We start from the raw sequence: 82,008 nt of genomic DNA on the forward strand, positions 1-82,008 counted from the left end.
ATATCATTCGTACCCTGCTTGAGCGAGAGTGGGTGCGCGTTGTCGGCCACCGGGACGTGCCCGGTCGCCCGGCCATGTACGCCACCACCAAACAGTTTCTGGATTACTTCAACCTGACCGGCCTGGATCAGCTACCGCCACTGTCGGAAGTGCGGGATCTCGAGGAAATCGGCCGGGAAATCGAGAAGAACATGCAGGGGGAGATCGAGTTCGAATCCCCCGAATCCAGTCAGCAGACCATTCACTGACCCCACATAAGCGTCAGTCATTACCAAGGATTTAACCATGGCGTCAGATCGACCAAGCCAAGGCTCAGCAAACCGTCAGGAAACCAGCGGCCCGGAGACGCCGGAGCGGGTCCAGAAACTCCTGGCCAGGGCCGGTGTCGGCTCCCGCCGGGAGATTGAGGGCTGGATGGAAGCCGGTCGGCTCACCGTCAACGGTCAGCCGGTCAGCCCTGGCCAGAAAGCCACGGCACAAGACCGCTTCGAGCTGGATGGCAAGCGGTTGGACGTAGCCGGTGCCGCCGAGGTGCTGCGTCGGGTACTGATCTACAACAAGCCGGAAGGCGAGGTGACTACCCGCAAGGATCCGGAAGGCCGGCCGACGGTGTTTGACCGGCTGCCGAGGCTGAAGGACCACCGCTGGCTGTCCATCGGCCGCCTGGACATTAATACCACCGGTCTGGTGCTGTTCACCACCGACGGCGAGCTGGCCAACCGGCTGATGCACCCGTCCAGCGAGATCGACCGGGAATACGCCGTGCGGATTTTCGGTGAGGTGGACGAGGCCATGATCGAGCGCCTGCTGGAAGGCGTGCTGCTTGAAGACGGAATGGCAAAGTTCACGGACATTACGCCGGCTGGTGGCAGGGGCACGAACCAGTGGTTCCATGTGACCCTCATGGAAGGCCGCAAGCGCGAGGTTCGCCGGCTCTGGGAATCCCAGGGCGTGAAGGTGAGCCGGCTCAAGCGGGTACGTTACGGGCCGATCTTCCTGCCCAGCCGCCTGACCGTGGGCAAATGGGAAGAGCTGGATCAGAAGGCGGTGGATTTGCTGAGCCGGACGGTCGGGCTGGATCCTGTCGAGATTCCTGCCAAAACCCCTGGTGAACAGGCCGCCCATGACCGCCGTCGGCGTAAGGCGCCGTCCCGCCCCGGCAAAAAGCCTGGCGCGAATAAATGGCAGGTTACTGATTCCGCTCCAGAAAAGCCGAAAGCACGCCGTCGACCCCAATCCCGGAAGTAAGGCTGGGCGCGCGGTCCGGAAAATCCGGAGTGGGGCAATCAAAATGTCGGACAAGGGGGTGGGGCCGGTGCAAGCCTGTGCTAAACTCCAGCGCTTGTGACTGTATTCATCCGGGAAGTGAGCGCCAGAATTTATGAGGTTTCAGGCTCCTGAAAGTTTGTCCGAACAGATTGCCCAGCACCTGGGGCAGAGGATCATCACCCGTGATCTCAAGCCAGGCGAGCGAATCCAGGAACTCAAGGTCGCCGGCGAATTGAACGTCAGCCGCGGCTCCGTCCGAGAGGCCCTGCTGATTATGCAGCGCCGGCACCTGGTGGAAATCTTTCCCCGCCGGGGCGCCGTGGTCTCGGGCCTGACCGCCGACAGCGTCAACAACCTCTACGATATCTACATCGATCTCCTGTGCATGCTGGGGCGCAAAGTCCTTGAGCGCTGGTCCGGCGAGGAACTGGGCGGCGTCATGGGCCAGGTCCGGGAGCTGCAGGCGGTGATCGACGCCCTCAACTCCAACAGTGCCGATGCGGCGGAACAGGTGATCGACGCCGGCTTCGGTGTCATGCGTTACGCCTACCGTCTGGTGGAGAATCCTTTCCTCGAGGAAACCCTGGAGAACTTCCGGCCGGCCATCAGCCGTACCTATTTTGTGGCGCTGGAACATTTCCGGGAAGAGATTGACGAGACGGCAACCTTCTTCCGCCAGCTGGCGGATGCGGCTACCGCCGGCGATGCCGACCGTCTCCAGGCGGCCATCCAGGCCTTCGGCGAGCACCAGCGCCAGCAGGTCCTGAGTATTCTCAGGGACGAGGAGAGCGCCTGATATGCGCCTGAAGTCCATCAAGCTGTCCGGTTTCAAGTCTTTTGTGGACCCGACCACGGTACCTTTCCCCTCCAACATGACCGCGGTGGTGGGGCCCAACGGCTGTGGCAAGTCGAACATCATTGACGCGGTTCGCTGGGTCATGGGGGAGAGTTCCGCCAAGTACCTCCGTGGCGAATCCATGACCGACGTTATCTTCAACGGTTCCAGCGCCCGCAAGCCCGTTGGCCAGGCCTCCATCGAACTGGTGTTCGACAACAGCGACGGCTCGGCGCCCGGCGAATTTGTCCGCTTCAACGAAATCTCCGTGCGCCGTCGGGTGTCCCGGGAAGGCCAGTCCGAATACTTCATGAATGGTGCGAAATGCCGCCGCCGTGACATCACCGATCTGTTCCTGGGTACCGGTCTGGGGCCTCGCAGCTACGCCATCATCGAGCAGGGCATGATTTCCCGGCTCATCGAAGCCAAACCGGAAGAACTCCGGGTCTATATCGAGGAAGCCGCGGGAATTTCCAAGTACAAGGAACGGCGTCGGGAAACCGAGAACCGGATCCGCCGCACCCAGGAAAACCTCGAGCGCCTGACTGACCTGCGTGATGAACTGGCTCGCCAGCTGCAACATCTGGAACGCCAGGCGGCTGCCGCCGAGAAGTACAAGGCCTACAAGCAGGAAGAGCGCCAGAAGAAGGCGGAGCTGACGGTGCTGCGCTGGCAATCCCTGGATAATGACCTGCAGACCTGGCGTGGCAAGATCCGGGATACCGAGCTTGAACTGGAAAAACAGCTGACCGAACGGGTGAGCCTGGAAACCGCTCTCGAATCGCTCCGGGACAGTCATCAGGACCGCACCGAACATTTCAATCGCGCCCAGGCCCGATACTACGAGGCCGGCGCCGATATTGCCCGTATCGAACAGAGCCTGGAACACCAGCGCGAGCGTAGCCGCCAGACCGCCACGGAACTGGACCAGGCCATGGCCAACGAGCGTGAGCTGGCGCGGGAACTGGAGCAGGACGAAGAAAAGCTGGCCGGTATCCAGGAAGAGCTGGACATGATGGAGCCGGAACAGGAAGCCCTGGCCATCCGCTCCGAGGAATCAGGCGAGAAGCTGCAGCAGGCCGAAGAAGCCATGAGCGACTGGCAGCACAAGTGGGAAGAGTTTAGTACCCGCTCTTCCGATGCGCGCCGTCAGGCGGAGCTGGCCCAGTCCCGCATCCGCTCTCTGGAAGACGCCATCGAACAGCTGCGGAACCGGAGCCGGAAACTGGAGGACGAGCGTGAACTGCTCGAAGGCCAGATGGACCGGGCGGAACTGGAAGGCCTGCTGGAGCAACAGGAAACTCTGGAGCTCCAGCGGGAAGAAGCCTCCGAGCGCATCGCGGATATCCAGGACGAACTCTACGAAGCCCGCCAGCAGCAGCGCGAGGCCGAAAATGCCCTGTCTGAGGAGCGCCAGCGGGTCCAGAGCCTTCGGGCGTCCCTTGAATCCCAGCAGGCATTGCTGGACGAACAACTGGGTAGTCAGGACGATCAGCTTCAGTCCTGGCTCTCCGACCATGACCTTTTGGACGCTCCGCGTGTGGCCTCACGCCTGCGGATTGACGACGGCTGGGAATTCGCCGTGGAGCAGGTCATCGGCCGGTTCACCCAGGGGCTTGCGCTGCCGGGCATCTCCGGACTTTCCGGTGCCATGGCGGAGGCCCCACGGGGATTGGCAGTGGTGGATGACGGTTCCGGGGATGCCGGCACTGGTACCGGGCTCGCCGCAAGGGTCTCTGGTGTGCCGGCGGTCACCGCGATGCTCGACGGAATCGACACCGCTGAAAACCTGGATGAGGCCCTGGCCACGCGCGCGAGCCTTGGCGCGGGGCAGAGTCTGATCACCCGGGAAGGTATCTGGGTCGCCCGTGACTGGATCCTGATGCCGGACTCGGATGCCGGTCAGGTGGGGGTCATCGAGCGTCAGAAAAAAGTGGCCGAACTGACGGAACAGCTTGCCAGCGCCGAGGCAGCCATGGAGACGGCAAATGAGCGTCTGGAGCAGCTCCAGGAGCGCGCCGAGCGGGCGCAAGCAACCCGCGAGGACGCCCAGGCGAAACTGTCCGATGCCGAGCGGGAACTCAGCAGCCTCGGCTCCCGGATCTCCGGGCTCAAGGCCCGGGCCGAACAGATCGATGCCCGGCTGCAACGGATTACCGAGGATCGGGAGGATGTGGCTGTCAGTCTTGAGGACCAGCAGGAAAGTCTGCAGATGGCCCGGGAGGAATGGCAGCAGGCACTGGCTTCCACGGAAGACAGTGACGAGGAAAAGGAAAGGTTGCTGGAACAGAGAGACACGCTCCGGGAGAACCTGGACCGACTGCGCCAGGAGGCCCGTCACGACCGGGACCATGCCCACCAGCTGCAGCTGCAGCTTCAGACCCTGAACAGTCAGCGTGAGGGCCTGAAACAGACCATTGATCGGATGCAGCTGCAGAAGGAGCGGATCCAGGAGCGCCTCGAGATCCTGCGGGAAGCGCGGGAGAACGCCGAAGAGCCCATGGAAGACTTGCAGATGCAGCTCGAGGGCCTGCTGGACCGTCGACTGGCGGAAGAGGAAAAACTGGGTGCAGCCCGGGACTCCCTGGAAGAGATTGACCGGGAGGTCCGTGAAAAGGAACAGGCCCGCAGCCGCATTGACCATGAGATCCAGGATGTCCGTGCCCGGCTGGAAAAACTCAAGATGGAGTCACAGGCACTGGAGATCCGCTCCGGCAACCACATCGAGCAGCTCACGGAACTGGATGTGAAACTGCAGGAAATACTGGAGCAGCTGCCGGAAGGGGCCAATGAGAAGGACTGGGCCGACGAGCTTGAGAAGATCGGCAACCGGATCCAGCGGCTGGGTGCCATCAACCTGGCGGCCATCGAGGAATACCAGGTCCAGAGCGAGCGCAAGACCTATCTGGACAGCCAGCACGAAGACCTGATGGAAGCCCTGGAAACGCTGGACAACGCGATCCGGAAGATCGACCGGGAAACCCGCCAGCGCTTCAAGGAAACCTTCGACCAGGTCAACGGCGGCCTGCAGGCACTGTTCCCGAAAGTGTTCGGGGGCGGTAATGCCTATCTGGAACTGACCGGTGAGGATCTGCTGGAAACCGGCGTCGCCATTATGGCGCGGCCGCCGGGCAAGAAGAACAGCACCATCCATCTGCTCTCCGGTGGTGAAAAGGCCCTGACAGCGATCGCACTGGTGTTTTCAATCTTCCAGCTCAACCCGGCGCCTTTCTGTATGCTGGATGAGGTGGATGCGCCTCTGGACGATGCCAACGTCGGCCGCTACGCCAATATGGTCAAGGAGATGTCGAAGCAGGTGCAGTTCATCTACATTACCCACAACAAGATCGCCATGGAGATGGCGGACCAGTTGATGGGTGTGACCATGCATGAACCGGGTTGTTCGCGGCTGGTGTCTGTGGATGTGGAAGAGGCGGCAGCCCTGGCCGAGGCCTGATGCCGGCACTGGTTGAAATGCCATCAAGGATGACAAATATGCCATCTGGCCCGGCTGTGCGTTGTATTCATTACAGGCTTTTCTTAGAGTAGCAACATTATTGAACCTGCAGACAGGACGACAGCACTATGTCTCTTAGGGAATGGTTAATCGCCATAGGTACCCTGGTTATTCTCGGCATCGTGATAGATGGTATTCGTCGGATGCGCCGGGCTCGGAAAGAGTCCATGGCCATTTCGTCGGGGATGGGTGCGGATGACCTCGACGAATCTCCCCTCGAAGAGGAGTACAACCCCGAGTTGCCCAATGGCGGAGCCCGGACGATCTCCCGTGACGTTCTGGAAGAGCGGGGTTACGTCAAGCCCGAAAGATCCAGCCGCTTTGGCAACCCGCCGCCCAAACCGACCCGGCCGGCGAAGGAAACTCGCAAGCCCGAACAGCCCGCCGAGCCTGAACCCGAAATGGCGGAGGACGAGCGTCTGTCGTCCGCCGATCAGGATGACTACATCCAGGACGCCGGCTGGGGCGCCCGTGACGATGAAGCGGTTGATGATGGTGTCGTAAGCGAGCCTCGCACCGTGGCGCCAGAACCAGCGCCCCGGCCTGCAGAGCCAGAGGTCACTGAAGAGCCCCGCTCTGCCAGGCACGCAGAGACAGAAAATGCGCCCCCGATTGTCACCAGCGAGGTTGAGGAGGACACCGCCCGGAGAACCCCCACCGCGCGGCGTTCTGACCAGCCACTGGCGGGTGCCAACCGTCCCGAGGCCCGGGAAGTGATTGTGATCAACATACTCGCCCGCAGTGGCGAGGAGTTCTCTGGCCCGGCCCTCAAGAAACTGTTCGAGGCCTGTGGGCTTGAACATGGCGACATGGATATCTACCACCGCCACGAGGAAGCGGACACCACCAGCCCGGTGCAGTTCAGCGTGGCCAATGCCGTGGAGCCCGGCACTTTCAAGCCCTCCGACATTCCGGGTATGAAGACGCCGGGGATCAGCTTTTTCATGAGCCTGCCCGGTCCGTCGAAGCCTCTGCAGGCCTTCGATTTCATGCTGGAGACCGCCCAGGCGGTGGTTCGTAACCTGGGAGGTGAACTCAAGGACGAACGGCGCAGCGTGATGACGCCGCAGACCATCGAGCATTGTCGCCAGCGCATCCGCGAGTTCGAGCGCAAGCAGCGATCCCATCGGGTTTGAGGGTCGTAACACCGAAAGCGTAATGCCCGGCACTGGTCCGGGCATTTTTGTGACAGCCGAGAGTGCCCATTGATGAGCAAAGCCACGCCCGACATTATCAAGCGTGTTGAAGAACTCCGGTCCCAGATCGAGGACCACAACTACCATTATTACGTCCTGGATGATCCCCGCATTCCGGACGCGGAATACGACCGTCTGTTCCGGGAGCTGCAGCAGCTTGAAGGAGACTACCCCGAACTCGCCTCCGACGATTCTCCGACCCGGAGGGTGGGCAGCAGCGCCGAGACCAGTTTCGAGGAAGTGGTTCATCGGCTACCGATGCTCTCCCTGGATAATGCCTTCAGTGAAGAAGAGCTCCGGGATTTCGACCGGCGGATTCGTGACCGTCTCGATACCGACAGCGAAATCGAGTACGTGTGCGAGCCCAAACTCGATGGCCTTGCTGTCAGCCTTCACTACGAGAACGGTTCGCTGACCGTGGCCGCCACCCGGGGCGATGGCTACAGCGGCGAGGACATCACTGCGAACATCCGTACGATACCCTCGGTGCCGCTCAAGCTGCGTGGTGACGATGTGCCGGAGATGGTGGAAGTCCGGGGCGAGGTCTACATGCCCAAGGCCGGCTTCGAGAAGCTCAACCAGCGGCTGGCGGACCGGGGTGAGAAGACCTTCGTGAATCCCCGTAACGCCGCCGCCGGCAGTCTGCGCCAGAAGAAATCCACGGTGACGGCGAAACGCCCGCTGGAAATGTGTGCCTACAGTGTGGCCGTCGCTGACGAGAGTCTCCTGCCGGATACCCAGTGGGACGGTCTGCAGCAGGTCAGGCGTTGGGGCTTCCGGATCAATCCGGAAATGCGTAAGGCCAAGGGTGTGGAAGAATGCCTTGAGGCCTACAACGAGTTGATGGAAAAGCGGGACTCCCTCCCGTACGAGATCGATGGCATCGTGTTCAAGGTCAACCGTCTGGATCTCCAGCAGCGGCTGGGCTTTGTGTCCAGGGCGCCCCGGTGGGCCATTGCCCACAAGTTCCCGGCCCAGGAAGAGTTGACGGTCATCGAGGACGTGGAATTCCAGGTTGGCCGTACCGGCGCCGTGACCCCGGTGGCGCGTCTCAAGCCGGTGTTTGTTGGCGGCGTCACGGTGAGCAACGCGACGTTGCACAACATGGACGAGATTCGCCGGCTGGATGTTCACATCGGGGACACCGTGTTCATCCGGCGGGCCGGGGATGTGATTCCCCAGGTGGTCAAGGTGGTGGCGGACAAACGCCCGAAGAACGCCAAACCGGTGGAGTTACCGAAGACCTGTCCCGTGTGCGGCTCCGACGTCATCCAGATTGAAGGCGAGGCCGTGGCCCGATGTTCCGGCGGTCTGTACTGCCCGGCCCAGAGAAAAGAGGCCATCCGCCATTACGCCTCGCGAAAGGCCCTGGACATCGAAGGGCTGGGCGACAAGTGGATCGACATCCTGGTGGATCGTGGCATGGTCAGGACGGTGGCCGACCTGTATCACCTCAAGGTCAGGGACCTGACCAGTCTGGAACGAATGGGTGAGAAGTCCGCCAGTAACCTGGTCAAGGCCATCGAGGGCTCCCGGGAACCGGTGCTCTGGCGTTTTCTCTATGCGCTCGGTATCAGGGAAGTGGGCGAGGCGACGGCCAAGGCCCTGGCCAGTCATTTCGGAACCCTTGAGGCCATCGCCGATGCGGACGAAGAGGCGCTGCAGGAAGTGCCGGACGTGGGCCCCATTGTCGCCGGGCATATCCGAAGCTTCTTCGATCAATCCCATAACCAGGAAACCCTCCAGGCTCTTAAGGACGCCGGTGTCCGGTGGCAGGAAGAGGTGGTGGAGCAGGGCGAGAAACCGCTCCAGGGCGAGACCTGGGTTCTCACCGGCACCCTGTCTGGGATGACCCGTGACGAGGCCAGGGAGAAACTGGAAGCCCTTGGCGCGAAAGTCGCCGGGAGTGTCTCCAAGAAAACTGCCTGTGTTGTAGCGGGCGAGGCAGCCGGCTCAAAGCTGGCCAAGGCCGAGCAGTTGGGCGTGCCGGTTCTTGACGAGGAAGGCCTGCTGAAGCTGTTGAAAGAGCACGGCCTCGAAGGCTGAGCCTTGCATCACAAACGCGCAGCTGCCCGCAGACCAGGACGGTTTACGGGCAGCGAATCTGAGAACTCGCGCAGATCCCGTCTTCGACAAATTGGCTACCATGGCGTTGTTCTGTAACGGTGTGTAAATAAGGCTCGATCGCCGGCTCACACCCATAATAACAACGCTCCGAAACGGACTTTTCCATGTGCGCCGATAGTTGTTCCCGCATCGCTTCCGGTCTCCGCTTTACCGGCCTGATACTTCTCCTGACTGCTCTCGTTGGCTGTAAAACCGAGAAAGACCCGGATCAGCCAACCATCCTCGGGGCACCGCCGACCAACGCCTACCTGGGCGTGGAGTATTACTACAACTGGGGCGCGTACGGGGGGGAAGGCATTCTCGATTACAGCCTGACCAACGCTCCGTCCTGGCTGGCGCTGGAGGACATCAGCAACAAGGCTCGCCAGGGTGTGATCATGTACGGCGTGCCCGGCCTGACCGGGGGCAGTCGGGGTGAGGCGGATCTCGGGAAGACCGAAGACATCAACCTGGTGACCACAGATGGCAGCCTGGCCGGTACTGCGCCGTTTGATATTGAAGTGCGATACAACCCCCTGGCTCTGGAGGCGGGTAACTTCACCGAGGGTGAGGTACCGGAACTTGCGACTCCGAGAGGGGAGCATTGCGCGGTGCCGGATCTGTCCGAGCCGGGAGAACATACCTTCACCATCAATACCTACGACGATTCCGGCGCGGTTGATGGCGAAAAGGAAGTCACCCTGCCTACCCGTCAGGTCGCCGTCAAGGTGACCCTCGACAAGCCCTCGGTGACCCGGGTTGGCGTCGCCTTTGAACTGAGCTCCCAATACGATCCCGGCATGTGTGATCCGTCGTTCACCGGCACCGCGCCTCACCAGCGTTGCGATTTCAGTGCTGCCAATGCCAGCGACGCCATCATCGGTAAGGACATTGTAGGCCTCGGCACCGGCTCTCCGGCGCCCGTGGATGAAAACGGCGATCCGCTCGGCTACCTCTCCTACGAAGCGGATGACAATGGCTATCTGACCCGGGGAGTCGTCACCCTTGAGCCGGGAATCACCGAATGCTATATCCGCCTCGAAGTGGTGGAGGACAGTTTTGCCGAGCTTTCCGAGTCGGCACATCTGACCCTCACCGAGGTCCGCTCCGGCCTTGCCGGGCTTGGCCCTAACAACGGCGGGGTACAGGCCACCGTGACCATTGATGACAACGAACCGGTGGTGTCCCTGGAAACCCTGAACGGCGGGCTCAGGGACACCCTGAACGTGGGGGATGCCCGGGAATACCGTGCCAGGTTGACCGGCGAGCGGGAAGGAATCGTGCAGGCCCGCCTGATCCACTCCGAAAGTTCCACCGCGCGACTTGATAGCGAGTTTGTGATCGAGCAGCAGGAAGCCGGGCTCTGGGTGGAGAATCCAACCCTGAGTTTTCCGGCGGATCAGGATCAGGTCACCCTCCGTGTCCGTGTGCCTGCGGACAGCTACACCAACCCGGGTCTGGACGACCGTTTTATCCAGATGGCTCTGGACGAGGCCTACCAGGCCGGACGCGAGGGATTTGCACGGCCGGCGTCAGAGGATCTGCTGCGTATCAGCCTGAATGAACTGACAGCACCGATCGTTCTGCCGGCGGGCGGAGGTTTCCTGCCCACGGATATGGCCCTTGGTCACGACGGCCGGCTTTTCCTGGCCGGCTATGACAGTGCCGACGGCAACCGGGCCAAGGTCCGGATCTTTGACCAGAAAGGCAACCTGCTACAGGAGGCAGGCGTTACGCCGGAGGGTGTCAGTCTTGCGCCGTCGTCCCCGGTCATTGGTGTGGTGAACAGGAAGGTTACCGAGAACAACACCAAGGTGGACCGGTATGAGTTCGTGGTTGCCTACAGCACTGACGAGAACATTCCGGGGGCAAATCGCGCGGAAGTAGATATGGGCCTTGAGGACGTCATTGCCTCCGTATTCTTGTTCAACGGTGATTTGAACGGTGGCGAGTACGTTCCTTACTGGACGCTACGCAGTGGCACCTCTGGTAACGACCGGACCCGGGATGCCGGGATCAATCCGGATTCCGGCTATGTGATCCTGTCCGGTGAAACCACCGGAACCTGGCCCGGACAAAGTTCGGCCGGTGGCGTAGACAGCTTCCTGCAACGGATTGATACTGTGCTGGACGGCGACACGCCGGTGCCCGAAGTCGCCTGGACCCGACAGGTGGGATCTGCCAGCGACGATGCCGTGGCGGGCAGTTCGGTGCTGTCCATGTCGCCCATGCTGTTCGGCTCGGCTGCAGGTTCCGTGGGTGGTGCCCAGGTGATCGGCGGGGAGGATGCCTATTTCTATTCCTACGGCGGGGCGTCAACCACGCCGACCGTCTATCAGGTGGGAACTGCTGGTGATGAGTCGGTCACGGCCGGCCTGTTCAGTGGGAATCACCTCTGGCTGCTGGGCGCGAGTGATGGGGAGTACTCCGTCGCCACCGGCGAGGACGATGTTCAAACCCTGGTGCGTGAGCCGTTGTCCAGTCAGGCGGGCTTCCTGCTGTCCTATTCCCCGACCGGAGGCCTGAGCAGGGGGTTCACCTTGAACGACGCGGCGGACGCATCCAGTGAGTCTTTCCACGCCCTGACCGGATTCGGTGGCGATATGGTGGCCGGAGGCGATACCACCGGCAATTTCACCGGAGATGCGGTTCCTTCATCCGGCCAGACCCAGGGCATCGTCAGCCGCATTTCGCTGGTCGAGCCGACCGCAACGGATGACAGCGAACCAAAGTTCCGCAACGAGTGGCGCTTCCAACTGACGACCGGAGAGACGTCTGTACAGCGACTCGCCAATTACCGGGACGACGAAATCACGGCGTTGGTGCGTTCGGGGGACGACCGGATGATTACCCTGCTCAGTCCCGAGGGGCGGCTGCTGACGCCCCTGAACTGAGGTGTCAGCCGGCCCGGCGCCGGCATATCCGGTCCGGCCGGACGCTGTGGGCGAGTGTCGCGGGCAGGCAGGCCGGTTGCCCGGTGAGCTGGTCCGCCACGTACTCGGCAAGAAGCGGCGCGTAGGTGAGCCCCTTGCTCCCCAGGCCGCTAAGCAGATAGACACCTTCAAGTGACTGCCCGTTGCAGTCTGCCATCATTCCGGCTACCGGCTGGTAATCGTGGGTGGTGCAGCGGAAGCCGACGCGTCCCTCGAAATCCCCGTTGCTTTCGTCTTCAGCAAACAAGCCCGGCAACATGTCGCCGAGCTGCTGGAGGTTCTCGGCGTTGGCCTCGCGGGTGACCGTGGGGTCGGCGCTGTGAAGGTCAAAGGTGGCCCCGGTCACGGCCAAGCCGTCCTGGCACGGATTAAGGTATTTCTGGCCACAGATAACCGCCTTGGGTGCCCGGATGGCTTCCTCGGGGAGGTGGGTTACCTGGCCCCGGATCGCCTTGAACCGATATTCACCCTTGAGCGGAATCAGTTCCGCCGTTTGGTGGCCTGCGGCGATCACCACACTCTCTGCGATGATGTCGGCGCCATTAAGGCTGGACAGGTGCCATTTGCCGTTGCAGGGCATCAGCCGTTCCACCCGTGTGCCGAATCGGCAATCAATCAGGGCGTGACGGGCCAGCTCCCGGCAAAGGCTGCCGGGTGACAGCCAGCCATTATTGGGGAACCAGAGCCCACCGTTGGCGACGGAAGTACCGGTAAGTTCGGAGGCGGTGGCCGCGTCCACAGGGTACAGAAGCTCTTCGGGATACTGGTTGCGCTCCAGGAAACGAGCCTGCCGGTCCTGTTCCTGAGGATTCCACGCCATCTGTAGCAGGCCGGTCGTGTGCCAGAAGGAATCCCGGTAGGGTTCGTAGGCGCGCTGACTGAAGGTCAGGGCGGAGACGGCCAGTTCTGTCTGGGCGTTGAACTCGACGCCGAGCTTCACATACATTGCGCCCTGAAGATTTCCGGAGGCCGCGGCACCGGCAGTTTCTTCCGCATCAATGAGAGTGACCGCCACACCGCGACTGGCCAGATTCCGGGCCAGCAGGGTGCCAGCGATGCCCGCACCGATGATTGCCACGGTACCGGCAGGGGCAGGCGAATTGCTGGAAACGGTGCCAGGCAGCACCCCGGCGATCATGTCCCGCTTGCGTCCGTAGCCCGGTGTTTTGCGCATCTCGAAGCCTTCGTCCTCGAGCGCCCGGCGGATTCTGCCCACCGCGGTAAAGGTCGCCAGGGTCGTGCCCGGTTTACTGTGCTCGCGGATTAGCGCCATGGCCTGGTCCAGCCACATGTCGGGGTTCAGGGCCGGAGCAAAACCGTCCAGGAACCAGGCGTCGGCAGAGAATGACAGAGCCCCCCAGGCTTCCAGTACATCGCCAAAGTGCAGGGTCAGGCGCACCCGGCCTTCATCCAGTACCAGGCGGTGGGTACCCCGGACCAGGGACGGGTAACGCGCCAACAGTTCCGCAGCGAGCGGTGCCAGTTCGGGCCAGAGGTCCAGGGCGCGCTTGAGATCATCCCGTGTGAGTGGGTAGCGCTCGGCGGAGACGAAATGCAGTACGGATCCGTTATCCGGCCGGTGCTCTTGCCAGGCTTGCCAGGCGGCAAGAAAATTGAGGCCGGTGCCGAAGCCGGTCTCCGCGATCACGAACGCACCTTGCGGAGGCACTACCTGGAAACGGTCGATCAGGTTGTTGTGGTCCAGAAAGACATAGCGGGTTTCTTCCAGGCCGTTATCGCGGCTGAAGTAGACGTCCCCGAACCGGGCCGACTCCGGTATTCCATCCCGCCAGACGAGATCGGCGGGTTCGATTGCTGGCGGACGTACGGTGGATTCAGTCATGTTCTACTCGTCGTTGCTGACCACCGAAACCGTCTCGATGATAACCGGTTCGACCGGTACGTCTCTCATGCCACGGGCGTAGCCGGTTTCGACACCGGCGATGGCGTCAACCACATCCATGCCTTCGGTAACCTCACCAAACACGGCGTAGCCTGCGCCACGGACGCCGGCATTGAGAGAGTCATTGTCGACCACGTTGATGAAAAACTGGGAAGTGGCCGAATCCGGATTGTTGGTGCGGGCCATGGCGATGGTGCCCCGCTGGTTCGGCAGGTCCTTGCTGGCTTCGTTGACGATCGGATCCCGGGTTGGTTTGCGTGACAGGTCCGCGGTAAATCCGCCGCCCTGGACCATGAAGCCGGGGATGACACGGTGAAACACCGTACCCTCATAGAATCCGTCCCGGGCGTATTGAAGGAAGTTCTCTACGGTTTCGGGAGCCACATCGGGGCGAAGTTCGAGCACGAAGTCACCCTGGCTTGTTTCAAACCGGACTTCGGGCATTGTCGCATCCTCGTCTCCCGATTGGGCCTGTGCCGGTGCGGAGACCAGGCAAAAAGCAGCCAGGGCGGCCAGCAGCGGGGAAACCAGTTGGCGGGAAAAAGGCATGTATTGAGTCATATCCGGGACACTCTCGATGTTGTAGGCAAAGTTCCGACCGGGTAAATCAGCGGGACCAGCTGGGCGAAGCAGGATGTTAGCAGATTGATCCCACACAACGGCCAGCCGAAGGTGGTAAAATGCCACGTTAATTACGCGAATATAATAATGAGTCAATGGAAACGATAAAGACAAGCGACTATCAGGCATTGCAGGCCTATCTTCGGGATGCCTGCGGGATCCTGCTGAGGGACAGCGCTCAGGAGCTGGCCCGGCGACGCCTGCGGCCGGTACTGGATAATCATCAGTTGATCTCCATCGAGGATCTACTGGAAGGTCTGGACAGACCGGGGCGGTCCGGCCTGAAGGAAGCTGTCATTGATGCGATCACCATGAGCGAAAGCCGGTGGTTCGGCGACGCGTCGGTGTTTTCAATGCTGTGCGACCAGGTGTTACCCGACATCGCCGGGCGTACCCCGGGCAAGAGGGTGGCGATCTGGTCAGCGGCCTGTTCCACCGGCCAGGAGTCATACTCCCTGGCCATGGCCGCAAGCGAGTTCAAGGAGCGGAACCCCGGCAACCTGGCCGAGGCCAGGGTTTTGTCGACGGATACCTCCCGTAGCGCCCTGGAGGTGGCCCGGCGGGCTCACTACGAACTCGGTCCTGAAGACACGGAAATTACTTCCCGGCGCAAGGAGCGTTTTTTCCAGTCCATCGAGAAGGGTGGCTGGCAAGTCAGCCCCGATATCCGTTCCCTGGTCGAGTTCCGTGAGCTGAACCTGCTTCAACGCACTTTGCCGGGCAAGTTCGACGTGGTGATCTGCCAGAACGCCCTGGTTTACTACTCGGCAGAGAAGAGAAAGGCCATATTGGCCCGGTTTCATGCTTCCCTCAATCCCGGCGGCTACCTGATCGCCGGGTCCTCCGAGCTGGCGGGCGACATGCCCAGCCTGTACGAACCCATTGAGTGCCCCAGCGGCACCGCCTACAGGAAAAAGTAATCCATGCCTCTGAATGTCTGGGTGCTGGTGGCTGCGCAAGCGCTGGCCATGTGTACCGCACCGTTCATCATCGTCATCGGCAGCATCCAGGGCCGGGCCCTGGCACCGTCTGCTGAGTGGGCCACGCTTCCCGTGGGGCTTGTTGTGGTCGGGACGGTGCTTTCGGTCAAACTGGCCACCTGGTTGATGGAGCGGGTAGGGCGCAAACCGGTCATGCTGCTGGGGGCCATCATGGGCATCCTGGCCGGCGGTCTGGGTGCGCTGGCTTCCTGGCAGGGATCTTTCCCGCTGCTTTGTGTGGCCGCCGTCGTGGGTGGTAGTGGCCTTGCGGTGGTGCATCAGTACCGGTTTGCCGCGATGGAGTCGGTGCGTCCGGAGCTTGCAGCCTCGGCCGCAGCCAGGGTGCTTCTGGGCGGGCTCGGTGCAGCCTGGTTGGGGCCAGAAATTGCCACGCTCGGAGCCGGTCCGGATGAGACTCATCCGTTCATGGATAGCTGGCTTGGGCTGCTGGCGGTGCAGGCCGTGGCCCTGGTGACACTTTTCGCCGGCTATCGCTCGAAGGGCGAGCTGGTCCGGGAGGACCATGTTGGCGGCGGCCGGCCACTGCGGGAAATCCTGGTCAATCCCCTGGTACTGGCAGCGATCGGTGCTGCGGCCATCGGTTATGCGGTGATGGCCTTCATCATGACCGCGACCCCGCTCAGCATGACCGAAATGGCCGGTCACAGCCTCGACGATGCCAAGACGGTCATCCAGCTCCACATCATGGCCATGTACCTGCCATCCCTGATCAGCGGCTGGCTGACCCGGGTAGTGGGCATTCCGCTGATGATGGTCGGCGGGCTGCTGGCCTATCTCGCATGCGTGCTGCTTGCGGCAGCCGGCATCAGCTTCCACCACTACCTGTGGGCGCTCCTGTTGCTGGGCATGGGCTGGAATTTTCTGTTTGTGGGTGGAACTGCCTTGTTGCCACAGGGCTACCAGGATTCCGAGCGTTTCCGGGTGCAGGGGCTCAATGACATCCTTGTGTTCGGCTCCCAGGCGACCGCGTCGCTGTCTGCGGGAGCGGTTTTTGCCTGGGTCGGGTGGTCCGGTCTGGTTATGGTCTCCGTACCTTTCCTGGTACTTCAGGGCATTCTCGTGATGCTTTGGCTTGCACGCTCCAGGGCAACCCAGAAGCTGCAGACAGGAGGCGCAGATGCAGATTGATTTTGATGGCATGGACCCGAAAGAGGTCTATCACATCCTCACCCAGACCATTATTCCCCGACCGGCGTGATTGCCACAGGAGGTCCGAATCCATGGAACAGCTCAACCTCCGGCATCTGTATTATTTCTGGGTGATCAGTCGGGAAGGCTCGATCGCCCGGGCCAGTGAGCTGCTCGATCTGGCGCCGCAAACCCTGAGCGGTCAGCTGGCCACCTTTGAGTCGGCCGTCGGAGGAAGGCTTTTCCTCCGCGAACGGCGGAAACTGGCGTTGACCGACCTCGGACGGATGATCCTCGGCTATGCCGACGACATTTTCGCCCTTACCGGGGAGCTGACCGACACACTGCAACTTGCCCCCGCCGATCGTCCCCTGACGCTGGCCGCAGGTATCTCCGCCTCGATCCACAAGCTTATTGCCTATTACCTGTTGCAGCCGGCCATGGCGCTCAAACGACCGGTGCAGCTGGAATGCCGGACCGGAAGGACCGAGGATCTGGTACTGAGCCTCAAGCGAAAAGAGCTGGATGTGGTTCTGGCGGACCGGATGCCGGGGCTGGATGAGCACGGTCCCTTCACGGTGCACCCGGTTGCCGGCTCCAGTATTAGCCTGTTTGCCGCCCCGGCGCTGGCTGCCAACCTGCGGGAAGGATTCCCCGATTCCCTGAATGGCCAGCCTCTGCTGGCCAATGCCACAGATGCGCCGTATTTCGAGCGCCTGATGAACTGGCTGTCACTGCAGGGTGTGCGAATGAAGCTGGTGGCCCGGGTTGATGACAGTGCCCTGATCAAGGTTTTCGGACGTCAGGGTTATGGCGTCTTTGCCGCGCCCACGGTGATACGGCGAGAAGTCTGCCGGCAGTACGAGGTGGAGCACATCGCCTGTATTGAAGAAGTGCAGGATGAATTGTTTGCCATCACCCGTGGCCGTAAGCTGGCCCACGAGGGCGTGCGGGCAATCTGTATGGACCCTGTCAATTTCAGCGCGCTTGGAACAGACCTGGAGAATTGATGCATCGAAAAGTTCGATGTTAAAGGATCAAAAAAGCTTATTTTCTCGAAGTTGGGATCGGAGGAACATGGGAATCGTGAAGTGGCAACTCGGAGGATGCAGCCATGAAAACGATTCACAAATTCCGCGTTGAAGCCGGAAAAGAGCCGACAACCCTGAACCTGAAAGAGGGCTACCGGGTAGTGCGCTGCGAATACATCGTCCCGCACAAGGCCGTGTACCTCTGGGTGGAACAGCCGCTGAATGTTGGCACACCGACAGTCGAGCGTCAGTTCCGGGTGGCCCTGTCCGGTGAGCCGGTGCCGGACCGTTTCGACTATCTCGGTACCGCACTGGACCCGTTCGGACCGGAGGCTTACCACGTGTTCGCCCTGCCGGCCGGGGAAAACGATTTCCGCTATACGCCCGCGGACGATGGCGCAAGCAACGACCTCTTCAGCAGCGTCGGTTGGCAGTCCTCAGCAATGTCATCCTGATGCGCACTCTCTTGGCCCTTCGGGGCCTTTTTTCTTTCTACCGTGCTGCCAGGGGAAGGTGGCCGGTCTTGACCCAGATAACAGTTTCCTGCTCCACAAACGGGTGATGCTGGCTCATATGCGGGCTGCGGATCCAGGTGCCGGCAGGATAGCGGCCATGCTCATCGCAGAACTCACCAGAGAGCACAAAGATTTCTTCGCCGCCAAAGTGCCGGTGGGGCTGGAATACTTCGTTGGCGGGCCATTTCACCAGTGCCACGTGTTCGTGTTCAAAGTCATGCAGGGGCATCACTTGAAGCCCGCCAATGCCCGGTAACCACTCAGCCGTGCGCGTATCCACCCGGACGGTCTCCGTGTCTCTCTCGTCAAACTGGTGCAGCTTGACCAGCAGGGTACATCCCTCCTTGCTGAAGGGCGCGTGGCCGCTGCCGGGCGGGTTGCGCAGATAGGTGCCGGCCGGGTAGTCGCCGGTCTCGTCGGAGAAGACGCCTTCGAGTACCAGGATTTCCTCTCCCAGCGGGTGTTCGTGGCGCTTGAACGATGCTCCAGGCTCATAGCGGACCACGCTGGTTGCGTGACCCCGTTCGGCTTCTTCCCGGGCCAGTGGCTTCCGCATGACACCGCCGGCAGGGCTGGGCACCCAGTCCATCTCTGCGGTACGGATCACCACCTTTTCACTGAAATCCATATTGAGCATGACAAACCTCTGATTGCTGAAGTGCCGGGAATACGCCAGCGGATGCGCGCTGGATGACCGCGCCAGGCCGATTACTTGATGAGCGCCTGGATATCCCGGAAACGGGGGTGCCGGCAATCGCGCATCCATTCAAAGGCAACCATTTCCAGAGTGACAATCCTGGCGCCACTCTCGTTCAGTCGATCCAGGGCCACATCCCGGTCAAAATCATTTCTCGAGCCGGTGGCATCTGCCACCACCCACACCTTGTAGCCGGCATCCAGGAGGCTCAGGGCGGTCTGCATCATACAGACATGGGTCTCACAGCCACCAATGACAATATGCTGCCGACCTTCCGGTAGCTGATCGATGAGGCCATCCGGGCAGGCATCGAAATGGGTCTTGTCGAGAACCGAATCGCACAGTTCCCGCACCGATTCGATATTGGGGCCGAGCTTGTCCGGCAGTTGCTCTGTACCGAGCACAGGAACCCCGAGGAGCCCTGCAATGGTTGCGAGCGTCGTGCACCGGTCAGCCACTTCCTCGCCGAAGCTGATCGCGGGCATCAGCTTTTCCTGGAGATCAATCAGGATCAGGACAGATTGGCCTGCTTTCATCAGCATTGTTATTCTCCTTGTTCTGAGAGGGCAGTATTGTACGAGGCGTTCCTCTAACGATACTACTCAACTTGTTCAACCGTTAACCTGAAACCAGGCCAACGTGAAATTTTTTCGGTGATTTCCGGATAGGGTGTTGCCAAGGGCCCGAAAAACCATTAAAGTTTGCGCCCTCAAATGAGCGGCAACACCGCTGATTTGAAACAGTTTATTGGAGAGGTGGCCGAGTGGCTGAAGGCGCACGCCTGGAAAGTGTGTATACGTTAATAGCGTATCGAGGGTTCGAATCCCTCCCTCTCCGCCAATACAGAACCCCAGCATCGCTGGGGTTTTTTATTGGCCGATTGGTAGGGTAAGAAGAACCTTCGCAGGTTCGACCGAAGGCGGCGAAGCAGCCTGAGGAACGTCGGAGCAACGCGACGACGGCCCCGAAGGGGTGAGGCCCGCAGGGCCGAATAATCCTCCCTCTCCGCCAATACAAAACCCCGTCAGAAATGGCGGGGTTTTTTATTGGGCGTATTCCAGGTCTAAACTTGATGAGTATCACTTCTTGAGCGGTATCCACCCTTGCGGGTTTGATAGTCGGGAATAACCATATATAAAACAGGTATAACCTACTGAACGAAAAGGAGTCGGATATGTCTCCACGCCCCTTCTGGTCACCCCTCTGGGCAGGCATTGCCCTGGGGTTGGCGTTATTTCTCACCTTTGTCCTGACCGGTCACGGCTTGGGCGCCAGTGGTTTCTTTACCCGGTTTACCGCGGAAGTTAGTCAGTGGCTGGCACCGGAGCTGACGGCGGCCAACCGGTACCTGGGCGATTATGTCCGTGGTGAGCCACTGCAGGCCTGGATCACCTGGGAGGTGATCGGAGCGTTCATTGGTGCACTTGTCGGTGCGCTCTCCGGTCGAAGGTTCAGACCACAGGTGGAACGGGGGCCCTCATCCGGAGTCGGTAGCCGGCTCGTGCTGGCTCTGATCGGTGGTATCCTGACCGGTCTCGGTGCCCGTCTGGCACGCGGCTGCACCAGTGGCCTCGGTCTTTCCGGCGGCGCTGCATTGGCGGTTGGGGGCTTTGTGTTCCTGATCTGCTTCTTCGCGGCGGGTTTCCTGTTCAGCTTCATTGTACGGAGGTACTGGCAATGATCTGGCCCCTCTATGATTTCGGTGTTGCGTCCGGTTTGCTGGCCGGCTTCCTGTTCGGCTTTGTACTCGAAAATGCAGGGTTTGGCAGCCCCCGGAAACTCACCGGGCAGTTCCGGCTTGAAGACTGGTCCGTGTTCAAGGTGATGTTTACCGCGGTTATTGTGGCGGCCGTGCTGCTGTGGCTGTCGAAACAGTTCGGTTTGATGGGGGCCGGCAGCTACTACGTACCCACGCCGTTCTATGTCGCTATGGCGGTCGGCGGATTGTTGATTGGCGCAGGATTCGCTATTGGTGGCTATTGCCCGGGAACGTCGGTTGCCGGACTCGCCGGCGGTCGTATTGACGCTATCGTGTTCATGGTCGGAATGCTACTGGGCACCGCCTTGTTTGCCGCCTGGTTCGGCCCGCTGGAGGACCTCTATCTGGCCACTCCCGGTCCACAGGGGCAGACTCTGATGGATCTTACCGGCATTCCCGAATGGCTCATTATTCTCGTGCTGGCGGCAATGGCCTGGGGTGGTTTCAAGTTGGGTAGCAGACTCGAGCAAAAGCTGGGCGGGCCCTACCAGGCCTCCGATCTTTATCCGGCGGACAACAAACAGAACTGAAGGAGCACAGTCATGACCAGTTACCGTTTCAAACGTGCCGCATTACCTGTAGCCATTACCATCGCCTTGGGCATGGGTGTTGCCGGGTGCTCCGATTCGCAGAACCCGGCCGCAACACAGGGTCAGACAAGCAGTCAGTCGTCGAGTGCCAATCCCTGTGCGGCCGCGAATCCGTGCGCGGCAGCCAGCCAGAGTGGGGCGAACCCCTGCGCGGCGGCCAACCCCTGCGCCGCAGCCAATCCATCAGCAAACCCCTGTGCGGCAAACTCCGGCTCGGGTAGTGGCACAGCCCAGCCAATGCCCGCAGCCGTTCCCAGATCGACCGCGCAAAATCCTGACCGGGCGCTTCCTTACGCAATTGAAAGTGACCGGACAGAGGCGCCTTTCGGCAGTGAAATGCCTTCCGTGGTCAAAAACTACAACAGGCCATCGCCGTTTATTGCCGCTGGCGGCCATGTGGAGAAAGGCGCAATGGCAGAACTGAAGGCCCAGGGCTTCAATACCGTGGTCAGTCTGCTCACCGAAGAGGAAGGTGTGGCGGAGGAAAAGGCGGAGGCACATGCCGCCGGCCTGAATTTCTATGGGCTTGGCGTTTCAACCAGCGCGCCAACCCGGGCTCAGGTGGAGGCATTCTCGAAGATCGCATCTTCGCCGGCGAACTATCCGATTCTGGTGCACTGTGCCAGCAGTAACCGGGTAGGGGCGATGTGGGCCCTGTACCGGTTCCAGATGGGTGTGCCTGCGGAGATTGCCATTGAGGAAGGGCGGGCTGCCGGTCTGAAAACGAGCCGGGAAGGTGCTGTTCGGGAACTCATGGGCCTCTGATGGATTTTCAGCCTGACCTCTCGGCCCTGGCGGACGAAGAGCTCGAAAGCCTCCTGGATTCGGCCAGCCGGGTCCGGGAGTGCTATCGCGTGCTTGAGAAAGGCGGCCTGAATGTTGTGGGTGAGGTTTTGAAGGGCCAGGGCACCTTCTACGAGATGGAGCATTACCCCAAGGGTGATGTCTTCGACCGGGACACCCGCAGCCAGTACTATTACCACGCCCACCGGCAGGACAACCCCGAACACGGCCATTTCCATACGTTCCTGAGGCTGCCGGACGGGGAGAAGGGCGAAGATCGCACCATGCACCTGATTGCCATCTCCATGGATGCCTGGGGCTTCCCGACCGGACTGTTTACCACCAATCGCTGGGTGACCGACGAGAAGTGGCATCCCTCCGACCAGATCATCCCCCGTCTTGGCGAGTTTGAAATCGACCATGCGTCACCAAGCTGGCCGGTAAACATCTGGATAACCCACTTTGTCCGGCTCTACCGGTTTCATATTGCAGCCATGCTGGAAGAACGTGATCGGGTCATCCAGTCCGTCGGGCGGCCGCTTGATGAGGTCCTGGAGAACCGGGACTTTGAGGTCCTCAGCAGCTGCGAGGTTGATGTTGAAGCGTGGCAGAAAACCCTGAACCAGGCCTTGCGACAACAGCATCGCTGAAATGTCAGTAGCGTACCCCGAAATTCGAGAACTCCCCATTCGCCCGCTGCTCCTCAACCTCGATATCAGTGACCTTGGCCGCAGGGGGACCTTCCTGGCACCACTGGTGCAATTGCTGGAGCTCTTCCGGACTGCCTTCGGCAATCACCTCGACGCGTCCGTCCGGCAGGTTCCTGGCATAGCCGAACAGCCCCAGCCGATTGGCTTCCTTTTCGGTGGAGGCCCGGTAGTAGACACCCTGCACCTTGCCTGAGATCAGCATTTTCCAGCGTTTCTTGTCCATAGCAGTCGCGCGACTCCGTTACATGTTAGCCTGAGACCAATCTAACGCCCCGGCCGGAAACGATTCAAGGAAGGGTAAAGCCATGTTCACCAAACATAATAACACCGGATTTTCCGATGCACTGATTTGCGAGGCGGAGGGGCTGGAGAGCCTTCGTTCAGCACTGGTGCAGGCGGGTGTCACGGATGTGCGGATTCCGGAGGTGGTGCGGGTCGATAATAGTGTGCTGGAGATCACCGGCATCGAGTCCGAACCCGCCACTGCCGAAACCCTTGCCATGCTGGGAGAGGGGCTGGCGCTGATGCACCGGCTGAAACAGGATCGCTACGGCTGGGGACGGGACAACTACATCGGACTGTCGCCCCAGCCCAATGGCTGGTCGGACTCCTGGGGGGAGTTCTTCGTTTCAGACCGCCTGGGCTATCAGGTGAGTCGAATCCAAAATCCGGAGATTCGTGTTGAGTTCGAGGCGGTACTCGAGCGCCACGGCGAGTCTCTGGCACGGTGGCTCGACGATACCTGCGAGCATCCGAGCCTTTTGCACGGCGACCTCTGGAGCGGCAACGCTCTGTTTGATCGGAACACCCCCTGGCTTATTGATCCGGCAGTATATTGCGGTGACCGGGAGGCAGATCTGGCAATGACCGAAATGTTCGGCGGCTTCGGCGAGGCGTTCTACGAGGCCTACGACCGGATGTACGCCCGATCCCCGGATTATCCCCGCAAGAGGGACATCTACAACCTGTACCACTATCTGAACCACTACAACCTGTTTGGCGGCGGTTACCTCGGTGGTTGTCAGCGCGGTTTCGAGACGGTTCGTGCGGTCGGCTCTCAGATGATGCCGTAACTGCGTAACAGGAAGACGCCAGCGGTAACTGTAACGCTGGCCATCAGGGTGGTCAGGGCAATGATATTGGCCGCCAGGCGGTCATTGCCACCGAGCGCCTTGACCATCACGAAACTGGCGGCGGCGGTCGGACTGGCGAAGAACAGGAACATCAGTCCCAGCTCCGGCCCCCGGAAACCGGCCAGCCAGCCCGCAGCGGTGCACAGGGCCGGCAACACGATCATTTTCATGGCGCTGGAGCCGAAAGCGGTCTTGCTGTCGCTGCGAATGGAGCTCAGGGACACGGTGGCGCCAATGCACAACAGGGCCAGCGGAAGGGTCAGGGACGCAAAATAGTCGGCGCTAGTCATGACCCAGGTGGGTAATCCGATATTCAGCCAGGCAAAGGGGATAGCCACCACAACGGCGATAATCAGAGGGTTACGGATAATGTCATGGATGATCTTGCGCCAGCTGGCGGACTGGCCGGGTTGGTAGGCGATCAGCACCACCACCGACAGTGCGTTGTAAGAGATGATCACCAGGCCGAGCAGGATACCGCCGGCGGATAACCCGAAATCACCATACAGGTTGGCCGCCAGCGCCAGGCCGACAATCCCGCAGTTGCCCCGGAAAGCCCCTTGCACGTAGACCCCGCGATCCTCTCTTCGCACCCGCCAGGCCGCCCACAGCCAGGTCAGACCGAACCCGCCAAGGGTGGCTAGCAGGTAAAACAGCAGCAGTTCCGGATTCAGGGCGGTACTCAGGTCGGCGCGGATGATGCTCAGGAATACCAGCGTCGGCAGTGTCGCCTTGAATACCAGGGCAGAGGCGGTATTGATGAAGGGGGCATCGATCCAGCCGATCCGCCGCAGCCCGAGCCCGATAAAGACCATGGCAAATACCGGCAAGGTGGTTTCCAGTGTCTGGAGAAAGATGTCGATCAGGTTCATTGCGGGGCCATGGCAAATAGTGCAGGGGTAATTCGAGGCGGCAGTGTATAATTTCCTTGAGGTTTTCCCAAGGATTTCACCAACAAGATGCCCGGACCCAACGGTTTTCAGCGGAGTTCTCTCAGGATCCAGCCCTGCGGCTGCCTGTTGGTATTGAGCAGAACGCTGGACCGTATAGTCCAGTGCAGCGCCAATGCGGAGTACTTCCTGCAGGTACCGGCCGAAACCCTGCTTGACCAGTCCCCGGAGGGAGTTTTCGGCGCCCGGGTGCTGGCCCGCATTCGCCGAGAACTGGCAGAGGACGATGTGCTCAGCGGGCCGGTTTCCATTCGTAAGGAGAACAAAGGCCGCCAGATCCGCCTCCAGGTGAATGCTTTTCGTTCCGGAGCCTGGGTGGTGGTCGAAATCGAACCCATAACGGGCCTTGGAACAAGACGGATGACCGGAAGGGTCAACCGCTGGCTTGGCAAGCTGGCCAATGCCCGTAATCCCGACGATCTGATGGATATCCTGGTGGACGGCGTTCGTGACCTGGTCCGGTTTGACCGGGTGGTGGTGGCGCACTTTGACGAACAGGGCCATGGCGTCTTTCTGGCCGAGAGCAAGCGCAAGGGCGTTTCACCCTTGCGGGGTCAGCGTTTTTCCGCATCCGCGTATCCTCCGGCGCAACGTTCAAAAATGACCCGGCACCAGGTGCGGAGTATTCCGGACCTCGAGGCCGGCCTGGTGCCGGTGCTGGTTTCCGGCAAGATGAACCGTGAACAACTGGCGGACGTCGATGCCAGCGGGACGGTACTCCGGGCACCGTCCCGGAGGCAGACCGCGTACCTGAATTATTTCAGGGCCCAGGCGCTGCTCTCTATCGCGATTGTCGGTCCCTCGGGCCTCTGGGGCCTGGTTACCTGCACGTCGGAAAAGCCGGTTCCCCTTGCGCCGACCCTGAGGGACGCGGCACGCACCCTGGTTCTGATGGCCACCCAGCGCCTGTTCCTGCTGAAATCCCGGATGGAGGCCCAGTTCTTACAGCGCGTTCACAAGTCCAGGGATTTTCTGGCAGCTGATATCACAGTCGGGCTTTCTCCGGCCAGGATGCTTGAGAAATACGCCCCCGACTGGCTGGCATTGTTCCGCGCCAGTGGCATGGCCTATGCCAACAGCGGTGATATTGCCGCGCTCGGAGAGGTCCCTCCCACTGCTTCGCTCGAACAACTGGTCGCCAGGCTGAACGCCGAACAACAGGGTCGATCTCCCTGGGTGTCGGCCAGGCTGAAAGAGGAGCCGCTGGCCAGGGGGCTGGAACTCGGTGCTGCCTGTGGCCTGCTGGCGGTTCCGCTACCGGGGGAGCGGGTCACCAGCTGGTTTATGGTCTTCCGGGGAGAACACGGTCGAGGCATATATTGGGAGGGCCGTCCGGAGGTGGATATTCTGACCAGCGCACCGGGGGAGGAGGAAACCTTCCGCAAGGCCTTCGGTTCCTGGCTGGAAGCCGTGGAAAGCAGCAGCGAACCCTGGAAACGTGTGGAGCGTCTCGCCGCGGTGGATCTGGCAGAGGACATGGCGCTGCTGGCATCAATCAGCGAAATTACCCGGCTGAACGAGTTGCTCAAGGCCGAGCAGGCTGCGTTGGCGCAGGCCAACGAGCAACTCAGTCATGCTGCGAGCCATGACTCCCTGACCGGTCTCTGGAACCGTTACCGGACCGAATATGAACTGGACCGGGAGCTGGCGAAAGCAAGGCGCCATGGCTTGCCGTTTTCAGTGCTGCTGCTGGATGTCGATCATTTCAAAAACATCAATGACTCCTGGGGCCACGCGGCCGGTGACGAGGTGCTGCGGGAAGTTGCGCGGAAGGTCACCGATGTGCTGCGCCAGGAGGATCATCTCGGGCGCTGGGGTGGTGAGGAGTTTGTCATTCTGGCGACAGGCGCGGGGCGCGCCGATGGGGTGGCCTTGGCCGAACGGGTTCGACAGGCAGTGGCCGAGGTGGCAGTGCCTGGAGTGGAATCCGCCATTACTGCCAGTATCGGTGTCGCCAGCTGGCGCCCGGAAGATAAGCGCAAGTCCATTATCCAGCGGGCAGACCGGGCCATGTATGCCGCCAAGAATGGCGGCCGTAACCGGGTAGAGACCGACGAGGGCCTGTGACAGACCCCCGTCATTGGTTCAGGCCTTCAGCTGATCGCCCACGGGCAGCCGGCGAATCCGCTTGCCAGTGGCGGCATGGATGGCGTTGCACAGCGCCGGGGCCACCGGGGGCAGGCCGGGCTCACCAACCCCACCCATGGGTTCGTCCTGGCGGTCCATCAGGTGGATATGGATTTCCCTGGGTGCGTCGGGCATCCGGGGCAACAGGTACGTATCGAAGTTGTCCTGTTGGGCAACACCATCCCTGAAGGTGACTTCGCTCATCAGGGCGATGCCGATGCCCATCACGCAGGCACCTTCGAGCTGGGAACGGATCCGCTCCGGATTGGCCTGCCGGCCGCAGTCAAAGGCGATGTCGGCCCGGTGGATGATCACGTTGCCCGTGTCATCGACTTCCACATCAAACACGATGGCCGTATAGGATACGAAGCTGTGATGGAAGGCCAGTCCCATGCCGCGGCCTTCCGGTAGCTCCTTACCCCAGCCGGCAGCCTCTGTGGCTTTCTCGACCACGGCACGCATGCGTCCGGTATCAATGGGATACATCTCCGGGTCTTCACCGTAGTTCCAGCCATCACCCACCGTCAGGTTATGGATTTCCCGCCCCGGGCCAAGCAGTTCGAGTACGTAATCCCGGTGGTCCCTGCCTGCGGCGACCGAGACCTCGTGGGCAAAACTCTGGATGGCCCAGGCATGGGGAAGGTTGTACACCGAACGGAACCAGCCGATTCTCACATGGGCCGGTGCCGGCGGGTTCTCCAGCCGGATGGCGGGAATACTGAATGGCATGGTGTTAAAACCCATGCCGAGTTCGAATTCGCCCTTGTGTTTCGGGTCCGGGGCGAACAGGGAGCCGATGCTGGGAGACAGGGTGCGATGGCGCCATGCCAGGGCCTTTCCGTCACTGTCGAGCCCCGCTTCGAGATGATCCACTGACACCGCGTGGAAATAGGCGTGGTGAATATCGTCTTCCCGTGTCCATTGCAGTCGCACGGGTCGCCCCTCAAAGGCCTGAGCCACGCGAGCGGCTTCCGCGGCATAATCCGGCTTGGATTTGCGGCCGAAACCACCGCCGAGCAGGGTGACATTGACCCTTACCTTTTCCCGATCCAGACCCAGTTGACCAGCGACGGTGTCGCGGGTGGCACGGGGATTCTGGACAGGGGCCCAGACTTCCGCCTCGCCGTTTTTCACCAGGACGGTCGCCACCATCGGTTCCATGGGGGATTGGGCCAGATGGGGCATGTAGTAGGTCGCAGAGACCCTCTTGCTTGCCTGCTTCAGGGCGCCTTCGACGTCGCCGCGGCCCCGGATAACCCGGCCGGGCGATTGGGCACGTTCCTCGAGCGTCTGGCGATAGGACTCGGAGGTGTAGCTGGCGTTGTCTCCGGCGGGGCCGTTGTCCCATTGGATCTTCAGCTTCTTGCGGCCCTCGATGGCTGCCCAGGTATTGGTGGCGACCACCGCCACACCACCGAGCGGACTGAAACCGGCCGGTTGTCCGGTACCCTGGATTTCGAGGGTTTTCTCCACGCCCGGCACTTTCAGGGTTTCCGAGTCATCGTAGCTTTTGACTTTGCCGCCATAAACCGGAGGGCGGGCAATGACCGCATATAGTGGGTTTTCCACCTCGACATCGGCACCGAAGATCGCCTTGCCGGTAACGATGTCTTCGCCGTCAATGGCCTTGGGGTAGGCGGACTCCAGCCTGCCGTTGATGTAGCCGGATTCGCGGCCGATATAACGCAGTTCGTCATCGGTTTTCAGTACCAGGTCGTTGCGGCCTGGTACTTCCAGTTCACGGGCGGCTTCCGCAAGCTCGCCAAAGCCCAGTTCCCGGCCGGACGGCGTATGAATGATCTTGTGAATGTCCGTTTGTACCTCGTGCAAGGGCACCGACCACTGGTTGGCGGCGGCCTGTTCCAGCATCAGCCGGGCGGCGGCCGCGGCACGACGCATGGGATCGTACCAGTGGCGCATACTGCGGGAACCGTCGGTATTCTGGTTGCCGTATTTTTCCTGGTTGGCCTCCGCCTGACGGACCTTCACCCGGTCCCAGTCTGCACCCAGTTCATCGGCGGCCAGTAACACCATGCTGGTACGGATACCCTGGCCCATTTCGGCCCGGTTATTGACGACGGTGACCGTCCCGTCGGAATCAATATGAATGAAGACGTTAGGATCATCCACCCAGCCGCCAGGCATGGCGCCGGCGCCGAACTGGGCCTTTTCATTGGCCAGGGGCATATCCCAGCGCGCGGCCAGCACGAGGGCCGAGCCACCGGCCAGTCCCATGAGAAAGCGGCGACGGCTCACATTCGCCAGCAGGAGTTTGTCGTTGGATCTGTTCATGCCTGGTCCTCCTTGCCGGCCGCCCGCTCAATGGCAGCGAGAATCCGGTTGTAGGTACCGCAGCGGCACAGGTTACCTGCCATGGCATCGACGATCTCGCTGGTATCCGGGTTGGGCGTTTTCTTCAGAAGGGCGGTGGCGTTCATGATCTGGCCACCCTGGCAGTAGCCACACTGGGCGACACCGAGGTCCAGCCAGGCCTGCTGGACCTTGCTGCCCACCAGATCGTCGGCCATGGCTTCGATGGTTGTGATCTCGCCTTTAGCGGCAGACACCGGTGTCACACAGGAACGGATGGCCGTGCCGTTCAGGTGCACGGTACAGGCACCACACTGGGACACACCGCAGCCGAACTTGGTGCCTTTCATGCCGACCACATCCCTGATGGCCCAGATCAGCGGCATGTTGTCCGGGACGTCCAGTTCGTGTTGCTCGCCGTTGATGTTGAGCGTAACCATGGAGCTCTCTCTGTCAGTTGGATTAAGGGCTTTCCTTCACTGTAGCTGTACGCAAGTGAAAGGCAAAAAGCTCAGAATCCCGAGAGAAAGCCGGTTTGCTGGATGGTCATGTAAGCGGCGGTGCCGGCGGCAATGGAAAGCAGGGCATTACGCCGCCAGAGGTGAATGGCCACCACCAGCAATCCGGGAAGAACTGCATCCAGGCCGGGGAGGGCGGCATTCCAGTTGCCTGAGCGGGTGAGGAAAACCGTTGCCAGCAAGGCCATGACCGCAGCCGGCAGGTAGCGGCCAAGATGCTTGATCAGCGGGTGTTCGGTGTGCCGTTCGAAAAACACGAACGGAATCACACGGGTGGCAAAGGTGGCGATGGCCGCGACGGCAATGAATGAAAGCAGGTAGGACATGTCAGCCATGGTTTGTGCCCTCGGTTGCACCGGTGTCCCTCAGACGACGGTAGTGCACCAGCAGCATGGCAGTCACGATGACAATAGCGCCGATGAGCTGATGTGACGGAGACAATAACAGCATGGCGATACCGGCCGCAGCGGCACCGGTCCAGATCGGGAAACCGTCTTTCAGGGCCTTGTATTGCTCGATAGTGAGCACGATAAACAGGGCGACCAGGGCGAATTCTATGCCGGTGCTGTCGAAAGCCACGTTGTCGCCCAGCAGGGCGCCGATGGCACATCCAATCACCCAGTAACACTGGTTGAATCCGGTAATGCGGAAGTCCAGCTCCTGCTCATGATGGCGGTCGGGGCCGCGGGGGCGGCTGGTAAGCAGGGAATAGGTTTCGTCTGTCAGCCCGAAGATCAGGTAGGCCTTGCGCCAGCCGGCACCCCGGAACTGGCCCAGCAGCGACAGGCCGTAGAACAGGTGCCGGGCGTTCAGGACGAACATGGCGACAAACACCTCGACCATGCCTGCCCCGACTGCAAGCAGGCTGACCGCGAGAATCTGGCCGGCCCCGGCATAGATGAGCACACCCATCAGTGGCGCTGCCCACCAGGGGTAGTCCAGCTGGGTCGAGAACAGCACGCCGAAGGCCATTCCAAGGGGAATGTAACCGAACAGAATGGGCAAGGTGAGGCGAAAGACAGACTGGTTCATTAGCATCCAAACCGTTGAAAGCGACGCATGATAGTGAATCAGGTCGGCATTTTGAAGCTGAGCTGTTGTTACAGGGCTTCTACCCGGAGCGTTATATCCTTAACATACCCGTACTCACAGGAGGGATAATGACCGACGAAGCAGCCCTGCAACCAGAGCCGGACCCGCGAGAAGAGAAATTCGTGGTGGAGACGGAACTACTCACCGAGGACCAGCTTCAGGGGCTGGTTGAGGAGTACTGCACCCGCTACCATGGCCTCAATGACACCGAAAACCCTTTTTCCGAGAGAGAACGTGTCATGGCAGCCGTCCGGCGGGGCGATCTGGTGGTCTGGTTCGATCCGGTAGAAAATAGTGCCGGACTGGGCGTGCCCGAGTAGGGTAGAATCCCGCTGTATTTCCTGAAGCCGTGTGCGAGGTGGAATCTTGATCAGCGTATTGGTTGTCGACGACCACGAACTGGTGCGTTCCGGAATTACCCGGATGCTGGCGGACAACCCCGACCTTGATGTGGTGGGTCAGGCATCGTCCGGAGAAGACGCCATTGAGTTCGTGCGCAAGCAACGGCCTGACATTGTTCTCATGGATATCCGCATGCCCGGTATCGGCGGGCTGGAAGCCACCCGCCGGATTCTCCGAATCGATGATTCCATCCGCGTGATCGTGGTGACCGCCTGCGCCGATGACCCCTATCCGACCCGTGTGATGCAAAGCGGCGCCAGTGCCTACATCACCAAGGGCGCTGACATCCAGGAGATGGTGCGCGCCATCCGTCAGGCCCATTCCGGCCAGCGTTATATCAGCCCTGAAATCGCCCAGAAGATGGCGCTCAAGCAGATCTCCGGAGATAAGGATGAGAATGGCGAGCTATCGCTGTTCGAGCGGCTGTCCGAGCGGGAAATGCAGATCGCGATGATGGTGGTGGACTGCCAGAAGGTCCAGGACATCTCCGACAAGCTGTGCCTGAGCCCCAAGACCGTCAACAGCTACCGCTACCGGATCTTTGAAAAGCTGGAAATCTCCAGTGACGTGGAACTGGCCCTGATGGCCGTGCGGCTTGGATTACTGGATGCCGACAAGGTCTGACCCCAAGCCCGAGCAGAACGGGGAGTTCGACAGCAAAAACTTCCTGAAACAGTTGACCGAAAGGCCCGGCGTCTACCGCATGTATGACGCGGCGGGGGAGGTGCTGTACGTCGGCAAGGCCCGCAATCTGAAAAAGCGGGTCAGCAGCTATTTCCGCAAAACCGGCCTGGCACCCAAGACCGAGGCCCTGGTCGCCAGGATCGATTCTATCGAGGTCACCATTACCGGCAGCGAGACCGAAGCCCTGCTGCTGGAACAGAACCTGATCAAGTCCCTGCGGCCGCCCTATAACATCCTCCTGCGGGACGACAAGTCCTATCCCTATATCTATCTTTCCTCCCATCAGGACTATCCATCCCTTACCTTTCGAAGGGGGCGGACCAAGAAAGGCGGCGGTACCTGGTTCGGGCCTTTCCCGAGCTCCGGTGCGGTCAAGGAAAGTCTTAATATTTTGCAGAAGGTATTCCGTATAAGATCCTGTAGTGAAAGCTATTTCAGGAATCGAACCAGGCCCTGTCTGCAGTACCAGATCAACCGCTGCACGGCGCCTTGTGTGGGCTTTATCACCCCCGAGGAATACCAGGAAGATATCCGCCATGCCACCATGTTCCTGGAGGGCAAGAACCCGGCCATCATCCACGATCTGATGAATGCCATGGAAACGGCCTCGAAGAATCTTGAGTTCGAGAAGGCAGCCGCCTACCGTGACCAGATCAACCACCTGCGCCACGTCCAGGAGCAGCAATCCGTTGACAGTGCCGGGGGCGATGCGGATGTCATAGCCATTGCCCAGGATGCGGGAATCGTCTGTATTGTGGTGATTATTGTGCGTGGCGGCCGGGTGTTGGGCACCAAGGATTATTTCCCCCGGTATTCGATCGAGCAGACCGAAGGCGAATTGCTCAGCGCTTTCCTGGGTCAGTATTATTTCGGCGGTAATACCCGCCGTGAGATTCCCCGGGATATCCTGGTACCGGTCGAGGTTGAGGGCCAGGAGTTGCTGGCCCAGGCGCTCTCCGAGGCGGCTAACCGTGAAACCCGGATCCGTGGTAATGTGCGCGGAGAACGGCGCCGCTGGCTGGAACTGGCCATGACCAATGCCCGGCAGACCCTGCTGACGCACCTGGCCAGCAAAGAAACTGTTTACCGCCGTTTGCTGGCGCTGCGGGACCTGCTGGAGCTACCGGAAACCCCGTCGCGGATGGAATGTTTCGACATCAGCCATAGCCACGGGGAAAACACGGTCGCATCCTGTGTCGTTTTCGACGAGAATGGCCCGCTAAAGAGCGACTATCGACTATATAACATTGAAAACGTGACGGCCGGCGACGACTATGGCGCCATGCGCCAGGTGCTTACCAGACGGTACAAGCGGATGGTCGCGGGAGAGGGCAAGCGTCCCGACCTGGTGTTCATCGATGGCGGCAAGGGCCAGTTGAATGTCGCCAGGGAGGTTTTCGATGAGCTCGGAATCTCGGATATCCCGCTGATCGGTGTCGCCAAGGGCGTCACCCGTCGGGCGGGGATGGAGCAGCTGATTGATGCCATGACCGGAGATCTTTTCCGGGTACCGGCGGATTCGCCCGCGTTGCACCTGATCCAGCATATCCGGGACGAGTCCCACCGGTTCGCCATTACCGGTCACCGGGCGCGGCGGGACAAGAAACGCCGGCAGTCGACCCTTGAGGGAATCGAGGGCGTGGGGCCGAAACGCCGCCGTGAACTGATCCGCTACTTTGGCGGCATCCAGGAGATCCGCAAGGCCAGCGTCGACGAGATGACAAAGGTGCAGGGCATCAGCAAGGCCCTGGCGGAAACGATTTACGCAGTATTGCATGACGAATAGGAAGCCCATGAACCTGCCAAACCTGCTCACACTCTCCCGCATCGTGATGATCCCCGTGTTTGTGGTGGTGTTCTACCTGCCGGTGGAGTGGAGCTACATCGTCAGTGCCCTGATTTTCGCCCTGGCAGGGATGACGGACTGGCTGGATGGGTACCTGGCCCGCAAGCTCAACCAGAGCACGCCGTTTGGCGCCTTCCTGGATCCCGTTGCGGACAAGCTTATGGTGGCGGTGGCCCTGGCGGTGCTGATTGAAGAGCACTCGGCTGCGCTGCTGACTATTCCGGCCACGGTCATCATCGGCCGGGAAATCGTGATTTCCGCGCTACGGGAATGGATGGCGGAAATGGGCAGTCGGGCGAGCGTGGCGGTTTCCTACATCGGAAAGATCAAGACAACCGCTCAGATGGCGGCCATTGTCGGTTTGCTGGCATTCCCCCCGGGGGAGACCCTGGCCTATTTGGCCATCGCGCTGCTGTATGTGGCCGCGGTACTGACCCTGTGGTCCATGATCCTTTACCTCAAAGCTGCCTGGAAGGATCTGTTTCCGGGCAGTGAATAACCGGAATGGCCGGCCTTCGGGTTCAGTTTTCCTCCAGGCATCGGTGTACCCAGAGCAAGGTTTCCGCCGCGAGCTGATTGGCGGTTGTGCTGAAAACCCCGACTACCTCATCCAGTTCCCCGCTCGCCGCTGGCTGGGCCAGCCGGCTGTCGCGCACACACAGGCTCTGGCGTGACCGGTTATCCAGCACTTCTGTGTGCAGCTCAATCACCACCCGCGTTTCCCCTTCGAATTTCTCCGCCTGGAAGGCAGACAACTCGCTGATCAGCGTCAGGTCCGTGCTGGCGGCACTGGTATCGGTCACAACATTGGCAAAACCACGGCTCTGGCGCAGGGTGTCGATCAGGTAATCGCGAACCAGTATTGGTGCGCTGTCGCGCCAGCGGGCGTTGCCATACATCTGGAATTCATGGGGGGTGGGTTTGGTCAGGATGCGGGTTCCATTAACAGGCTCGGACGCCAGGGGAGTGTCCACCCTCAGGGTTCTGGCATGACGGATTTCCAGGCGCTGAACCGGGTCCACCGAGCCCAGATCCATGACACGGGGCGCCTCGGGGGTCGGGAAGATGGTACAGGCCGTCATGGCAAATGACGCTATCACCGGGATGACAACCCTAAAACAACTTCTCATTGCTCAACTTCCTCGATGTTGGAACCACCCAGCAGGGTGCCTGCGGGGTTGGCCTCCAGGCGCGTAGCGAACTGGTTCAGGTTGCGCAGGGCGCTGCGCAGTTCCCGGATTGCCGGCGTCAGCTCACCCAGTCCCTGCAGACCGGCATCCAGTGCACCTTCGTTGTTCCGGGTCAGATTATCGAGGCGGGCCAGAGGCGGCTGAAGCGTGGATAGCGCCCGGTCCATGGAGTTGAGCACCGGCGCGACCTTTTCCAGCAGGATGGCATTGGCATTGTCGGACACACTGGAGACCTTGATCGCGGCTTCTTCCGCCCGCACACCGGCGGCATTGAACTGCTCCATCAGCCCCAACAGTTCTTCCCGCTGGGCCAGCAGTGAATCGGTTGCCATCCGGGTGTTATCCAGGATGCCGGCCATGTTTTCCAGATTTTTCTCGGAGAATAGCTCGTTGGCATTGGTGAGCAGAATCTCGGTTTTCTCGATCAGTGCCTCGCCATTGGTCAGCAGGCTGCTGAAGGCCGAAGGATCTGCCGTGATCAGGGGCGGGTTGCTGCGGCTTCCCTCGAGTACGGGGCTGTCTTTGGTACCACCCCGGAACTGCACACTCATACTGCCGGTGATGTTGGCGAGAATCAGGCCCGCGTGGGTATCCTTGCGAATGGGCACTTCCTTGTCGACCCGGACCAGCACACGAACGTGACTCGGATTGTCCGGGTCCAGGGTCAACTCGAGCACCTCGCCTACCGGTACGCCGCTGTAAAGCACCGGATTGCCTTCGGAAAGGCCGGAGATCGGGTGATCGAAGCCGATCTGGTAATAGGCCCATTCGCGGTCCGCTGACGACTTTCCCAGCCAGAGCGCGAACACAAGCGCGGCGCTGACTGCCAGAACAGTGAACAAACCAATGATCACATGGTGTGCCCGGGGCTCCATCAGACGCTCTCTCCCTGTTGCCTCGGTGTTCGATCAGCCGCGGCGTAGCTCGCGGCCCGGCCTCGTGGGCCATTGAAGTATTCCTGTATCCATTCATCCGGGTTGGCGGCAACGGTTTCCAGGGTGTCTGCCACCAGCACCCGCTTTTGTGATAACACGGCGACCCGGTCACAGGTGGAGTAAAGGGTGTCCAGGTCATGTGTGACCAGGAAAACCGTCAGGCCCAGGGCATTGCGGAGGGTTACGATCAGCTCATCGAAAGCCGCCGCGCCAATCGGGTCCAGACCCGCCGTGGGCTCATCCAGAAACAGGATCTCCGGGTCCAGGGCCAGCGCCCGTGCCAGGCTCGCACGTTTGACCATACCACCGGACAGTTCCGCTGGATACTTGAGGGCTGCATCCGTTGGCAGTCCGGTCAGGGCAAGTTTCATGCGTGCCACCCGCTCGGCATCCGGGCGCTTGAGCCCGGCATGTTCGATCAGCGGAACGGCGATGTTTTCCTGGAGGTTCAGCGAGGTAAACAGCGCGCCTCCCTGAAACAGGACACCAAACCGCTGCTCCATTCTGGAACGGGCCCTTGGAGATAGGGCGTCCAGCGTTTGGCCCAAGACACGGATGTCACCGGATGTGGGTTTGCGCAGACCGATGATGCTGCGCAGCAGCACCGATTTCCCGGTCCCGGAACCACCCACGACGCCGAGGATTTCTCCCCGGTACAGATCCAGGTCCAGATCCTCGTGGACAACGGGTTCCCCGAAACGGTTGCAGAGGTTGCTGACCTCGATAATCGCTTCCGCATCATGCTGTGACTGCCTGGTGCCTTCTACTGCCGCCATCGCTTACCACCCCATTTCCATAAAGAATAGCGCAGCAATGGCATCCAGCAGTATTACGATGAAGATGGACTGCACCACGCTGGAGGTGGTGTGTTCGCCCACCGATTGGGCGCTGCCGCCTACCTTGAAACCTTCCAGGCAGCCGATGACGGCGATCAGGAAGGCAAAGACAGGTGCCTTGGAGATGCCCACCAGGAAATGGCGCAGGGCGATGTCCCGCTCAACAATGGCCAGGAACTGGGTGAGGGTGATATCCAGTGACAGTACGCACACCAGGGCACCGCCCACCATGCCGGCCATCATGCCGACAAAGGTCAGGATCGGAAGGCTGATCATCATGGCCAGGACACGGGGCAGCACCAGCAGTTCAATGGGGCTGAGCCCCAGGGTGCGGATGGCATCCAGCTCCTCGTTGACCTTCATGGCGCCGATATGGGCGGTGAACGAACTGGCAGTGCGGCCTGCCAGCAGGATGGCGGCGAGCAGCACACCGAATTCCCGCAGGAACGAGAAGGCCACCAGGTTGACGGTGTAAATGGTGGCACCGAAATCCTCCAGTACCGTGGCACCGAGAAAGGCGACGACGGCACCAACGAGAAAGGTCAGCAGGGCAACGATAGGCAAGGCATTCAAGCCGGTGTCTTGGATGGCGGCGACAAACGGCGTTATCCGCCAGCGTTTCGGCCGCGGCAGCACCCAGGCCATGGTGGCAAGGGTCTGGCCGATGAACCCGAGCAACACCCAGACCAGATGGCCGAGCGCTTCCACTTGCTGGCCGGTGTGACCCAGGAACAGGCGAATCGGTGAAACCTTGGGCGGTACCGGTTCCTGCCAGTCTTCCAGGGATCGGGCTACGGCCAGCAGCAGCGCCGCCTTTTCCTCCGCCAGGGTCTCTTGCGCGGCAACATGCTGCTCCAGGGTTGCTGGTCCGAGAAAGGATGCCAGTACCGAGGCCCCGGCCGTGTCGATGTGCTCCAAAGCCGAAAGGTCCAGTCTCTTGGGAGACCTGGCCCCTGTGGGGAGTGCGGCCAGCTGCTGCAACAGCGAGTGATAGCCCGAAAGGATCCAGTCGCCGGCAATGGTCAGCCCGCCGGACTCGAACACGGCGTTACCGGGCCGGGATTCGGTAGAGTCATGTGCCTGGGACTGGGAAGCGTGTGGTTCCATCTTTGGATACGTCCGGGCCTCGGGAAGTTATTGAATATCAAGCTAATGACAGCTTAGAGATTCAACTGCTTATCCGCCAGTATCTTTCGATCTTCCGCATCGTGGCTGGCCAGGACCAGAACTTTGCCAGCAGCCTTGTGCCGGAGCAGCAAGGACCGTAACTGGGTACGTGCCTCCGCATCCAGGCCCGTCAGAGGCTCATCCAGAAGCAGGATGGGCTGGTCCCGCAGCAGGGCGCGAAGCAGTGCCACACGCTGACGTTGCCCGCCGGACAGGTCCCCGGGCATGCGACTTTCAAAGCCGGCCATGCCGACGCTGGCAAGCCCTTTGACGATAGTCTGTTTCTGCTCCGTACTCAGCCTGAGTCCGGGATGCATGCCCAGGCCAATGTTGGTCTGTACGTCCAGGTGTTCGAACAGGTTATGCTCCTGGAACAGGCTGGTTACCGGTCGATTCCAGGGTGCCAGGTTATTCAGTAAGTCTCCTTCCCAGCGAATGGTGCCGGATTCCGGAGTCAGGAAGCCGGCGAGCAGGTTCAGGAGGGTGGATTTCCCGGAACCGCTGGGGCCGTTAATAGCAATGCATTGCCCATGGTCGACATGGAAGGTGAATCGCCAGGTGGTTTCCGTGTCCGGGTAGCGGAAGGTCAGGTCCTTCACATCAAGCATGGCGGGCCTCTGCAAGAGTTTTTAGCGCATCGTGCTGATGTCTGCGCTGTTTGCGTCTGTAACCGGGCAAATTGAATGCTGCAAAGACCAGCAGCAGCAAAGTTACCAGCCACAGGGCGGTGCCGGCCGCAAGTTCCATGCGATAACTGCCCAGTTGCTGGTAAAGCAGCACCGGCACCGTGGGCTGTCCCGGCGTGCCGAACAAGGCAATCACACCGAAGTCTCCCAGGGACAGGCCGGTGCCATAGGCCATGGCCAGAGCGAGTGGGCGCTTGAGGCGGGGCCAGTGCAGCCACCGCCAGCGATACCACCCTAATAATCCAAGCTGGTCCGCCTGCCGTGCCGTAGGCTCATCCAGGCCCGTTAGCGGGCCTTTCAGAAGTTGGGTGACAAAAGGCAGGGCCATCAGGCCATTGATCAGGGCGACCAGTGCCAGGCCCTGAAAGGAGTGTCCCAGGGCCGGACGGAAAAGCAGGAAAAGGCCGGTGCCCAGCACGATGGGGGGGACCATGAGCGGTACCGCGGTTGCGACCGAGGATAACCTGGAGAGGTTTGTGCCACCCCGAGTGGCGAGGGCCAGCACAAGGAGTGCCGACAGAACCGAGAACACGCCGGCGGGGAGGGCGATGGCGAAGCTCCGCAGCGTTGCGTCCGCCAGATCAGCCAGAGGGTTACCGCCGTCAACTGCAACAGTGACAAGCCCCGGCAGGCCCCGAAACAGGATTGCAGCAAGCGGTAGAAGGAGAAAGAGGGTAAAGCACAGAAGCAGCACCACATCGCGAAACCGCACAATGCCCTGGCTATCTGGTCGGGGGATGGCTTCTGAAAAACGCCGTTCCGGCGACAGGTTAGCGGACAAACCTCGACGCACCATCAGGAGCCAGATGGCGCCACAAATGGTCAGCTGTACAATCGCCAGCAGGGCCGCCCGACCGAAGTCGAATTCAAAGCGCAGAGACTGGTAAATCGCCACTTCCAGGGTAGTGGAAGCAGGACCGCCGCCGAGCGTCATGACGATGGCAAAGCTGGTAAAGCAGAGGGTAAATACCAGGGCTGCGATGCCCGGCAACACCCGGCGCACGGCCGGCCAGTCCAGGATGCGCCAGAGCCACCAGCCTGTCAGACCGAGCTGGCTGGCGACGCGTCGCCGGGGCGCGGGGACTGATTCCAGTGCCTGGAGCAGAATACGGCCCGCCAACGGGGCATTGAAGAATACGTGGGCCAGCACGATGCCGTTAAGTCCGTAGAGATTCCAGCGGACTGTGGTCCAGTGTTCAACCACCGAGGTCAGCCAGCCGTGCCGGCCATAGACCCCCACCAGCCCCGATACCGCCACGATCGTTGGCAGAACCAGGCTCAGCTCCATTATTCGTAACAGCAGGTTCCTGCCCGGGAACCGGGGCTGTCTGACCAGGGCAAGCGCAATGAACAGCCCCAGACCCAGGCTGAGGACTGTGGACAGGATGGCCTGCCAGACCGTGAAGCGGATGACATTGCTGAGATAACGGTTCTGCCAGAGCTCGGACATTTCCGGCAGTTGGGCCTGCCAAAGCAGCGCGGCCACGCCGGCGATGGTCAATGCCAGCAGGCTGCCGGCGATGATCAGGCCAGGGCCGATCTGCCAGCCCGGGTGGCTGAATGGTGCCTGGGTGGCTCTGAACGGGAATTGACGCATTATGGGATCATGGCGTTGAGCCATTCATCCAGCCAGGGTTTGCGTTTTTCAGCGACGATGGCCGGATCGATAAACAGGGTAGTGTCCGGCTGGATCAGGCGATCGAACACCTCGGGTAACTCATCCCCCAGATCGATGGCCGGGTACATCACGTTTTTCAGGGGAATATGGCGCTGGAAGTCCGCTGTCAGGATGAACTGCAGAAATTCCCGGGCCAGCGCTTTCTGGTCCGAGGGTTCAACCAGTGCCGCCACTTCCACCTGCATGTAATGCCCCTCCTCGAATTCCGCCGCCTGGTAGCGGTCGGTCTTGTCGATGGCCATGTGGTAGGCCGGAGAGGTGGAGTAGGAGAGAATCATGGGCGCTTCACCGTTCATGAACAGCGAGAAGTAGCCATCACTCCAGCTCTTTGTAGTCGTCAGAATGTTGTCACTGAGGGCTTGCCACTTTTCGCCGGCCTGGTCGCCGTAGACGGCCTTCATCCAGAGCAGCAGGCCAAGGCCCGGTGAGCTGGTCCGTGGATCCTGGATGATGATCTGGAGTTCTTCCGGGGCGTTGACCAGTTCCTCCAGGCTTTTCGGAGGGTTGGGCAACTGTTCGGTGTCATAGACGAAGGCAAAATAGCCCCAGTCGTAGGGCACGAACAGGGAATCCTGCCAGTCGACGGGCAGATCAAGAGACTCGAGTCCGATGCTGTGCGGGGCGAGCAGGCCGGTCTGGCGGGCGGTTTCCATGGTGCCGGTGTCCAGCCCGAGAACCACGTCTGCGTCGGTGGAATTCCCCTCAAGGCGGAGCCGCTGGAGTATGTCGCCGCCGCTATCAAGGACCACATATTCAAGGGTGCAGCTGCAGTGTTGCTCGAACGCTTCCTTGACGCCCGGTCCGGGTCCCCATTCTGCGGCGAATGATGGATGGGTGTAGACGGTCAGGGTCTCGTTGCCCTGGGAACTGGCCAGCAGGGGCAGCGCGATGCCAGCGAAGAGGGTCAGGGGGCGTCTCAGCATGGCTCGTATCCTCGGATTCGATGTGGGGAACCATGCCGCGGTTTCACCGGTGCGGTGAATACTCAATCCCTTCGCCGGTACGAGCCGGATCAGGTTCCGCGGGTATGGTCTCAGCCCTCCATTCTTCGTGGGAAGGGCACCCCGTTGAGTGACGCACAGTATAACACGCCAGCCCCTATCGCCTGCCAGTCATCGAATTTACCTATCAGCGTCATTGTGTCGCATATAGCCATAAGACCTATGCTTAGAACAAAAAGTATGGTTTAGTGTGTGACGTAACGACAGACACTCCCCACGGAGGAATGACTATGCAAATGCCTGTAGTCACACATTTCTTTGATGAACCTACCAATACGTTCAGTTACGTAGTAAAAGATCCCGAAAGCAAGGCCTGCGCCATCGTGGATTCCGTGCTGGATTTCGACTACGCCGCCGGCCGGACCGATGTCCGTTCTGCCGACGAAATCATCCGCTTCATAAACGATGGCGGACTGAAGGTCGAGTGGATACTCGAAACCCACGTTCACGCTGACCATCTTTCTGCAGCGCCTTACCTGCAGGAACAGCTCGGTGGCAAGACCGGCATCGGCCAGAAGATCGTCGACGTGCAGGAAATTTTCGGCAAAGCCTTTAATGCCGGAACCGAGTTTGCCCGTGACGGCAGCCAGTTTGATCGGCTGTTCGAGGAAGGGGATACCTTCCAGATCGGCAACCTCGAAGGGCAGGTGTTGCATACTCCGGGCCATACGCCCGCGTGCCTGACCTACGTTATCGGTGACGCAGCCTTTGTCGGCGACACCCTGTTTGCGCCGGATTCCGGCACCGCCCGTTGTGACTTTCCCGGCGGTGACGCTCACACCCTTTATCGCTCTGTCCAGAAGGTTCTGGCCCTGTCCGGTGAGACGCGGATCTTCCTGTGCCACGACTACAAGGCACCGGGCCGGGACGAGTTCCAGCATGAGACAACCGTTGCCGAGCAACGGGCCAGCAATATCCACGTTCGCGAAGGTATGACCGAGGATGATTTCGTCCGGCTCCGGACCGAACGGGACGCCACGCTCAACATGCCCCGACTGATCCTGCCGTCGGTGCAGGTGAACATGCGGGCCGGTGAGATGCCCCCCGCTGAGGACAACGGACAGGTATACCTGAAAGTACCTATCAACCGCTTCTGACAGAGGGGACGCCATGAAGATTCATTATCTTGAACCGGAGTTCGCGGTTGCCGATACCGTGGCTATCGAGGATCTCCTTGAAATCCGGGAAAAAGGTTTCCGGACGGTTATCTGTAACCGGCGTCCGGGCGAGGAAGGTTACGCGGGTGAGGCAGCCTACGCAGAAGCGGCCGCAAAAGCCGGCCTTGACTGGGTATGTGTCCCGGTAGCATCCGGCGAGTATTCCGAAGCAGATGTGGAAGAGTTCGGAAAAGCGCTGGAAAGTGTGCCTTCGCCAATCCTCGGGTTCTGCCGGACCGGCCGTCGCGCCGTTCACATGTGGGCCCAGGCTCGCGCCCGGGAACCACAGTGCAGTATCCCGATGCTCCTCAAGGCGGCCCATGAGGCCGGTCATGATCCTCAGCCCATCCGGGAACTGCTGGAAAAGTAACGTTTGAATATTGAGCTCGACGGACAGGGAGGTCCCTTGCTATTGCGGAGTTGAAGACCAGATGAAATCAAATCAAGACCTCGACCAATCCTCCCTGAAATACCATGATGTGGTTATCATTGGGGCCGGGGCTGGCGGAATTGCGACCGCTGCAAGCCTGTTGAAACGCCAGAAGGACCTGGACATCGCAATCATTGATTCCTGTGAAATTCATTATTACCAGCCGGGCTGGACCATGGTTGGTGGCGGTGTGTTTTCCGCCGAAAGCACACGACGCAAGACCGAATCCGTCATTCCCCGGGGTTGCCACTGGTATCGGGTGACAGCGGAGCATGTGGACCCTGAGGCCCAAGTGGTTACACTGACTGATCGCCGGCGTATCGGCTATCAACGGCTGGTGGTGGCCCCCGGTCTGGTACTGGACTGGGGCGAGGTAGCAGGTCTTGAAGAAACTCTCGGCCAGAACGGCGTTACTTCAAACTATCGCTACGATCTCGCACCCTATACCTGGTCGTTGGTGGAACAGCTTGAAAAAGGCAAGGCCCTGTTTGTGCAGCCCCCGATGCCGATCAAATGTGCCGGTGCTCCCCAGAAGGCCATGTACCTGTCAGCTGATGAGTGGCGCCGCAAAGGCCGGCTGAATAGCATCGATGTTTCCTACCATTCCGCGGGCCAGGTGCTCTTCGGTGTCGAGGATTACGTGCCCGAGCTGCAGAAATATGTGGATCGCTACGGGATCGACCTGCGTTTTGAAGAACGTCTCATTGCTGTTGATGGTAAGGATAAGATCGCTCATTTTGTAAAGCGCACTGGAGATCTGCAGGAAATCGTTGATCGCCCGTTTGATATGCTTCATGTTGTTCCTGCCCAGCGCGCCCCTCACTTTATAGCTGAATCAGGGCTGGCCAACTCAGAGGGCTGGACCGATCTCGATTCAGAAACCCTCCAGCATGTCCGATACCCATCAATATTCGGGCTGGGGGATGCCAGCGGAACACCTAATGCCAAAACAATGGCGGCGGTGCGAAAGCAGGCCCCGGTGGTGGCGGCAAATCTCGTTGCCTCACTGCTGGATCAAGAGCTTCCTGCCGCCTATCTCGGCTATGGCTCCTGTCCGCTGACGGTAGAGCGGGGCAGGATCGTCCTTGCCGAATTCGGCTATGGCGGCAAGCTCCAGCCGAGCTTCCCGAGCTGGATCAATGACGGCACCAAGGCAACCCGAATGGCCTGGTGGTTGAAGGCGAAGCAGCTGCCCTGGCTTTACTGGAACGGGATGCTCAAGGGTCGGGAATGGATGGCGGCACCAGCCGCACGAAAGGTCTGATATCAGGGAGTGAGAAACATGTCGGATCGGTTAACCCGGTTCCTGCCTATTCTGAACTGGCTTAAGGACTATCGGGGCGACACGTTTGTCAGCGACGCGCTGGCAGCAGTAATTGTCACCCTGATGCTGGTGCCCCAGGCGCTGGCCTATGCCTTGCTGGCAGGTCTTCCGCCCGAGGTTGGTTTGTATGCCAGTATGATCCCGCTGGTGGCGTACGCACTGTTCGGAACCAGTGCAACGCTTGCTGTCGGGCCTGTGGCCGTTGCCTCCCTGATGACCGCTTCTGCACTCGGTGGCATCGCCGAAGCGGGCACTCCCGAGTATGTCGGTGCCGCGCTGGTACTGGCCTCGCTCTCCGGCCTGATGCTTTTTGCCATGGGCCTCCTGCGGCTTGGTTTTCTGGCCAATTTCCTCAGTCATCCGGTGATATCCGGGTTTGTGACTGCTTCGGGCATCCTCATCGCCGGCAGTCAACTTGGCCATATTCTGGGTATCCAGGGCGGCGGCCACAACCTGGTGGAAATGGTCCAGGGGCTATGGCAGCAGCTGGGCGGGATCAATCCGATGACTCTGGTAATCGGTGGGGGCGCCCTGGTCTTCCTCTATCTCTGTCGCAAGTTCCTCAAGCGAGGCCTGACCGGCATTGGATTGTCTGAGCGCCTGGCGGACCTGACCACCAAGGCCGCGCCGGTGACCGCGGTCATCGTCACCACGGCGGCCGCCTGGTATTTCGATCTTGGCTCTGCAGGGGTAAACCTGGTGGGTGAAGTGCCCAGTGGCCTTCCGGATATCAGCCTGCCGTCCATGGATCCGGATATCTGGGCAACCCTGGTGCCCGCCGCCATCCTGATCAGTCTCGTCGGTTTTGTGGAGTCTGTTTCGGTTGCGCAGACCCTTGCGGCCAAGCGGCGTCAGCGGATTGATCCTGATTCCGAGCTGATTGCCCTGGGCCTGGCCAACGTGGCCGCAGGCGTTAGCGGTGGTTCGCCGGTATCCGGCGGATTCTCAAGATCCGTGGTCAACTTCGAGGCCGGTGCCCAGACGCCGATTGCCGGTGCGCTGACCGCTGTCGGTATTGCCGTGGCAACGCTTACGCTGACCGGCCTACTCGCGTTCCTGCCCAAGGCGACCCTGGCAGCGACCATTATCATCGCTGTGAGCACGCTGATTGACCTGCCGGCGATCCGGCGGACTCTGGCGTATTCGAAGGCGGACGGAACAGCGATGTTGGCCACGATTATTCTGACCCTGGCGCACGGGGTCGAGGCCGGCATTATTGTGGGTGTTGCGCTGTCGATCGGGCTGTACCTGTATCGCACCAGCCGACCTCACAGCGCCGTGGTGGGACGGATACCGGGTACAGAACATTTCCGCAACGTTCAGCGCCACAAGGTCGAAATCGACGACAGTACCGTTGTGCTGCGAGTTGACGAGAGCCTGTATTTCGCTAACGCCCGCTATCTCGAGGAAACGGTTCTGGAGCTGGTGTCCGACAACCCGGAAATGAAGAATCTGGTGCTGGCCTGCCAGGCGGTCAATGAAATTGATGCTTCTGCCTTGGAAAGCCTGGAAGCGATCAACAGCCGTCTGGAAGATGCGGGTATTCGCTTGCATCTGTCCGAAGTTAAAGGGCCGGTTATGGATCGCCTGAAACGGACGCATTTCTGTGAGGAGCTGACGGGTCAGATTTTTCTCAGTACGTACGACGCATGGAAGGCACTCGCAAAAAAGCCAACTATCCTTTTTAAAACTAACTGACGTTCCTGCTGGAGGTTCCCATGGAACTTGATCCTCTGTTGCTATCGCGAATCCAGTTCGCGTTTGTGGTGTCATTTCACGCCATCTTTCCGGTGTTTACCATCGGTTTGGCCTCCTATATTGCGGTGCTGGAGGCCCTGGGCTTCAAGACCGGCAATCCGGTGTGGCTGAAGCTCTCGGGCTTCTGGACCAAGGTCTTTGCCGTGGTGTTCGGCATGGGCGTGGTCTCGGGCATCGTGATGTCGTTCCAGTTCGGAACCAACTGGAGCAACTTCTCCCAGGCCACCGCCAACTTCCTCGGGCCGGTACTCAGCTATGAGGTGATCACCGCCTTCTTCCTGGAAGCCGCGTTCCTGGGCGTGCTGCTGTTCGGCCGCGACAAGGTTCCGCCCGGCGTGCACCTGTTCGCGGCCATCATGGTGGCCACCGGCACCTTCATCTCGTCGTTCTGGATTCTCTCGGCCAACAGCTGGATGCAGACTCCGGCCGGCTTCGAGCTGATTGACGGCGTGTTCCATGTCACCTCCTGGAGCGAGGCGATCTTCAACCCTTCCTTCCCATACCGCTTCATGCATATGGGGCTGGCCTCGTTCCTGACCGGCAGTTTCGTGGTGGCCGGTGTCAGTGCCTGGTACCTCCTCCGTGGCCGGGAAGTGGAAGCCAACCGCAAGGCGCTGTCCATGTGCCTGTGGCTGATCCTGTTCATCGCCCCGGCCCAGCTGATTGTGGGTGACTTCCACGGCCTGAGCACCCTGGAGCATCAGCCCACCAAGGTGGCCGCGATGGAAGGCAACTGGGAGACCTCCTCCAACGTACCGCTGCTGCTGTTCGCCATTCCCGACCAGGACGCCCAGACCAACCATTTCGAGATCGGCATTCCCAGCCTGGCCAGTATGATCCTGACCCACGAGTGGGACGGGGTGGTACCCGGCCTGAAGGATGTGCCACGGGCGGAACAACCGCCGGTGGCCATCGTGTTCTGGTCGTTCCGGATCATGGTCGGTATCGGCACCCTGATGATCCTGGTGGGTCTGACCGGCCTGGCGCTGCGTCGCGGGGGTCGTTACTTCCAGTCCACCTGGTTCCTGCAGGTGCTGCGGGTGATGAGCATTGCCCCGTTCATTGCGGTGCTGACCGGCTGGTTTGTGACCGAAGTGGGTCGGGCCCCCTGGCTGGTGTACGGCATCATGGACCAGGCGGCGGCGGTCACCCCTTCACTGACCGGCGGCATGGCGTTGTTCACCCTGATCGGCTACATCGTGGTCTATGCGGCGGTGTTCTCCGCGGGTGTCTACTACCTGATGCGGGTGCTGTACGTGGGCCTGGAAGACCAGGATGACGAGGAAGAGCACGAGGCGGACCGTCCGGCACGACCACTTTCCGCGGCTCATGTACCGTTCGAATACGGCGAAGACAAACACCGCAACCCGGCCAAGCAGGGAGGTCACTGATTATGGAACTCTTCGATCTGCCCCTGATCTGGGCATTCATTATCGGCTTCGGCATCATCATGTATGTGCTGATGGACGGCTTCGACCTGGGTGTCGGCATCCTGTTCCCGTTCGCCCCGAGCGAGGGAGACCGGGACACCATGATGAACTCGGTGGCCCCGGTGTGGGACGGCAACGAGACCTGGCTGGTGCTGGGTGGTGCCGGCCTGCTAGCCGCCTTCCCGATGGTGTACACCATCTTCCTGCCGGCGCTGTACATCGGTGTGTTCCTGCTGCTGGCCGGTCTGATTTTCCGGGGCGTGGCTTTCGAGTTCCGGTTCAAGGCCCGCACTTCCCGCTACCTGTGGAACTGGGCTTTTGCCGGCGGCTCCACCATCGCCTCCTTCGCCCAGGGCGCGGTGGTCGGTGCCTACATCCAGGGCTTCAATACCGTGGACGGCGTGTACGTTGGCGGCGCCCTGGACTGGCTGACGCCGTTCACCGTCCTCACTGGCCTGGGCATGCTGGCCGGCTACTCCCTGCTGGGGTCCACCTGGCTGATCATGAAGACCGAAGGCCGGCTGCAGGAATGGGCCTACCGGATCACCCTGCCACTGCTGGCCGCGGTGCTGATCATCTTCGGCATCATCAGCGTCTGGACCCCGTTCGTGGACGATCTGGTGCGCGAGCGCTGGTTCTCCAACCTGACCGTGATCTGGATCCTGCCGGTGCTGACCCTGCTGTGTGCCTTCCAGATCTTCCGGTCGGTGCGCAACCGCTTTGAAGGCATGCCGTTTGTGGCCACCATGGGGTTGTTCATCACCACCTACCTGGGCCTGGTGGTCAGCCGCTGGCCGTACGTGGTACCGCCGGAGTACACCCTGTGGGATGCGGCCTCGGCCTATGGTTCGCAGATGTTCCTGCTGCTGGGGACGCTGCTGGTGGTGCCCATCGTGATCACCTACACCGCCTGGACCTACTGGGTCTTCCGCGGCAAGGTGCGTGCCGGTGAGGGATACCACTGACAAAAAAGCCGCCTCCTGACCGGAGGCGGCTTTTCAATTTTTAAGTCCTGCCAATTGAGTGGCTGGTCAGTCGAAATCAGGCAGTTCCGGTTTCACCACCGGCTTGCCAGCTTCCTGCCACGCCTCGATTCCTCCGGAAATGGACTGTACGTGGATATAGCCCATTTCTTTCATGGCTTTGGCCGAGAGGGCAGAGCGGCCACTGTTCTTGCAGTAGATCACCATATTCAGCCCCCGATCTTCCAGGGCTGGATCATTGGTCAGCTTGAATTCCAGAATACCCCGGGGAATGTTGACGGCGCCCGGAATATGGCCGGCGTGGTACTCGTCAGCTTCCCGAACATCAATCAGCATGTCTGCCTGCTTGATGGCGTCTTCGGATTTCTCCAAAGGTACTTCCCGTATCTCGGCCTTCGCGGCCTGAACCATGTCATGAACATTCTTCATCGTGAAATACCCCGTTCATCTTTGGTAAAAAAGCCGCTACCGCAAAAGCGATAGCGGCTGCATTCAGTATAGCGGAATCGCATTCGAGCCGGTTACAGAGACTTGGTGCAGAAATAGAAGTCCTTGCACTCGTAGTCACCGGACTCGACGCGTGAGTTGGCGCCGTCAGCGGTCTTGGCCGGCGGAACGATGACCTTGTCGCCTTTCTTCCAGCCTTCCGGAGTAGCCACACCGTGCTCGTCACTGGTCTGCAGGGCTTCCAGCAGGCGCAGGAACTCGGGGATGGAACGGCCGTTGCTCATCGGGTAGTACACCATGGCCCGCAGGATGCCGTTCGGGTCGATGATGAAGGTGGCGCGAACCGCGGAGGTGTCGCCGGCACCCGGATGGATCATACCGTAGGCCTTGGCCACGTCCATCTTCAGGTCTTCGATGATCGGGAACGGAATTTCAACGCCCCAGTTCTGTTTGATATTGCGCATCCAGGCAATGTGGGAGTGGATGCTGTCGATGGACAGACCCAGCAGCTCACAGTTCAGCTTGGCGAATTCCGGCGCCGCTTCAGCGAAGGCCATGAATTCGGTGGTGCAAACGGGAGTGAAGTCAGCCGGGTGGGAAAACAGAACCAGCCACTTGCCCTTGTAATCACTCAGGGATTTCTCGCCATCGGTGGTCAGCGCTTTGAAATCCGGAGCCGGTTCGTTGATGCGCGGCAGGCCGGCTACAGATGCTGCTTGAGTATCCATAGAAATGTCCTCTTGAGATTGGGTTGTCAGTTGACTGTTCCAAGATATATTTCGCGCTAAATTCCAGCAAGGCATAAAGATATATCGCAACGATATATCTAATCTATGGCTGCTACCGTGGCAATTGGCAAGGGCTAAAAGCCGGCTGCAATCCCTGTTACCAGCTATCATTCGGGTTAAAAGGACTGGATCCGATGCTGGCCAGAAACACGAAAAAGGGGTAAAGACCGGTGGCGAAAATTGAGCCTTTCGAAGCGCACCATGAACGTTATGAATCCTGGTTCGATAGGCACCGCGAAGCCTATGTATCGGAGCTCCTGGCTGTCAGGGCTTTTGTTCCCCTGGAAGGAAAGGGTCTGGAGGTGGGGATCGGCAGCGGGAGGTTCTCGGCGCCTCTGGGGGTACAGTACGGGATAGATCCATCCCCGGCGATGCTTAACTACGCCCGTTCCTGTGGTATGAACGTGGCCGTCGCCATAGCAGAGCAGCTCCCGTTCAAGGCCTGTGTTTTTGATTACGCCCTGGTGGTGACCACCATCTGTTTTGTCGATTCAGCCAGCGACATGCTTGCCGAGATCCATCGGGTCCTGACGCCGGAGGGCAAATTGATCATCGGTCTGATCGACCGGGAAAGTGAACTCGGAGCGTTCTACCAAAAGCATAAGGCTGAAAGTGTTTTTTATCGCGATGCCGAGTTTTTCTCTGCAGCAGAAGTCGAGCGTCTGTTGGAGGATAACGGATTTACGGTGAACGCGCGGGCCCAGACACTTTTCAGGCCGCTTCCGGAGACCACAGAGATCGAACCGACACTTCCGGGAAGAGGTAAGGGCGCTTTCGTGGTAATCACAGGTAAAAAAGCCGGACCTCTCGGTCCGGCAAAGGGCTGTGAATCAGTCGTTTGAGTAAAGCGAAGTCTTGCTTACAGGGACTTGGTGCAGAAGTAGAAGTCCTTGCACTCGTAGTCACCAGACTCGACTCGGGCGTTGGCGCTGTCAGCGGTCTTGGCCGGCGGAACGATGACCTTGTCACCTTTCTTCCAACCTTCCGGAGTGGCCACACCGTGTTCTTCACTGGTCTGCAGGGCTTCCAGCAGGCGCAGGAACTCGGGGATGGAGCGGCCGTTGCTCATCGGGTAGTAGACCATGGCGCGCAGGATGCCGTTCGGATCGATGATGAAGGTGGCGCGAACCGCGGAGGTGTCGCCGGCACCCGGATGGATCATGCCGTAGGCCTTGGCCACGTCCATCTTCAGGTCTTCGATGATCGGGAACGGAATTTCAACGCCCCAGTTCTGTTTGATATTGCGCATCCAGGCAATGTGGGAGTGGATGCTGTCGATGGACAGACCCAGCAGCTCACAGTTCAGCTTGGCGAATTCCGGCGCCGCTTCAGCGAAGGCCATGAATTCGGTGGTGCAAACCGGAGTGAAGTCGGCCGGGTGGGAGAACAGAACCAGCCACTTGCCCTTGTAATCGCTCAGGGACTTCTCGCCGTCGGTGGTCAGGGCTTTGAAATCCGGAGCCGGTTCGTTGATGCGCGGCAGGCCCGCGACAGGTGCTGCTTGAGTTTCCATAATAGATTCCTCTTGAGGGTTGGTTGTCCTGTTGACGGGTTCCAAGATAGGGCTACGGACTAATGCATTCAAGGAATAACCTTATATCGCCGCGATATATTGCATCTATCGTCATGCGAAATGACCGCAGCTATTTTCTAAGTCCATGAAATAGAGAAGGAAATTAGAAATAACAGAAGGCCGGATTCTCTGTGGCGCAAAGGCTTGGGACGTCTATACTGTTTGCATTGATGAAAATTCCTGTTCCACGGACTGTCTAAGGAGAAACCGATCATGATATTCCGGCAACTGTTTGATGATGTATCTTCGACCTTTACTTATCTCCTGGCGGATGAGGACAAAAAAGAAGCAATCCTGATCGACGCAGTGTTCTCCCAGGCCAAGAGGGACCTGGCATTGATCGATGAACTCGGTCTGACACTGGTGCTCGCCGCTGACACCCACGCCCACGCGGACCACATCACCGCAGCCTGGCTGCTCAAACAGAAAACCGGTTGCAAGATTGCCTCCGCCAAAGCCATCGGGGCTGACCATGTTGATGTGCCGCTTGAGGATGGTCAGGAATTCGGAGTTGCAGGGATCACACTTCGGGCGATATCCACGCCGGGTCATACAGACGGCTGCATGAGCTATGTCATGGCGGACCAATCGATGGTGTTTACCGGAGATGCCTTGTTGATCCGGGGTTGCGGCCGCAGTGATTTCCAACAGGGAAGTGCCCATAAACTTTTCGAGTCCATCACCAACAAACTGTTCTCCCTGCCGGATTCCTGCGTGGTTTACCCGGCCCACGACTACCATGGCCGGAGCGTCAGTTCTATCGGGGAAGAAAAAGCGTTCAATGCCCGTGTGGGCGGAGGGGCGAACGAAACGGATTTTGTGGAATACATGAATGCCATGAAGCTTCCTCATCCCAAAAAAATCGACGAGGCTTTGCCAGCCAACCTCCGTAGTGGTTGTCCTGAAGATGGAAAGCTTCCGGAAGAGCCCGATTGGGCTGATATCCGGCTGACTTACGCCGGCGTTCCGGAAATCGGGGAGGAGTGGCTGGAACACCATCTGGATGAGGTCACGGTTCTTGATGTCAGGCTTGCGGAGGAGGTCAAGGACTGCCCGGTTACTGAAACACTGGTGGATCTTCACATCCCTCTGGACCAGCTCAGGTCGCGAGTGGGCGATGTCCCCAGGGAAAAACCGGTGGTTGCGCTCTGTCGCTCCGGCCGGAGGTCGGCCATGGCCGTCAATATCCTCAAGGACAACGGTTTTGACAAGGTGGCAAGTCTGAGCCGAGGGCTCATGGAAATAACAAGAAATTAAGGAAATAGCGTCTTTATTTAAACTGATTTCTTGATTCAGGAAGGACTGAGCTCCTGCATGGATGATACTTTCTGGACGGCTCTGACAACGAGTATCCTGGCGGCACTGGTCACATCGATCGGTATTTTCACGATCCGCCGTTTTGCAGACTGGGGGCATCGGAACACCACCTACTTTATATGCTTTGCTGCAGGTGTTCTGATTTCCGCCTCCTTTTTGCACATTATTCCGAAATCCTTTTCAATGAATCCGGATGCACCGGTCTGGCTCCTGGTGGGTTTCATGGGACTCCACCTTTTCAACCGCTTCCTGACGGCCTTTGTCTGCGAGAGGGACCCGGCCAAGAAGGACTATGTGATTGGCATCATCCCGATGCTGGGGATCGGGTTCCACTCGTTTATTGACGGGTTTATCTATTCAATCTCGTTCACCGTGAGCATCTTTACCGGCTATCTCGCAACGGTGGGTATGGTTCTGCACGAGTTTCCGGAAGGAATCATTACCTATCTTCTGCTTGTGCGGGGCGGGATTACTCCGAAACTGGCCATGCCCCTCGCGTTTCTTGCAGCGGCGGCTACAACCCCTCTGGGAATGCTGGTTTCCTATCCCCTTGTTAACGACATTGATCCGGAGTCGCTGGGGGCCTTGCTGTCGTTGTCCGCAGGCGCCCTCGTCTACGTCGGTGCAACCCATCTGCTGCCTAGGGCCGAGCAGGAACAAAAGAAGTTCAGCCTGGTTGCCCTGGCAGGAGGGGTGCTGGTTGCTGCGGTGATTGTCGCGTCCAAAGCGTGAATTTAAACAGCATTTTTGGCGATTTTTTGTCCTGTTTTTCTGGTTCACTCCACCAGATGGTCTATCTTTGTAGTGTGCTGGTCAGGATCAACGTTTCGTCGACCGACCGCAGATGTGGCAGTTGGAGGACAATAAAAATGGAAGTTATTCGTGTGCTGAGAAAAGGATCTGTGGTTCTGGGAGCTTCTGCCCTTGCTGCGTGTGGCGGCGGAGGTGGGGGCAGTGATGGTGATACTGCGGTTGCGCTGACTTGTGAATCGGCTGCTCTTCCAGTGTACGAGCTTATGCTGGATTCGAATAAATATTCAGGTCAGGAAGTTACGATAATTAATGCTGATGATGTCGCGAACATGCTGGGCATCTATGGTGATGTTGAGGTTGGAACAGCTCTTATCAATAACGTCCGAACAGCATTAACGAATCAGAGTGGTGATAAGCCTGTTTGCGTAAACGAAGAGGAAGGTGGCACGGCAACCCTGAGTGTTTCCGGTTCCGGAAGCAAGGTCGAAGAGCGTTGGGTTTTTAACAGTTGCGTTGTGAGTACTTCAGACTTTGGGCAGGTCAGTCTCTCCGGAACCTACCGAAACGGCGAAGAGATTACAGACAAGACCAGCAAAGTCCGAAGAGGTGAAGAATTTCAAATCTACGAAGATTTACAAGGTAAAATTGTCGACCCCCAAACCGCAACGCCTTTCACGATAAACGGTCAGTCATCCGTGGTTTTTGAGGTTGAATTGGCCTCGGGCGATGGCTGTGTGAAGGAGAACGTTTCGGGCCTGGAATTTCAGTCGTTTGACGGGGATTACGTTGCGCTTACGGGGTCCGAAACCTTTCTGAAAAAATCCGGATCGATGACGGAGATCAGAATTAAAGGAACTCTCGTTGGCTCCTCCGTTGGCGGTTACCTCGAAGTGTCAGCACCGGAGCCCGTTGTCTTTGCAGATTCTCAAAAATGTCCTCAGGAAGGCATCATCAGAGTCTTAAGTGACGGAGAAGCTCGAGTCCTTTATGGCGACAGCGCCGGCGGGACGGCAACGGGTGTGGCGGTATGGATTAACAATCAATTAGAACAGAGTTATGACGACTGCCAGAAAATTGGCGTGGCGCCTCTCTCTGCTGATTAACTGAAAAGGAATTCGATACTATGAAAACCAGAACCCTTTTGCTGGGCATTACGGCCGGCTTTATATACGCCTCCGGCGCTCAGGCAGTGGAGTTCTATCCCGGGTATTTTGGTATCTCTGTCGGCCAGGCTGAAGTCGATGATTTCTGCTCGGGCGCCGAAATCTCCTCATGCGATGATAGTTCTGTGACGGGCCGTATCTATGGCGGAACAGAGTACATTGGATTCGCAAACTTCGAATTCGGCTATCGTTACATCGATGAGGTGTCCGCGTCCGGGACAGTTGAGGGCCTCGGCTTTGCTTCCGCCGAGGTCGACGGCCACTTTTTCGATGCGACCCTACAACTGGGAATGCCAAGAACGGGCCGTTTCAAGGTGTTTGCCAAAGCAGGCGCCATGTTCTGGCAGCTGAACTATGAAGCTACGGCGCAGACCATCGCGGGTAATCTTCGCTTCAGCGATGACGACACCGGCGTATCGCTCAGAACCGGCCTCGGTGCCAGTTTCAATGTCTCCGACAATTTCCGTGTAAGAGCCGACTGGGACTTTCTCATGGATGTTGGTGATGAAGACGAAACTGGTGAGTTCGACATCAACGTCTTCAGTATCGGCCCGGAGTTCTTGTTCTGACGTGAAAATGGGGTCAGATGAAAGCGTTCATCTGACCCCGCCTTCTCCGACTTTTCCGCTTTCTTCTGCAGCCCAAAGCTCCCGCCAATCATAGAGTTGTGCATTTTTCTTCAGGTACGGGTAACCTTGATTGCGTGTTGAGAGAGCATGCATTCGGACAGGGGAATATTTGTGCCCAGATTTCTTCATACCGCGGACTGGCAGATGGGCCGGTCGTTCAGTCGTTTTGAAACGGAAGATGGCGCTGCGCTGGTAGAGGCCCGTTACGCAGCCATCGAAAGGCTGGCACAACTGGCTGTCGAGCAGGAATGCGATGCAGTGCTGGTGGCGGGCGATGTGTTCGATGCCCAGGGAGTATCCGACCGGACTATCCGCCGGGTATTCAATGCCACCAGTGCGTTCAAGGGCCCCTGGGTCATGCTCCCCGGTAACCACGATGCGGCCCTTGCCGAGAGCGTCTGGACCCGGGCCCAACGTTTGAAGGCAGTACCCGATAACATTCAGCTGGCGCTTGAGCCGGATGTGATCCTGCTGAAAGAGCAGGGCATCGCAGTGCTCAGCGCACCGCTGACCCAGCGCCATACCTATAGTGACCTGACCGAAGACTTCAGCGAGCGTGAGACACCCGCCGGCCTTGTTCGGGTGGGGCTTGCCCATGGCAGTGTTCAGGGTGTCCTCCCGGATGAAGTGGACGCGACCAATCCGATTGCTCCGGACAGGGCGGAGCAGGCCAACCTTGATTACCTGGCTCTGGGCGATTGGCATGGCGCCAAGCAGATCAATGAGCGAACCTGGTACAGCGGTACGCCAGAACCGGAACGCTTCCGGAACAACGAAGCAGGCTATGCCCTGGTTGTCGATATCTCCGAGCCCGGCGCGGTGCCTGAGATCAGGAACGTTGATACCGCCCGTTATCGTTGGCATCAGTGGCGGGAAACGCTATCTGTGCCCTCGGACCTGGACGGGTTGATCCAGCGTATGGAAGAGCTTCTGGAAGCGTCGGTTCTGGATATCCGCCTCGATGGCGCGATTACCCTGGATGGCCTGCAGCGTCTTGATCACGCGCTTTCGTTGGCGGAGGCTCGGTTCCGAAGCGTCAGGTGTGACCGGGCTGACCTCCAGCTCGAACCCACGGAAGACGATATCGCGGCGCTCAACGCCGATGGCTACCTGGGGGAAACCATTGAGGAATTGAGGCAGCTCCAACTGGGAGGCAGTCCCGAACCGGCAAGGGATGCGCTGGCGATCCTTACGGGCCTGCTCACCAGCGGTAAGCAGGAGGTAAACCAGTGAGACTCGAAAGACTGAGGATCGAACAGGTTCGCCAATTCCGGAATCCGATTGCCCTTGAAGGGCTCCAGCCAGGTATCAATTTGATCCACGGCCCGAACGAATCCGGCAAAAGCACCCTGGTGCGAGCCATCCGGGCCGCCTTTTTTGAACGCCACCGCTCCAAATCCGTTGAAGATCTGCGTCCCTGGGGCGACTCTGCAGCGGCCCCGTCGATTGAACTGGGTTTCGAGCACGGCGGCCACCAGTGGTCACTGACCAAAAGTTTCCTCCAGCGAAAGCGTTGTGATCTGCAGGTTGATGGCCAGAGTTTCAGTGGTGAAGAAGCCGAAGAGAAACTTGCGGAGTTGCTGGGTTATCAGTTCCCCAAGAAAGGTGCGAGCAAGGAGGAGCACTGGGGTATCCCTGGGTTGCTCTGGGTCGAGCAGGGTACCGGCCAGGATATCGAAAAGGCTGTTGAACACGCCGGAGATCACCTGAAATCCGCCCTCAACAATCTGGTTGGTGAAGTGGCCAGCACCGGCGGCGATGAGGTTATCCAGGCCGTGGAGAAGCAGCGGGCAGAGCTGCTTACCGGAACCGGAAAACCCCGGGGGGAATACCTGCAGCTTGAAAAGGATCGTGCTGCACTGGAGGCCGAGATTGCCGAGCTGCAAGCCCGGATCGAGCAATACCAGGCCCAGGTGGATCGCCTTGGCACACTGACGGCGGAGTTTGAGCGAGCGAACCGTGACCGGCCCTGGGAAGAGGCCCGCCACAGGATGGAGGAGGCCCAGGAGAAATTCCGTCAGGTCGAGTCACTTCAGGCGCAACAGGTGAGAGAGCGGGAGACCCTCGATCATGTACGCCAGAATCTGAATTTACTCCGTCAGAACCTGGAGCAGATGAAAAGTCAGGGCAAGAAACTGGCGCAACGGGAAACCGATCTCCGTAAGGCCCAAGAGACCCTGGCCGAGGAAGAGGCTCGAACCCCTGCTCTCGACAAGGCTCTTGCGGATGCGCGTGGCGACTATGACGCGGCGATCAAAACCGTCGAACAGGCCCGTCAGCTGGAAACTCTGAGTAGGCTGAAGCAGGAAGTTACCCGGCTGGATAGCCAGTACAAAACACTCCGGCAAAATCTGGACAAGGCCACAGATTTCCAGCAAAAACTGGACGAGGCCAGTAAACAGAAGCAGGAGAACAGGATTGATCCGGATTTGGTGCAACACGCCAGGGTTACCCAACGCCAGCTTGACGAAGAAGCAATCAGGTCCCAGACCATAGCCACACGCCTTACCTGGAAGCTGGAGCAGGGACATAGTCTGCATCTCAGCGAGGAGAGCATCGAGGGGGAGGGTGAACGTCGCCTCCTGGAGGAGACCACATTGGAGATTCCCGGTGTGGGGCGCCTCGGAATTACGCCGGGGGGTGAAGATCTGGCGAGCGTCCGCCGAACACTGGCGCATCTTGAACAAACCCTTGGCGAACATCTTCGGGCACTCGGTGTAAGTAGCGTTGAAGACGCGGAACAGAAGCTGGCGCGGTTTCGGGACGCGGAGAACAGGCTGAAGCACACCGAGGACCTGTTGGTGTCGGTTGCGCCCCAGGGGCTGGAACGTCTTCGGACTGAAACCCGGGATACCCTGGCAGACCTGGAGGCTCGAAAAGGGGAACTCGAAACATTGCTGAAGTCAGCGGGAACGACTGGCGCCGATCTCCCGAGCCTCGCTGAGGCCGAAAGGGCAAGGAAAAATGCGGAGCAGCGTCTTTCAGAAGCTGAAACTGCCCGAAGCAAACACCAGACGGCCATCCTGACCGCCAGGCAGCATGTTGCGAACGCCAATCGGGAATGGCAGCAGCTCAGGGAGGAACTGCACAATTCCGAGAGCCAGCGCCAGTTTCGTGAACTTGCCGACAAGATCTCGGAATCGGAGAAGCGGGAAGCGACAGTGCTGGGGAACCTGGAAGCACTGGACAAAAAGATCCGTGAGGCCCGGCCGGAGCTGCTTCAACAGGACATCCAGCGCTTCCGGCAGGCGGCGGAAACACAGCAGAAAGCCCAGGAAAACCGGGAGCGGGAACTTCGGGATACCCGGGTCCGGCTGGAAGCCTGGGGAGCAGAAGGTCTTGAGGAACAGCTCAGTGAGAAATCCGGGGATTTTGAGCATATCAACCGCCGGTATGGCGAGCTGCACCGGCGTGCCGAGGCACTTGATCTGCTGTTGAATGTGCTCACTCGCAAACGCCAGGCATTGACCCGTCGTCTGCAGGCACCATTGCAGAAGCACCTGGATCATTACCTTTCAGTACTTTTCCCGGAGGCAACACTGGAGGTGGACGAGCATCTCATGCCGGGCAGGTTTACCCGTGGAAATGAGCTGGGACAGATGACGGAACTGAGTTTCGGGGCACGGGAGCAAATGGGGCTGATCAGCCGGTTGGCGTATGCGGACCTGTTACAGGAAGCGGGGCGACCGACGCTGATTATCCTGGACGATACCCTGGTGCACTCCGATGCGGAGCGGCTGGATGGAATGAAACGGATTCTGTTCGATGCGGCGCAGCGGCATCAGATTCTGTTGTTCACCTGCCACCCGGAAAACTGGCAGGATCTGGGTGTCGAGCCCAGGGATCTGCAGGCGCTGAAGAGCCAGGCAGTCCCCTGAAAACGAAAAAAGGCAGCCGAAGCTGCCTTTTTCGTGTCTTGGCTGTTATTTACAGACCAATCACGTTTTCCGCCTGGGGACCTTTCTGGCCCTGGGTAACGGTGAACTCGACCTGCTGGCCTTCAGCCAGAGTCTTGAAACCGCCGCCCTGAATAGCGCTGTAGTGAACGAATACGTCCGGGCCGCTTTCGCGAGTGATGAAGCCGAAGCCCTTTGATTCGTTGAAGAACTTGACAGTGCCGGTAGTAGTAGACATAGATAAAAATCCTGAATTCAATATTTTCAATGTGCCGCCAGGAATCGTTGTGATTACTGTTCAGCGTTGTGCGGGAAACAAAAAACTGGCGGAATCAAAAACAGGACTTGCTAATGCTTGGCAGTGTCTTATTTATGAAATGCTTTGCTAAATCTTTCCAACGAGGCCCACTGTACTCCTGCTGTTACCAAAAGCCCAGCTTTTTCTCGTAGGCATTTACACGTCCTGGGGGATGGTCCCTTTTTGTTGCAAATGATAACAGTTGCATACACAGAAGGAGGATCATCTTACAAAATACCGTCAATATCGCCTTGCTGACCGGCAGAGTCCGAACCACATTTAAGGCGTATCAACACTGAACAAGGATGTAGTACTGATGATCAAGCTACAGCAATCTGTGGTTCTCTGCATACTTCTGTTGATCTCCGGTTTTCTGCAAGCGGAAGAAGGGTTCCCCGGAAGAAAGCTCTATCCCACGGTTGGTACCATTGAGTTGGATGAACTCCGGCAGCAACTGGACGAACTGACCGTTGTGGATGTCCGCTCCCGATTCGAATACGACACGCTCCACATAGCCGGTGCCCACCATGTTGCCCTCTCGGACCGGGATTTCGCTACCCGGGTTGCGAGCTTGGAAGCTGAATCCGGAAAACCCCTGGTCTTTTACTGTAACGGCCGAACCTGCGAAAAATCCTACCGGGCGGTGGCCAAGACAGAGCATGAAAGCACTTCAGCGCCTCGGTCTTTCGATGCCGGAATCTTCGATTGGGCCCGCGCCAATCCGGACCGTACCGTTCTGCTCGGCCAGCCACTGGACGATGCCGGCAAACTGCTCACCCGGGAAAAATTCGAGGCCCACCTGTTGCCGCCCGATCAGTTCGGCCGCGAACTCCAGGCAGCCGGCTTTGCGGTCGATGCCCGAGATTCCAAGGAGCGGGCCGGGCTGGCACTTTTTATGGGCTGGGAGAAACGAATTCCTTTCGACAACCGCGAGAAATGGGACCGACTGCTTTCCGAACGCACTGATAACAACAAGCCCTTGTTGATCTACGATGCGGTGGGCAAGCAGGTGCAGTGGTTGCAGTACTTCCTGGAAGCCAGGGGAGTGCAGAACTATTACTTCATGGCCGGCGGTGCTAAAGCCTTTTTCGATACCCTGTGACACTTTTCCGGCTGTTTATTCTCTGTGCCAGATTGTGCGCCGTGCTGGTTCTGGCACCAGTTCGGCTCGGCGCACAAACTTTAACCAACAAATCCCTATAAAACAGAAACTTGAAAAAAAGTATTGACGCCGGAACCGTAATCCGTAGAATACGCAGCCGTTGACGAGGCAACGCCTCTGAAGACAGAGCGGGAATAGCTCAGTTGGTAGAGCACAACCTTGCCAAGGTTGGGGTCGCGAGTTCGAATCTCGTTTCCCGCTCCAATTTCTCTCCGGTCAGCCGGTTGGAAATCACAATTCAAGTCTCTCAATGCCTCCTGAGAGCAAAAGCCAGCATCACAGGCTTTCCCCGGCGCGGTGGCAGAGTGGTTATGCAGCGGACTGCAACTCCGTGTACGCCGGTTCGATTCCGACCCGCGCCTCCATTTTTACCCTTTAAAATCAACAAATTACTTTATCCCCATTTAGTTGATTTTCTCACCCAAAAAATATCCAAATTAAACCCAAAATATTATCCGCTTCAATCCGTGGCATAAGAGCGGACAAGTGAATGTGCAGGGCATCTTGAGCAAGCGTGATTAGTTGTCTGTTGTGACCAAAAACACAGCCTCTTGCTCTAACGCCTTACCGCTCAGCTTAAGCGCCTCAATCAGCTCCAGCACCTCATCCGGTTCCTGATCCAAATTTAAACTTTCCTCGGCATTGGCTACATATTTAAGATTATTTCGCCATACCTCAGAATTGCCATAGCGCTCCAGTTTGCGTTTCCAGTCAGGCATTAGCCATAGTTCGGCGTCCTCACCCAGCGCTTTGCGCAGGCGGGCATAGTTCTCTAGTCCGACGCCATCGTAGTCTGGAAACATGAGAATCCGTGGACTTCGTTTTTTCCCGCATAGCCACTCTATCAGTCGTTCACTGAGCTGGCCCTGATAATAGAGTACAGATCCGTGCAAGTCTTCGGGCACCCAGCTGGTGTCATCCAGCAACCCCTGGTTCTCCACCAGCCACAAGGGGCTGTCGGTGGCCAGAGGCGTTTCATTCTGGCTGATATCGATGGCGAGGGCGCCGGCGATGGATGTCAGCTGCCATAGGTCGAGCAACTCTCCATCACGATTCCAGATTACGCCCGGTATTGTTGCCTTCAGTAGTCGGTAAGAAGCTGCGTGTGAACTCTTTCGACCTTTGGTGGACCGGGTAAGCGCGAGGTTTTGTGCCCGAACTGGATCCGCCTGGTTGGCTGAATTTACATCGGGCCGCAACTCCCGAAGGTGTTGCTCAAAAACCGGTGAGTTGCTGACGCGATAAACGAAGCCATTGCCCCGACGCAGCTTGGTGACACATGCGGTTCTGCCGAGAAACTCCTCAAGAACGCGCTTCTGTGAGGGGGTGAACCGTGATCCAAGACATTCTCCATCGGAATCCTCAAGTTTAATCAATGCTTCTCTGAGTGACCTGTTCATTGATGAAAGCTCATACCTCGACAGCTTCAAGCGGCTGCAGAATCTGCCAGTGCTTGCGGCTGATGTGGTTTTTTCCGTTGCTCAACTGTTGGATAGGGACGCAGTAATGAGCGGTAATCAACGGTGAAGGGGAAGCGAACATAAGAGCGAATCCGAATTCGGAAGCGGTTTTGATCAAACTTCTCTGGTTTGCAGCATCCAGCGCCAGGGCTTCGTCCAGGTAGCAAAGGGCTTGAACATTACGGCTCTTATCCTGCATCAGGTGGAGCATGGCCAGGCCGGTCACCAACTTGGCCATGAGCACGGTACCGTTGGAAGCTGCGCTGTCGATGTCGTCAAAGCTTTCTACGTCCTGGTTTTCTTTGCCCAGCTCGAAAGTGAGGCGAAACAAATCGGCAACCTTCAGCCCTTGTCGAGCGCTACCTTCGTCGATCAGTAACTGGCGGGCTTGGTCCAGCTGTCGATCGTCCAGTACGCTGGATTGGTTGAAGAGCTCGAAGGATTCGCCAGACTCCACTTTTTCTGCCGTTTGGATCAACAAGTCGATCGCTTCGACAAGGTGATTCTCGTGAACCGGCTGAATGCGGAAGACCTTGAGATCCGACAGTTTCCTGCGGCTGATCAGACGGTTGAATTCATGCATGGCGTTTTGGAATGACTGCAGGTTGTCCCGAAGATCCCTGAGGCTGGCCGTCACAGTGACCACGGCACTGCGGGCTTTCTTTTCCAGGGCTTCTGCCTCTCGGGCCAGATGATGGCGGAACTCTACCATCAACCGGATTTCCTCTTCCGGGTTGGGGGCATACTGGAATTTCGTCAGGCCACCGCTATGCAGCGTGATGCGTCGGTGCTGCAGATCCCGGTCCAGTTCTTTTAACTGATAGCAGTCCTGCTGATAGTTACGCAGCGTTTGCGCCAGTTGGTCGAGCGGTAGCTCCGGGTTGCCAACCCAGGGGGTATAGGGCAGGTCAGCAAGCCAGTTGAACTGCTCGTCGGTGTCGCCACGGTTCTGGCGGATACGATCTATCTCCTGGTGAGCGGTATCCAGTGCTTGCCGCTGCTTGGCGACTTCCTGGATCTGCTCCCTGAGCGTCTGTTGCTGGGCACCCGCCTGTTTCTGAGCGTGCTCTATCTCTGCCAGCTCTTGATTGGTTGCCTCCATTGCTTTCAGGCGATCCGGGCGCGATTTCTGAAGTTGAGCCAGTTCGTCAAACTGTTCCAGGTCCTTTTCCAGGCGTTTTACTTCCTGCTCCAGTTCTACCTTGCGCTTCTTCTGAGTGCCCAATTCTTCGGTGGCGGCCTTTTGTTCCTGCAATTGCCGGTGCCGGTCTTGGCAATCCTCAATCAGTTGGGCAATCTCTTCGTCTGATCGCTGTTCATACTGCGGCGCTTGGTGTTCAACAGACAGATTCAGCCCGGGTAGTTGAAACCGATCTTCGCGCATTTCCTGCAGCCATTGGCGCAGCTGGCCCGAATCCAGTTGATAGTCCCCAGGCGGCAAGGTAAGCAGTTGGCGGTTGAGCCCTCGGTTGAGAATACTGATCTGCTCTTCGGAGAGGTGCTGTTTAAGTGTGAGATAAAGATTGTCCGAGAGTGTTTCCTGTTCCTTGCGCAGTGCTGATAGCTCCTGCTCCTCCCGCCGCAATTGATGATCAGTGGCGGTCGCAGACTGCCCATGGGCATTGGCGAGTAAAGCAATCTGACGGTCGCGTTCTGCGGTGGCACTAGCAAGTTGCTGCTCAAGCTGGCTGCGGTCATTGACCAGCGCGAACCGGTTCTCCAGTTCGTCACGGCGCTGCTCGTCCTTGTTCAGTGCCTCCAACTGCTGATTGAGCTCACTCTGGCGGCGGGTCTGCTCCCTGTCCCTCTGAAGCAATTCTGCTTCCTGCTTGTGCAATTTCCCATGCTGATGCTGGAGGCTTTCGCTTTCTTTCTGGTAATGGTTCTGCCAGCGTTGCAGGCCATCGTCGATGAGCGGTCGGCGGGCAATGATTCGGCCTCTGGTGGCGAGTCGTTCGTCCTGCTGGCGTTCCAGGTCGTCAATCTGAGTTTGCTGGTTTTTGGCGGCCCGGTATTGTTCCCGATCCTGGTTCACCTCGGCAAAAGCCTTATCCCATTCATGTTTGAAATCCACCACGGAGTCCGGCAACAGACGGCTGAAGATCTGCAGCAGGTGGCGTTTTACTTCGCCGGAACTGAGTTTGTCGAGACGTAGGGTGCGGGTAAGAACCTGACGGTAGGCGTTTGCATCCTTGCGGTTCTCTAGCCGGAAAATGGTAAATTCGGAGCTGGACTGTCCCCGCTTTCGGGCACCGCCGTAGACCATTTCGGCAAACTCAGTCGATGAGTAGAAATTGGCCGTTCGCCCGTGATGAGCCAGCTGCTCCAACAGCTGTGGCTGCGTCACCAGCTTGCCATTGGCCAGCCTGTACTCCTCAATTTTCAGAGGGCCCCGATAGGCAAAATAGGCGTAGTCATGACTAAAGCCCTTGCCCACACATCCCAGCACCACAGAGCCAGCTTCAGGTAAAGTGACTTCTAGCAGGATATAGCTGCTATTGGATGGGAAGTAGAAACGTCTCGCTTTGTCTTTGTCGTGGGCACCAAAATCCAGGTGCCGCTTGTCGATAATCAGCAGATATTGCAGGGCATTAATCAGGCTGGTCTTGCCAGTATTGTTGGGGGCAATGAGAGAAACTGACTCATCCAGAGGGAGCTCTGCGCGCTCATAGCCGGCGCTGTTGAGAAGTACCAGCTGCTGGAAGCCGTAATCGGAACTCATAGGTAATTATCCTCGTCATCCTGATCGCTAGCCCAGGAAACATCTTCATCCTGATCCACCTGGCTGGCCAGTTCTTCGTAATGATCCAGGTAACGACACACAGCAGGCAACAGCTGCCAGGCTCCGCTATCGTAACGGGCAAAGCCGAAGTTTTCTGCGGTTCTCATCAGGCTCGCCAGGCCGGACAGATCCAGCTCTTCTACCTTCAGCAAGTCCTGGTGTTGCTCGAAAACCGTTGTCAGCAGGGTTTGATCGATTCGCCAATGCTCGAATTTCATCAGCGGAATGCCGGCATCCGCTTGAGTATCAAAGATGACCATGAACAACAGGGCCAGTTGCCGGGTGGCTTTGTTTGTATTGCTGCTGCCGTCGTCCTGATGGAACCAGGCGAAGCCCCGGCCATCAAGGCGAAGGTCAAAACCCAGTGCGGTAAAAATGGCCACATAATCGTCGAGGTTGCGTTCAAGCTCTTCCCACAATACTGGTTCTGAGATCCGGTTGAGATGCCGGCCCCGGTTGAACCACCGAAAAAGATGGGCCAGGTTTGGCAGGTTGCTAGCGATTTGTTGGAATTGGCTGGTATTACTCACGAGTTTTATTCACCGGTTGTGTCAGACGGTAGGGCCAGTAGTGCACTGAAATCAGGGAAAGGGCGGATATTGTAGGCTGCGCTTCCAGCTCCATCTCCCATAGGTCCTCTCGTGCCAGGTCATGATAGAGCCGCAGAAGAACCTGGTCAGGCAGGGAGGGGTAGTGGTGCTTCAGCCACTCCAAAAGGTTGCCGACCGGGAGGTCCTTTAACAACTGTTGCCGGAGCTGTTCTTCGTCAATCCACTCAGCAATGGTTATGGGTGCCGCATCGACTTCGCCCGGGAACTCCCGTTCAAAAGGCTCAAAGTTCCTCGCTTCCGCCATGATTGTTTTTATTTCGTCGCCTACAGACACACTGCGGCTTTGATTCACGCGCCACACCGGCAGCCAAGACTGATCCTGGCGTTTGCGAAAGGTGCGGTTGAGCCCTTTTTTGCGAACCTGTCCCAACAACCGGCTGATAGCTGAGGAAAGATTGTTGTGTTGGCGTGCCTCTTCTCGGAGGGGCAACAGAATTTCAGCACATTGCTGAGCCGTGATTCGCCCCAGTCGTCGCAGTTCCTTGGCCTGATAACCAACGTGCCGGAGACGGTTGAGGTGGCTGTAGAGTGCGCCTTTGGTATTCAGGCGATTGTATCCGAGGTCGAGGGCGTCTTCCGCTGCGGCGAGGTGATGGTAGAAAATGCCGGAAGGTCCGGAATCCATCATCTCGTTCATCGGTTCTACATATTGGTCGTACGCGTCGAGGACGGACTTGTAGCGTTTTGCAATGGGAGCCCGGGTGTCTGCTGATTTTGCTTGCTCGGCCAGCTCGGCAATCGCATGGCGGTCCTGCTCGAGCTGGCGGGCAATATCTCTGAACAGGGTAGATAGTTGGTTAATGGCTTGAGTCTGCTGACCGGTATCTCCGTCTTCGATACCCGCGGTGAGGGTCTCTGTCGCGCCACGAATTGCTTCGATGCGCGCCTGAATGACTGATGACAGTCCTAGTTCGTGTTCATGCGTCAGGCCACGGACAAACTCAAGTACATGGGCATTGACCACGAAGCTTTCAGAGCGGCTTTGAGTCTCCATTACGCCACTTCCCAAAAGCCTACGTAGGGCCTCCCTGACTTGAACGTCGTCCAGGGCCGGTTGAGCCTGGCGAATGGCAGCAAGAACCTGTTCCTCGGAGAACGCCGGCATCTCCCGGGTGGCCCGAACCAGTGCCTCGACAGTTTCCCATTGCTCATAAAGTGTTCGAGTGAGGTGTTTTGGGCTAGCCATGGTGTTTAGTCGCCCTTCGAAGCAAGGCGGGCGTCGATGCCAAAGAAAACCGCCGCGTTCACCAACGCTTCATCCTCACTGATAAGTTGAGCCTGGTGATGTTCTGCGCATGCCAAATGAAGTGCATCCAACGTTCTCAAGCTTGTCTTCCTGGTGCCAATCCAGTGGCTGGCCCGTTTATAGTGGGCCGTTTCAATGGGGCACAGGCTGAAGCGCCCATGGCTGACATCATCGTGGAATGCACTTTCGATCCGGTTCGCCTGGGGTTCGCTGAGCTCTCCCATCCGAACCCACCGGGCCAGTGCGCTTGCCACCTCAACTTCAGTCAGATGACTGATAAGAACCGGCTCGGTCTGTGATTCAAGCAATACCTGAACACGATCGCTGGCGTGCTCTTGTCGGTAGTAGGGGAGAACGGCGCTGGTATCGAAGTACAACATTAATAGCGCTCTTCGTCTCTGAGTTCCCGCACCGCCTGAGCAGAGCTTTCCCGGACGGGGGGCAGAGATGCCCTGAGTTCCGAACGGTTTGGAAACTGAATCTTTTCGGGCAAGGCCGCGGTTAGGCGTGCAGCAGGTTTACCGTGACGCAGAATTACAACCTCTTCTCCTGCGGCCACAGCGTCCAGAAGATTTGAGAGCTTTTCCCGAGTTTCTCGAACATTGATCGTTTGCATAATTCTCACCCTATCCGTGTACACAATGAGTGTACTCTCAGTAGAAGTTCTATAGCAATCAGGTCCGTTGGAGATTTTTCGGTTTTATCTAACTCACTCAGAAAGTTTCTGTTCCCGCTCAAATCTGATCGTTGTCCTCGCCCGCTTAGGCGGCTTGATCAACCGATAATGATTCCGCATGGCCTGCGTTTCATGTCCGCCTTTGTCGTTTTCTCCTTGGCTCAGGAATTCTTCGGTCAGTCCTTTCTTGCGGAGGTCTCTGAGGTGGTACATGCCTCCATAGCCTGCTGCCTTGCAGGCATCTCGCCAGGCGGCCTGCATAGTTCTGTGTTTTACTTGTTGAGCTCTGGAGCGCTTATCGAAGTAGCGTGGGTATACTAGGAGGTATTCGCTTATGATGGCCTCCTTCCGCTTGAACTCCACAAACCACTTCCACAGATCGGCAAGATCCTCGTTCATCTCGAGTTCGATGCCGATTTTAGTTTTGTGGCGAGCAAAGCGGATCACTCCGTAGGCGAAATAGTCCCCGCGATCGATGGGTTTGTCATAGAGCTCACCTTGGCTTTCCTTCAAATTGAAAACGTCAATTGGCTGCTGACTCATCATGTAAATGAGATCGCAAATCTTCGCACGCCACGTGCCGTCCATATCTCGCTTGTTATGACGATGGACGCACAGGTGTTCAGTTATCTTCCGGTAGGCCTCATCAGGGATGAGAACTTGGCGTTTTTCTTCGGCGGCTTTACGTATATCGATCATCGGATTTCGGTCAATGAGACCTTCCTGAACCGCATGGAGGAACACCCGGTTCAACGTGTTTTTGAGACCGTTGTAATGGGTCGGCATCGGCAGCCATGGGGAAAGCAGTTTGCGAATCTTGCGAAGGATTTGCGGATCAGAAAGCGGGAATTTTGCATCGTCGCTCTGCTCCAACTGCCGGGCATCGCTCGCGTAATCAACTCGGGTTGGTTTAGCGATAGGGGCGCCTTTATTCGGTCCTCGTAGGGATAGGACTCGGCACTCCGACCAAACTATGCTCTTGCCCTTTATTTGATGACCGAGGACCTCCGTTCTCCATTTCTTCAGGTAGTCCTGGAGCAGGATGTGATCCCCCTTGCTTGCTGGTATCGAGAGGCTATCCAATTTTTCAGCCAGGGCGTTGGTTTTCCGTTCTTGGACTTCGGCCTCCCACCTATGGTTAAGCATTGACCACAGTCGGATCGCTTGATTCCTGTCCCTGGTGTCCAGGGTGCCGCGTTTTTTCGTAATGGGATGGATAACGAAGTAGACACCGTCCTCGCTCTGATAGAGGCCAGGGTATCTGTGCAGCGATGAGTGTTTTTCAGAGCGGTATCTTGGTGCCATGTTAGGAAGCTAGTTTATTTGCCAAGTCATGGATAAAGGCGTCTTCTGCAGCGTCCGATCCGGACACCCGACGCTCCATCTCCCGAAAATACCCGTCCAGGTCAATTTTCCAGGCTTTCCCCAATTTAAAGGCACCCGGGATAACTGCCAGTCCGAACTCGTCTTTCGCAGCACAAAGCCGACGAATAGTTGATGGGGCAGGTGGCGTGCTGTCGTATTCAAAAACGACCTTTATAAAATCCTCAATCGATACCAGACGCATGGCAATCTCCCGAACTTACTGGTTTGGACGCATCTGATCCCCAAAAGCGTGCTGTTTGAGAGGCACTTCTGATCAGACATTGAGATTACTCTACGTTTTTTTCGGGAGGAGCAAGTGCAAAACGACCGCGGAAAATTGCCGTCGTTTTGCACAAGTAATAGCGGTTTGTTGTGTCAGGGCATGGATTTTGGCGATGAGCCAAATCGTTAGCTGCGAGGCCTATCCTTTGCCGAACACCTCCTTGAGTACTGAGTGGGCTTGGAACTCAGTGGCGATTTGCAAAGGCGTCACCCATTTTCCTGAATTTTGATCAAGGTACGTCTTCTCAAGGATTCCACCGGCGCTGACCATTCTGTTTACTAGGTCTAGTTCATCACTTTCAATTGCAAGCATAAGGGGGGTATAGCCTGGAATGGGGTAATTCTGTTCTGCGTTGGTGTCTGCTCCCTGCTCGATGAGCAGTCCGGCCATAGCCCGCAAAACATCCAGGTCAAACGACTTTCGCTCTGTTTCAACCAGAATTTTTCCGGCCGCTTGGTGGATGCTGTTATACCTGGGGTTGGAGGCGACTCGTTCCAGATACTGCCGCTGGGCTTCGAGTGTCATACCAAGACTCCCTGAGGTATATCGCCGGATGCTTTCAAGTAGCACCTGATCTTGGGGTACCTGTGTTATCTGTTTTAAGACCTCACTCTTGCCCTTTACCAATCCAATTTTTTGAATGCAGTAGTACAGGGGTGTGCTCAGCTCGATGCCGGCTCTGGAATCTGGCGCGCAACCCATATCAAGTAATTTTCGCAGCACATCGAGCCTGTTGGTATTGATAGCGGCTGTTAGCAGGGATAGGCGCTTCTTCTGCGTAGTCGCATTCAAAACTTCTGGCTCGTGTGGCTTTTCACTCAGCAAAGTGAAAAACGAATCATCACCTGGCTTTTGGTTCGGGGTAGTGACATCTAGCAACTGCATAGCCTGCAATAATGCTGAGTCGCCCGCATCGGACAATTGATTCACGTTGGCGCCAGCGTCCAGAAGTTTTTCTACAGCGTCTGCGTTTTCCCTCCATACGAAATAGGTAAGTTGGGGTAGTCGTTTCTGGCGAAGCTGGCCGATTTTTATCTTCCGATTTGGATCATTGGTGGAGGGTTTCTTGGCAAGGTCCTCATCAGTTACAAGAATCGACCCGAGGAAGTCTGGCTCCTGCTGCGGGTATTCTGTTCCGGGGAACGCACCATCAGAAGGAAATATCCTTGGAAAATGTCCGCGATACTGAGGGATGAACCAGTTTTCAAGATGTTTGTCGTATCGTGACGACACAGCGGTTCTGTCGCCGAGATCCAGGGGTACTTCGAGCCCCAGCACTACCTGCGCATTTCGAAGTTGCCTGAGAAATGTCTTAGGGGGGGATGGGAGTATTGCCGCTACGGCCAGGGCCTCTTGGATAATTAGGCCCTGATTTGGCCCTGCATGAAAATAAGACTGCTCAAACGCTCTCTGGTAAGCCTCAGCGGCACGATCCAATTTTCCTGAGAGGGTGAGCCAGCGCGCTTCATGCCAGCTTTGACAGTAGGAGAGCGAGCCTGAGGGGGCAACCTTTTGCAAAAAGATCTTAAAATGCGTGAGTAGCTGTTGGGTGAAAGCTTGATCCGTGGATGCCTTTTCACGACCAGGATTCAGTAGTGTTGCGAGCATCGTATTCAGCTTCGCGATCGGCTTGAATTGGGGAGCTTTTAACAAGCACTCATCAACAATTCGAGAGTGGATATCTTGAGGGTTTGCAGGAGGGCGACCCTGTGTCCGTTCGATTGCAACCTCTCCAAAAGTCAGAGTTCGGTAATAATCAACGGCTCGCGCTGTAACGAGCAGCGCTCGCAATCGAGTTCTCTGTATTTCATCGAAGAATTTGCCAGCATCTTGTTTAGAAAAGAGGGCGCTGAGCGAACTCAGAGCAGGAAGCTGTGTGCCCGTTTGCCACCGTCGCATGCGGTCTTTCACTTCTTTGCTGAGTTGGCCATAGAAATCGTCCCAGCCAGGTACCGATAACTCGAACCATTCGAACAAAGTTGCAATGGCTTGCTTTCCAGGCGTCATAAACTGTTCTGGGGATGGACCGTCGAGGTTATTGCTTGCGCTTCTCAAAGCTTCAGCTCCAAACGAGCTGAATAGGTGACTCGAGAGAATTCTCAAAGCTTCTGTGCGAGAAATTCCCTCTAGGCTCAGGTTCGAAACAAACAAGCTGTATGCTTTGCAGAAGGCGGTTAACTTGGCGGCCACATCTCGCCCAAAATCCTCTCCGATGTATCGTGATAGCGGTTCATAGACTACCTTGTCGGTTGCGACGGGAATGGCTCTATAATCAAAATCCCATTTACCGGCATGGTCATCAATCCACTTATCAGATCCCTTTGTGTCAAACGCTCGTGCAAGTGACCTGATGATCTCGAGGTGGTTCGGATAGGCAGGAGTGCTATGCAAGAGTCGCCTCCCTGCGCTCAAGTTGACGAATATCTCGAATGAGAATCTGTAGGGTCCGTCGGTCGCTGGGGCTCGTCGGAATAACCACTTTGCCTACTCCAGGTAGTTCGATTTTCCCGTGCTTTTTGCCAGACTGATATCGCCAGCCGTTCTGAAGTAGCTCTTTAATCAACTGATTTATATCCTTATCGCTGCTTACTCGTTTCATCGTACTCTCCCGCAACAAGAGAGCGGGCACAAGGCCCGCCCTCTTGTAATGCCTATTTAGAATCCTTTTTTGCAACAGTCCTCTGAGCCCTGGCGACAAACGAATCCTTACTAACTCCACCGCCAGATTGCTTGGCAGTGGCGCTCTGGATCCTTGCCACATCTGCGGCGGTCATGGGCTTGCTTGAAGGTTTCTTGCTCATTTCATATCTCCGTTCATTGGTTGTTTGAATCGTCCCATCGGGACCCTTTGAAATTTACAGACGCGGAGATAAATCGTCGGCAGCGCAGTTGGAGGAAAAATCTGTTTTTTTGCGGATTGATATTCGGTGGGCTTACGTAGAGCTATTTTTACCACTCGATTGAAACCATAAATTCCAACCTTTCTGCCGTTTTGGGAATTTCATTCAAATCCAAATCAGGCAGATTCCATCATTTGACATGTCGCCTGATTTGGATCGGTGCCACGGCCTGCGTATCTGATTTGGATACTTTACCCAATTCCCAAATCTCGAATTTGTTTAATCACTCTGAGATGTGGGAGCCATGCTTGCCTGGCGAATCTGATTTGGGATCCGCGTTGTGCTCCCAAACCTGTTTTATAAACATCTGAGAGGCAGGGTTAGTTAGCATGACTTAGGCTTCATTGAAGGGCAGATGGCGCGATATGTTAGGTAAAAGAGTGAACCGCTAGTGCACCTGTGGGTACAGCGGTAATTTCTGCGATTTCGGCCAATTCAGAGATAGTGCACCGCTGGTGAACCTGCAGGTACACCAACTTTAGAAGAGAGTTTGAGTTGGAAGGAAGCGGTGTACCCCCAGTGAACCTACAGGTACACCGGTGTGGCAGATGCTGGGTTTGGATATCGGACGGGGTGTACCCATGGGTTCACTGGCGGTACACCCTCAGCGTCGCCAATTCCATTTCCAGTATGGGTAGGTTCGTGGGGCTTGTTGCGGAGATGAGGGAGGTGGCTCTTTATAGCCGGTCAGTTGACGAGCGACAGATCTTGGCACCGACAAATACAATGTTTCATTTCGCTTTCCGATCATCCCGTCTTTTCTGAACAGCTTGCCATGAGCCATAAAGGTCACGTTGTGTTCATACTTGAACACATCCAGTCTTTCGACTTGGATACGCCCGGGTTTTCCTTGCTGCATAACCTGCAAAATATCCCCGCGGCGAACACCAAGGATCTTTTCACAAACTCGCTGTTTGGCAACTTCAAGTTCTGATTCCCATTGCTCGATTTTTTGTTCGGCAGAGGCCAACCCGTCTTGCAGTAGCTGCAGCGCCTGGAATTGTTCGCTGGGCCACCAAATCTTCATAGCACGCGCCAACTTCTGGTGTAAGTCGGAATCCAGAAGGTCGTACACGACAGAGGAGCTGAGTGTATGCATATCTTCAGCCTCCAGTAGTGTCTGTAGTAGATTCCAGTCTTCTCGGTATATTCGAACCTCTGGGTCGATGTGAGTAGTGCGCTGCCGTTCAGGTAAAAAAGATAGCGGGCCCAGGTGATCAATTGGAACCTGATCCGTCTCATAGACCTCGGCGGGTGATTGTTGCTCAATCCGGAGCCAAGCATGTGCTCCCGACACGCAAAGATCGGCTTTGGCGATCCAATACGATTTCGGCGAAAAGATATACCGAACGCTCTGACAATACTCTGATTTGTTCAGAGGGATTGCTGAATAGGCCAGCTGCAGCTCATCAACTAATCGCTTGGCATTGGCAAGGTGCCGTAGTAGTTCCTCGGAAACGCGGACCACTACGAATTCATTCTCGGTCCGATGGCTGTATTTTTCAGATTTCGGGAATACCAATACATGCTTGGCGACCAATGGCAAAAGAGCATCCAATAGGCCGGCGGCAACCTGTCTTGCAGAAACAAATGGTGTGTTTGGTAGGAACTCTTCAAAGCGCTTAATTGCCGTGGTCAAAACTGCAGAAGCTAGTGGGGGCTCGATTTGCGTGAGCATTGATCCCTTAAACTCGAATCGTCCCAACTCGGAGTTCTGGCCCAGGACAGTTTGAGCAGCCTTTTCGAACAGTTCTTTTTTCCGCTCTGATAAATGAAGTCCAGGGTGGATAGTTTTTTGCTTTAGTCGAGCCCTCACCACATCCATGTACGCAGTCATCGGTGGAATAGGGCGATCTGGATTACCCTTGAATCTGGCCCAGTAGCCACGAGGTGGCTTGGGAATACCAAGCTTGGTGCATCGTTTCGTGAGCGCAGGACCTGAAATTCCCAGATTTGCCGCTACCTGCTCACTGGGCATGGACCACACAAGGTGGAAAAGGTCCTCCCGGTCTTGCGCGAGCCTGCTATCGTCCGATTCTGACTGCATTGCACCAAATCCCTTGCCACTTCTGTAGAGATTTTAGCAATTTTCTCTTGTGCGAGAGGTGGATCCACTAACTGCATTCGGATCTCGGCCAAAATCTTGGTTTCATTTTGCGAATCAGTAAATGCCTTCTAGATGATTTGAAAAGCTCCTTAATGGGTCAAAGAAGCCTGACATTCCATTATCTCGGGATTTGTTCTCGGAACTGTGTCGCTAAAAGCGGTAATCTCGTGCGGCTATACTTGCCCGTCTTTGCAGGTCTATACGGGTCAAATCGGTTGTAAGCATAGTGGCGCCCATATATATTGAAGGGTCAACTTGTCTTGGGCTGCTCCGCCCAAGAGACCGCGTCGCCTCTGGTGAGGTGGCAACCCATCGCCCATAGGAAGCGAAAATATGGCCGAGATGGACGACCGCTGGTTATCCGTAGAGGAAATCGGTAAGCATCTGGGTGTCAGCAACGACACTGTGTACCGCTGGATAGAGAAACACTCAATGCCCGCCCACCGCATGGGGCGCTTTTGGAAGTTTAAAAAAGTGGAAGTAGATGAGTGGGTGAAGGCGGGCGGAGCCGCAGAGCACCCCTCCAAGCCAGAATCCGAGCAGTAAAAGATGATTATGGCCGAACGAATAAGCAGCAAAATAAATCGATCACTGCAAGCGGCCGAAGGCCTATACCATCACCTGGTGCTGTTGGTCGGCGAGACAGGCTCCGGTAAGACCAGTGTGCTTAGGGATGTCGCGGAGGAGCTCGGAACCTCTGTCATTAACGTGAATTTGGCGCTCTCAAGCGAACTGCTTGAACTGACGACAAAGCAGCGAGCTTTGCGATTGCCTGGCATCCTTGATGAGATTGCGGACCAGGCTAATGCCCCCGTGGTTTTAGATAACCTCGAGATCTTGTTTGACAAGGAGCTCAAGCAAGATCCTTTGCGTTTGCTCCAGAGTATAGCGAGGAACCATACGGTGGTGGCGTCATGGAATGGAGCGGTCACATCAGGACGACTTACGTACGCTGAACCGGATCACCCTGAATATCGCAGCTATGATTCGGTTGATGTTCTTACAGTGGGTATGGATGGAGCGGCCACAATCGATGAAAAAAGAAACAATACAGAGGCAGGGCAAGCATGAAGTACGGGGAACTTATTCAGTTCGACCCCATTGAGTCGGTCGTTCAGCTGCGTGACGCAGATAAATCAACTGCCGCACTTCAGCTGGTGAATACTTATGTTATTTCAGAAGAGATGGCTGAACGGCTCACGCAGCTTGTCATTCCACAGATGCAGTTTGAGCACCCGGTGGATAACAAAGGATTACTGGTCGTGGGTAACTACGGCACCGGTAAATCGCATTTGATGTCAGTGGTCTCCAGTCTGGCAGCAGACGCTTCTTTGGTTGACGGGCTGAATAACGAAGAAGTTCGTGCCGCCGCAATGCAGATCGCTGGCCGCTTCAAAGTCGTCCGCACGGAGATCGGCGCCACGACTATGTCCCTCCGGGACATTCTGGTGGCAGAGCTGGAGGAAAACCTGGAAAAACTCGGTGTCGAGTACGTTTTCCCAGAAGCAGACACCATTACCAGCCACAAACGCGCTTTTGAAGATATGATGACCAAGTTCGGTGATGTCTACCCCGAGCATGGTTTGCTTCTGGTCGTCGATGAGCTCCTTGACTACCTGCGCACACGGAAGGATCAAGAGCTGATCCTCGACCTGAACTTCCTCCGTGAAGTGGGCGAGGTCTGTAAAGATCTGCGGTTCCGCTTCCTGGCAGGTGTCCAGGAAGCGATCTTCGATAGCCCACGTTTTGCCTTTGTTTCTGACAGTATCCGCAGGGTTAAGGATCGCTTCGAGCAGATCCTTATCGCACGCAATGACGTCAAATTCGTCGTGGCCGAACGCCTGCTTAAAAAGACCGTCGATCAGCAAGCCAAGATCCGCGAGTATCTCACGCCCTTTGCCAAATACTACGATGGCCTTAACGAGCGCATGGACGAATTCGTCCGTCTATTCCCAGTACACCCGGATTACATCGATACCTTCGAGCGGGTTACTGTCGTGGAAAAACGCGAAGTGCTCAAAACACTATCCATGGGAATGAAGGGAGTTCTGGACAAAAAGGTTCCAGCAGATGAACCTGGCCTGATTGCCTTTGACAGCTACTGGAACACACTCAAGCAGAATGCATCATTCCGCGCTATCCCCGAAATTCGGGCCGTCATTGAGTGCAGTCAGGTCTTGGAGTCTCGCATCGAAAATGCGCTTACACCAAAAAGCTATCAACCCATGGCACTGCGTTTGATTCATGCGCTATCGGTACACCGTCTCACAACCGGCGATATATATTCTCCCATCGGGGCGTCGGCCGCAGAACTGCGTGATCGCCTCTGTCTGTTTGAACCACTGATTGCGGAAATGGGTAGCGACGAGCCTGATAAGGATCTGCAAACCCATGTAGAAACCGTTTTGCGCAAGATTCACAGCGCAGTCAGTGGCCAGTTTATTTCAGAGAACAAAGATAACCACCAGTTCTATTTGGACCTGAAAAAGACCGACGATTTCGACGCGCTGATTGACAAACGCGCTGAAGCGCTCGGGAAAAACCAGCTCGATCGTTTCTATTACGAAGCGCTCAAACGGGTGATGGAGTGTCAGGATACGCCAACACACGTCACCGGTTATAAAATCTGGCAGCATGAGTTGGTCTGGCAGGAACGCAAAGCTGCCCGTACCGGCTATCTCTTTTTTGGAGCTCCCAACGAACGGTCCACGGCCGTGCCGCAAAGGGACTTTTATCTCTATTTTATCCAGCCCAACGACCCACCTCGCTTCAAAGACGATAAAGCCAATGACGAGGTTTTCTTCCGACTGAAAGGCACGGACGAGGTATTTCAGACTGCACTGAAAAGCTATGCAGCTGCCCTCGACCTTGCGGCCACATCGTCCGGCCATGCCAAGGCCACATATGAATCAAAAGCCAATGGCTTTTTGAAAGAACTGGTCCGGTGGCTGCAAAAGCACATGACCAGTGCCTTCGAAGTCGCCTATCAGGGCCGCACCAAATCGATTGCCGAATGGGCCAAGGGCAAATCTGTTCGCGACCTATCTGGCCTTTCGCCCCATGAAACCATCAATTTCCGCGACCTTGTCAATACCATTGCAGGCCTCTGCCTGGCCCCCAACTTTGAGAACCAGGCACCGGAGTACCCGGTTTTTTCGGTGCTGATTACGGGTAGTAACCGCACCCAGGCCGCTCAGGACGCCTTAAGGGCCATTGCCGGGCAGAACCGAACCAGGCAGGCAACCGCTGTGCTAGACGCCTTGGAACTACTGGACGGGGAGAAGGTTGAGCCTTACAAATCGAAATACACTAAGTTGATCCTTGAGGCTATCAAGGCTAAGGGCCATGGCCAGGTGGTGAACCGCAGCGAGATCATTCAGGATGATCACGGGCTTGAATACATGAATCCGGGCGGCGCGCGCCTGGAGCCGGAGTGGGCAGTCGTACTCATGGCGGCATTGGTTTACTCCGGTGACATCGTGCTAGCCATACCGGGCAAGAAATTCGACGCGACCGGGCTGCAACAGCTTGCCGCAGCGAGCATGGATGAACTGGTCCGGTTCAAGCACCTGGAGCAGCCCAAGGAATGGAACCTGCCTGCGCTTAAGGCGTTGTTTGAGCTGCTCGGAATGACACCGGGCATGGCTCAACTCGTGACTCAGGGCAAAGATGAACCGGTGCAAAATCTGCAACACGCCGTGGACCAGATCGTCAAGCGCATTGTTATGGCTCAGCAGACGATGCGCGATGGGCTCTCTTTTTGGGGCCTGGACCTACTCTCGGGCACTGATCTGGCCAGTCAGGCTAGCGCACTGGATGAGGCGAAGACCTTCTTTGAATCGCTTCAGGCCTACTCCTCACCGGGCAAGCTGAAAAACTTTCGTTACAGCGCGTCAGAAGTTGTCAGCCACGAAAAAGCCGCCACGATTCTGGACGAACTGGACGCCCTGCGCGAATTCGTCATGGAACATGGTCAGACGGCGTTCTGGCTTTCCAGCGCCGAGACGGTGCTGCCGGCTGACCATGACTGGGTGGATCGCATGAAGACCAGCCGGCAGGATGTGCTGGATGAGCTCAGACAAGCGGACCTGACCAAGCTGTCGGCCCAATCACAGGACATCGGTGCCAAGCTCTCTAGCCTCAAAAAAAACTACATCGTCGCCTATATTGGGCTTCACACCAAGGCTCGGCTGGGGGTAAACGACGACAAGCGTAAGGCAGGTCTGCTGAATGACCAGCGGTTGCAGACTCTGCTCAAATTGGCCGGTATCGACCTGATGCCCAGGCAACAACTCACCGACTATCAGAACCGGTTGGCGGGATTAAAGAGCTGTTTTGCACTAACCGAGCAAAACCTTGAGTCATCACCTGTCTGCCCGCACTGCAATTTTCGGCCTTCGGTGGAAACCGATACAGCGGCAGGCTCCCAGATGATCGACCAGATGGAAACCCAGCTCGATGCCATGGTGGCAGCCTGGACCTCGACAATTCTCAGTAACCTGGAAGACCCGATCACCCAGGCCAATATGGATCTGTTGAAAGTCGACGACCGCGAGCCCCTGGAAGCCTTCATGAAGACAAAGGAGCTGCCAGTGCCCTTGGACAGTAATATCGTCCACGCCTTAAAGGAGGTTTTATCTGGGCTGGTCAAAGTCACTATCCATGCGCAGGAGCTACAACAGGCCCTGCAGGTCACAGACGGCCCAGGCACGCCCGCAGAAATGAAAAAGCGCTTCGAGGAATACATTGATCAGCTCACCAAAGGGAAGGACCCAGCTAAGGTTCGGCTGGTTTTGGAGTAACTGCGCGCTTTGACCATCCAGGAACATAAACTTAAGGCGTCACTCGGCCCTGAAAACCTTATTGAAGGGCAAACACAGGGGCATTTGCTGTGTGCGGCAGCGTCAAGTTATGAGCCAGGCTCAACTGGCAAAACTACAATATGCTGCGGCGGCCCCGAGCTAAGAAATTTAACATTTTAGACCGTTACGACTCCGGCGAGAAATCTCATGGAAATTGAAGCATCTAGCGCGATAAGACTGTTTTTTCCCAATCCTTCGTTGACACTGGTCTATTTCGAGGCGTTGGCGAATTCGCTGGACGCTGGTGCGACTGAAATTGTAATGGAGATCGACCTGCAAGCGTACGACAAGCCCGATACCCTGACGATAACCATTACGGACAACGGCGACGGCTTTACCGATGAGAACTTTGAACGATTCAAAATGCTTTTGAAACCAAGGGACAAATTTCATAAAGGCCTGGGCCGCCTTGTGTTTTTAAACTATTTTGAGCGAGTTGAAATATCCAGTATTTGGGGAACAAACTATCGACATTTCACGTTCAGAAAAGGTTTTGACGGTAATGCCCCTATTGAGACCGTCGAGGAGAAGAAGGGCCGCAGGACATCGTTGACGTTTTCCGGCTTCGTTAAGGAGAAGGTTAAATCTTATGAAGACCTGAAGCCCGACGCACTTAAGTCTAGGATTATAGAGCAATTTCTTCCAACGTTTGCCGCTCGCAAAAGAGAGGGGAAGCCGTTTCGGATAGAAATCGACCTATCAACCCGGGAGAGTAATTCCCAAAAAGAGTTCTTCCCTCATAAAACAACCGTCACGGAAGACGACTTGCCATCGATGGCCAAAGTAACAATTCAAGATGACACATTAGACGCAATCACATCTATAGACATGCTTTATCACATCGAGAAAGTGACAGGGAAGGGGAGCAGCCTCACTGCTTTCAGTATTGATGGGCGAACTATACCTGCCAACCTTCTCCCAGCCTCATCGTTTCCAGCCGGGTACCTATGCGTGTTTTTGTTTGAGTCTGAGATCTTTCAGTCGAGTTCAGATACCTCACGTCAAAAACTAGTTCTTCCTGAAGGCATACCGGAAGCTCGTCTGTATAGATTTTTGACGCGTGAGCTCGGCAGGGTACTAGCGGAAAAGATTCCGATCATTAACGAAAGAAATGAAAAAACCAAAGCTCAGTTTGAAAAAACGTTTCCACATCTATTGGGATACTTTGAACAAGATACAGTTGGGCTTATAGACCAAGATGACGCGTTGACCGTTGCTCAGCAAAAATTTTTCCGTGTTCAGAAAGAAGTTCTTCAATGTGAAACGCTTAGCGATGCTGCTTACGAAAAATCACTCGAATTGTCCTCTCGAACGCTGACCGAATATGTGCTTTACCGAGAGAAAATTATAGGCCGCATGAAGGAAATGTCGGATCAAAACGCCGAAGCGGATATACATAATCTAATTGTCCCTCGCTATAAGGAATTTGGTCAGGAATCAATCGCGTCCGAGCTATACCAGAACAACGCCTGGCTATTGGATGACAAGTTCATGGTTTTTCAAACGATTCTAAGCGAGAAAAGGATGGATTCTGTTATCAACGCAGTACGACTCGGTGGAGAGTATACGGCAGAGGATGGAAGACCGGATATCGCAATGATTTTCTCTGCAGATCCAGCTGACGCAAAGGCGGTGGATGTAGTTGTTGTCGAGATCAAGAAAAAGACCGATGACGAGAAGGATAATATATACGCGATCAATCAATTGCTTGATCGAGCTGTAAAATTGGTAGAGCACTGTCCTAATATCCAGAGAATTTGGTACTACGCAGTCATGCAGGTGAATGACACGATGGCTCTTCGCTTGCGACAATTAAAATGGGCTCCTCTCTTTTCCAAAGGCAGTGTCTTTTATCAAGAATACGACACTCCACATCCTGATGGGCGAATCGTTCCAACGCCTACGTTTGTAGTGTCTTTTGACGCTATCGTGGCGGACGCGGAAAGTAGAAATCACACCTTCCTTGAAATTTTACGGGACGGTATGAAGAAGTACGCTCAGGAGCAAAATGCACGCGATTCCGCAGCTAGCAAATAATTGGGGCAAGTTATGAATATGGACGACTTATTTTCTGAGCAAGAGCAGTCGGTTGAGCAAAATTCGTCTGGTCTAGTGACTTGTCTTGGCATTACTTTTGAAAGCGATGAGGCTCGCCAAGCCCACTTTTCTGGTGAACTGAGAAAAAAGCTTCAAGACCCAGAGTTCCGTAAGATCGAAGGCTTTCCCATTGGCAATGATGAAGACATTTTGAATCTTAGTGATCCGCCATACTACACAGCATGCCCTAATCCGTGGATCCCAGATTTCATCGCCGAGTGGGAGAAGCAGAAACCTGAGCGGTCAAAAGATTATCATTACCATCGTGAGCCCTTTGCAGCCGATGTGAGCGAGGGGAAAAACGACCCAATTTACAACGCGCACTCCTACCACACCAAGGTCCCACCAAAGGCTATCAGGCAATATATCCTGCATTACACCGAGCCAGGTGACATTGTATTTGATGGATTCTGTGGTACTGGCATGACAGGGATTGCAGCGAGAGAATGCGGCGTCCGATTGTCTAACAATGAAATAGAATCGAATTTAGGTATGCGACATAGTATTCTGTTAGATCTTTCGGTATTACCAGGCTTTATCGCGTCTAATGTTAATGCAGAGCTACATGGTAGAGATGTTGAGAGGCAGTTTGCGAGACTTCTTGAACTAGCTACGGAAAAATTCAAGAAATATTTCACAACTGTGAATGAAGATGGGCAGGAGGGAGTGATTCAGTACTGTGTGTGGAGCGATGTTTTTATTTGCTCGAACTGCTCTAAGGAATTTAATTACTGGGATGGTGCTGTAGATCTCAATAAAGGGGAGCAGAAAAATCCGTTTCCTTGTCCTCATTGTGGGACGTCACTGAAAAAGCGGACTCTGAATCGCGCATTCACGACCGTTAGCGATCCCGAGACAGGCGAAATATATAAAAAGCCAAGAAGGGAGCTGGTTTATTTGAATTACGAGTACGCCGGTCGTCGATTCAATAAAAGCGCCACGCAAGAAGACAGGAAAAAAGCCTATCAGTTGGAAAGTGGTAAGAGTGAATGCTGGGTTCCGACCAGCGAATTGCCGAAAGCAGACCGGTTTTATAAAGATGGCCTGCACCTTGTGTCTCTTACTAAGTATCACAGATTTTACTTTCCACGCACACTTAACGTACTAGCATTTATTTGGAATGAAATCGAATCAGCATCGGTATCAGATAGGCTTCGAAATGCACTGCGTTTTATAGTCACTTCAATGGTTGACAGAAACCTAACCATTAGAAATCGGTTCGTAGTCAATAGCCACAACCCAAGAGGTAGAATAAACGGGCCACTAGGGAGGGTCTGATTAACCGCCAATTTTCACCAACATCGGTATGAGCCGGCAAAAAACCGAGGATTCAGACACTATCCTCCTGTTATTTGTATGTTT

72 protein-coding genes, 3 tRNA genes and 1 riboswitch are annotated in these 82,008 nt (G+C 57.4%); of the genes, 44 read left to right on the top strand and 31 right to left on the bottom strand.

The window, feature by feature from the left end; genetic code table 11:
* From scpB to ACESMW_RS02590, 7 genes are all read left to right on the top strand, one after another.
* Window positions 1–248 (top strand): SMC-Scp complex subunit ScpB (scpB, locus tag ACESMW_RS02560; protein ID WP_372985516.1); only part of this gene is annotated, 248 nt, incomplete at its 5' end.
* Between the two features lie 37 nt (window positions 249–285).
* Complete coding sequence (rluB, locus tag ACESMW_RS02565; protein WP_372985517.1) at window positions 286–1,248, top strand: 23S rRNA pseudouridine(2605) synthase RluB; 963 nt, start codon at window positions 286–288, stop codon at window positions 1,246–1,248.
* Between the two features lie 157 nt (window positions 1,249–1,405).
* On the top strand, window positions 1,406–2,065 hold the full coding sequence (locus tag ACESMW_RS02570) for a GntR family transcriptional regulator (RefSeq protein WP_372985518.1): 660 nt from the start codon (window positions 1,406–1,408) through the stop codon (window positions 2,063–2,065).
* 1 nt (window position 2,066) lies between these two features.
* Window positions 2,067–5,561, top strand: a complete 3,495-nt coding sequence (gene smc / locus ACESMW_RS02575; protein WP_372985519.1) for a chromosome segregation protein SMC — start codon at window positions 2,067–2,069, stop codon at window positions 5,559–5,561.
* 128 nt (window positions 5,562–5,689) lie between these two features.
* Window positions 5,690–6,757 carry a cell division protein ZipA gene (zipA, locus tag ACESMW_RS02580; protein ID WP_372985520.1) on the top strand — a complete coding sequence of 356 codons (1,068 nt, stop codon included), beginning with the start codon at window positions 5,690–5,692 and terminating at the stop codon, window positions 6,755–6,757.
* A gap of 72 nt (window positions 6,758–6,829) precedes the next feature.
* On the top strand, window positions 6,830–8,863 hold the full coding sequence (gene ligA / locus ACESMW_RS02585; protein ID WP_372985521.1) for an NAD-dependent DNA ligase LigA: 2,034 nt from the start codon (window positions 6,830–6,832) through the stop codon (window positions 8,861–8,863).
* 185 nt (window positions 8,864–9,048) lie between these two features.
* Window positions 9,049–11,817 (top strand): hypothetical protein, encoded by a 2,769-nt coding sequence (locus ACESMW_RS02590; RefSeq protein ID WP_372985522.1) that lies wholly within the window; start codon window positions 9,049–9,051, stop codon window positions 11,815–11,817.
* 4 nt (window positions 11,818–11,821) lie between these two features.
* On the opposite strand, the gene mnmC is transcribed toward ACESMW_RS02590, so the two are convergent.
* Together mnmC and ACESMW_RS02600 are read right to left on the bottom strand one after the other, a co-directional pair.
* Entirely contained in the window at window positions 11,822–13,699 is a 1,878-nt protein-coding gene (gene mnmC / locus ACESMW_RS02595) for a bifunctional tRNA (5-methylaminomethyl-2-thiouridine)(34)-methyltransferase MnmD/FAD-dependent 5-carboxymethylaminomethyl-2-thiouridine(34) oxidoreductase MnmC (protein ID WP_372985523.1), read from the bottom strand.
* Between the two features lie 3 nt (window positions 13,700–13,702).
* Complete coding sequence (locus ACESMW_RS02600; protein WP_372985524.1) at window positions 13,703–14,308, bottom strand: peptidylprolyl isomerase; 606 nt, start codon at window positions 14,306–14,308, stop codon at window positions 13,703–13,705.
* 167 nt (window positions 14,309–14,475) lie between these two features.
* Here ACESMW_RS02600 and ACESMW_RS02605 point away from each other — a divergent pair, with 167 nt between their 5' ends.
* From ACESMW_RS02605 to ACESMW_RS02620, 4 genes are all read left to right on the top strand, one after another.
* On the top strand, window positions 14,476–15,300 hold the full coding sequence (locus ACESMW_RS02605; protein ID WP_372985525.1) for a CheR family methyltransferase: 825 nt from the start codon (window positions 14,476–14,478) through the stop codon (window positions 15,298–15,300).
* Window positions 15,301–15,303: 3 nt separating this feature from the next.
* Complete coding sequence (locus tag ACESMW_RS02610; RefSeq protein WP_372985526.1) at window positions 15,304–16,509, top strand: MFS transporter; 1,206 nt, start codon at window positions 15,304–15,306, stop codon at window positions 16,507–16,509.
* A gap of 92 nt (window positions 16,510–16,601) precedes the next feature.
* The gene (locus ACESMW_RS02615; RefSeq protein ID WP_372985527.1) at window positions 16,602–17,519 is read left to right on the top strand and encodes a LysR family transcriptional regulator; all 918 of its coding nucleotides are present in this window, start codon (window positions 16,602–16,604) and stop codon (window positions 17,517–17,519) included.
* A gap of 104 nt (window positions 17,520–17,623) precedes the next feature.
* Window positions 17,624–17,995 (top strand): hypothetical protein, encoded by a 372-nt coding sequence (locus ACESMW_RS02620; RefSeq protein WP_372985528.1) that lies wholly within the window; start codon window positions 17,624–17,626, stop codon window positions 17,993–17,995.
* A 37-nt stretch (window positions 17,996–18,032) separates the two neighbouring features.
* On the opposite strand, the gene ACESMW_RS02625 is transcribed toward ACESMW_RS02620, so the two are convergent.
* Window positions 18,033–18,692 (bottom strand): cupin domain-containing protein, encoded by a 660-nt coding sequence (locus ACESMW_RS02625; RefSeq protein WP_372985529.1) that lies wholly within the window; start codon window positions 18,690–18,692, stop codon window positions 18,033–18,035.
* Window positions 18,693–18,763: 71 nt separating this feature from the next.
* Window positions 18,764–19,294: an isochorismatase family protein gene (locus ACESMW_RS02630; RefSeq protein WP_372985530.1), complete on the bottom strand. Its 531-nt coding sequence runs from the start codon at window positions 19,292–19,294 to the stop codon at window positions 18,764–18,766.
* A 207-nt stretch (window positions 19,295–19,501) separates the two neighbouring features.
* On the opposite strand from ACESMW_RS02630, the gene ACESMW_RS02635 reads away from it, so the two are divergent.
* The 6 genes from ACESMW_RS02635 (at window position 19,502) to ACESMW_RS02660 (ending at window position 22,534) form a co-directional block, all read left to right on the top strand.
* A tRNA-Ser gene (locus ACESMW_RS02635) sits at window positions 19,502–19,592 on the top strand.
* Window positions 19,593–19,926: 334 nt separating this feature from the next.
* Window positions 19,927–20,433: a YeeE/YedE thiosulfate transporter family protein gene (locus ACESMW_RS02640; protein WP_372985531.1), complete on the top strand. Its 507-nt coding sequence runs from the start codon at window positions 19,927–19,929 to the stop codon at window positions 20,431–20,433.
* Window positions 20,430–21,041, top strand: a complete 612-nt coding sequence (locus ACESMW_RS02645) for a DUF6691 family protein (protein ID WP_372985532.1) — start codon at window positions 20,430–20,432, stop codon at window positions 21,039–21,041. The genes ACESMW_RS02640 and ACESMW_RS02645 overlap by 4 nt, the downstream gene beginning before the upstream one ends.
* A gap of 86 nt (window positions 21,042–21,127) precedes the next feature.
* The gene (locus tag ACESMW_RS02650) at window positions 21,128–21,322 is read left to right on the top strand and encodes a hypothetical protein (RefSeq protein WP_372985533.1); all 195 of its coding nucleotides are present in this window, start codon (window positions 21,128–21,130) and stop codon (window positions 21,320–21,322) included.
* A gap of 115 nt (window positions 21,323–21,437) precedes the next feature.
* Entirely contained in the window at window positions 21,438–21,866 is a 429-nt protein-coding gene (locus ACESMW_RS02655) for a fused DSP-PTPase phosphatase/NAD kinase-like protein (protein ID WP_372985534.1), read from the top strand.
* Window positions 21,866–22,534, top strand: coding sequence for a DUF6969 family protein (locus tag ACESMW_RS02660; RefSeq protein ID WP_372985535.1), 669 nt, complete (start codon window positions 21,866–21,868; stop codon window positions 22,532–22,534). Before ACESMW_RS02655 ends, ACESMW_RS02660 begins: the two co-directional genes overlap by 1 nt.
* 4 nt (window positions 22,535–22,538) lie before the next feature.
* Here the strand turns inward: ACESMW_RS02660 and ACESMW_RS02665 are convergent, their stop codons facing one another.
* The gene (locus tag ACESMW_RS02665; protein WP_372985536.1) at window positions 22,539–22,817 is read right to left on the bottom strand and encodes an acylphosphatase; all 279 of its coding nucleotides are present in this window, start codon (window positions 22,815–22,817) and stop codon (window positions 22,539–22,541) included.
* Window positions 22,818–22,899: 82 nt separating this feature from the next.
* Between ACESMW_RS02665 and ACESMW_RS02670 the strand changes: the two genes are divergently transcribed.
* Entirely contained in the window at window positions 22,900–23,667 is a 768-nt protein-coding gene (locus ACESMW_RS02670; protein WP_372985537.1) for a fructosamine kinase family protein, read from the top strand.
* On the opposite strand, the gene ACESMW_RS02675 is transcribed toward ACESMW_RS02670, so the two are convergent.
* Entirely contained in the window at window positions 23,652–24,599 is a 948-nt protein-coding gene (locus tag ACESMW_RS02675) for an AEC family transporter (RefSeq protein ID WP_372985538.1), read from the bottom strand. The genes ACESMW_RS02670 and ACESMW_RS02675 overlap by 16 nt on opposite strands.
* A gap of 87 nt (window positions 24,600–24,686) precedes the next feature.
* On the opposite strand from ACESMW_RS02675, the gene ACESMW_RS02680 reads away from it, so the two are divergent.
* Window positions 24,687–26,744, top strand: coding sequence for a diguanylate cyclase (locus tag ACESMW_RS02680; RefSeq protein ID WP_372985539.1), 2,058 nt, complete (start codon window positions 24,687–24,689; stop codon window positions 26,742–26,744).
* Between the two features lie 18 nt (window positions 26,745–26,762).
* Here the strand turns inward: ACESMW_RS02680 and ACESMW_RS02685 are convergent, their stop codons facing one another.
* The 4 genes from ACESMW_RS02685 to ACESMW_RS02700 form a co-directional block, all read right to left on the bottom strand.
* The gene (locus ACESMW_RS02685) at window positions 26,763–29,096 is read right to left on the bottom strand and encodes a xanthine dehydrogenase family protein molybdopterin-binding subunit (protein WP_372985540.1); all 2,334 of its coding nucleotides are present in this window, start codon (window positions 29,094–29,096) and stop codon (window positions 26,763–26,765) included.
* A complete protein-coding gene (locus ACESMW_RS02690) occupies window positions 29,093–29,554 on the bottom strand; it encodes a (2Fe-2S)-binding protein (RefSeq protein ID WP_372985541.1) in 462 nt (153 codons plus the stop codon). Before ACESMW_RS02690 ends, ACESMW_RS02685 begins: the two co-directional genes overlap by 4 nt.
* Window positions 29,555–29,625: 71 nt before the next feature.
* Window positions 29,626–29,967: a branched-chain amino acid transporter permease gene (locus ACESMW_RS02695; protein WP_372985542.1), complete on the bottom strand. Its 342-nt coding sequence runs from the start codon at window positions 29,965–29,967 to the stop codon at window positions 29,626–29,628.
* A complete protein-coding gene (locus ACESMW_RS02700) occupies window positions 29,960–30,664 on the bottom strand; it encodes an AzlC family ABC transporter permease (protein WP_372985543.1) in 705 nt (234 codons plus the stop codon). The genes ACESMW_RS02695 and ACESMW_RS02700 overlap by 8 nt, the downstream gene beginning before the upstream one ends.
* 128 nt (window positions 30,665–30,792) lie before the next feature.
* Between ACESMW_RS02700 and ACESMW_RS02705 the strand changes: the two genes are divergently transcribed.
* The 4 genes from ACESMW_RS02705 to pgsA are packed head-to-tail and all read left to right on the top strand — an operon-like array spanning window position 30,793 to window position 34,155.
* Complete coding sequence (locus ACESMW_RS02705; RefSeq protein ID WP_372985544.1) at window positions 30,793–31,044, top strand: hypothetical protein; 252 nt, start codon at window positions 30,793–30,795, stop codon at window positions 31,042–31,044.
* 46 nt (window positions 31,045–31,090) lie between these two features.
* The gene (gene uvrY, locus ACESMW_RS02710; RefSeq protein WP_372985545.1) at window positions 31,091–31,750 is read left to right on the top strand and encodes a UvrY/SirA/GacA family response regulator transcription factor; all 660 of its coding nucleotides are present in this window, start codon (window positions 31,091–31,093) and stop codon (window positions 31,748–31,750) included.
* A complete protein-coding gene (uvrC, locus tag ACESMW_RS02715; protein ID WP_372985546.1) occupies window positions 31,734–33,596 on the top strand; it encodes an excinuclease ABC subunit UvrC in 1,863 nt (620 codons plus the stop codon). The genes uvrY and uvrC overlap by 17 nt, the downstream gene beginning before the upstream one ends.
* 7 nt (window positions 33,597–33,603) lie before the next feature.
* On the top strand, window positions 33,604–34,155 hold the full coding sequence (gene pgsA / locus ACESMW_RS02720; protein WP_372985547.1) for a CDP-diacylglycerol--glycerol-3-phosphate 3-phosphatidyltransferase: 552 nt from the start codon (window positions 33,604–33,606) through the stop codon (window positions 34,153–34,155).
* 22 nt (window positions 34,156–34,177) lie between these two features.
* Here pgsA and ACESMW_RS02725 read toward each other — a convergent pair whose 3' ends face one another.
* Genes ACESMW_RS02725 through thiB form a run of 7 tightly spaced genes read right to left on the bottom strand, consistent with a single transcriptional unit; the run spans window position 34,178 to window position 41,071 of the window.
* Entirely contained in the window at window positions 34,178–34,786 is a 609-nt protein-coding gene (locus tag ACESMW_RS02725; protein ID WP_372985548.1) for an ABC-type transport auxiliary lipoprotein family protein, read from the bottom strand.
* A complete protein-coding gene (locus ACESMW_RS02730) occupies window positions 34,783–35,721 on the bottom strand; it encodes an MlaD family protein (RefSeq protein ID WP_372985549.1) in 939 nt (312 codons plus the stop codon). Before ACESMW_RS02730 ends, ACESMW_RS02725 begins: the two co-directional genes overlap by 4 nt.
* A complete protein-coding gene (locus ACESMW_RS02735; RefSeq protein ID WP_372985550.1) occupies window positions 35,721–36,557 on the bottom strand; it encodes an ABC transporter ATP-binding protein in 837 nt (278 codons plus the stop codon). Before ACESMW_RS02735 ends, ACESMW_RS02730 begins: the two co-directional genes overlap by 1 nt.
* 3 nt (window positions 36,558–36,560) lie before the next feature.
* The gene (locus ACESMW_RS02740; RefSeq protein ID WP_372985551.1) at window positions 36,561–37,724 is read right to left on the bottom strand and encodes an ABC transporter permease; all 1,164 of its coding nucleotides are present in this window, start codon (window positions 37,722–37,724) and stop codon (window positions 36,561–36,563) included.
* Between the two features lie 53 nt (window positions 37,725–37,777).
* A complete protein-coding gene (locus ACESMW_RS02745) occupies window positions 37,778–38,392 on the bottom strand; it encodes an ATP-binding cassette domain-containing protein (RefSeq protein ID WP_372985552.1) in 615 nt (204 codons plus the stop codon).
* Window positions 38,385–40,067: a thiamine/thiamine pyrophosphate ABC transporter permease gene (gene thiP, locus ACESMW_RS02750; protein WP_372985553.1), complete on the bottom strand. Its 1,683-nt coding sequence runs from the start codon at window positions 40,065–40,067 to the stop codon at window positions 38,385–38,387. Before thiP ends, ACESMW_RS02745 begins: the two co-directional genes overlap by 8 nt.
* Window positions 40,067–41,071 carry a thiamine ABC transporter substrate binding subunit gene (gene thiB / locus ACESMW_RS02755; RefSeq protein WP_372985554.1) on the bottom strand — a complete coding sequence of 335 codons (1,005 nt, stop codon included), beginning with the start codon at window positions 41,069–41,071 and terminating at the stop codon, window positions 40,067–40,069. Before thiB ends, thiP begins: the two co-directional genes overlap by 1 nt.
* 49 nt (window positions 41,072–41,120) lie before the next feature.
* Window positions 41,121–41,225, bottom strand: a riboswitch (TPP riboswitch).
* Window positions 41,226–41,379: 154 nt separating this feature from the next.
* On the opposite strand from thiB, the gene ACESMW_RS02760 reads away from it, so the two are divergent.
* From ACESMW_RS02760 to cydB, 6 genes are all read left to right on the top strand, one after another.
* Window positions 41,380–42,246 carry an MBL fold metallo-hydrolase gene (locus ACESMW_RS02760; RefSeq protein ID WP_372985555.1) on the top strand — a complete coding sequence of 289 codons (867 nt, stop codon included), beginning with the start codon at window positions 41,380–41,382 and terminating at the stop codon, window positions 42,244–42,246.
* Window positions 42,247–42,259: 13 nt separating this feature from the next.
* Window positions 42,260–42,676 (top strand): TIGR01244 family sulfur transferase, encoded by a 417-nt coding sequence (locus ACESMW_RS02765; protein ID WP_372985556.1) that lies wholly within the window; start codon window positions 42,260–42,262, stop codon window positions 42,674–42,676.
* Window positions 42,677–42,737: 61 nt separating this feature from the next.
* Window positions 42,738–44,000, top strand: coding sequence for an FAD/NAD(P)-binding oxidoreductase (locus ACESMW_RS02770; protein ID WP_372985557.1), 1,263 nt, complete (start codon window positions 42,738–42,740; stop codon window positions 43,998–44,000).
* An 18-nt stretch (window positions 44,001–44,018) separates the two neighbouring features.
* Entirely contained in the window at window positions 44,019–45,758 is a 1,740-nt protein-coding gene (locus ACESMW_RS02775) for a SulP family inorganic anion transporter (RefSeq protein WP_372985558.1), read from the top strand.
* A 20-nt stretch (window positions 45,759–45,778) separates the two neighbouring features.
* Window positions 45,779–47,209 carry a cytochrome ubiquinol oxidase subunit I gene (locus ACESMW_RS02780; RefSeq protein ID WP_372985559.1) on the top strand — a complete coding sequence of 477 codons (1,431 nt, stop codon included), beginning with the start codon at window positions 45,779–45,781 and terminating at the stop codon, window positions 47,207–47,209.
* Window positions 47,210–47,211: 2 nt separating this feature from the next.
* Window positions 47,212–48,213: a cytochrome d ubiquinol oxidase subunit II gene (gene cydB / locus ACESMW_RS02785; RefSeq protein ID WP_372985560.1), complete on the top strand. Its 1,002-nt coding sequence runs from the start codon at window positions 47,212–47,214 to the stop codon at window positions 48,211–48,213.
* 66 nt (window positions 48,214–48,279) lie between these two features.
* Here the strand turns inward: cydB and ACESMW_RS02790 are convergent, their stop codons facing one another.
* On the bottom strand, window positions 48,280–48,660 hold the full coding sequence (locus ACESMW_RS02790) for a rhodanese-like domain-containing protein (protein ID WP_372985561.1): 381 nt from the start codon (window positions 48,658–48,660) through the stop codon (window positions 48,280–48,282).
* Between the two features lie 92 nt (window positions 48,661–48,752).
* Entirely contained in the window at window positions 48,753–49,406 is a 654-nt protein-coding gene (locus tag ACESMW_RS02795; protein WP_372985562.1) for a peroxiredoxin, read from the bottom strand.
* Window positions 49,407–49,636: 230 nt separating this feature from the next.
* On the opposite strand from ACESMW_RS02795, the gene ACESMW_RS02800 reads away from it, so the two are divergent.
* Complete coding sequence (locus ACESMW_RS02800; protein WP_372985563.1) at window positions 49,637–50,308, top strand: class I SAM-dependent methyltransferase; 672 nt, start codon at window positions 49,637–49,639, stop codon at window positions 50,306–50,308.
* A gap of 17 nt (window positions 50,309–50,325) precedes the next feature.
* Here the strand turns inward: ACESMW_RS02800 and ACESMW_RS02805 are convergent, their stop codons facing one another.
* Window positions 50,326–50,979, bottom strand: coding sequence for a peroxiredoxin (locus tag ACESMW_RS02805; protein ID WP_372985564.1), 654 nt, complete (start codon window positions 50,977–50,979; stop codon window positions 50,326–50,328).
* A 273-nt stretch (window positions 50,980–51,252) separates the two neighbouring features.
* Here ACESMW_RS02805 and ACESMW_RS02810 point away from each other — a divergent pair, with 273 nt between their 5' ends.
* The 6 genes from ACESMW_RS02810 (at window position 51,253) to ACESMW_RS02835 (ending at window position 58,779) form a co-directional block, all read left to right on the top strand.
* Window positions 51,253–52,296, top strand: a complete 1,044-nt coding sequence (locus tag ACESMW_RS02810; protein WP_372985565.1) for an MBL fold metallo-hydrolase — start codon at window positions 51,253–51,255, stop codon at window positions 52,294–52,296.
* A gap of 57 nt (window positions 52,297–52,353) precedes the next feature.
* Window positions 52,354–53,088 (top strand): ZIP family metal transporter, encoded by a 735-nt coding sequence (locus tag ACESMW_RS02815; protein WP_372985566.1) that lies wholly within the window; start codon window positions 52,354–52,356, stop codon window positions 53,086–53,088.
* Window positions 53,089–53,225: 137 nt separating this feature from the next.
* Window positions 53,226–54,212: a hypothetical protein gene (locus tag ACESMW_RS02820; protein ID WP_372985567.1), complete on the top strand. Its 987-nt coding sequence runs from the start codon at window positions 53,226–53,228 to the stop codon at window positions 54,210–54,212.
* 20 nt (window positions 54,213–54,232) lie between these two features.
* Window positions 54,233–54,841, top strand: a complete 609-nt coding sequence (locus ACESMW_RS02825; protein ID WP_372985568.1) for an outer membrane beta-barrel protein — start codon at window positions 54,233–54,235, stop codon at window positions 54,839–54,841.
* 171 nt (window positions 54,842–55,012) lie between these two features.
* On the top strand, window positions 55,013–56,134 hold the full coding sequence (locus tag ACESMW_RS02830) for an exonuclease SbcCD subunit D (RefSeq protein ID WP_372985569.1): 1,122 nt from the start codon (window positions 55,013–55,015) through the stop codon (window positions 56,132–56,134).
* A complete protein-coding gene (locus tag ACESMW_RS02835; RefSeq protein WP_372985570.1) occupies window positions 56,131–58,779 on the top strand; it encodes an AAA family ATPase in 2,649 nt (882 codons plus the stop codon). Before ACESMW_RS02830 ends, ACESMW_RS02835 begins: the two co-directional genes overlap by 4 nt.
* 49 nt (window positions 58,780–58,828) lie before the next feature.
* Here ACESMW_RS02835 and ACESMW_RS02840 read toward each other — a convergent pair whose 3' ends face one another.
* The gene (locus tag ACESMW_RS02840) at window positions 58,829–59,035 is read right to left on the bottom strand and encodes a cold-shock protein (protein WP_372985571.1); all 207 of its coding nucleotides are present in this window, start codon (window positions 59,033–59,035) and stop codon (window positions 58,829–58,831) included.
* A gap of 376 nt (window positions 59,036–59,411) precedes the next feature.
* Here ACESMW_RS02840 and ACESMW_RS02845 point away from each other — a divergent pair, with 376 nt between their 5' ends.
* From ACESMW_RS02845 to ACESMW_RS02855, 3 genes are all read left to right on the top strand, one after another.
* Window positions 59,412–60,197: a rhodanese-like domain-containing protein gene (locus ACESMW_RS02845; RefSeq protein ID WP_372985572.1), complete on the top strand. Its 786-nt coding sequence runs from the start codon at window positions 59,412–59,414 to the stop codon at window positions 60,195–60,197.
* A 188-nt stretch (window positions 60,198–60,385) separates the two neighbouring features.
* A tRNA-Gly gene (locus ACESMW_RS02850) sits at window positions 60,386–60,461 on the top strand.
* Window positions 60,462–60,548: 87 nt separating this feature from the next.
* Window positions 60,549–60,622, top strand: a tRNA-Cys gene (locus ACESMW_RS02855).
* A gap of 153 nt (window positions 60,623–60,775) precedes the next feature.
* On the opposite strand, the gene ACESMW_RS02860 is transcribed toward ACESMW_RS02855, so the two are convergent.
* The 10 genes from ACESMW_RS02860 to ACESMW_RS02905 form a co-directional block, all read right to left on the bottom strand.
* Entirely contained in the window at window positions 60,776–61,657 is an 882-nt protein-coding gene (locus tag ACESMW_RS02860) for a hypothetical protein (RefSeq protein WP_348135636.1), read from the bottom strand.
* A 10-nt stretch (window positions 61,658–61,667) separates the two neighbouring features.
* On the bottom strand, window positions 61,668–64,439 hold the full coding sequence (locus ACESMW_RS02865) for a hypothetical protein (protein ID WP_372985573.1): 2,772 nt from the start codon (window positions 64,437–64,439) through the stop codon (window positions 61,668–61,670).
* Window positions 64,436–65,029 (bottom strand): condensin complex protein MksE, encoded by a 594-nt coding sequence (locus ACESMW_RS02870; RefSeq protein WP_372985574.1) that lies wholly within the window; start codon window positions 65,027–65,029, stop codon window positions 64,436–64,438. The genes ACESMW_RS02865 and ACESMW_RS02870 overlap by 4 nt, the downstream gene beginning before the upstream one ends.
* A complete protein-coding gene (locus tag ACESMW_RS02875; RefSeq protein ID WP_372985575.1) occupies window positions 65,022–66,296 on the bottom strand; it encodes a hypothetical protein in 1,275 nt (424 codons plus the stop codon). The genes ACESMW_RS02870 and ACESMW_RS02875 overlap by 8 nt, the downstream gene beginning before the upstream one ends.
* A 5-nt stretch (window positions 66,297–66,301) precedes the next feature.
* The gene (locus ACESMW_RS02880) at window positions 66,302–66,736 is read right to left on the bottom strand and encodes a type II toxin-antitoxin system VapC family toxin (RefSeq protein ID WP_091848200.1); all 435 of its coding nucleotides are present in this window, start codon (window positions 66,734–66,736) and stop codon (window positions 66,302–66,304) included.
* Window positions 66,736–66,972 (bottom strand): type II toxin-antitoxin system Phd/YefM family antitoxin, encoded by a 237-nt coding sequence (locus ACESMW_RS02885; RefSeq protein ID WP_041333254.1) that lies wholly within the window; start codon window positions 66,970–66,972, stop codon window positions 66,736–66,738. The genes ACESMW_RS02880 and ACESMW_RS02885 overlap by 1 nt, the downstream gene beginning before the upstream one ends.
* Window positions 66,973–67,065: 93 nt before the next feature.
* A complete protein-coding gene (locus tag ACESMW_RS02890; RefSeq protein WP_372985576.1) occupies window positions 67,066–68,337 on the bottom strand; it encodes a hypothetical protein in 1,272 nt (423 codons plus the stop codon).
* Between the two features lies 1 nt (window position 68,338).
* On the bottom strand, window positions 68,339–68,599 hold the full coding sequence (locus ACESMW_RS02895) for a hypothetical protein (RefSeq protein WP_372985577.1): 261 nt from the start codon (window positions 68,597–68,599) through the stop codon (window positions 68,339–68,341).
* Window positions 68,600–68,818: 219 nt separating this feature from the next.
* Window positions 68,819–71,071: a hypothetical protein gene (locus ACESMW_RS02900; protein ID WP_372985578.1), complete on the bottom strand. Its 2,253-nt coding sequence runs from the start codon at window positions 71,069–71,071 to the stop codon at window positions 68,819–68,821.
* 1,113 nt (window positions 71,072–72,184) lie between these two features.
* On the bottom strand, window positions 72,185–73,558 hold the full coding sequence (locus ACESMW_RS02905) for a hypothetical protein (RefSeq protein WP_372985579.1): 1,374 nt from the start codon (window positions 73,556–73,558) through the stop codon (window positions 72,185–72,187).
* A gap of 462 nt (window positions 73,559–74,020) precedes the next feature.
* Between ACESMW_RS02905 and ACESMW_RS02910 the strand changes: the two genes are divergently transcribed.
* From ACESMW_RS02910 to ACESMW_RS02930, 5 genes are all read left to right on the top strand, one after another.
* Window positions 74,021–74,233, top strand: a complete 213-nt coding sequence (locus ACESMW_RS02910; protein ID WP_372985580.1) for a helix-turn-helix domain-containing protein — start codon at window positions 74,021–74,023, stop codon at window positions 74,231–74,233.
* A 3-nt stretch (window positions 74,234–74,236) separates the two neighbouring features.
* On the top strand, window positions 74,237–74,758 hold the full coding sequence (gene brxF / locus ACESMW_RS02915) for a BREX-3 system P-loop-containing protein BrxF (RefSeq protein WP_372985581.1): 522 nt from the start codon (window positions 74,237–74,239) through the stop codon (window positions 74,756–74,758).
* Window positions 74,755–78,489 carry a DUF6079 family protein gene (locus ACESMW_RS02920; RefSeq protein WP_372985582.1) on the top strand — a complete coding sequence of 1,245 codons (3,735 nt, stop codon included), beginning with the start codon at window positions 74,755–74,757 and terminating at the stop codon, window positions 78,487–78,489. The genes brxF and ACESMW_RS02920 overlap by 4 nt, the downstream gene beginning before the upstream one ends.
* A 207-nt stretch (window positions 78,490–78,696) precedes the next feature.
* Window positions 78,697–80,586, top strand: coding sequence for an ATP-binding protein (locus ACESMW_RS02925; RefSeq protein WP_372985583.1), 1,890 nt, complete (start codon window positions 78,697–78,699; stop codon window positions 80,584–80,586).
* A 12-nt stretch (window positions 80,587–80,598) separates the two neighbouring features.
* Window positions 80,599–81,924: a DNA methyltransferase gene (locus ACESMW_RS02930; protein ID WP_372985584.1), complete on the top strand. Its 1,326-nt coding sequence runs from the start codon at window positions 80,599–80,601 to the stop codon at window positions 81,922–81,924.
* Window positions 81,925–82,008 lie beyond the last annotated feature (84 nt).

It is taken from the genome of Marinobacter sp. (assembly GCF_041690455.1).
GTDB lineage: Bacteria > Pseudomonadota > Gammaproteobacteria > Pseudomonadales > Oleiphilaceae > Marinobacter.

Bases quoted from the DNA above. Each gene is read 5' to 3' on its own strand.
- ACESMW_RS02890 (WP_372985576.1), bottom strand. From the start codon at position 68,337: ATGGCACCAAGATACCGCTCTGAAAAACACTCATCGCTGCACAGATAC.
- ACESMW_RS02610 (WP_372985526.1), top strand. From the start codon at position 15,304: ATGCCTCTGAATGTCTGGGTGCTGGTGGCTGCGCAAGCGCTGGCCATG.
- ACESMW_RS02600 (WP_372985524.1), bottom strand. From the start codon at position 14,308: ATGCCTTTTTCCCGCCAACTGGTTTCCCCGCTGCTGGCCGCCCTGGCT.
- ACESMW_RS02675 (WP_372985538.1), bottom strand. From the start codon at position 24,599: ATGAACCTGATCGACATCTTTCTCCAGACACTGGAAACCACCTTGCCG.
- ACESMW_RS02740 (WP_372985551.1), bottom strand. From the start codon at position 37,724: ATGGAACCACACGCTTCCCAGTCCCAGGCACATGACTCTACCGAATCC.
- ACESMW_RS02670 (WP_372985537.1), top strand. From the start codon at position 22,900: ATGTTCACCAAACATAATAACACCGGATTTTCCGATGCACTGATTTGC.
- ACESMW_RS02705 (WP_372985544.1), top strand. From the start codon at position 30,793: ATGACCGACGAAGCAGCCCTGCAACCAGAGCCGGACCCGCGAGAAGAG.
- thiP (WP_372985553.1), bottom strand. From the start codon at position 40,067: ATGCGTCAATTCCCGTTCAGAGCCACCCAGGCACCATTCAGCCACCCG.
- rluB (WP_372985517.1), top strand. From the start codon at position 286: ATGGCGTCAGATCGACCAAGCCAAGGCTCAGCAAACCGTCAGGAAACC.
- ACESMW_RS02735 (WP_372985550.1), bottom strand. From the start codon at position 36,557: ATGGCGGCAGTAGAAGGCACCAGGCAGTCACAGCATGATGCGGAAGCG.
- ACESMW_RS02815 (WP_372985566.1), top strand. From the start codon at position 52,354: ATGGATGATACTTTCTGGACGGCTCTGACAACGAGTATCCTGGCGGCA.
- ACESMW_RS02665 (WP_372985536.1), bottom strand. From the start codon at position 22,817: ATGGACAAGAAACGCTGGAAAATGCTGATCTCAGGCAAGGTGCAGGGT.
- mnmC (WP_372985523.1), bottom strand. From the start codon at position 13,699: ATGACTGAATCCACCGTACGTCCGCCAGCAATCGAACCCGCCGATCTC.
- ACESMW_RS02810 (WP_372985565.1), top strand. From the start codon at position 51,253: ATGATATTCCGGCAACTGTTTGATGATGTATCTTCGACCTTTACTTAT.
- ACESMW_RS02775 (WP_372985558.1), top strand. From the start codon at position 44,019: ATGTCGGATCGGTTAACCCGGTTCCTGCCTATTCTGAACTGGCTTAAG.
- ACESMW_RS02840 (WP_372985571.1), bottom strand. From the start codon at position 59,035: ATGTCTACTACTACCGGCACTGTCAAGTTCTTCAACGAATCAAAGGGC.
- ACESMW_RS02680 (WP_372985539.1), top strand. From the start codon at position 24,687: ATGCCCGGACCCAACGGTTTTCAGCGGAGTTCTCTCAGGATCCAGCCC.
- ACESMW_RS02685 (WP_372985540.1), bottom strand. From the start codon at position 29,096: ATGAACAGATCCAACGACAAACTCCTGCTGGCGAATGTGAGCCGTCGC.
- ACESMW_RS02605 (WP_372985525.1), top strand. From the start codon at position 14,476: ATGGAAACGATAAAGACAAGCGACTATCAGGCATTGCAGGCCTATCTT.
- ACESMW_RS02865 (WP_372985573.1), bottom strand. From the start codon at position 64,439: ATGAGTTCCGATTACGGCTTCCAGCAGCTGGTACTTCTCAACAGCGCC.
- ACESMW_RS02795 (WP_372985562.1), bottom strand. From the start codon at position 49,406: ATGGATACTCAAGCAGCATCTGTAGCCGGCCTGCCGCGCATCAACGAA.
- ACESMW_RS02875 (WP_372985575.1), bottom strand. From the start codon at position 66,296: ATGGCTAGCCCAAAACACCTCACTCGAACACTTTATGAGCAATGGGAA.
- brxF (WP_372985581.1), top strand. From the start codon at position 74,237: ATGATTATGGCCGAACGAATAAGCAGCAAAATAAATCGATCACTGCAA.
- ACESMW_RS02920 (WP_372985582.1), top strand. From the start codon at position 74,755: ATGAAGTACGGGGAACTTATTCAGTTCGACCCCATTGAGTCGGTCGTT.
- ACESMW_RS02645 (WP_372985532.1), top strand. From the start codon at position 20,430: ATGATCTGGCCCCTCTATGATTTCGGTGTTGCGTCCGGTTTGCTGGCC.
- ACESMW_RS02910 (WP_372985580.1), top strand. From the start codon at position 74,021: ATGGCCGAGATGGACGACCGCTGGTTATCCGTAGAGGAAATCGGTAAG.
- ACESMW_RS02860 (WP_348135636.1), bottom strand. From the start codon at position 61,657: ATGAACAGGTCACTCAGAGAAGCATTGATTAAACTTGAGGATTCCGAT.
- ACESMW_RS02730 (WP_372985549.1), bottom strand. From the start codon at position 35,721: ATGGAGCCCCGGGCACACCATGTGATCATTGGTTTGTTCACTGTTCTG.
- uvrC (WP_372985546.1), top strand. From the start codon at position 31,734: ATGCCGACAAGGTCTGACCCCAAGCCCGAGCAGAACGGGGAGTTCGAC.
- ACESMW_RS02725 (WP_372985548.1), bottom strand. From the start codon at position 34,786: ATGAGAAGTTGTTTTAGGGTTGTCATCCCGGTGATAGCGTCATTTGCC.
- zipA (WP_372985520.1), top strand. From the start codon at position 5,690: ATGTCTCTTAGGGAATGGTTAATCGCCATAGGTACCCTGGTTATTCTC.
- ACESMW_RS02805 (WP_372985564.1), bottom strand. From the start codon at position 50,979: ATGGAAACTCAAGCAGCACCTGTCGCGGGCCTGCCGCGCATCAACGAA.
- ACESMW_RS02745 (WP_372985552.1), bottom strand. From the start codon at position 38,392: ATGCTTGATGTGAAGGACCTGACCTTCCGCTACCCGGACACGGAAACC.
- ACESMW_RS02590 (WP_372985522.1), top strand. From the start codon at position 9,049: ATGTGCGCCGATAGTTGTTCCCGCATCGCTTCCGGTCTCCGCTTTACC.
- thiB (WP_372985554.1), bottom strand. From the start codon at position 41,071: ATGCTGAGACGCCCCCTGACCCTCTTCGCTGGCATCGCGCTGCCCCTG.
- ACESMW_RS02620 (WP_372985528.1), top strand. From the start codon at position 17,624: ATGAAAACGATTCACAAATTCCGCGTTGAAGCCGGAAAAGAGCCGACA.
- ACESMW_RS02825 (WP_372985568.1), top strand. From the start codon at position 54,233: ATGAAAACCAGAACCCTTTTGCTGGGCATTACGGCCGGCTTTATATAC.
- ACESMW_RS02770 (WP_372985557.1), top strand. From the start codon at position 42,738: ATGAAATCAAATCAAGACCTCGACCAATCCTCCCTGAAATACCATGAT.
- smc (WP_372985519.1), top strand. From the start codon at position 2,067: ATGCGCCTGAAGTCCATCAAGCTGTCCGGTTTCAAGTCTTTTGTGGAC.
- cydB (WP_372985560.1), top strand. From the start codon at position 47,212: ATGGAACTCTTCGATCTGCCCCTGATCTGGGCATTCATTATCGGCTTC.
- ACESMW_RS02655 (WP_372985534.1), top strand. From the start codon at position 21,438: ATGCCTTCCGTGGTCAAAAACTACAACAGGCCATCGCCGTTTATTGCC.
- ligA (WP_372985521.1), top strand. From the start codon at position 6,830: ATGAGCAAAGCCACGCCCGACATTATCAAGCGTGTTGAAGAACTCCGG.
- ACESMW_RS02660 (WP_372985535.1), top strand. From the start codon at position 21,866: ATGGATTTTCAGCCTGACCTCTCGGCCCTGGCGGACGAAGAGCTCGAA.
- ACESMW_RS02625 (WP_372985529.1), bottom strand. From the start codon at position 18,692: ATGCTCAATATGGATTTCAGTGAAAAGGTGGTGATCCGTACCGCAGAG.
- ACESMW_RS02695 (WP_372985542.1), bottom strand. From the start codon at position 29,967: ATGGCTGACATGTCCTACCTGCTTTCATTCATTGCCGTCGCGGCCATC.
- ACESMW_RS02895 (WP_372985577.1), bottom strand. From the start codon at position 68,599: ATGCGTCTGGTATCGATTGAGGATTTTATAAAGGTCGTTTTTGAATAC.
- ACESMW_RS02780 (WP_372985559.1), top strand. From the start codon at position 45,779: ATGGAACTTGATCCTCTGTTGCTATCGCGAATCCAGTTCGCGTTTGTG.
- ACESMW_RS02690 (WP_372985541.1), bottom strand. From the start codon at position 29,554: ATGGTTACGCTCAACATCAACGGCGAGCAACACGAACTGGACGTCCCG.
- ACESMW_RS02930 (WP_372985584.1), top strand. From the start codon at position 80,599: ATGAATATGGACGACTTATTTTCTGAGCAAGAGCAGTCGGTTGAGCAA.
- ACESMW_RS02700 (WP_372985543.1), bottom strand. From the start codon at position 30,664: ATGAACCAGTCTGTCTTTCGCCTCACCTTGCCCATTCTGTTCGGTTAC.
- ACESMW_RS02790 (WP_372985561.1), bottom strand. From the start codon at position 48,660: ATGAAGAATGTTCATGACATGGTTCAGGCCGCGAAGGCCGAGATACGG.
- ACESMW_RS02760 (WP_372985555.1), top strand. From the start codon at position 41,380: ATGCAAATGCCTGTAGTCACACATTTCTTTGATGAACCTACCAATACG.
- ACESMW_RS02820 (WP_372985567.1), top strand. From the start codon at position 53,226: ATGGAAGTTATTCGTGTGCTGAGAAAAGGATCTGTGGTTCTGGGAGCT.
- ACESMW_RS02885 (WP_041333254.1), bottom strand. From the start codon at position 66,972: ATGCAAACGATCAATGTTCGAGAAACTCGGGAAAAGCTCTCAAATCTT.
- ACESMW_RS02905 (WP_372985579.1), bottom strand. From the start codon at position 73,558: ATGCCCAGTGAGCAGGTAGCGGCAAATCTGGGAATTTCAGGTCCTGCG.
- pgsA (WP_372985547.1), top strand. From the start codon at position 33,604: ATGAACCTGCCAAACCTGCTCACACTCTCCCGCATCGTGATGATCCCC.
- ACESMW_RS02615 (WP_372985527.1), top strand. From the start codon at position 16,602: ATGGAACAGCTCAACCTCCGGCATCTGTATTATTTCTGGGTGATCAGT.
- ACESMW_RS02630 (WP_372985530.1), bottom strand. From the start codon at position 19,294: ATGCTGATGAAAGCAGGCCAATCTGTCCTGATCCTGATTGATCTCCAG.
- ACESMW_RS02845 (WP_372985572.1), top strand. From the start codon at position 59,412: ATGATCAAGCTACAGCAATCTGTGGTTCTCTGCATACTTCTGTTGATC.
- ACESMW_RS02640 (WP_372985531.1), top strand. From the start codon at position 19,927: ATGTCTCCACGCCCCTTCTGGTCACCCCTCTGGGCAGGCATTGCCCTG.
- ACESMW_RS02880 (WP_091848200.1), bottom strand. From the start codon at position 66,736: ATGTTGTACTTCGATACCAGCGCCGTTCTCCCCTACTACCGACAAGAG.
- ACESMW_RS02925 (WP_372985583.1), top strand. From the start codon at position 78,697: ATGGAAATTGAAGCATCTAGCGCGATAAGACTGTTTTTTCCCAATCCT.
- ACESMW_RS02765 (WP_372985556.1), top strand. From the start codon at position 42,260: ATGAAGATTCATTATCTTGAACCGGAGTTCGCGGTTGCCGATACCGTG.